This window comes from Sulfitobacter pacificus (genome assembly GCF_030159975.1).
Classification (GTDB): Bacteria; Pseudomonadota; Alphaproteobacteria; order Rhodobacterales; family Rhodobacteraceae; genus Sulfitobacter; species Sulfitobacter pacificus.
Window position 1 is genome coordinate 1 of the sequence record NZ_BSNL01000025.1, and the last position, 85223, is coordinate 85223.

Sequence of the window (85223 nt, forward strand, 5' to 3'; positions counted from 1 at the left end):
TAAGTGTCTTATGTCCGATAATGAAACTATAATCCGGGAATGAAACAAGAACATGAACACAATAATATCAATACGTTAGTGTCCACTCATGGAACAAGAACGACATCAGAAAACAGTAAGGCCTCCAGATCAAAGATGGCGAACAGACCCGTAGATAAAGGCGAAAGTGCGCCATTCCCGGATGAGGCGCTAAGGCTTCCCTCCCACGTCGCAAGTTCCCGCACGCTCGATCGCCTTGTTGATACAGCACGCGACTACGCGAAAGCTTCGACGGCAGAGAATACCAACAAGGCCTATGTGGCTGACTGGAAGCACTTCGCGCGTTGGTGCCGGATGAAAGGCGCTGAGCCGCTCCCCCCTTCCCCCGAAATGATCGGGCTCTATCTTGCCGATCTGGCTGCACCGGCGGGTGCCTCCCCGTCGGCGTCCCGCCCCCTATCGGTTGCAACCATCGATCGACGATTATCAGGACTGGTCTGGAACTACGCGCAGCGGGGATTCACCCTTGATCGGAAAAACCGCCATATCGCGACCGTGCTGACCGGGATCAAACGCAAGCATGGGCGCCCTCCCCAACAGAAAGAAGCGATCCTGCCCGAGGACATCCTTGCGATGGTCGCCACCTTGTCCTTCGATCTGCGTGGCCTTCGGGACCGGGCAATCCTGCTCACCGGCTATGCCGGGGGGCTTCGGCGCAGCGAAATTGTCAGCCTTGATGTTGGAAAGGATGACACGCCCGACAGCGGTGGTTGGATCGAGATCGTGGACGGCACGAATGGAGGGGGTGCCCTGCTTACGCTGAACGCCAAAACGGGCTGGCGTGAGGTTGAAATCGGCCGCGGATCGTCCGAGCAAACCTGCCCGGTGCATGCGCTGAAACAATGGCTGAATTTTGCCAAGATCGGCTTTGGGCCGACCTTTGTGCGGACCTCACGTGATGGAAAACGCGCATTGGCTACGCGGCTGAACGACAAACACGTCGCGCGGCTGATCAAGCAGACTGTGCTGGACGCAGGCATTCGATCAGACCTGCCCGAGAAAGAGCGCCTTGCCCTGTTCTCTGGTCATAGCTTGCGCGCAGGGCTCGCCAGTTCTGCCGAAGTGGATGAGCGCTATGTTCAAAAACACCTTGGACATGCGTCTGCCGAGATGACTCGTCGTTACCAACGCCGTCGTGACCGGTTTCGGGTAAATTTGACAAAGGTCGCAGGGCTTTAGACACCAGAACCCCGTTTAGCACTCGCAACAGGGTGTTGTCACAACCGCAACCTTGCCCTGCCCTTTCACATTTCCCTTGGATAGGTGTAGCCATGCACTTGCAACTTGCCAAGGAACACGCATGCCTATTCGCCCTGCCCGCCGCATCACCGACACCTCACCCAAAAATTTCGGAATGTTTGCCAAGGCTTTGGGCATGGAGGCGGATCTGATCCACCTTGAACTGGGCATGCCCGCCGAGGACACGCCGCAGCACATCAAAGACGCCACAATCGCCGCTCTTCAGGCTGGTCACGTGCATTACTCTGATCTGCAGGGCCTTCCCGAATTGCGCAGCGCCATCGCAGATCAACTGCGCCGCAAAAACGCGCTGGACCTGACAGCGGAAGAGGTGATCATCACCAACGGGCTGACCCAGGCTTCCTTTGCCGCTTTCATGGCCTTTCTGGATGCTGGCGATGAATGCCTGCTGCTTGCCCCCTTTTACCCGCAACATGTGGGCAAGGCCGAACTTGCCGGGGCCAAAGTGCGCATTGCCCCGCTGGATGCCAGCGACCGGTTCAGCATCAATCGCACCTTGATAGAGCCACATATCACCGCCGAAACCCGCGCTATTGCCCTGATCAACCCCTGCAATCCAACCGGACGTGTCTACAGCGGTCGGGAACTGCAAATCCTTGCCGAAATCGCGCAGGATCATGATTTGCTGGTGTTCTCAGACGAGGTTTATCAGGACATTACCTATGACGGTGCGCCCCACACTTCGATTGCGTCTCTGCCGGGCATGAAGGAACGCACCATCACTATGGGTGCCTTTACCAAATCACATGCGATGGACGGGTGGCGGCTGGGGTATATCGCTGCGGATGCCCGTCTGATCGGGCCCTGCCTCAAGATGACCAGCAGTGAGGTCACCCATGTGAATACATTTGTGCAACATGGTGCCTTGGCAGCGCTGACAGGCGACCCCGCGATCCTGTCCGGCATGATCGACCGCGACCGCGCGCGCCGCGACCTTGTGGTCGCGCGGTTGAACCAGATGCCCGGTGTGCATTGCGCCCCGGTTGAGGGTACAATCTATGCCTTTCCCGACATCACCGCCACCGGAATGACATCACAGGAATGCGCCGACCGGTTGCTGTATGAAACCGGTGTAGTGGTCGAGGCAGGCAGTTTCTACGGGGCTGCGGGCGAGGGCCATTTACGGGTCTGTTTCGGCTGCGCCGAGCTGCCCGTTCTGGAAGAGGCGATGATGCGCATGCAACGTTTCTTTAACAGCGTCTAGCGCAATTAACTGTCCCTAACTTAGGGTTTTTATTGCGGCAAACAATCGTTCCACATGATCCAGATTTGTCACATTCCCCGGTGACAGCCGCAAAATCCGCCCCCGCGCATCCACATGCAATTGCCGTTCACGCAGCCCGTTCACCAAACCCACAGGATCCACATCGGCAAGCAGTTCCAACATCACCGATCCGCCCCTGTGCGCAGGGTCAACCGGTGTCGCCACCTGCATATCCAGCTGTTGCGCCGCCTCCAGTATCGCTGCGGTCAGCTTGCGGTTATGTGCGAGTAACCCCTCTTGTCGTGCATGCCATTTCAATGCCGGAACCGAACCGACACAGGCCAGAACCGATGGCGTGCCATGTTCAAACCTTCGCGCATCCGGCGCATATTCAAATGCCTCCAGATCCCAGGAAAACGGGTTGTCCTGCGAAAACCACCCGCGCAGTTCCGGCTTTACCTCGGCCAGCAAATCCGCGCGCATCTGGATGATCCCGGCACCCGGTGTACCGCACAGCCATTTCAATGAGGTCGATACAACAAAATCCGCCGGTGTCTGGGCCAGCGAAAAGGGAATGATCCCAATACCCTGCGTCAGATCAACACCCACCAACGATCCCATCTTGTGACCATGTGCGATCATGGCATCCAGATCACAGCGGTGCGAAGAGGTTGAGGTCACAAAAGTCAGCAGCGCCAGCCCGACGCTTTCATCCCAGGCGGCCAGCATATCCTCATCCCGGACCCAGTATTCCCCTTGCCGCAGCGGCACGGTTTCAAGCGTATATCCCAGCCGCTCTGCCATCCCGTTCAACAGAAAATGCAAGGAGGGAAAGCAATCCGCCGCGATCAACACCTTCTTGCCCCGCAGGTGGCCCGCCGGCAGGCCACCCAATACGGAAAACAGCCCCGTTGTCACATTCTCGGCACTGGTCAATGTGCCCTCTGGTGCATCAATCAGGTCGCGCCAAAGATCCAGAAATACCGCCCGCTGCGCCAGAACATCAGGCCATTGGCTGTCATTCACGCCGCCCCAGATCTGCGAAAATCCGTCGAGCGCCACCGCCATATCTGTGGCTTTGTCAGGGTACATACCGATGGAATGGTAAAGGAAATAGCCAGCGTCATCCGTCATGAAATCAGTCTCTAAATAGGGTTGTTTTGCGCATAGGTTTTGAAGAATGCCAGATAGGCCTTGTCAGGGTCGCGGGCAGCAGGTTTACCGGCCGCCCACGCACGCCACTGCCCTTCAACGAAATAAATGTCGTATCCGGGATACCGCAGCTTGACCGTTTCATAGGTTTCCGACCGCAAGGCCGCCCCTTTCGCATCCAGCCAGCTTGGCCGCGGGCGCATGCTTTCGGCCTTGGCTCCGACCCGCTCCTTGCGGCCCACTTTGGAAAACTGCAATTCGCGTTCAACTTCCGCCTCGCCACCCGCATCCTTGCGCCACCAGCGCAACTCGATATGAGTCACCCGCCGCCCGGTTTTGATCGGTTCTACCTCAACCACAAAATCCGAGAGCACCGAAACCTCCTCTACCGCAGGATCAATCGCCCGCAGTTTCAGGTTCGACCAAGAGGTCAGCTTGCCCTTGGGCACCCCCAAGACACCGCGCATATCCTCCAGCGAAAATTTTTCCGATGACCGCCAGCGCAGATTGCCGCGTTTCTGCACCATCTCGTACAGCGTGAGCGCGTATTTCGACGACAATGCAAACATCACCTCGCGTTGTAGCCGCGCAAACACCGTGCTGTCCTTGATGATCCGGCGCAGCCGTTGCGGGATTTCATACTCCAGCAACCCGTCGCGCCGTGCGGTTTCAACGTTGCCGCCCAACAACTGCACCCGCTCAATCGCCGGCTCCCCGTCTCTCATGATCTGGATTTTGACAATAGAGGCCATCAAACGTTCAATCGAGGCCCCGACCCTATCGTTGGAATTATGCGATCCGCGCAGATCAGACTTGGCGATCACATGGGTCACGGGCTTTTCAATCGCGTCCCATGCGTTCTCCAGCAGCTGGTTATAAATACGCCGGTCGGCCAGCGTCAGCGGTGTGACCTCAACCAGATCCACCAGCTCTCCGGGTTTAACCAATGTCTGCGCATTGGGTCGTGCCTCAACTGTGCGATAGGCTTTGCTCATATCCTGCCTTACGTGCAAAACTTACTTTTGTTGTTTTCTGGGTGTAAGCTATCACAGGTGCAGGCTTCGGTCTATCACCCAATTTGTAAGCGTTAGATCAGGCGATTCTGCGCGAGTGATTCGTAAACCCTTGTTCCGCTAAGGAATATTACCACGTCAAACCCACTGCTTGGCAGCCACCCTAAAAGTAAGTCTTGGACCCCATCCAATCTGTAATACCAACCCTCCCTATCCGTAAGACAAGCGGCCCCGATAGGTAAGCCAAAACACCCCGAAAGGTAAGCATTAGGCTCTAATTCGCCAATGAAACATAGGGATTTATACGGATGAACACAGAACACTAAGAATCCAGAACCAAATGGGTGTTTTCGATTTGGGTTTTTAGGTATTCTGAGTCCGGTAGAAGCGAGGATTTTCCCATTTCAACCGAAACCTTACAAAACGGGTGCTACCAACGAATCTGCGCTATTATTTCATCGGCTATCGCAGAAAAATTCGCATCTTCTGCAATCCTTCCCCAATTTCCGACTTTTTAGCGTTCCCAGCTAAAATTTCACACTTGAGCCGCCCTGCTGAACAGTCCATGATTCGGGAAAACACATATCAGAGGCCCAGAATGCAGCAGCCCGTTCTTCCCCCCGTCACATTAACCGAACTTAGCAATCTCAGCGACCGTGCCAGTATCGTCATCGAAAGGCTGCGGGAACGCGTCTACGCCCCCGGCACTGCCAAATCGCTGGAACTGCGGTTCAACGTGCGCAAAGCCGCCGAAATGGTTGGTCGCAGTGACAAACTGATCCGCGATGCAGAGGCCGATGGCCGCTTGCCCGAGCCTGAGAAGGACGCAGAAACCAATAGGCGCACGGGGTATTCGCTGGCGCAGGTCAACACCATGCGCGAGGTGTTCGGCACCCTTCCCCATCGCAGTGCCGATGACCCGGCAATGGTTTTGGCAATCCAGAATTTCAAAGGCGGCGTCGGGAAGTCCACCATGGTCTGCCACCTTGCGCAATTTCTGGCGCTGAAGGGCTATCGTGTCTGTGTGATCGATTGCGACAGCCAGGCCAGTACCACCTCTATGTTTGGTCTGAACCCAGATGTGGACGTCGATGAAGATGACGACACGCTCTACCCGTTCTTTCGCCATGGTGGACCCTCCACCCTGAATTACGCCCTGCGCGCCACCTATTGGCCGGGCATTGCGCTGATCCCTGCCAACCTAGGGCTCTATGATGCAGAGTATGAATTTGCCGCCCGTATGGCGCGCGACAGCAGCTTTGTTCTGGATCGGTTGCGCGACGGGATAGAGTCTATCAAAGGGAATTTTGACGTTATTTTGATGGATCCGCCGCCTGCCCTTGGCATGCTGTCGCTCTCTGTTCTCAGGGCCGCCAATGCGCTGGTGATCCCTGCCCCGCCCAATAACATCGATTTTGGCTCCACCGCGCATTTCCTCAAGATGATGGGCGCAACGCTGGATGAACTGGCCCGTGCGGGCGGGGCGCGGGATTATTCATTTGTTAAAATTTTGGCAACCAAGATGAACGACGGGAAATCCGCCCATGTCGCGATCAAGCGGATGATGGAGGCGGTGTTTCCGATGGATATGTTAAGCGCTGTGCTGAAGGATTCTGCCGAGATCGACAATGCCGCTGCCAACCTCTCAACGGTTTATGAGCTGACCGGGGCAGGCACGCGGACAGAGACCCATAAACGCTGCCGGGCCTATCTGGATGCGGTGAATTCCGAGATTGAATTATTGATCCGCAAAACCTGGCCCAGCCACCACAGCGCCTTGCGCAAGGAGGGATTGTTATGAGCAAGAAACACGATGCAATTTTTGACGACGTGCTAAGCGGGCTGGACTCCCCTGCCCCCAATTCCGAACGCGCGGGTGCCCGTTTCCTGAAGCGTTCTACCTCGATTGGCGAGCGGATGACGGGTGAGCGACAGGAAAAGACCCTGCATCTGGTGGACCCTGCCCGGTGTCGCATGTGGGAACGTCACAACCGCGACTATGCGCTGCTGACCGAGGAGAATTGCCGCGATCTGATCGACGGGATCAAGGCGCAGGGCCAGCAGGAGTTTCCAGCCATTGTGCGGCGGCTGGACGGGTCGGACCACGACTTTGAGGTGATCTGTGGCGCGCGGCGGCACTATGCGGTCAGCTGGCTGCGGGCCAATAACTATCCGCAGTATCGCTATCTGGTTGAGGTGCGCGACCTGACTGATGAAGAGGCATTTCGTCTTGCCGATATCGAGAACCGCGACCGTGAAGACATCTCTGATTACGAGCGTGCGGTGGATTATGCAGAGGCGATCCGCCTCTATTACGGCGGCGCGCAAAAAGCGATGGCAGAGCGTTTGGAGGTCAGCCCGCCGTGGCTGTCGCGTTACCTCGTCTTGGCGAAAATGCCGGAGGAGATCCTGAATGCCTTCGCCAGCAAGCGTGACATCCGCGAGCGTCATGCCCGTGCATTGAAGCCGCTGCTCAGCAACCCGGAACAGGCCGCCGCGATCATGGAAGAAGCTGCATTCCTTGCCCAGACCCAAGCGCGGGCGGCATTGGGAAAAGGGGCTTATATCGACGCGCAGGATGTATTCAAGCGTTTGGTTGCTGTGGCCAAGCCAAAGGCGAAAGCCGCCAAAGTGAGCAGCGGCAAGATGTATTCCCGCAGCGCCGGTGAGCGTGGCATCATGGTGAAGAAACAGGGGCGTCAGGTGCATATGGCATTTGATGCTGATCTTTCTGACGCGTGTTTGCGGGCCGCTTTTGAGAACTATCTAAAGGCGCGCAAATCGTGAATTGCCCATGGGCAATTTTGGAATAACCATTTGAAAACAACGGCCTAAGAATTCGACATGCAAAAACGGCGCTGCCTTGTTCAATCAGGCAGCGCCGTTTTGTGTTTTGGTTAAGTGCATGTAATAGAATGGTTTTTCGGAAATTGCCCATGGGCAATTTATGCCCAGGGCTGATCCGGGTCGGGCAGGGGGATCGCCGCCAGCAGCTCTTGCGTATAGGCCGCTTTGGGGTTGTCAAACAGCGCTGCGGTTGTGCCTTCCTCAACGATCACACCGTGGTGCAGCACCAGAACGCGCGTACACAAGCGGCGAATAACCGAGAGATCATGGCTGACAAATGCCAGCGTTAGTCCCAATTCGCGCACCAGTTCTTCCAACAGATTCAGCACCTGTGCCTGCGAAGAAACATCCAGCCCCGAAACGATTTCATCGGCCAGAATAAAATCCGGGCGCAGGGCAATGGCGCGGGCGATACCAACGCGCTGACGCTGCCCACCGGAAAGCTCATGCGGGTAACGTTCGGCAAAGCTGCGGGGCAGGCCGACCATATCCAAGGCCTCGTTCACGCGGGCGGTCAGATTGTCCATCCCGTGAAGTTTGAGCGGCCCCGCGATGATGCCGCCGACTCTGCGGCGCGGATTCAGCGATGACATTGGATCCTGAAAGATCATCTGAAACCGTTGCCGCATTTCGCGTAGCGTGTCTTCGGAGGTTTGGGTGATGTCGGTCCCGTCAAACAGGATGGACCCGTCCGAGGGCTCCAGCAGGCGCAGCATGGCGCGCCCCAGCGTGGATTTCCCGGAGCCAGAGCCGCCAACAATGCCCAGTACCGCGCCCTTGGGCAGATCGAAGCTGAGCCCCTTTAACACCTCAATGCGTGGCGCTGGACCCAGCAGAGGCTTCTTGGTCATGTCGGGAAAGGACAGCCGCAGATCGCGGATTTCATACATCATAGACCGGCCCTCATGTCATGTTCGCGCACTTCCTGTTCGGTGGCGTCAATCACCGCCTGAGACACTGGCGTCAGGCTGCCGGTGGGGTCCGTATAGGTGGGTGTCGCGGCCAGCAGGGCGGCAGAGTAGGGGTGAATAGGCCGCGTGAAAAACCGCCGCATCCGGGCATCTTCGATGACCTTGCCTGCATAAAGGACCGACAGCGTGTCACAGGTTTTGGACACCACGCCAAGGTCATGGGTGACAAACAACAGGGCGGTGTTATGGCGTTGCTGCATTTCGGCGATCAGACGCAGGATCTGTTTTTGCACCGTCACATCCAGCGCCGTTGTTGGTTCATCCGCGATGATCAGCTTGGGTTCAGCGGCAAAGGCAGAGGCAATCAGAATACGCTGCCGCATCCCACCGGATAGCTCGTGCGGATAGCTTTGCATCACGCGTTTTGGGTCCGGGATATGCACCTCCCCCAACAGCTCAATCGCGCGGGCTTCTGCCGCGGATTTTTGCCAGCCAAGGATGTCTACCAGCCGCCGTGTGATTTGCGGACCGATGCGTTTGGAAGGATTCAGCGCGGTTAGCGGATCCTGTGGGATCAACGCGGCTTTTGCTCCGATAACCTTGCGCCGCTGCGCCGCAGGCAGGGTGTTCAGGTTCACACCATCCAGCCAGATTTCACCCGATGTGACCTGCAAGGCGCGGGGCAGGGTGCCCAGCACCGCCTTACCAATCATTGACTTGCCTGCCCCTGACTCCCCCACCAGTCCATGTACCTGCCCCGCTGTGACGTTGAGCGAAACAGAACGCAGGATCGGTATGCCGGCTTTCAAGCGCACATTCAGGTTCTTGATTTGCAGAAAACTATTCATCGCAGCACCGGATCAAAGCGGTCTTTCAACCCTTCGCCAAGTTGGCTGAAACTGAGGACTGTCAGGAACAGCGTGATCAGGGGAAACACCAGTACCCACCAGGCTTGATGCACCGAGGTGCGCCCCTCGGCGATCATGCCACCCCATGTCGGACTGTCGGTCGAGATGGACAGGTTTACGAAGCTCAGGATCGCCTCGACGATGACAGCAATCCCCATTTCCAGCGTCAGCAGGGCCACGATGGTAGGCAGTACATTGGGCAGGATTTCTGTCAGCATTGTGCCAAAACGTGTCCGTCCGGCAACCTGTGCGGAGGCGACATAATCCATCGCGCCCTGTGACATTGCCTCGGCGCGGATCACGCGGGCGAAACGGGTCCAGTCGATCACAACAATGGCGATGATGATCGAGATCAGGCCGGGCCCAAGAACCGCAATCAGAAGGATGGCGAATAGCACCGGAGGGAAGGCCATCCAGATGTCGACAAAGCGGCTGATGATCCGGTCAGGCCAGCCGCGGTAATATCCGGCAATCAACCCCAGCGTTGCGCCGACAAGGCAGGTCAGGCTGCCTGCGACAAATGCTACGATCAGTGCCAAACGCGCCCCATAGAGTATGCGGCTAAGGACATCGCGGCCCAACGAGTCAGTGCCGAGCAGATATCCCGGTTCTGCACCCGCCATCCAGAATGGGGGCATGCGTCCAAGGAAAAGGTCCTGCACCAGCGGGTCCTTGGGGGCGATGAGCGGCGCAGAGAGGGCCGCCAGCAGCAAAAGCGCAAGCCAGCCCCCGGAGAGCCACAGGCGCAGCCCGATGGGGCGGGTAACGTCGCCGCGCGCATCACGCATGGCGCAGCTTTGGATTTAGCAAGACGTAAAGCATATCAACAACCAGATTCACGATGGTAAAAAGCAGGGCAAAGAGGATCACAATGCCCTGTATCAGCGGCAGGTCGCGGTTGATCACCGCGTCGATGGCCATATTGCCAAGACCCTCATAGCTGAACAGACGTTCGATGATCACGGTGCCGCCAATCAGAAAGGTAAATTGCACCCCCACAAGCGTCAGCGTCGGTAGGATCGCATTTGGCAATGCCTCGCGCGTGATCACATGATTCTCGCCATAGCCCTTGGTGCGCGAGAGCGTCACATAATCAAGGTGCATGGTTTCCTTAAGAGACTGTTTTAAAAGCTGCGCGATGATCGCGGCCAGCGGGATGGCCAGGGCAAGCGCCGGCATGAACATATGGCCAACAAGATCGGCCAATACGTCAAAACGTAAACGTGCCAGCGCCTCGAACAGGTAAAAGTTCGTGGAAAAGTCGATATTTAGCGCCGGTGAGATCCGGCCCGAGATGTGAAATACCGGCCAAAGCACCCCAAAAAGTAAGATTAACACCAAGCCCCAAAGGAAATCGGGGATGGAAAGCGCCATGCCGGCGCTGACATCCACCGCTGCTTCGCCTTTGGTATCGCGAAATCGCGTGCCCATCAGTGCCATCGCCCCGCCGATCAGCACGGCAATGGTCAGGGCCACAATGGACAGCTCCAAAGTGGCGGGCAGGCGGCTGAGGACCAGACCGGCCACCGGCTGGCGGGTAGAAATCGAGGTGCCGAAATCCCCCTGCATCACACCGGAAAGCCAGATCACGAATTGCTGGAAAATGGATTTGTCGAACCCGTATTGTGCCTGTAATCGCGCAATGTCTGCATCGGTCGCACCGGGGGGCAGCATCATGGCGATGGGGTTGCCCGGGACAACGCGGATCACCACAAAAACAATCACTGCAACGCCAAATAGGGTCACAGCTGTGGTCAGCAGCCGGATTAGTATATTTCTGAGAACTGTCATGGAGCCCCGTCAAAAAAGGGCGGGGCTGGAGTTGTGCAGCCCCGCCAGTCACAGGAAGATCAGTTTATGAACGGGTCATCAGATACGGCAGCAATGCACCCGAGCGATGCGGCATCACAGTGACCCCGGCCGCATGCACGATGGGCTGTACATATTGCAGCAGCGGAATGACCTCGGCGTTTTCGGCAATGCTGCGGTCCACCTCTTTCCAGCCCGCAATGCGCTTGTCCTCATCGGCCTCACCCCACAGCGGCAGGATCTTGTTAAATGTCGCCTCGCCGTCCCAGACCGAATGCGGTGAGGGTCCAAACATGGCAAAGCCGGTTGAGGTTGTCGGATCACCCACCGAGTTGCCCCAGTTGTAAAAGGCCGCAGGGGCCAGTTGATCCGCGGCGCGCAGCTCAAAGTGTTTGGCGATTTCATAGACCTCAATCTCGGCCTCGATACCAACCTTGCGCCACAGCCCGACAATGGCCTGCACCATTTCGTAATCCTTGGGTTTGAACCCTTTAGTGGTCTGGATTTTGAACTTCACCGGATTGTCAGTGCTATAGCCACTTTCGGCCAGCAGCTTCTTGGACAGCTCCGGGTCGTAGGCAACCGTGATACTGTCATCAAAGGCCACGTAATCCGGTGTTTGCAGGGTGTCGATTGGCACGCCGTAGCCGGACAACAGACGGGCAACGATCAATTGCTTGTCAATCGCATGTGCAGCCGCTTTGCGCACATTAGGGTCTGTCATCACCTCGATATCGTTCAGGAAAATCATCCCGATGTCAGAGATCGGTTCGGCCAGTCCCTCGAGCCCGTCCTTTGCTTTCAGGCGGTCAAATTCCTCGTAAGGGATTTCCAGCGTGACATGGGAGTTGCCGGATTCCACCTCGGCCACACGTGACGCCGCATCGGTCACAAATTTGATGGTGACGGTTTTGAATTCCGGCGCGCCACCCCAGTAGTTTTCATTGGCCTTGAGGCGCACAAAAGCGTTGCGTTCGAATTTCTCGACCATATAGGGGCCTGTGCCGATTGGCGCCGCCTCAAACCCTTCAGCGCCCACTTCCTCATAGTATTTCTTCGGCATCACATAGCCGGTCAGGAAGGACATCCATTTAAAGAAGGTTGGTTCAAATTCCGGCATATCCGCAGTCACGCGGTTTCCGTCTGCCTTGATATTGGTAATCTTGCCCCAGATGAACTGGATCGGGCTGCCGGTGTCCGGGTTGGCGACACGGGCTAGTGACCATGCAACATCTTCTGCCGTCAAAGGATCGCCATTGTGCCATGTGACGCCTTCGCGCACATCCATCCAGATGGATTTATTCCCCTCACCCCAGCCATAGTCGGTGATGATGCCAGAGCCAAATGTCAGATCGGGGTTTTGTGGAATAAACAGATCAAACACCGATTGATAGAACCCTTGAATGGTCGGGTTCACCGCAGACAGGCCCACGGTTGGGTCCCAGCTGGGCAGGTTGACGTTATAGGCGATGATCAATTCGTCGATTGCCTGGGCAAAGGTCGGCAGGCCAACGGTGGCAAATGCCGCAGCGGCGGCAGTGGTTCTCAAAAGGCTTCTTCTGGACAGTTTCATCTGGATTCTCCCTTATCCGTTTCTGATTTTGTTCAACTTCCGGCTAATTTCTTGGCGAGCAGCGTCCCCGATCCTGCGCCTGTGCCCGCACCGGGCCAGACGGCGGCCCCGGTGTGGTAAAGATTTCTTAAAGGTGTGGTCCCGTCGGCATATCCACGTGCGGGACGGTTCATAAAATGTTGGTGTAAATGATGGCTGCCGCAGACCTGATCCCCGCCCACGAGGTTGGGGTTGTCGGCCTCCAGCATGTCGGGTGTGACGATATGTTGGCCAAGGATCTTGTTGCGTGTTCCCGGCGCGTAGCGTTCCAGAATATCAAGCGCGCGATCGGCAAAAGGTTCTGCGGCGTCCTGCCAGTTTTTGTCAGCAATGGTGCCGCCAGCGTCACCTTTGATCTGGCCCGGTGCCATACGCACCTGCAACCACAGTACATGTTTGCCCGCCGGGGCGCGTGAGGGGTCAACCACTGAGGGCTGACCACAGACAATCACCGGTTCATCAGGCAGCAGACCCGCCTTGGCCTGCGCATAGGTGCGCGCCATTTGGTCAACCGACGGGGCAATATGCACATAGGCAAACCGTTTGAGTTCCGGCGCGGTCCAGTCGGGCAGGGCGTCCATGGCAAGATGGATCATCATGGTGCCCGGCGCGTGCTGATATTGCGCCATCGCGCTGTCATGACGTGGGTCGTCAGTGCCGCCGGTCAGCTTGAGCAGCGCAGCAGGCGAGACATTGGCGATCACCGCTTTTTCCGCTTCGATCAATTTGCCGTCTTTCAGAATGATGCCAAAGGCACGACCGGCGGCGTGTTTGATACCTGTCACCTTGGCATTGCAATGCACCGACCCGCCGCGCGCTTCGATCATACGGACCATGGCATTGGTCATCGTGTCCGCTCCGCCCTGTCCCAACACCATGCCAAAGGCCTGACCAGCCATCGCTTCGAGATAGGGGAACACCGCGCCGCCGGCGATGTCGGGCGCGAAATCAAGGTGCATGCCCCATGCGGCAAGGGTTGCTTTCACGTGGTCGGATTCGAAGGTCTGATCCAGCCATGCGCGGGGCGACATCATCAAGAATCGGGCAAGATCAAGGGTGCCGCCGGACCCTTGTTTGCGCCATGTCTTCCAACCCAGCGTTGAAATGGCCCGCAGGTTCATTGGTGACCCAAGCACCGCGAAAACCGATTCGGCTGTGTCGGGGAATTGACGGGTCAATTCGGTCCAGGCGTCGGCATCAGCGTTTGAAAACCCGCGCACTCGCGCGGTTGTCAGATCCGCATCATTGGAGATGCCCAACCAACGTCCATCCGGAAAGACCGAAGCAAAGGGATTGCCCGTTGGCGCAAAGCCCAACCCATGTTTGGCGAGTTCTTCAGCGTTTTCAGTATGAAAGGCGGATCCGGCAAACAAGGACAGGTTCATCGCTGCCCAGTCATGGCGAAATCCCGGCAATGTATATGCCCCGGTTTTTACCGCGCCGCCGGGCTGATCAGCCTGTTCGTAAACGGCAACTTTCCAGCCGCGTGCGGATAAATGGCACGCACAGGCCAGTGAATTATGACCCGCTCCGATGATGACTGCGTCTGGCTTGATCGACATCTTTCTTGCATCCCCCGTGACAAGATAATTGCAAACGCATGTAATTTTGTCTAGCTTTGATTCAGGATGCAACTGCGAGGCGAACTCGCACATTTCAGGGGGAGAATGAAATGAATGGATCAGATGTAGTGGGAAATCTGGGGGCGATGCTGCTCTCTGGTGGGGTTGAGGTTGTTGACCTGACAGGCGTTTTGGGACCGGAAACGCCGATCATTCAACTGCCTGCGGATTTCGCCAAGGCCACACCAAAGGTCGAGATTCACAAGATCAGTGAATATGACAATGACGGCCCGTTTTTTGCATGGAACTGGATGGTGCTGGGCGAACATTCCGGCACGCATTTTGATGCGCCGCATCATTGGATCACCGGCAAGGATCACGCGGACGGGTATACTGACAAGCTGGATGTTCAGCGGTTGGTGGCCCCGGTGAACGTGATCGATTGTTCCGAAGAAAGCGCCAAGAACGAGGATTTCCTGTTGACCGCTGATGGCGTGAAAGCATGGGAAAAAGAACACGGCGAGATTGGTGAAGGCGAATGGGTGGTGATGCGCACCGACTGGGATTCGCGTGTGGAGGATGAAGGGAAATTCCTGAATGCGGATGAGAATGGCCCGCATTCCCCCGGTCCAACACCGGATTGCATTGAATATCTGCTGAGCAAAAAGATCGTTGGTTGGGGCACGCAATGTATCGGCACCGATGCGGGGCAGGCCGGTGGGATGGAACCGCCTTATCCGGCGCATAACCTGTTGCACCGCGACAATTGCTTTGGGCTGGCCTCTTTGACCAACCTGTCGAAACTGCCGGCCAAAGGTGCGGTGTTGATTGCCGCCCCTTTGAAGATCAAGGATGGCACCGGTTCACCCATCCGGGCGCTGGCTTTGGTTCCCAAGGCCTAAGCCGGTGGCCGCGTTTGATCATGTGATAATCGGGTCGGGCATCAATGCCCTGGTGGCCGCCGCGTTGCTGTCGCGCAAAGGCGATAGCGTCCTGGTGGTTGAACGCGAGGACCGCATTGGCGGTTGTATGTACACCTCGGATGCGGTGACGTGTCCGGGGTTTCATCACGATGTGATGGCCGCAACCTTTGTTTTGTTCCTGACCAGCCCGGCCTATGCGGCGCTGGCCGAGGATCTGGGTAAACATGGGTTGGCGTTTTGTCATAGCCCGCATCCCACTGCCGTTTTGCGCCCCGGCGGGTCAGCCCTTGTTCTGGGTATGGACCGTGCGGCAAATATCGCAGCCTTTAATACGCGCGGGGCAGGGGACGGTGATCAGCACGGTCGCGATGTCGGCGCGATTGAGGCGGATGCGGAATTTCTGTTTGCGCTGCTGGGGCAGCCCCTGTGGTCACGCCAGACGATGACCCTTTTGGCGAAACAGGCGTGGAAAAAGGGGCTTGGCCCGTTGAAAGCATGGTTTGGCGAGGCGATGGAACCCTCGCGCGGCTGGCTTGAAACGCGCTATGGCTCAGCGGATGTTCAGGCGCTTTGGGCGGCATGGGTGCTGCATGTCGGGCTGACACCAGAGGCGACCTATGGTGGACAAATGTCGCGGGTCATTGCCTTTGCTTTGGAGGCGGCAGGCGCACCTGTGGTCAAAGGCGGGGCAGGGCAGGCGGCTGCGGCATTCCGGTCGTTGGTTGAGGCCAACGGTGGCATTCTGCGCACAGGTGTCGAAGCAACCAAGATCATCGTGGAAAACGGAAAAGCCGTCGGAATAGAGACTGCACAGGCGGAGAGGATTCTGGCAAGGAACGTGATTGCCAGTACTGCGCCGGGGCAGCTTTATGAGGGGTTGCTCGCTGGCGGGTCGTCGCCGGAAACCGCCAAGAAATACCGCCACGGGCGGGGGAATTTCCAATTGCATTACGCGTTGGACGGGCCGGTTGAATGGGAGGCTGCAGGGCTGGAAGATGTGGCCCTGATTCATCTGACCGATGGCATCGATGCAGTGTCGAAATCCAGCAATGAGGCAGAGCGCGGGATGTTGCCTGTGGTGCCAACGATATGTGTGGGACAGCCGGACCGGCTTGACCCCAGCCGCTGCCCCGAGGGTAAGGCGATCCTTTGGCTACAGATCCCTGATGCGCCGACTGTGATTAAAGGCGATGCCGCATGCGAGATCGAGACAGTGCCGGCGTGGAGTGAAGCGATGCGCGAGGCATTTGCCGACCGGATTGAGGGTGTCCTGTCCAAACACATCAAGAACTGGGACAAGATCAAACTTGCCCGGCGGGCCTATTCGCCGCGCGATCTGGAACAGATGAATGTGAATCTGGTGGGAGGTGATCCCTATGGCGGTGTCTGTACTTTGGATCAGTTTTTTGTCTGGCGCCCGGTTGCCGGTCAGGTCAATAACGGTACGCCGGTCAAGAACCTCTATCATATAGGAGCTTCGACGCACCCGGGGCCGGGGTTGGGCGGCGGTTCGGGGCTTAACGTTGCAAAAGGACTGGGTGGATGAACAAACCCCTTAGCACAGGCACGGCCACACCAGACCTTGCCGAAATCGGACTTGAGAATTTTGCGCCCTATCTGATGAACCGGATCATGGGGCGGTATAACGCATCGATGTCCAGCGAAATGGCAGAGCAGGGTTTGACCACACCGCAGATGCGTTCGCTTGCGGTTTTGTCGGTGATCGACGGTATTCTGATCCGTGAACTGGCGGTGTATGCGGTTGTGCAGCAATCGACCCTAAGCCGTGCATTAGACACGCTGGACCTGAACGGATTGATCCGGCGCGAGACCGATCAGCACGACAGCCGCGCAACGCGGGTGTTTATTACCGATGCTGGACGCGAAGTTAATGGGCGGCTTTGGCCGCATATGTCTGCGTCTTATGACGCGATGTTCAAAGGCATTGATGACGCAGAAAAACGCGCCTTTGTCAGCACGTTGCAAACCATGCTGCGCAACATCCGCCAGCACGATTTCTAAGGAGCGAAAATGGCTGAACGTTCATTCAAGGCCGAGGTGGAACACCTGCGCAAAGGCGACGGCGACGTCTTTACCGGCGAGGGGATTCTGGCGATCACCAAGGCATTGTTGGAAAACGGTGTGGGCTATGTTGGCGGCTATCAGGGCGCGCCGATTTCGCATTTGATGGATGTTCTGGCCGATGCTGAAGAGCTGATGGGTGAGTTGGGTGTGCGGTTCGAGGCCAATGCCTCGGAAGCCGCGGCGGCGGCGATGCTGGCGGCATCTGTGCATTATCCGATCCGCGGCGCGGTGACGTTCAAGGGGCCGGTTGGGGTAAACGTGGCCTCTGATGCCTTGGCAAACCTGTGTTCCAGTGGGGTGAACGGCGGTGCTTTGGTGATTGTCGGTGAGGACTATGGTGAAGGGTCCTCGATCATGCAGGAACGCAGCCACGGATTTGCAATGAAATCGCAGTTCTGGATGCTGGACCCGCGCCCGAATCTGCCTTCGATCACCAAGGCGGTGAAAGACGGATTTGAGTTGAGCGAGGCCAGCAATACGCCGGTGATGTTGATGGTGCGGATCAGATCCTGCCATGTGACGGGCAGTTTCGCGACCCGCGATAATGTGCCGCCGCCGCTGACGGTCAAAGATGCCATCGCCAACCCGCAGTCCGATTTCAACCGGGTGGTGCTGCCGCCGATGTCCTACGTGCATGAGCAAGATAAGATCAAAAACCGCTGGCCCGCCGCCGAGAAATTCATCGTTGAAAACAAGTTGAACGAGGTGTTCGGGCCAGAAAAGGCCAAGCTCGGCATCGTCGTGCAGGGCGGTATGTATAATGGTTTGATCCGCGCCTTGCAGCGGCTTGGGTTGGCGGATGTGTTTGGCAATACCGAGGTGCCGATTTACTGTCTGAATGTCACTTACCCCATTGTTAGAGACGAGTTTGATGCTTTTTGCGAAGGCAAGGATCACGTGATGATTGTCGAGGAAGGGCAGCCAGATCACATCGAACAACAGTTGGGGTCATACCTTTATAAAGCGGGTCGGCGGCTGAAGCTTTACGGCAAGGATGTTTTGCCAATGGCGGGGGAATATACCGGTCAGGTGATGCTGGATGGGGTGACGGCGTTTTTGAAATCTGCGGCACCCGATATGTTGCCCGGTCAGGTTCGCGCCCCGAATGTGGAGGCACCGGCGATCCCGGACCTGAGCAAAACTGTGCCAATCCGCCCACCGGGGTTTTGCACCGGCTGTCCCGAACGGCCGATTTTCGCCGGGATGAAACTGGTCGAACAGGAGTTGGGCAAACATCAGATCACCGGTGACATCGGGTGCCATTTGTTCGGCTCATTGCCGCCGTTTGAAATTGGCGGCGCAACCATGGGATACGGGCTTGGCCCGGCGGCGAATGCGGCCTTTGACGGGGGCGGTGAACGTCGCGCCATTTCGATGCTGGGTGATGGTGGGTTCTGGCACAACGGGCTGAGCTCCTCGATCGGGAACATGGTGTTCAACAAGTCCGACAATGTGGTGGTGATCGTCGATAATTATTATTCCGCTGCAACGGGCGGACAGGATGTTCTGTCGAGCCGTGCGCAGAATGACACCAAATCCACCGGCAATCCGATCAAGGAAGCGTTGAAAGGTGTTGGCGTCGAATGGATTCGCCAGATTGATCACACTTATGATGTGGGCCATGTGCGCGATACGGTGCGCGAGGCGCTGACGACGGATTTCAAAGGGCCGAAGGTGATTGTCGCCTCTTCCGAATGTATGCTGAACAAGCAACGGCGCGAGAAACCCATTCGCAATAAGGCGATCAAGGAAGGGCGGCGCGTGGATGTGCCACGCTTTGGTGTGGACAGTGATGTCTGCACCGGGGATCACGCCTGTATCCGGCTGTCGGGCTGTCCGTCCTTATCGTTAAAGCGTCTGGATGATCCGCTGCGCGATGATCCGATTGCGCATATTGATCAGACCTGTGTCGGCTGCGGCAACTGCGGCGAAGTTGCGGATGCGGCGGTTTTGTGCCCGTCGTTTTACCGTGCGGATGTGGTCCATAATCCCAGCGGGTTTGAGACATGGCGCGCTGGCTTGCGCAGCAAGATCATCGGTTGGCTGCAAACCCGCCGTGATGGCAAACGCCTGCGGTTGGAAGGGGTGATGCAATGAATATGGTCTTGCCACAAAAGGCCCCCGATGCGCGCACGGGCCAGATCATAAAACTGGTGATCATGGCCGTGGGCGGGCAGGGCGGTGGGGTGCTGACCAGCTGGATCGAAGCGGTGGCACGTGCCCAAGGGTATACCTGTCAGGCGACCAGTGTGGCGGGGGTGTCGCAACGCACCGGCGCCACGGTCTATTACGTCGAGATGATGGCGGCGGCGGATCAGGAACCGGTTTACGCGCTGGCCCCGTCGGCGGGGGATGTTGATATCCTGATCGCCTCTGAAATGATGGAAGTGGGCCGTTCGATCATGCGCGGATTTGTGACGCCGGACCGCACGGTACTGATCGGGTCAACCCATCGGGCCTTGGCCGTGTCGGAAAAGATGGCACCGGGGGATGGCATCGCTGATGCGGATGAGGTGATCGCAGCGGCAGAGGTTGCGGCGCAACAGCTCATCCTTGCCGATATGGACCATCTGGCGGTGGCGCAAGGGTCGGTCATTTCCTCCAGCCTGTTTGGTGCGCTTGCGGGGTCCGGTGCCCTGCCGTTTCCGCGAGAGGCGTTTGAAGAGGCGATCCGGGCCAGTGGCAAGGGCGTAGATGCCTCTTTGCGGGCGTTTGCCGCCGGATTCGATGTGGCTCTAAATGGTGTTTCAGAGACAGAGATTGAAGCCAAAGCCAGCGCCCCTGTCCTTCAGGGGCCGACAGAGGAATTAGTGGTCTGGCAAGGTTTGACAGCACGGGTTGATGCCTTGCCCGCGCCGGTACAGGACATGGCCCTGGCCGGATTGACCAAAGTTGTCGATTTTCAGGATTGCACCTATGGGGCCAGCTATCTTGACCGGCTGGCCACGGTAATTGCCCGTGACAGTGCAGAGCAAGATTGGACGCTGAGCGCCACAGCGGCGAAATATATCGCCAATGCCATGGCCTATGACGACATCATTCGGGTGGCTGACCTGAAATCGCGCGCCCCGCGTCTGAGCCGCATTCGGCAGGAAATGGGTGCCAAGGAGGCCAATCTGGTTGAGCTGACGGAGTTCTTTCATCCCCGCGCAGAGGAAGTGGCCAGCCTGATGCCGGCGCGTATGGGCGCGAAATGGGAAGCGAACCCAAAACGTATGGCGCTGTTGGGCCGGTTGTTTGGCAAAGGGCGGCGGTTGCGCACCCATACGCTGCGCGCGTTTTTGATGTTGCATGTTCTGGGTGGGCTGAAGGGCTATCGGTTGAAGACCCGGCGGCATCAGGTTGAGGTGGCGCATCTGGATGGTTGGCTGAATGATTGCATTGACATGGTGGCGCGGGATTATGCGCTGGCGGTAGAGCTGCTGAAAAACCGGCGGTTAGTCAAAGGTTACTCCGACACCCATGCACGAGGCTTGAGTAAATTCGGCAGTGTCATGGGGGCGGCGCAGTTGTTGCAGGGCAGAGAAGATGCGGCAGCCTGGATGAACCGCCTGCGCGAAGCGGCGCTGCAAGACCCGGACGGCAAAGCGCTGGATGGCGCTTTGCGCACGTTACGTAGTTTTGTCTGAAGCACTGCTGTAACGGGCAGGCAAATGTTGTAAGTGGTCGCTGATATGAGCGATTCACCTGCACACACGGATAGAAAAACCGCGATTTTGATTGTCGCTGCCGGGCGTGGCCGCCGGTTTGGTGCGGACACGCCGAAACAATATCTGCCGGTTGCTGGTATTTGCGCGCTGCGCCGATGTCTGGATATGTTTCTGGATTTGTCAGAGGTTGCCCATGTCCAGACGGTGATCCACCCGGATGATCGGATGCTTTATGCGCAGGCCTTGCGAGGGGTAACGGACAGCCGACTTTTGCCTGCGGCTTTTGGCGGGGAGACACGGGTGCAATCGGTGATGAACGGGTTGCAGGCATTGGCCGGTCACACCCCGGATTATGTGCTGGTGCATGACGCGGCGCGGGCCTTTGTAACACCGCGCATCGTGCGCGAGGTGATCGGGGCACTTGCGACGTCTGATGCGGCTTTTGCCGCCCTGCCAGTGGTGGACGCCCTGTGGCGGGCAGAGGGTGGTGTCGCGAAAACGCCGGTGGCGCGGGACGGTTTGTGGCGGGCACAGACTCCACAAGGATTTCACTTTGAAGTCTTGCAACAGGCGCATCTCGCTTATTATGGTGATGCGGCAGATGATGTCGAAATCGTGCGCGCGATGGGGACAGAGGTGGGAATTGTGCGCGGGGATACCGCGAATTTCAAAATCACCACACCGGATGATCTGTTGCGTGCAGAGCAATTTGTGTCGGGCCGCGACACAGATCGGGCAGATCGATAAAAAATCTGTGGCTCGACAGTCGGTGTCGTGCAAGACTGTCTTTGATTTTAGCATAACCGTCCTTGCCCGGATTTTCGAGCATATAGGAGAAGACAATGATTTATTTGAGTAGTTTCCGCGCTGTCGTTCACGCCTTTTTGCTGGCCACCGCCGTATCGTTTATGGCGATTGGCCAGAGCGCAGAGGCGCAGCAAAATCCCTTTGCCGGCGGCTGGACCCTGCAATCCGAGATGTCCGCCCTGAATTTTCAGTCGGTGAAGAAACAGACGGTGGTGGAATCCAGCAGCTTTGCCACGCTGGAGGGCACCATCGCACCGGATGGTGCGACCGAGGTGCGGGTATTGCTTGATTCCGTTGATACCAAAATTGATCTGCGCAATGTGCGCATGCGGTTTTTGTTTTTTGAAACCTTCAAATTCCCCAGTGCCACGATCACCACCCAGATTGATGCGGCGGTGTTAAGTGACCTTGCGCAGGTTCGGCGCAAAACTGTGCCGGTAAGCTATACGATGGACCTGCATGGGATCAGCAAGACATTTGATGCAGAGGTTGCCGTGACTCTGTTGAACGAGGATCTTGTATCGGTGGCCAGCACCACGCCGATTTCGGTCAGTGTGGATGAGTTCAACCTGACCGAGGGGTTGGGTAAATTGCAGGATGCGGCGAATGTGACGATTGTGCCCTCTGCCACGATTTCATTTGATTTTGTTTTTGCGCGCAACGGTACAACGGCGGATGCCGCTCCGGCGGCAACAGAAAAACCGGAATCAGTGGCGCTTGAGGTTGAGGGTGATTTTGACCGCGAGGCCTGCAAGGGTCGGTTTGAAATCCTGTCGCGGACCGGGAACATCTATTTCCCTTCTGGCAGTGCTCGTCATGATGCCAAGAGCGAACCCTTGCTGAACAGCTTGGCCGGTATCATCGCCCGTTGTCCCAATATGGTTATCGAAGTCGGTGGCCATACGGATTCTGTTGGCAGCGATAGCAACAACCAGATCCTGTCGGAAAAACGGGCGGCCTCGGTCAAACGGTATCTGCAATCACGCGACCTTAACCCGGAGGTTTTGGTGAGCAAGGGATACGGTGAAAGCAGTCCGATTGCGACAAACGATACCAGTGAGGGACGTTGGGCAAACCGGCGCATTGAATTCAAAGTGCTGAGTAACTGATGACAAAAGGGCGTTGAACGTGAGAGTAACGATTGGCCGGATGGCCCTGTTGATTGCTGTGATGGTTTGGGGGATGGCCCAGAGTGTATTGGCGCAAACCGACGGACCGCGCATTGCGCTGATCGTCGGCAATGGCGGCTATAGTTCGGTGACCCCATTGGACAATCCGGTGCCTGATGCTGAACTGATGGCCAGAACGCTTGAGGCGCGTGGTTTTGAGGTGACGGTGTTGTCGGATGCCAATCAGGTGACCATGAACCGCGCCATTGCCCAGTTTGGTCGCGATCTGCGCAAAGGTGGCAAGGAGGCGACCGGCCTGTTTTACTACGCGGGCCATGCGGTGCAATCCTTTGGGTCGAACTTCCTATTGCCGACCGATGCCAGCCTTGGCAATGCGGCGGATCTGAGCCTTGTTGGTGTACCGGCACAGGCGGTGCTGCGTCAGATGTTTTCGGCCAAGAACAAGACCAATATCGTTATTCTGGATGCCTGCCGGAACAACCCGTTTGATGCCATTCCAGAGCTGAACGACAATGGTCTGGCCGAGATGAAATCGCCCACCGGCACGTTTCTGGCGTATTCCACGGCTCCCGGCGCGGTGGCGTTGGACGGCACGGGGGACAACAGCCCCTTTACCAAAGCGCTGGCAAACCAAATTCCGGTTGCCGGTGTGCCGATTGAGCAATTGTTCAAGAATGTCCGTGTCGAGGTGATTGCGCAGACCGATGGGCGGCAAACGCCTTGGGACAGCTCATCCTTGACCGGGGATTTCTTTTTCACTGCTGGCGTTGCGTTAAGCGAAGAAGAGCAGGCCGAGGAACAATTATGGGCATCGGTCAAGAACAGCACGGATCCGGTGCCGGTTGTCCTGTTTATGCGTGGCTATCCGAATAGCAAATACATTGATGAAGCACGGGATTTGCTGGATCGTATCGTCGATGCGGAACGCACCCCGGCAGAAGAACCTGTGGACACCACGGCAGAGCAACAGCGCCTGATTGGTCTGGCTCAAAGTTCGGGCGAGGCTGCGGATTATGAAGCCTATCTGTCGGCGTTCCCTGAAGGGATTTATGCCGAATTTGCTGCCTTTGAGTTGAAGATTCTGGCGGAAAAGGCGGAGCGCGAAACGGCAGAGCCATCGACAGACGACAGCGTTGTTGTGGCGTCCCGCGCGGCGGCGGTGCCAATGGGGCCGGAACTGACCTTTCAGATGCCGTTCACCGGTGGTGACCCTGCGATCATCGGCAAAAGCATTGAGGAGCTGGTGACTCTTTCGCCACTGTTCGCCCCGATTGAAGGTTTGCCTGAGGAGCTGTGGAAGGAACAGAGCTGTTCAAATTGCCATCAGTGGACCAAGGACGCGCTGTGTACCCAAGGCACCACATATGTGAAGGCGGATAATGACAATGCTGTTTCGAAAAAGCATCCCTATGGCGGTGGTTTCAAACTGAACCTGCGGGCCTGGGCATCAGGTGGCTGTAAGTAGCGGCAGCTGTTTCGTACTTTCCATTATTTCCTAAGTGTTTGAGTGTGCCATCGTTTTGGCACCCTACCAACAGTTGTAGGTATGCGCTCAACTTCGCCAGTGTGGACCCACCAAGACCGCCCGCGGTCCCGCTTTAGCTATTGGTTTTATCGATATCGAGTTTTGCAGGTTCGGACTAGGAGAGCCGACCGATCGATATACGCTCATGGGCGTCGGGGACCGGGAGTTGGGTCCGACCGTGTGGGCGCAAGAACGACGTCAGCCTGCTGGTTTTGAAAACTACCCCGCGAAAGGGAAGAATATGCATACCATGAGTTTGAACAGTCGCAATTTTGGCAAGGTTGCCGGGAGCAGATGGCGCACAGCTAACCTATGTACGAAGTTAGCTGCCTCCGTTTTGGCAATAGGGTTCGCCTCCTGTGGCGCAGCACAGGAAGCGACACATCCAGATCCTGCTTCTTACGGACTGGATCCAGAAACAGGTGTCTTTACGCACCCAGAGGCCGCGCCCTTTTATGCCTATAGCGGTCCACGTCGGTTTGAGGGCAGCTTGGAAGCGCTTGATGACAAGACATATATCAAGAACATGAAGGTAGAGGCGCAATGGCCCATCGTGGTCAAGCCGGGCCATTCCTGGCAGCATACCGTCGACATGGATGGTAGCCGTTATATGATCCACTACTATCGCCACATTCTGAAGATCTACGATATTACAAACCCCAAGGAACTCGAGATCATTCTTGAAAAAACCTATGAAGATGGTGAGTGGTTTGGGGCGGCGTCGATTGCCTTTAACGAAGAACTACAAAAATGGATTATGATCCAATCATTCGAGGTTCCACGCTCGATTGGCGGGTTGAAGGGCAAGAAATATGACAGCCCGGAAGCCGTCGAAGCGATCAAAAACGCCAAGGCGTTTCGTGGCGTGCGTATCTATGAAATGGATAGCATTACAGAGTGGACACAGATCGCTGAAATCAGCACCAACACCCTGAACCCGCATGGCACGAAACAGGAAGGGTCCGGTGCGCTTGATGTTCCGAACTATAATGGCGGCAAGTATGCTTTCATCACGGCGGCCCCTGACAATACATTCACCAATATTGAGTATCCGAACTATATCTATTCACCTGCTCAGATGATCCTTGATGTTGAAGACCCCTATAATCCAAAATGGGTCTCCACATGGTGGGTGCCGGGGCAACGCTTGGGCGAGGAAAAGCAGTATAAGGAATGGCGACAGTACGGAAATCGTGTTTCCTGGACTGGTGCGCGTTTGCCCATATCTACCCCCGTTCCATTGGATGAAGGTGGCAAATATGGCTACACGGTTATGGGTGGATTAGGCTTTCACGTTCTTGATCTTGAAGATCCCGCCAATCCCACGGCCCTGGGAAGCATAGATTTGCCGGTGAACGTAGGTGGTGTTGAAGGGGACAACATCGACGTCACACGGGTTGAGTCGCGCGGTATCGTTTTGGCGAATGGCTATCCCATGAACGAAGATTGTTACGAGCCCTACAAGGATATTTACGTAATTGATGTGAGTACGCCGGATGCGCCCGAGATCATTTCGACCTTGCCGCGTCCCACCCCACCGAAAGAGGCGGCCTTCACCGATTTTTGCCAGCGTCTGGGTAAGTTTGGCCCCAAACGGCCCACACCGTTCTTTGCGCCGGGGGAAGCGGATGAAAACCTTGCGATTTACCCGTTCAACAACGCTGGCGTTCAGATCTTTGATATCACCGACCCCATGAATGCGACGATTGCGGGATATTTCATCCCGCCGATGACGGATGATCTGAATGATCCACGATCCTACATTACGCCGGTCGAAAGCATCTTTGTTGAATGGGACAGAAACCTTATCTGGGCCTTCGCGAACTCGGGTATGTATCTGTTGAGTGCTGATGTGCTGGGTGAACCCAACTTTGGCCCTGTTGACCCCATTCAAAACTGAAGGGTTCAGTGAAGGGCGTACAGTCATAAACTTCTTGGGGGCAGCTTCGGTTGCCCCCAAAGCTTTCAGGGAGCGAAGATGCCGACGACGGTGGCCTCATTGCGGCACCGATACCGGCCAGAATACACCCAATGCATTTCTAAACTAAGCTGACAATGCAATTTCAAAGGCATGTCGCCCCCTTTGCTACGGGTTTGAGTGTGACACGAGGGTCGCGGGGCGTGACAAAGGCGGGTGGATTGGGGTTTGATAAATCGGGTTCAGCCATAGCAGATCATAACAAATAGCTTGCCCTGACAATTCGCCTTTGAGAGGCTCTGAATATGGAAAGCTGATTTCGGGTGTGACCTATGAGACTGACAGGATTTGCTCTTCTGCTTGCGGGTACCCTGACCGCAACGGCAGCGACGGCACAGGTTAATATTACTGCTGAAACCACCAGTCCGGGCGGATCGACCTATCTGGCCACCAGCCATATGGCCGAAATTGCCGGGACAAGCGGGATCGCCAATATTCAACTGCTTGATGGGCAGACCCTGACCAACTCCTTGCAGAATGTCGCCGAGGGCAAGACCGATATTGCCAGTACCCCGCATGTTTTGCCGTTTCTGATGAGCCGTGGTGTGGGTCCTTTTGGCAAACTGGGGGCGGAACGCGGGGCGGAGCTGGCCAGCAATCTGCGGGCTGTTTACCCTTATACCTTGGGTATATTTTTCCTTTATGCCTATGACGCCAAGGGCCTATCCGGCTGGGACGGGCTTGCCGGGAAAAAGGTTTTTAACGGTCCCCCACGCGGGGGCGCTTTGACCAATGCGCGTGCAATGATCCAGATCATCACAGGATTGAAGGATGGAGAGGGGTATGAGGGGATTCAGTCCAATTGGGGGCAAGCCACCTCCATCATCAGCGGCGGAGAGCCGGACGCTGTTGTCTTGCCAGAGCTGTTTCCCAGCGGGCGGATTTCAACCCTTGGCGCGGCAGGCCGGCTAACCGCGTGGTCGATGCCAAAGGAGGTTTACGAAAGCGAGGCGATGCAGAAATACAGTACCGCACCGGGCAGCGCGCCGTTTACCGCCCCCGTGTCAGAGCTGTCGGCAATTTTGGGTGACAACTGGCAGCTTGTGTCAGAAGACGATACCTTTCGTGCCTTTGCCACCATCGGCGGGGATGTGGTGCATAAGGATATGGATGAGCAATTGGTGTACGATCTGGTCGCGGCCTATATCGCCTCTCTGGATGCGCTGAAGGCCAAGGCCCCTTTTGGCAATACGGTGAATTATGACAATCCGGGTCTGGGCATGTGCGGGGCCAATCCCATCACATATCACAAGGGTGCCGCACGGGCATGGGAAGACGCGGGATATGAAATCCCCGACTGTGCCAAAGACAGCTAAGCGGCGTGCGCAGAACATGGGTTGTTGCCGGTGCGGTGCCGAACCGCAATGCTGTTGAGGCCGTAGAAAGGGGATAGATTGAACGCTGACAACGCCGAGCGCCCCTTGGCGGTTTTTCACAATCGCTGGCTTTATGCCCTTGCTTTGGGTTTCGTCCTACTTGGGATGATCCACAGCACCCCCGCCATCCCCGGCTGGACAGAGCTCTGGCGCGCGCTTAGCGGCAATGACACGTTGCGGGTTCGTTCCTTCGCCACCGAATGGTTCTACCCCCTTGTTTTCCTTGTGATGATGGGGATTGTTGCGCTGAACCACTCCATGTGGCGGGCATGGCGGGGCACGCCGCATGCGTGGTTTGGCCTGTTGATGGATGTTGCGTTGGTCGGGGCGGCGGCCCTGATCTCTTTGACCTTTCTGATCGAGATCGACAGTGTTTGTCTGATTGATTTGCTGAATGGAGATCGGGCGCGTCTGATTGCCCAGACTCTTGAGGCAGAAATTGCCTTTGCCAGGGACTATGGTCTGCCGCTGCCGGATACCGTGGATGATCCGCAATGTGTCAGCACCACCGGGGTCTGGCTGGTGATGATCATGGGTGCCTGCATGTTGGTGTTTCTGGGATATACCGTCAGGGTCTGGGGCCTGTCGCTGGTGCTGGTGGCGTTGGCGATGGCACTTTACACCATTGGAACCGTGCTGGTGTGGTATTTTCACGGGCCTGACGACATCAATAAATATCTGATGACCAAACTCGGCGGTGAGCCACGCAGCTTTCTGGACGGTCGGCCCAATGTGCATGATGCGCTGGTGAACAACGCCTCCGGGATGTTCGGGCGGTTCATCTATGTCATCATGAACGTGGTGTTCCCCTATATCGTATTGGGCGCGATGTTTGGTAAATCTGCGGGTGGTCGGACGTTGATCAAACTTGCCGTGCGCTGGACACGTCATTTGCGTGGGGGACCGGCCCATGCGGCGATTATCTCTTCTGCGATGTTTGGCACGATCACCGGCGGGCCGGTCAGCAATGTGATGTCGACCGGTGTTCTGACCATTCCGATGATGATCAAGCGCGGGTTTTCACCAACCTTTGCCGGTGGGGTGGAGGCGGCGGCATCTTCCGGCGGGGCCATTATGCCGCCAGTGATGGGGGTGGCGGCGTTTGTTCTGGCGGCAATGACGGCAACCCCTTACGGCGACGTTATTATCGCAGCGACCATTCCCGCGCTTGCCTATTTCTTTTGTCTGTTCCTGACGGTGATGTTTCAGTCGCGCAAACAGGGGATCCATGCCGATGGTGCCTTGAGCGAAGATATGTTGATGTCGCGCCGCGATATTGTGCATCTGTTGCAGATTGTCCTGCCGATCCTGTTGATTCTGACGTTGCTGCTGACGCCAAAGGATGCGGTTGGCTGTGGTGTTCTTGGCTGGCTGATGGGTGTTGAAACCACTACGTTTGACGGGGTCTGCCGCGCGACGGGTCTGCCGTGGATCTTGCAGGTCTATCAGAATGCGGCAGGGGATGCGGGCGGTACCGGTTGGTGGGGTGCCGTCTTTGTGTTCCTGTTGTTGTTTCTGGACCGGGACTTTCGCAAGGCCCCGCGCAGGGCGCTGGATGCATTGGCAGAGGCGGGCATCCTTGTTTCGTCCCTCTATCTGATGTTTCTTGCGGTGACTGTGATTGATGTCTGTCTGAACTTCACCGGCCTGTCGAAGTTTGTTGCAACTGATGTGCTGCGCTTCCTGCTTGCGCTGGATCTGGGCGGGCAGGGGGCCGTGCCGTTTAAACTATTGGCCCTTGGGGTGACCGTGGTGCTGGCCGTATTTCTGGGCATGGGGATGCCTGCGGTACCGGCCTATATCAATGTTGCCTTGTTGATGGGGCCGCTGTTGATTGGGCTCGGCATTGCGACGTTTACGGCGCATATGTTCATCTTTTACTTCGCGGTTGCATCGGCGATCACGCCGCCGGTTGCGCTGGCGGCATTTGCTGCGGCAACCATCAGCAAAACCGAACCGATGGCGACGGGGATCAGTGCGGTCAGATCCGGGATCGTGATGTTTTCAATCCCCTTTGTCTTTGCGTTTTATCCCGAGCTGTTGCTTGTGGAACAGGCCCTTGTCGATCCTTCCAGCCTAAGCAACGATTTTCTGCCCGGCTATGAAAACGGGGTGCAGATCCTGCCCTTGTTCGGCCTGCTGGCCCGGCTTGTATTGGCGCTGTTTCTCGTGGCCAGCGCGCTTGCGTGTTTTGACAAGGCCCCCCTTGGGCATGGGTGGGTGATTTGTCGGCTGGCCATTGCGGTTGGGCTTTTGGCACGGCCAGAGCCTATCTATCTTGGGGCGGTTGCGGTGGGCATTGCTGTGCTTGCCCACCACAGGTTTCGAATAGTGTCGCCTTAGGGCTTGGCGTTGAACACAAACAGGGCTTCGCCGTTGATCTTATAATCATTGATCAATTGCGCGGCCTTGTCGGACACCAGCCAGTTTTCCAATGCAGCGGCGGCATCGGTGTTGACGTGGGGGTGGCGTTCGGGGTTAACCGGCAGATAGGCATATTGATTGAACAACACCGGGTCACCAGCGAACAGCAGTTCAAGCCCGGCCTTATTGCCAAAGTTCAGCCAGCTCGCGCGGTCCGCCATAATATAGGCATCAAGCCCGGATGCGGTGTTCAGGCTGGCCCCCATGCCTGCCCCAACCGCCTTGTACCATGGGCCAAAGGCCGCCGGGTCAAGGGATGAAGCCTTCCACAGGGACAGCTCCTTTTTATGGGTGCCGCTGTCATCGCCCCGGCTGACAAAGGGAGATTGGGCGCCGGCGATCAATTGCAAGGCGTCAACGGTGGTATCGCTGCCCTTGATCTTGGCCGGGTCGGCAGCAGGGCCGATCAGGACAAAGTCGTTATACATGATTTCACGACGATGGGTGCCGTGACCCGCGGCAAGAAATGCCTCTTCGGCAGGTTTGGAATGCACAAGAATGGCGTCGACGTCGCCGGCTTCGCCCAAGCGGATCGCCTGTCCCGTACCCACGATCAGCAATTGCACCTCAAGGCCGATGTCCTCCTGGATGACGGGCAACAGGACGTCTGACAGACCAGAGTTGTTAAAGCTGGTTGTCACTGCAAGCTTCATGGTTTCAGCGTTCAGCTGTGTCGTAAAGAAAAAAAGCAGGGCAAGAACGGTACGGATCATTCGACGATATCTCCTTTGAGGAATGCCTTTGCCTCGGATGTGCGCGGGCTGTTGAAAAATTCGGAAGCAGGGCCGCTTTCATGCAGGGCACCGCCCAGCAGGAACAGGATGTTCGTGGCCAGCCGTCTGGCTTGACCGATGTCATGGGTTGTCATGATGATTTTTGTTCCCGCAGTGGCTGCGGCGGTTAAAAGGGATTCAATCTCGCGGGTAGAGCGGCCATCAAGATTGGCGCAGGGTTCATCCAGAAACAGCACCTTGGGCTGACGGATCAGCGCACGCCCCAAGGCGAGCTTTTGTTTCTCGCCACCGGACAGGCGCGGGGCGGGGGAGTCCAGCGCGTCCTGAAGGCCGATGTTGCCTGCCCATTGGTCCACGCGGCGGGTAATCTCGGATTTTGGCAGCCCCAGAAGCTGAAGCGGATAGGACAGGTTTTGCCGTACCGACCGGCGCAGCATGATCGGGCTTTGAAAGACATAGGCCTGTGCCTGCCGCGCCTGATCATCGGGAACCGACCATTGCACCGTTCCGCCAGAGACACGTTCAACCCCATGCAGCACCTTGAGCAGGGTGGTTTTGCCGGCACCGTTGGGGCCAATCACCATGGTGAACCCCGCGCCGCCAAGGTCAAGGTTGATCGGCCCCAGCACGGTTTTACCGCGCCGTTTGACCACCACATCGGCAAGGGAGACTGACATTTGCGGATCTACCATGTGCCCTCGCGTTCGGTGCGTGACAGGGCGTGAATGGTCAGGTTGACCACCAGCGCCAGCGCAATCAGGACAAAACCCAATCCAAGTGCAAGGGCAAAATCGCCCTTACCGGTTTCCAGTGCGATTGCCGTTGTCAGCACCCGTGTCGCATGATCGATGTTGCCACCGACGATCATGATGGCACCGACCTCGCCAATGGCGCGGCCGAACCCGGCCAGGGCAGCTGTCATCAAAGTGCGCCTGCCGTCCCAGATCAGGGTCATCACCCGTTGGCGTTTGCTGGTGTTCAGGGAAATCAGCAGGTCATGATATTCCGCCCAAAGCTCGCGCATCGCCTGATGGGTGATGGAGGCAATCAACGGGGTGATGATAATCACCTGCGCAATGATCATCGCCGTGGGTGTGAACAACAAGCCAAGCACACCGAATGGCCCTGAACGTGACAGCAACAGGTAAACGATCAGCCCGACGACAACCGGGGGCAGACCCATCAGCGCGTTTAACGTGGCAATTGCGGTGCGGCGGAACCGGAAGCGGCGGATGGCCAGCCAGGTGCCAAAGGGCAAGGCGATGGCCGAGGCCACAACCAAGGCCGAGAGGCTGACGCGCAACGACAGCAGGGTGATTTCCACAAGGTCCGCATCAAGCGTAAAAATCAGGCGGAAAGCCGCCTGCATACCGGCCCAGATGTCGTTCATTGTGGTTTCCTACCGGCCCTGTTGGGTTCAGTTGTCAAGTCTTACCGAAGAGCTTGACGTGCGGTCCTGGCTGGAGAACCCGGCCTGTTTAAGAACCACATTTGAGCCGACAGCAATGACGGCTACGGCCAGAAAAGCAAGCATCATGGCTTTCATCTTTGATCTCTCCCTGCACCGTGGGGTGGAATTGATGTGTTGGTGTACATTGTTATTGCGCCGGTGGGGTATTGGATGTGCCCGTGTTCTTGTCCATCACCTCTTCAACCCAGAGGGAGTGATGTTCACGCGCCCATTGTTCTTCGACCTCGCCGCTGGTCATTGCATCCGCGGCACCTTCCATGCCGACGGTCCCGATATAGATATGCGCCAGAATAACCGCCATCATCAGAAAGCTCATCATGGCATGCCACAGCTGGGCGTATTGCATTTCCTCATGGGGTGCCAGCACCTCGCGCAGCTCTCCCAGGCCAAGTGCGCCGGAGATACCCAATGCGTTCAGCTTGGCGAAGGTTGCGGCAAACATGTTGATCTCGAAGGGGAACAGCAGGGACAGGCCAGAGACAGAAATGGAGGTTCCCAGTACGATCACGGACCAGAAGATCATCTTTTGCCCAGCATTAAATTTTTTGGCCGGCGGGTGGCCCTTGGAAAAGATGCCGCCCCCTTTCAGCAGCCAGTTGATATCGGTGCGGTCGGGCAGGTTGTGGATGACCCACATGACAAAGACCATCACCAGCCCCAGCATAAACGCCCATGATACGTTGTTATGCACCCATTTGGAGCCGACGGCGAGGAAGGCAAAAGCCTCATGGCCGAATGCGGGGATCAGCACTTTGCGTCCGAATAGGGAGATCAGCCCGGTCAGCCCCAGCAGGATGAAGGATCCCGCCAACAGCCAATGGCCGAAACGTTCGATCATCTTGAAGCGCAGGATTTTATGGCCGGTCTTCTCACCGTCGATCGTGATGCGCCCGCGGATCAGGTAGAACAAGGCCAGCAAAACGAGCGTACCGATCAGCAGATAAGCCCCATAGGTTGCCAGCGGCCCCTCACGAAAGCGCAGCCATCTCATGCCGCCGTCCTGAATCAGAACCGTCGCCGCCGGGCCCTTGTTGGAGGCCCTCACCTCAGCGGTGTCAAACCGCAGGGCACGCCAGAGTTCAGGATCAGAAGCCCCGCCCAATGTGCCCAGTTGCTCAGCCATGCCGGCGGCGCTGTCAGGATCGCCGGTTGCCTGACTGCGGAAACTGTTGTCCACATCCTCGCCACGCTGGCGCGCCAGAATATCGTCAAGAGTCTGCGCACCGCCAGTGGCACTGCGATCAGGTGTCGCGGCGTCTTGGGCATTTGCAGTCGAAATAAAAGACAGGGTCAGCAATAAAGCGATCAGGGCGCGCAGCATGTCAGATCCTTAGTGGATGTTTGTCGAAAAGGGCGACCCGTCGGATCGCCCTTTGGTGTTCACATAGTCGGATGGTCGGTATCAACCGCCTTTTTGATCGTAGGCTGTACCCCAGCCCCAGGCACCCGAACCGAAACCGCGTGCAACCACCCGCTCGCGGTAGATGCCGGAGACGACGTCACCATCACCCGCCAAAAGCGCCTTGGTTGAGCACATCTCGGCGCAGATTGGCAGTTTGCCTTCGGCGATCCGGTTGCGCCCGTATTTGGCGAATTCTGCCGTCGAGTGGTTTTCCTCGGGGCCACCGGCGCAGAAGGTACATTTGTCCATCTTGCCGCGGGATCCGAAGTTGCCAGCCTGCGGATATTGCGGTGCGCCAAACGGGCAGGCGTAGAAACAATACCCGCAGCCGATGCACAGATCCTTGGAGTGGAGAACCACCCCTTCTTCGTTCTGGTAAAAACAATCTACCGGACAGACGGCCATACAGGGCGCATCGGAACAATGCATACAAGCGACCGAGATTGACCGCTCCCCCGGTTTGCCGTCGTTAATCGTGACGACCTTGCGCCGGTTGATGCCCCAAGGGACCTCATGTTCGTTCTTACAGGCGGTGACGCAGGCGTTGCATTCAATGCAGCGTTCGGCGTCGACGAGAAACTTTGCTCTTGCCATTGGTTAGTCTCCTTATGCTGCTGAAATTTTGCAGAGAGTACATTTTGTCTCCTGCATTTGCGTGACTGAGTCATAGCCGTAGGTCTGTGCGGTGTTGGTACTTTCGCCCAGAACATAAGGGTCGGCACCGTCGGGGTATTTGCTCCGCAGGTCCTCGCCTTCAAGATGGCCACCAAAGTGGAACGGCATAAAGGCAACGCCTTCACCCACCCGTTCAGTGACCATGGCCATCACTTTGACCTTGCCACCTTCGGGACCTTCAACCCAGACCTGTTTGCCGTCACGTACCCCAAGGTTGTTGGCGTCGCGTGTATTGATTTCGACAAACATGTCCTGCTGAAGTTCGGCCAGCCAGGGGTTTGAGCGGGTTTCATCACCACCACCCTCATATTCCACCAGACGACCGGAGGTCAGGATGATGGGGTAGTCTTTGCTGAAATCCTGTTTCTGGATCGAGGCATACATGGTCGGAAGGCGGTAGAACTTGCGATCCTCATATGTTGGGTAATCCTCAACCAGATCACGGCGGTTGGTATAAAGCGGCTCGCGGTGGACCGGGATCGGATCCGGGAAGGTCCAGACAACCGCACGGGCCTTGGCATTGCCAAAGGGCGCACATTCATGCGCAATCGCAACCCGCTGGATGCCGCCGGAAAGGTCGGTCTTCCAGTTGATTTTGCTGGCCTTCTCGTTGAAGTCCGACGGGAAGGGCGACATGGATTGTTCGCCTACTTCTTCGGATGCACCCTGTGTGCCTGTGCCGGAGGTCAAACCGCTGGCGGAAGAGGTATCCGTTGCTTCCTCTCCATCATCGGAATTGCCGACATCCCCTTCTTTGACGTCACCAAGCGAAACACCGGCAACCTGTGCGATTGAACGGCGCTCTGCTTCTGTCAGCTCGCTGTCCCAGCCCAGATCAACCAGCATCTGGAAGGTGAATTCGGGATAGCCGTCCTGAATATCGGAATCCTTGCTGTAGACGCCTTCGGCCAACAGGTTGTCGCCGTCACGTTCCACACCAAAGCGGGCACGGAAGGTCAGACCCCCCTCAGAGACACGTTTGGACATGTCATAAAGGTTGGGTGTGCCGGGATGGTTCATCTCTGGCGTGCCCCAGCATGGCCATGGCATCCCATAGTAGTCGCCATCTGCGGGGCCACCAACGGCCTGCAAGGTGGTGCGGTCAAAGGTATGCTGGTTCGCCATATGCTTCTTGATGCGCTCGGGCGACTGGCCGGTATAGCCGACAGTCCACATACCACGGTTGAATTCACGGGTGATGGATTCAACATTTGGCGTTTCGGAATCGTCCATTTCGATGTTGCGGAACAGACGGTCCGCCCAGCCGAATTTATTGGCAAATTTGGCTATGATGACCTCATCCGGCAGGCTTTCGAACAGCGGATCAACCACCTTGTCACGCCACTGGAGTGACCGGTTTGACGCTGTGACAGAGCCACGCGTTTCAAACTGGGTACAGGCAGGCAACAAATAGACGCCATCGGTGCGGTCATGTAGAACGGCGGAAACTGTTGGATAGGGGTCGATCACGACCAGCATATCCAGCTTTTCCATCGCCGTTTTCATTTCCTTCTGACGGGTCTGCGAGTTTGGCGCATGACCCCACAGAACCATGGCCCGCACCTTGTCCGGGTTGTCCATGTTGTCAGGATCTTCCAGCACCCCGTCAATCCAGCGCGACACCGGAATACCGGTGAGGTTTTGCAGTGACTTGTCCTTGCCGTCGGAGTCTTTGGTCATCGCGAACTGGTTTTTCAGCCAGTCGCTGTCTTCACCCCAAACGCGGCCCCAATGTGCCCAGGCGCCTGCGGACAAACCATAATAGCCCGGCAGGGTGTGAGACAGAACGCCCAGATCGGTCGCGCCCTGTACGTTGTCGTGGCCACGGAAGATATTGGTGCCGCCGCCTTCGGTGCCCATGTTGCCAAGAGCCAGCTGAAGCACACAATAGGCGCGGGTGTTGTTGTTCCCGTTGGTGTGCTGTGTGCCACCCATACACCAGATTACGGTGCCGGGACGGTTGTTCGCCAGGGTGCGCGCAACGCGGCGCAGCTGTTCGCCCGGCGTACCGGTGACGCGTTCAACTTCTTCAGGTGTCCATTTGGCCACTTCGTCCTGAATCTGGTCCATGCCCCAAACACGGGTGCGGATGAATTCCTTGTCTTCCCAACCATTTTCAAAAATATGCCACAGGATACCCCAGACCAGCGCCACATCGGTGCCGGGACGGAAACGCACATACTCATCAGCATGGGCCGCCGTGCGGGTGAAACGCGGATCACAGACGATCACCGGCGCGTTGTTCTGTTCCTTGGCTTTCAGCACGTGAAGCAGGGACACGGGATGCGCCTCGGCAGGGTTGCCGCCGATGATAAAGATCGCTTTGGAATTGTGGATGTCGTTGTAGCTGTTGGTCATGGCGCCGTAGCCCCATGTATTCGCCACACCAGCAACTGTGGTAGAGTGACAGATACGCGCCTGATGGTCGACGTTATTGGTGCCCCAATAGGCCGCGAACTTGCGGAACAGATAGGCCTGTTCGTTGTTATGCTTGGCAGACCCCAACCAGTACACGGAATCCGGACCCGACTCTTCGCGGATGTCCATCATGCCATCGCCGATTTCGTTGATCGCCTGATCCCATGAAATGCGCTTCCATTCGCCGCCTTCTTTTTTCATCGGATACTTGAGACGGCGTTCGCCATGGGCATGTTCGCGTACGGCAGCCCCTTTGGCACAATGTGCGCCAAGGTTGAACGGGCTGTCCCAGCCGGGTTCCTGCCCGGTCCAGACGCCATTGCTGACCTCTGCGATCACGGTACAGCCCACGGAACAGTGGGTACAGACGGATTTGATGGTTTCAACGGCACCGTTCACAGCGGTGGCGGCGTTGGCCTGTGTGACCGACCCGGCAGTTGCCGAAATTGCGGCAAGCCCCCCGATGGCCAGACCGGACCCGCGCAAAAACGCGCGGCGGTCTACAGATTTTTCAGCGATGTCAGACAGGATGCCGGTCCGCTGGGGGCGTCGCGCAACCCCGTTGGTCTTTTTCCTTAGCATTTTGGGTCTCCCTTGCTTACGCGGGCTTGGCCCGTGCTTGCTTGGTTAATGTTGTGGCCTCAGACAGTCGGGCGTCACGCAACCAGTCGTCTTTGGATCGTTTGTTTACGGCGTCCTAGAAACGGGCGCTGTCGAGATATGCGCGGGTATGCGCGGTGTCTTGCATCGTTTCGGATGCCAGATCGGCCGGTTTGGCATCAGCAGCTGAAGTACCAGCGGCAAGTGCCACGGCGGCAGCTGGCGCAGCAGTTCCCGCCAGCTTGAGAAAATCGCGGCGGCTTGAACCGTCTTCGGTCTTCTTGGTCATGGGGATGTCTCCCTCCCTTGTGATGGCGGGCATCCCCACCGGTTAAACACGGTCCTGATCAGGCCGCTGTCATTCTGAACGCTTCGCGCTCAATCTCCATAAAGGCCCGTCCGACGCTGCCCACAGACGCGTAGAGGACTGAATTTTTTGCCGCTTCAAGATCGGAAAAGAAATGTCCGGCCCAAGGCGCGATATGTCTGTTGAAGAAGACCTTCTGGTCCGCAAGATCCGCAGGTTTGGTAAAACGCCCGACAATCATGCCGCCCATCATTTCCATCAGGGAGGCGATATTGTCTTCGGGTTCATAAACATTGGGCGAACGGGTCATCCCGCGCGTGGACATATCAGTGCGCAGTGTTGCCAGCGGTTTTTCGTTCAGAAATCCAGTCAGATAATAGCTGGCGTAGGGCAAGAGTTCGCCCCGACCCAATCCAACAAACAAAGCGTTGAATTCGCTCTCGACCTTCTTGGGCTTGGACACCCGCGCAACGCGCGACAGGGCACCAATTGCCTTGCCAAGTTCACTGTCATCGCCAGACAAGCCAGTACATTGATCCAACAGCATCTGTCCCGGCGGCCCAGATAGCATCAACCCGATGAAATTGTACAAATCAGCGCGCAAACGGTCCTCGGAAGGAATTTTATAGTCTTCGGCAGCGTTCACGCGACGCTCTCCTTGATAGTGAATTTCATCCTGCGCGGGGTTGGTCCAGAACGAACATCATCCGCATCCTCATTTGGGGCGTCAACCGATGCGATAGTCGTAGATGCCGTCTGGTCCGCCGACACAAGAGTGTCGTGTTCTGCGTCATCGGGTTGCATTGGTGCCTCGTCGGTTTCGGGTGTTTCGGGATCCTGCACCTCTGGCGGGTTCTCGCGTTCCTCTGCCTGACGGGCCATTTCCTCTATGTGTTTCAACATGCCTTTGCCGACCTGATAGGCGGTTTGCATGTTCTCGACGACCATCGCGGAATCGGTGAAATCCTCGCCATAATCGACCAGCATATCAACGTTTGCCAACACCGGGTTGGAACGCCAGAGCATGCGTAAGGCCCGCCGCCGGATCCTGTCCGGCACCGCCTTGGCCATGAAGGCCGAAAAATCGTCACCCATTTTCAAAAGATCCGGGTCGGGCAGATCCAGTTCTGCCAAAATCTCTGCGTCGGTCTTTTCTTCCAGGGCCAAATGCTCTTGCTGCAAGGCCTGTTCTTCCAACGCACGTTTGGCCGCCTGTTCCTCGGCCTGTACGCCCGCCTTGCGGCGCGCCCAGAAATCACCGCGGCTCATTGCAGTGCCGCCTTCTTGGAGGGTGCGCGATAGACGTCAGAGGTCTGGCGGATGCGGGCATCGCCAATGCCGTCTTCCTGTCGGTCCACGCGGGATTTGTCCCGCCGCCGTTTGATAAAAACCTCATCTTCGTGATGCAATTCGACATAGTCACGAATCCACGCGATCAGCCCTTCGGGCATCGGGATCTTTTCGACCAGCTCCTCGCCGGTATCAGCGTAATCCTGCGCCTCATAGGGAGAGGCCGTTGCCAGAACAACCTCAAGTGGATGTGGGTCGTTGGTTTCGCGCATCACCACGTAAATCGCGGGAATTTTGGCTGAAAGCCCGTGCAGATAGGCCTCGGTATCGGTGCGAAACAGCTCAAGCGGCAGGGTCGCGGCGTGGTATTCGACGGCGTCACCATCACGGCGCAGCTCTTTCCAAGTGGCGTCACCTGCACCGGGCAACACGGCAACCGCCTGCCAAACATGTGATACCCAACGTGTGACGCCGGGCACCCTGCGAATGACAATACCCAACGGCATCGAAATAGAATTTCGTGTGTTTATGGTCAAAAGACCCCCAGACTTTTCTTTTGCATGCGGCGAGTTTGACCGAGTGCGCAGCAAAGGCAACGTGTTTTTTAGTCGTAGTTGGGCCAGTTGGGGAATTTTCTGCGATGCAGAAATTCTGGTTTTTCAAGAAACTGTCCCATTGCGCATCGGTTTGGGTACATTTTGCTCATTTTTAGCGGTTTAGAGCTTCTTGAAATAAAATTGCTTTGCAGATGCAGCAATGTCTCCAGCTGGCCACAAGGTGCAGAAACTTGGTTTACGTTCACGGTGAATCGCGTCTAGCCTGATGGACGCGCGACAGTTTTGGTCCGCATCAAGAAGGGCGTTTCCGTGGCTAAAAAACTCATTTTATGCGATTGTCTGGGGTCTCAATCTCTTGATCCAGAGGCCATTTCACAAGGCACCGGATTGGCTTGTTCAAAGCTGTATAGCAACCTTTGTGTTGATCAGATTGACGATGCCGCACGGGAGATTTCGCAAGATGGGGTGATGCTCGCCTGTCAGCAAGAACGTCAGCGATTTGAAGAGCTCGCAGAAGAGTTAGACGTTGAAATCCCGCAGTTTGTAGATCTGCGTGACCGTGCCGGTTGGGGCGAAGGAAATGCCACGCCCAAGATGACAGCACTGGCCGCGGAGGCGGCGATGTCGGTGCAAACGGGGCGTTCTGTTGATGTGATTTCGGAGGGCACCTGTTTGATCATCGGCGGCGCGGCGGCGATTGCGGCGGCCGCAGAACTTTGTGAAACGCTGGCGGTAACGGTCTTGCTGGCGGATGGGGAAAACTTGCCGACAGATCGCCGGTTTGATGTCGTTGTCGGCGCAGTGCGCAGCGCGACCGGGGCATTGGGCGGGTTTACAGTGAAGTTTGCTGCGTTGCAGCAAATGACCCTCGGTGGACGCGGTGCCTTTCAACTGGGCGCACCGCAAAGCGGGGCAGTATCAGAATGCGACATTATTCTGGACCTCAGCGGTGGCGGCGCGATGTTCCCCGCCCCGGAAAAACGCGAAGGCTATCTGCGGGCAGATCCAAATCATCCGCCGTCGGTTGCGAAGGCGGTTTTCACGGCCTCCCAAATGACTGGTACATTTGAGAAACCCCTCTATGTGCGGTTGGAGCCAAGCATCTGTGCCCATAGCCGCGCGGAACAGGCGGCCTGTTCGAATTGTCTGGATGTCTGCCCAACGGGCGCGATTACCTCAGCGGGTGAACATGTCGCGATTGATCCGATGATCTGTGCGGGGTGTGGGTCGTGTTCGGCGGTATGTCCCTCAGGGGCCATCAGCTATGATGCGCCGCCGGTTGATACATTGTTCCGCCGTATGTCGGTACTGGGTTCGACTTACCGCAAGGCGGGTGGTGAACATGCCCGTCTGTTGGTGCATGATGCAAATTTCGGGGCGGAAATGATCACGCTTGCGGCGCGTTTCGAACGGGGGCTGCCGGCGCATGTTATCCCGATTGAGGTGGATGCCTTGTCCGGTTTTGGCCATGCGGAAATACTTGCCGCACTGGCTTGCGGATTTGAACAGGTGGATATCCTTGTTTCGCCCAAAGCCGAGGTTGAGGTGATCGAGGCACAGTCGGTTTTGGCCAAAGCCCTGTCCGGTTCTGAGGCTGTGCAGCTGTTGCATCCTGCAGATCCTGAGGCGCTGTGTGCGCTGCTTTATGCCGAGGCCAAAACGCCTGTCACCTGTGCCTCTGTCCTGCCCATCGGGTCGCGCCGGCAAGTGACGCGGCTTGCCGCCAAGGCCTTGCAGCCGGAGGCAACAATTGTCGATCTGCCAGAGAATGCCCCCTATGGGGCGGTATTGGTGGACAATGATGCCTGTACCCTTTGCTTGTCCTGCGTGTCGCTTTGCCCTTCCGGGGCCTTGGTGGATAATCCCGATATGCCGCAGTTACGCTTTCAGGAAGATGCATGTTTGCAATGTGGTTTGTGCAGCAATATTTGCCCTGAAAACGCCATCACGCTGAAACCCCAGATGGACCTGAGCGATGCCGCCTTCACCCAGCGGGTGCTGCACGAAGAGGAACCTTTTGCCTGTATCGACTGTGGGGCGCTGTTCGGGGTGAAATCAACAATCGAAAAGATTACCGAAAAACTGGCCGGTAAACATGCGATGTTTGCCACGTCAGAGGCCGCCAAAATGATCCAGATGTGTGACAATTGCCGTGTTCAGGCGCAGTTCCATTCTTCCGACAATCCGTTTCAGGGGGGCGAGCGTCCACGGGTGCGCACAACAGATGACTATTTCTCAAAGCGCAAGGATCATTGAGATTGGATCGGCGCACCCAGATCAGCGGCCTTGATGGAGGCGACAAAACCGACAATTGCGGTGATCTCTTCCAGGGTCATCTCAATTGGTGCGATGGGCGAGGGCAGGTTGGCCGCGAAGGGCTCGGTCACCTCGGTGACCTGGGTAAACGCGGGATGCGGTTTGCGCAGAAAGAAGGTTTCAAAGCGTTCCTGCCAGTCGGGGAAGCTTCGCAGCAATGCGAAAGACGGTGTGGAACCGATGGCCTTCATCCGGTTGCTGTCGTTCACCACGTGGCAGCGCCCACAGCGTTGCAGGCTGACGGTTTCGCCCAACACTGCATCGCCGGTCAGAACCACCGGTTCGGCCGTTGCGGTTGGCGCAAGTTCTGCGCTGAACAACTGTGTGCCGTTTGGGGCAAACGCTTCAATGGTGCGTTTGCCGATGTCGGACAACAACCATGCGCGAAAGCCATCGGTATGTGGCGCGCCCGTGTTCGACAGGTGCCACAGGGTTGCGCCCTCTCGAAAAACCGGTGTGCCACTGGGACCAAAGGCCGCATCCGCGCCCTCGCTTTTCGGCGTTATCCTGATGCCCGTCTTCAGGGAAAATCGGGGCAGGAGATGTTTGATGAACCCGGTTTCACTCAGGGATTGGGGAACTTGCAAGCTGAAGCCTTTGTCTTGCGCCGCCAGCGGGGTGGCAAGCAGGCTGATCAGCACAGCGATTTGTCTCAACATTCTATCCGCTCCAATCTTGCGCCCCAGCCTAGGGGCGTTAGGGTCGCGGCGTCAACAATACAGGTAATTCAAGGGATTATGTCATGAGCGAAGATTTCAACATGTCGATGCGCAAGTTTCTCAAACAGGTTGGCGTGACGTCACAGCAAGCCATTGAAGAGGCGATGCGCAAGGCAGGTGATACATCCGGCAAGAGTTTTGAGGCCAAGATGGTGTTGACCATTGAAGGTGTTGATCTGGAACATGTCGTGACCGGCAAGATTGAAGGCAAGTAAATGTCCCCGACCCGTGAAGAAGTTCTTGCCTGTCTGAAAGGCATCAAAGCGCCCTCTGGTGTTGATCTGGTTGAGGCCGGATTGGTCCGCGCGTTGAATGTGGATGACACAGGTGTGCGTTTTGTGATGGAGGTGGACAGTCCTGATCCCTTCATGGCGGCGAAGGCAGAAGCCGAAGCGGCACTGACGGCATTGGGTGTTTCTTCAGTGTCGATTGTGATGACGGCGCATAGCAAACCAACACCACCGCCGGATCTGAAAGCGGGCCGGAAAGCGGAACCTGCCGGGCCGGAAAAACTGCCCGGTGTGGACCGTATCATCGCCATTGCATCGGGCAAGGGTGGTGTGGGCAAATCCACCGTTGCAGCCAATCTGGCCTGTGCCCTTGCGGCCGAAGGGCGGCGTGTTGGCATGTTGGATGCGGATGTTTACGGACCGTCGCAGCCGCGCATGCTGGGCGTGTCCGGCCGCCCGCAAAGTCCTGATGGCAAACTGATTTTGCCGCTGCGCAACTATGGTGTGACGATGATGTCGATCGGGTTGATGACCAATGATGATCAGGCCGTTGTCTGGCGGGGGCCGATGTTGATGGGTGCCTTGCAGCAGATGTTGACGCAGGTGCAATGGGGTGCGCTTGACGTGTTGATTGTGGATCTTCCGCCGGGTACCGGGGATGTGCAGATGACGCTGGCACAAAAGGCGCAGCTGGACGGGGCGATCATTGTGTCAACGCCGCAGGACGTGGCGCTGCTGGATGCCCGCAAGGGGATCGATATGTTCAACCAGATGGGCACACCGATCATCGGCATGATCGAAAACATGAGCACGCATATCTGTTCGCAATGTGGTCATGAGGAACATGTGTTTGGCCATGGTGGGGTGAAATCCGAGGCGGATAAACTGGAGGTGCCTTTGTTGGCGGAAATCCCGCTGCATCTGGACATTCGCATGGCGGCGGACGGGGGCGCCCCGATTGTGGTGTCAAAGCCCGATACAGCGCAGGCGCAGGCCTTTCGCACAGTTGCCAAGTCATTGATTGAAATGGGCAAAGCATGAGCATCCCCAGCTTTCCACCGCTGTTCAGTGGCCTTGCCGTAGAGGGGCAGATTGACCCGTTTGATAAGGCTTGCGTGGAGGCCGCGCGCGGCTGTGATGCGGGGTTGGTGGTGTATAATCTGGGCGCAAACACCTTGCAGGCGGCGCTGGTCTTTGCACCGGATGTGACCTTGGCCGATGCGGTGGCGATGCTGCCGCTGTGCGGTGTCGGGTTTCAGAATGCGTTGGGGGCGCTGGCCCCGCCTGAGGTTGCTGTGCATCTTGATTGGGGCGGCGGGTTGCGGATCAACGGGGCGTCCTGCGGGCAGATGCGGATGGCCTCTTCCGCGAGCGACCCCGAAGCAGAGCCGGATTGGCTGGTTGTGGGGTTGGAGCTGCCGCTTTGGCCGACCAGTGACGCACCGGGCGAAACCCCGGATCAAACCGCGCTTTATGCCGAAGGCTGTGCAGATGTGAATGCCGTGGATCTGTTGGAATCCTGGGTTAAACATACGCTTGTGGCGATCAATACTTGGCAGGATGATGGCGTGGCGGCATTGCATAAGGACTGGCGAGCATTGGCTTTTGGCATTGGCGAAGCTATTGAAAGAAATGGTGTTTCTGGCACGTTTCTAGGGGTGGATGAAAAGTTCGGGATGTTGCTGCGTACCGATGATACGACACATCTGATCCCGCTGAGTGTTCTTTTGGAGGGCCAGTGACATGATGTTGGCGCGTGCAATTCATTTTGACGAAAGTGACAGGAATGTCTTTCACAAACCTGCCCGTACCGGTGAATGGTGCATTGCAGGGGGATTTGAGTTTTCCAACTGGTCGCAGGCCGATCTGACAGGCAAGGCGCGTCAGGCGTTTTCAAATGGCTGGCTTGGGGTTGAAACATTTGGCCGGGTGACATTTGTCGCCGTGACCCAGATTGAGCCACCTGAATTTGAAACGCTCAAGACCGCTTTGGCCGAACATTTTGTTCAGATGTATGGTGCGCCCTCGGTGGAGGCCGCCGCACAGGTGGCAGAGGACGAGCTGCGCCATATGGCAGAGCTTTGCGAAGATCAGGATGCCAATACATTGCTGACTGTTGCGCGGGAGTTGACCGAGGCCGGCGTGAGAGAGAGCTTTCGCATGATCGAGCCGCGTGATGCCGGTTTGGATCAATTTGCGATCCACGGTGATCTTGAGGGTGGTTCTCACAGCCACTAAGTGCTGCCGCCGGGCAGTTGCAGACATGTTTTAGATCACCGGCAACAGACGGTGCCCGTTCCAGTTTTGCGGCGTGGGACTGTTGTTGCGCGGGAGGTAATTTTGATCAGATCAATTGCCTTCATCAGCACTAGCCCGAATGCCAAACTTTTCAAGCGGTGCTATAGAGCCACGCCGGTCATACCTCTTGACCAAACTGCATTATTATTGTTGCCTGAGTCCGCTATCCGGCCTATCAACCTAGGCTAGAACATTGATAACTGCATAGATTGTCGTGCCTGGGTCGGGCTGTTCCGGCTCTAAATGTTGGTAAAGATTGTGAGTGTGCGATGACTTCACGATTGGAGATACTGCTCGTTGTGGTGTGCTTGGCTCTGACTGGGGCCGCGTACTCGATAAACGTGAGAAGCGACAGGCGTGTAGCAGAGGTAGAGTTCCAGAGGTTGGCTGATGACAGTGTCGAGGCACTGCGAGAGCGTACCAAAAGCTATCTTCAGACCATCAGGGGTACTGCCGCCTATATTGCGGCATCAGATGATGTGACCCACCGTGACTTCAGGAACTACATCAGTGCCCTAGAGATTGAGAACCGGCTGCCAAGCCTTACCGGTCTGGGGTATTCTGTAGAAGTGCCTGCGGCTGGGCTCGATGAATTTGTCAGTAGCATTCGCGCAGGCGGGCGGCCGGATTTCGAAATCCGGCGCAAATCCGAAAGAGATACCCATCTTATTGTAAAATACATCGAACCTGAGGCTAAAAACTCCAGGGCGATTGGACTTGATATCAGCTTTTCACCCGAACGCGCTGAAGTGTTGGAGAGGGCTCGGGATACTGGCACGCTTCAGATCACACCGCCGATACAATTGGTGCAAGAAGACAGATCGCTCCCCGGGTTTGTTACGCTGATGCCGATCTTTGCCCAAGCTCAGGATCCGGGTGGTCCACAGGTTTTCAAGGGATGGGTAAATGCCCCGTTTGTTGCTGAAAACCTGCTTCAGGGTCTGACGTTGGGGCAGGGACAGTTGTACAACCTTCAGGTTTCAGACCAACCTCCGACCGGCGAGGCCCTTTCTATCTTTGACGAAGCCAAAGGGGTGCAGGATCAGGGTGAATTCACCACTCAACGGCAGTTTGACCAATTTGGTCGGACATGGACCTTGTCATATAACAGTACGACAGGATTTGACGCAGCGCTCAGGTCCTATCAACCATTATCCGTTTTGGTCGCGGGGTTGGCGTTGACTGCGTTCCTCGTGCTGATTTTGCGGAATTTGCAGGCGCGGGCAGAGAGTTTGCGACATACTGCGCGCCAAAGCGGGCATCAGGCGCAGACGCGGGCGGAAGAAAACCGCTCGATAGTTGAAAACGCTGTGATTTCGGTTCTGGTAATGGATGCTGCTGGCAAGATCCTTGTTGCCAATCAGGCGGCACAGCGGTGCTTTGGATATTCCAAAGACGAAATGAGCCAGCTGCATTTCAGCACTTTAACAACGGAGATTAGCGACCCGGACGGGAACCACAATGCGTTGGGACGGACCAAAGATGGCGGTGTTCTGGAACTTGATTTGCAATGCAATGAATGGCTTACCAGTGATGGGGAAATGCGCACAACGGCCATTGTACGGGACCTGACAGAACATAACCGGGCCGAGCGTGAGCTGAAGCGGCATAAGACGTTGAATGACATGGCCCTGCAAGGATCCGAGATCGGGGTCTTTGACGTTGATTTGACCACTGGCCTTTCGGATGTGTCAGAGACGTGGTGCCGGATCATGGGATATCCCGATGGCTGTAACGGGATGAACACGCAAGAAAGCTTTCTGTCGCGCATTCACCCGGATGATCTACCCCTGCTGCAACAGGCAGATTTGGATTGTATCGAAGGGCGGACGGAAAGATCTACAGCCGAATATCGGTTAAAGTCTTTTGACGAAGGCTGGCGCTGGATGCGATCCGATGCGGTGGTGGTTGAACGTGATGAGGATGGCAATGCCCTGCGTTTGATCGGAACACAGACAGATGTGACAGATCTGCGCCGTGACCGGAATGCACTGGAGGCAAGCGAAAGTCAGTTCCGACAGGTGCTTTCCAGCGCCCCCATTGGCATGGCGCTGATGGACGATACCGGCAAGTTTACTATTGTAAATAAAGCATTTTGTCATTTGACCGGACGCAGTGAAGCAGCCTTGCTGAACGGCGTCAGCCTTGCAGAGTTGATGCCCAGTGAAGACCGCAAGATGCTATACAAGTCGATTACCGAATTGATGCAGACGGGTAGCGCCTCGGTCTATACAGCAGAGCATCGCATTCTGGATAGTTCGGAGGTCGAACGTTGGGGCCTGTTGAATGTATCGTGGTCTTTTGACAAAAATCTGGGCGGTAATTTGTTTATTGCGCAGATTATCGATATTACCGACCAGAAAAAACTTGATCTGATCAAGAGTGAATTTGTTTCAACAGTCAGCCATGAATTGCGGACACCTTTGACGTCGATCAAGGGTGCGCTGGGGCTTTTGACAGCTTCAAAAGATAATAACCTGACCAAAGGACAGGCGCGTTTGATAGAGATTGCCGGATCGAATGCGGACCGGCTGACGGATATCGTAAATGATATTCTGGACCTTGAAAAAATTTCTTCGGGTGAAATCTCGTTTGATTTCGACGATGTGGATCTTGCGGATGTTGTGGATACTGTGGTGTTGGAAATGGCACCATTTGCCACAACGCATGATAGTTCTTTGCGTATCGAGATGTCTGAAGAGGACTTGAGCATTTATGCAGATATCGGGCGTACCAAGCAGATTCTGGCAAATTTGATTTCCAACGCCTGCAAGTATTCCAATCAAAACAGCGAGGTGCTGATCAAGGCAGAGCGGCTGGACAATATGGCGATCGTCTATGTTCAGAACAGTGGCCCCGGCGTGCCGGAAAACTTCAAGAATCGTATTTTCAAAGCCTTCTCGCAGGCTGACAGTTCAGACACACGTGCCAAGGGCGGGACCGGGCTTGGCCTCAATATCACGCGGCAAATCGTTCTGCGCCATGGCGGCCAGATCGGGTATAAAAGCACTCCGAATGGTGTCACGGTTTTCTGGTTCACACTGCCATTGTCCGAAAGTGCGCTTGAGGCTGAGCCACAGGTCCGGCTGTTGCCCAACGAACCGTCCAATAACAAACTCGCCGTTCTACATGTCGAGGATGACCATGATTTTGCGGAAATCGTAGCAGGGGCCTTGGGTGAATTTGCGACAGTATCCCATGCAAAATCCATTGCCGCCGCCAAACAGTTGCTGGAAAATTCAGCATTGGACGTGGTGATCCTTGATTGGGGTTTGCCTGACGGTGACGCAGATCAGCTGTTGGATGACATATTGGAACTTAAACCTGACCTGCAGGTGATTGCCCTTTCTGCGGATGCGGAGCGGGAAACAGATCCACGATTGTTTGCAAACATGATAAAAAGCCGGACAGACCTTGCCGATGTTGCAGCTGAAGTTAATCGATGTCAGGCTTTGGCTTCCTAGGCTCGACAAAACAAAATTTCATTTTTGGCTAGATATGCCACATTTATGCCCGCTTTACAGCTCATGATGTTTTTGAATTGAATAAAATTGACTTGCCTCGCTATATTTTGCGGGGCTTTGGTCGGAAAGGCGAAGGTGAAACTGTGCTATCGGTTAAACTGAAAAGCGACACCGCAATTACTGCGGCCCTCGGCTGTGGATTGGCAGCTGGATGGTATGGTGCCGCTTCGGGCCTACTTTCCGGTGCTGCAGGCAATATTGTGCCTGCCGCCGGTGCCATTGCGATAGCGGGTTTCTTACCGGCGATACTGGCCGCCAGAAATTCAGGGCAGAATGCCAAAAATAAACCCCGACCCGGCGAGTCGATGTTGAAACAGCTGCAAGCACTCGACCAGCATGCTGGAATAAACATCGTCGACAGTGACAGCCTGCTTACCGAGGTCAATGATCATCTGCTTAAGTTGACAGGATACTCCAGAGCAGAACTGATCGGCCAGCATGTCAGAGTATTGTATGACGATGAGGCCCGATCGGTAACGGATTTAATTCGCGGCAACCTGCAGCGCGGGTTGACCTGGCAAGGTGAAACGCAATTGCGCCGCAAGGACGGTCGTACTCTAGTTACCCAGGCGACAGTTATTCCATTGTTCGATGCAGACGGAACCTGGACGGGTTCGATTTCGGCACGCACTGACGTGACCGAAACGAGCGCGTTGCTGGCGGAACGTCATTCGGCGCAAACCCTGAATGAGCTGCGCGATGATATCTGGATTGTTGATGCCCAGACCGAGGAGTTCAGTTATCTGAACGGCCCAGCGAAAAAGCGCTTGCTGATGGCCAACGAGGAGTATCTTGGGAAAAGCTCGACTGATTTCAGCCTCGCCCATGAGATTGAAGCGGTCTTGAAAGCTTGCCGTGCCCTGCGGGAAAAAGGCGAGGTGACGACCCAGTTCGAATCTGTGCTGGTCGATACACCGATGTATATCAGCATCAAGTTTCTGCCGGGCCCACGGGGTGCCGGCCGCTATCTGATCGTATCAACCGATATTTCGCACCGTCTGGAACAGGAACAGCGGAAGTCTGCATTTATCTCTACGGTCAGCCATGAGTTGCGTTCGCCTCTGACATCGATCAAGGGCGCGATGGGGTTGCTTTTGTCGGGGTCCGCAGGCGAATTGCCGGACAAGGCGTCTGCTCTGCTTGAGATTGCGCACCGCAATGCGGACCGTCTGATTTTGATCATCAACGATATTCTGGATCTCGACAAAATCTCGAATGGTCAAATGGATTTCGAAATTCGGGATGTTGATCTGGTCGAGCTTCTGCATGAGGCAGACAGGGCTAACGCCATGTTGCAACAGCGTTTCGGCGTTGATGTAAAGATAACCGGCGCGGATGAACCGGTGCTTCTGAAGACGGATCCAAACCGATTTATCCAGGTTTTGACCAACCTGATGTCAAACGCCTATAAGTTCTCACCGCCTAACGGCTGTATCATCCTTGATATTAAAGATGTTGGCGAACATGTCTGTATTTCGGTCAAGGACGAAGGGCAGGGGATTCCACTGTCCGAACAAGGCAAGATCTTTGATCGTTTTGCAGATATGACCAACTCTGATCGTGCGGCGAAAGGCGGCACTGGTCTGGGGTTAAGCATTTGTAAAGCTATTGTTGAAAACCTTGGCGGTACAATCGGCTTTGACACCCAAGAAGGTGTTGGCACGACATTCTACTTTAACCTGCCTAAATCGGAGCCAAGCTCTAACGCGATTGATGAGATCGACGTCAAACGCATTGCATGATCGGAGACCTAAGATGATCAAACTTTTACATGTAGAAGACGATGCCGACATTCGCGAAATTGCCGAGATGGCGCTAAGCCTTTCTGGTGAGTTTGATGTGGTACAATGCGAAACGGGTGAGGCGGCTTTGGCCTATGTCGAAAACTACACACCTGACATCGTGTTGCTGGATATGATGATGCCCGGTATGACAGGCCGTCAGACTTTGGAAAAGATGCGTGAAAAGCCGGAGTTCGCAAATGTACCGGCTATTTTTATGACTGCACGCGCGCAACATGCCGAGATTGACGAGCTGTTGCAGATCGGTGCGGCAGATGTGATCAGCAAACCCTTTGATCCAATCTCCCTCGGGGATCAGATCAAGGCGGCAATGCAAAAGGCGGGCATGACCATCGCCGCATAGGTTCTGCGTGCCCCTTGAACGTGGTCCGGCAATTTGTCGGTCTGGTACAAGAGGCATCGCTTTGTCTTGTTAGACTTCCGGCGCAGGCACAGCCAATCCCAATGAAATCCTGTCTCATGGCCTAAATGGCGGGGTCTGTTGTCCTCGCCGTTTGGGCCGTTTGGCATTGCCTTTTCCTTACCCACAAACCCTGACAATGCAGATATTGGGTGGCGGATGGCCTCGCAAAACTGGGGCCCGCGCAGGACCAATGAATCCTGACATTGCGGCCAGCACTCCTGACTTAATGAAATCTATCAGATGAATGGGAAAGTATCGGCACTGCGCCACTGCGCGGCACCGTCTCAGCCGTTAATGTTCTGCGATCAGGGTCTGGCCCTTGGCGACAAAACTATCAATCAGGGACATAACGTCGATGAGCTTGGCTGACGGGTCCCTAAGATAGGCAATGATCGCGTTTTCGCTATCGCGGGCCGTCTGACCCAGATCATGGAACCCCAAAGACCCGGCGCTGCCGGCGATCTGATGCAGAATGCCCTGCGCGGCCTCAAGCTCGCCCGCGGCCTCTGTGGGGTCGGTACTGTCCCATGCGGTAAGTACGTGATGGGCAATGGTGGTTTGCCGCTCCTGAAGTAAACTCAGGAAACGTTGTTTGATGCGCTCGATGCCAGGTAATGAGTCTACCATGTCTTTCATGCTCGTTGCTCCACGGACCAAAAGTCGGTCAAGGACCGCTCGTGTGCTTCACTGGCAGCTTCTGCTGAAGTATGTGCGGCGGCAACAGCTTCCATCACGGAGCCAGCCGACTTCCAGATCAAGCGGATCGCTTCACCTGCGCTGACACGGACATAAAGTTTCCGTGCTGAATTATCGTATAACTCCGTGCGCGACAGCGCCAGGTTTACAGCATCCATCAAGGCGGACATTTTGGGGCGCCAGCCGCTTTCGGTGACGCAAACAAATGTTCCGCTGCCCGCGTAGGACATCAGAAACTGATGGCCGGCCAATGTGTCAGAGATCACTTCTGCGACGTCAGACACCAGGCTGTAGAACTCGAAGGGAGACATGGATTGATGGTGTTCTTCGATCTTGCGGATCGTGAACGCAAATGTCGTAGATCCGAACAGGGCCCCACGGGAAAGCTGTGCAACATAGTTTTGCATCGCCATATATTCGATCACATTGTCCACATCATAAATCGAAATGGGTTCATGCAATTCAATAGCGTTGTCCGGCGCGTCCGGCTGTGATGGGGCCGAGATATTCTGGGTTGCGAAAATCTTGCGGGTGCGCGATTGGCGTGCTTCGACCAGGCCTTCGACCAGACCCAGACGCGCCCGCAATTCAGGCACTTCGAAAGGTTTGGTGATATAGTCGGTGGCCCCGGCAGAAAATGCCGCATCGACATAACGCTTGTCCGACATTGCGGTCAGCATCAGAATCGGCGTGTCGGCGTAAGATGGCAGGGAACGCACGCTTTTGGTCAGTGCGATCCCGTCCATCTCGGGCATTTGGATATCAAAGAGAAAACAATCAAACGCCTCTGCTTCGGAGGAGTTCAATAGATCAAGCGCCTCTGGGCCGGACAAGGCAGTTGTCAGCTCATGTTCACCAATCAGCTCCGCAAACTGAACAAGCAGTTCAAGAATAATAGGATCATCATCGACCGCTAGGATTTTCATCTTCTTCTCCGTTCCCTGCTTACGCCGAAAGAGCGATGTCAGGATTATCTTTCTCGTTTTCAATTTGGAGTGGAAAGATGGCCAAATTTGGGCGCATTGAGACAATACTTGAAAAAGATGGGTTTTGTTGCAAGTTTCTCAACAGACAACGGTTCAACCTTCCTGTGCCAGCTTGTTGTTCAGCCGGGCAAAAAGGTCATTCTCTTCGCTGGAGGTCAGATGGTTTCCACCGGCCTCGACGTTGATACAATCGCGCAGTTTGTCACTGGCGGATAGATTTGACCACATGCGCTGGGGAGAAACCTGTGAAAAGGTACATGTCGGTGGAACCGGTACACCAGTCTGGGTGAAATCCCAAGTGGCCAACAGATTTGCCTCAAATTCCTCGTTTAGCTTGTCTTGATCTAGACGCTTGCGGTCCATGACGGTGCCAAAGAAACGGCCATTGCCAATGTAGGACAGGTTCACATTGTGCTGGCCCAGGGTTTCAATGGCTGCAGTCCCAATCGTTTCCAGACACTGGCGGAAGGCAGGGGACCTGACAGTCCGATAAATGCCGCGCAGCCCTGATACGTTCAGCGTAAACATGGTCATTACAAAGCAGTTTGCATTGCAACGCAGCAACTGGTTTTCATGAGCAAGGATGCTGGTCATCCCGGGAACCTCAAGGTCCAGCGGCTCTTCGAACCGCAGTTTCAATGAATCACTCAGCGCGCTCATTGTGTGTTGTGCCTTGGCAAGGCTGCGGTTCAGCAGGCCGGCCATCACGACGCGCCCGGTCAATTCCACCGGCTTCAACGGCTTGTTGATGAAATCGGTCGCACCCGCCTCAAAGGCCCGTGCCATCAGCCCGACTTCGTTGCTGGCGGTGATCATCAGGATCGGTGTTGAACAACATTGTGTTGTCTGGCGCAGCAGCTCACACATCTGAATGCCATCCATTCCGGGCAGCATGATGTCCAGCAAGATACAGTCAAATGGTTCTTGTGACGTATGCAACGCCTCCAGACCACTTTCCGCTGAATCATACATGTGAAGATGATAACCAAGTTCCTCGGTCAAACAATCGGCAAGGAGATCAAGGATTACCGGATCATCATCTACTACCAAAATACGCATGGTTGTCGTTTCCTATTCAAGAGCGGCGCATGAAATTGAGCGCCTATGTTTACCGAAGCAAGAAACCACTCATCCCCGGCAAATCAATGACGAGGTTGTGACAACATTAAGACAACTTCAGATAGAATTTCACATAACCGCCTTAAACCCGCTGAAACTCTCAAAATTGGCCAAGTCTTTTCACAAATTTGTCCAGATTGTGAGGCACCACTGAATTCAACTTATGGTTCGCAAGGAAACAAGATGAGAATTCTCGCTGTAGATGACGACCCAGTTGTTTTAGATTTGCTGAAGGTTATCCTGAAGCAAGAAGGCCACGACGAAGTTGTTGTTGCGGGCTCTGGTCCTGCGGCACTTGATATTCTTGTGCGGGACGACAGGGGGTTTGATGTCTTGGTGCTGGATATTGCGATGCCGGGTATGGATGGCGTTGTTCTGTGCCGCGAGATCCGCAAACTGCGTTATTATGCGGACACGCCGATCATCATGCTGACTGCGCATTCCGATAGCCGCTCCATCGAAAGCGCGTTCGGGGCAGGTGCGAATGACTACATCACCAAACCATTTGACATAAAAGGCATTGGCATAAGGTTGCAGATTGCCGAACGTATGATGGCAGAAAACCGGATCACGCTGGATATCAACGCGTTGCAATCCAAACTGGATGGGCCGGAAGGGCAGCATTGTTTTGCTCTTGAGGATGCAGTTTGCCTGCGCGGTGTCAAACAACATACCGATGTGTTTTCACTGGGCAATTACCTGTCGACCATGGAACGCTACCGGGTTGATGAAACCTCTGTTTTTGCGGGGCAAATTCAGTCGTTTGATGCCCTGTACCGAAGCTGCACAGAGCAGGAGCTTGCCACTGTATTGTCGGAGGTCTGGAACAGTATTTCAGCCGCAGCCGACAACACCCGATTGCTGGGCAGCTATGTCGGATCCGGCACATTCATTTTGATTGCAGCCTGTAGTATTCAGGACGAATGGCTTGGGTTGGAACCTACGATCAAGACAATTCTGGCGGCATCGCCCTCTTTGAAAAAGGCGAGTTTGGGTTGCCCTGTCGCCGTCGTATTGGGCCGTCCTTTCCGTCCAAATGCAAGCAAGACCAAACGCGTCAAGCCGACCTTTGACCGCGCGCGCCAACTGCTTCAGAAGCGTCTGGAAATGGATGCGGCCAGCGGTTGATCTTGTAGGATTGATGTCTTCTGAGCTTAGGCAAAGTGTTCAGCGATCCAGACCAGCCAGAATCCAAGTGCCAGCCAGGGACCGAATGCGATTTCCCGCCTGACAGCGTTTTTGCGCATCCGTAAAAACACCAGCCCCCCCAGTGCCGCGATCAGCAATACATAAGGTAAAGCTGCCGGGCCGAGCCATGCACCACTTGCGGCAAAAAGCTTGGCGTCGCCCAGCCCCAATCCCTCCTGCCCCGTGCGCCAGAAGTAATACTGCCCTACAACCCAGAATAGTGCAAAGCCCAGCAGGCAGCCGAGCAGGGACGCGGGCAGTCCGATCCCCTTGTCCCCTGTTGCGAGGATCAGCCCCGCCAAGATCAATGGCAAAGTATAAACATCAGGCAGGCGAAATGTCCGAAGATCAATCCAAGAGAGCCGCGCCAGAACGAAGGTCAAAACTATTGCTTGAATATAAGTCAAGCTTAACAACGCTTTGACCAGAGGCTGTCGAAACTGCCAGCCTTGCCTGAAACTAAACTGTCAGCCATCCCGTATCTCCTCATACAGATAATAAAAAATCTACAAAATGGTATCCCGTGAACCAAATGCGATGCCGTCCAATCAGGAGAGACAGATGCGATTTAAGAATAATGCTGCAAAATTTGCAATGACGGTCAGCGCGGCCGCTCTTGTTGCTTCGGCAGCAACAGCATCCTCGCACCGCGAAGCGCCGGGGATTACCGAACAGCCGAAAGTCGATGCGTCAGATTTTTACATGTTCCGCAGTTACGAGCCGGGGCGTGAGGATTACGTGACCTTCATTGCCAACTACATTCCTTTGCAGGCCCCATATGGCGGGCCGAACTATTTCACGATGGATCCTGATGCGATCTATGAAATTCATATCGACAACGACGGTGACGCAATTGAGGATGTCACCTTTCAGTTTGATTTCAAAAACGAGCTTGCCAATGATGGCGGCGGTATCGCCTTGCAAATCGGGGACGCCACGGTTGCCATTCCTTTGCGCACCGCGGGCCCGTTGACGGGTGCTGCCAGTGATCCATTGAATGAAATCGAAAGCTATACCGTGACGCATATTGCGGGCGATCGTCGCTCCGGCACAGCGACGCCGGTGACTGGCACCGGTGGTGAGACGTCTTTCAGCAAGCCGATTGATAACATTGGTGAAAAGACGATCCCTGATTACGAAGCCTATGCCAATGCGAAGATCCAGACCATCTCGATCCCAGGGTGTGAAATGCCGGGCAAGGTCTTTGTCGGGCAGCGCGCAGAAGCCTTTGCCGTGAACCTTGGAGAGGTGTTTGACCTTGTGAACCTTGTGCCGCTAGAAGGGTCTATCACCAACGACCGTGCAAATGATGATCTGGTTGACAGATTCAATGTCACCTCGCTGGCGCTTGAAGTGCCTATCAGCTGTGTGACCGGTGAAGGAAACGGCGTGATTGGTGCCTGGACCACGGCAAGCTTGCCACAGGGGAATGTCGAAGATCCGTCACCAACCTATGCGGCAACATCCGTCTATGGTGGTGCCTATGTACAGCAATCGCGTTTGTCAGCACCGCTGGTGAATGAAGTTGTGATCGGCCTGCCGGACAAAGATCTGTTCAACGCGGCAGAGCCAACACAGGACGGCGCTTTGGCCACCTATGTGACCAACCCGACATTGCCTGCCTTGATCGACATCCTGTTCCGCGAACCACTTGGGGCGACCTCGAATATTGCGCCATCGAACCTGCCGCGGACCGACCTTGTGACCGCTTTCCTGACCGGCTTTCCGGGGGTGAACCAGCAGGCCACAGTCACGGCGTCTGAAATGATGCGCCTGAACACGGCCATTCCGGCCACCGCCCGCGCGGATCAAAGTGCCTTTGGCGTTGTTGCCGAAGATCTTGCTGGCTTTCCAAATGGGCGCCGTCCGGGGGATGATACCGTTGATATTGCGCTGCGTGTTGTGATGGGGGCCTTGTGTCACCCGCTGCCACTGGGTGCTGAACTGGGCATTGAAGGGGCGGTGGAAGACACCGACAGCGACATGATCAATCTGGGTCTTTGTGCCCCGGAAGATGCGCCCGTGGGCAACGCGCCGTTCATTGATGGTGCGCCAATTTCGGCGGCTGAATTGCAGAATGTGTTCCCCTACCTGAACACACCTCTGCCCGGCGCAACCAACTAAGAAGGAGTTGATATGAGACTGAAATCAAAATCCTCTGTGGTGCTTGCCGGTGTTCTGTTTGTTGCCGCCTGTGGTAGTTCCGCTGTTGCGGTTGCGGGTATTGACACCCTTGGCAGCGCCTTCCGCGCCATGTTTGATGCGGATCGCAATGCAGAGCCTGTAGACGCGCAAAGCGTCGACATTGCGGTCAGCCTGACAGCAGAACCCTTCAATCCCTAAACGGTTGAGAACAAACAACGAAATACGGCCTCCCTTTCGGGGGGCCGTTTAATTTGTGGCTATGTCGGGATCTTCATACAGAAAGCGGCGCTCTACAATCTCCACTGCTTTTTCTCCTCGCGCATTGCGGCGGACGACAACAGATTGCATCCTGATCTGCGCCTCCCCGGCGGTTGCCAGAATATCGACAAGATAGGCATTTGAGGTGAAGCCGCTGTTTTGCGGACGCAGGGCACCGACATTGTGCAGCGCTTCCCGCGACAGCGCCCCGCGGCTCTCACGTGTTCGGATCAGCTGTGCGGTTTGGCTTCGGTTTTTCAGCATCACATTCAGCAGGAACGGATTGACCGAGTTCAGATTGATTGTCCCCGGAACGGGCAAGGCAGTTACATGTGGGGCAATTGCTGACAGTGTTTCCTGTGTGACACCGTAGTTTTCCAGATCTTCCAGCTTTGCCACCGGTCCAATGGCGGCTAGAACCCGCGCGATCCGGTTGGCCATTTCGGGCGGTTGTTCAACCGCGACCATCAGGCGGCGTGCAAAATCCTGCGTACCGGCGGTCACATCCATCAGCAGGTTCACGTCGAACTTGGCTTGCAGATCGGTGATCTGTACAGAGAACCGGCCGGTGGGCAGCAGCACCTCATCCTGTATCACGCTACGCGCCCATGGTTCGTTAAAATGGTCTGTTTCCGGGGCGTCATCCAGATCACGACGCAGGGCATCGACCACGCTGGCCTCTGCCCCCATGGCGATCTGTGTCACCACGGAGGCATCCGCCGCGCGGGCGATGCGGTCCAGCGCAGCCTCCTGACTGGAGATCAGCAAGACCATCAAGCCGCCTGCAATCGCCAGCACGACCAGCACCACACCGCTGTCTTTCTTGCGCTGGTTCATTTGCCTCGTCCTGCGGGCAGGGGGAACAGACGGGTCAGGGAGTCGGCACCTTCCACCCCATAGCGCCAGATGCCAAGAGTCAGCTCAGCAGCCAGTGGCCGGGTTCGCGGGTCCAGCGCGACTGGTGGCCAGACGGCGTGCCAGCTTTTGCTGTGATCCAACAGGCGCCATTGTATTGTGGCCACCCCTGAAAGCAGGTGCTGATCAACCGGCAGGCTGGTGCCAAGATCAACGCGGCGGATCATGGTGGTGTCCTGCAAGGAAAGTGTGATTTTAAAGGGGCGGGGTGCTCCGGTACGTTGAAACGCTAGCGCGTCGTCGCCTAATGTCATTTGCGCCCATGTGACCTGTGCCAGATCACGTGAAATTATCAGAAAGGCGCGGTCCAGTTCGGCCAGCCGGTCCAGCCTGCCATCGGTGCGCTCACCGGTGCGGGCGACCGTGTTCAGCACGGCCAGACCGGCGATGCCGATCAATGCAAATATCGCCAGAGAGACCAGCACTTCGATCAGGCTCAGCCCTGTTTCCGGGCTGCGTCCTTTGCTCATACCGAGGTGCTGCCGATCAAGCTGAATTCACCTGCGCCAACCTTGAGAACGCCCAGACCCCTTTCGCACAAGCCGGATTTTTGAAACCGATAGGGGCCGACAACCCCGGTGAAACCCTCCTTGCGCGTCAGTCCCTTTGCCGATAATTGGCCCGACTGCCCCAGAATGCGCAGCAGTTCGACCGCGTCAAAGGTCAGCCCGCTGATGATGCCGCCTGGTTTGCCAGCAGCTTTGGAAAACGCATCGTCAAAAGCGGCAAAGCGCAGCGGATCAGGGGCGGCAAACCATGCATCGCGAAAAGCGGCACGGCCTGACAGGTCCAATGCCGACCATTGTGTCGAGCCCAAAAGCTGGATGCCCTGACCGCGCAAAGCCTGCGCAAAAGGTTCAAGCGTTGCATCCGCAGCGGGCAGATAGACCGCGTTCGGCAGCCCCCCGGCGGCACGCAGTGCGGCCAACAGGTCATCGGCGTTTTGTTGGACCAGGGCCGGGCGCATCGACAGGCCAAGGGCACGCCCGGTTTTTTCAGCCGCCGCTGCTGATTGTGCGCCAAAAGCCCCCGGCGGGACAATGACAGCGACCTCGCGCAGATTGCGCTGTGCGGCAATCGACAGGATCGCCTGTGCGGATTGCGTGGGCGTGACGCCAAACACATAGGTGCCACCCCCAGCCAGTGCCTCGTTATTGGACAGGGTTACTAAGGGCACACGAACTGCTTTGCCCACCGCTTCCGCCTGTGCGCTGAACACCGGCCCGACAATCATTTTGGCACCTGCAGCAACGGCTGCCTGTGCGGCGGAAACAGCGGTTTCCGGGGTCGATCCACTGTCGATGATCTCAATCCCGATGCCCGGCCCACCGCCAAGGGTTGCGGCGCTTTGCAATGTCTGGCCTAACTCGGCAGAGGCACCTGAAAGTGGCAATAGCAGCGCGGATTTCTGTGGCCCGCCACTGTTTCGTGATGCACCGCTTGCAGGGAAGGCAACTTGCCCGCAACCTGCCCCAAGGGAGACCAGAGATGCCGCAGAAAGACCCGCCAAAAGCCGCCGTCGTGACGGGCCGGGGGCCGTTCCATATCTTGTTGCGCTGGGGGGCTGGATTGGTTTTGGCATGTGGGATCCTCGTCTCACTGGCAGGCATCCTTGGGGTATGGATGCCGGTAAGTCTGTTTACACGACACTTGAATTTGGCACCAGCCGTGGTGGCGGTTTACGGCAACCTGCGCACCGGTCGCGCTGTGCTTAAGGGCGGATATCAGCTGGACTGGAACAGCCGCGTCAAAGTGTTCCCGCTGCCTCATCTTGCCACCGGCTTTACGCTGGCCGGTGATGACACGCGGGTAGATGGTATTGTGCAGACCGGGGTGCGGGGCATCGCGGTACAAGACGGCAATGGCCGGGCCGGACCGGGGTTGACCCAATTGGTGCCGGGTGCATGGGCATGTGATATGACTGCCCGTCTTCGTGATGTCGGGATGCGCTGGGGCTGGCGTAGGGTTACCGCAACGGGAGAGATAGACACACCTGCGGGGCGCTGCGAAAAGACCCAGCGCGAGATTGCGATGCCACCTCTGATCTTGCGCTTGCGCAGTTTGGGGGAGGATGGGGTGGTGACCCTGACGGGGGCGCAGTCGGCCGAACTGGCACAACTTCGCGTCAGCCGCGCCCGGACGTTGAGCATTCTGCTGCACCCAGCGGCAGCGGAGGTGTTTCCACAATTGCCCCGTGGCGGCCCGATCCGCCTGACGCTGCCGTTCTGATCACCCTGCAAGCGCATTCAACCCCACAATCGGCATCAGGATCGACATCACCAACAGCAGGACGATCCCACCCATCACCAGCAGGACGGCAGGTTCAACCAATGCGACAATCGCCGTCACCGTCGCCTTCAACGATGCCGCCTGATCCCGTGCCGCACGGTCCAGACTATCCCCCAGTTTGCCCCCCGCCTCGCCACTGGCAATCATCGCAACCAACATGGGGGGAAAGACGCCGGCGGCCTCGACCGATTTCGACAGCACCGCACCATCCTGCACGTTCTGTGTGATCTGTGCGACGCGGGCGCGGATATAGCGGTTTGGCACCGTCCCCGCCGCCGCAGCCAATGCGTCGGAAAGAGGGACACCCGATTGCACCAATGTCGCCAAAGTGCCTGAAAACTGCGCCGCATTCAGCCGGAGGGTCAAGGCACCGATCCCCGGTGCGCGGGTCAGCCATCTGTCCCAGCGCAGGCGCATTGCTGGCTGCCGCAAAACCGCCAGCATGCTGACAATGGCCGCTGCCATAATGCCCGCGCTGATCAACCCCCAGCGTTGCAACCAGTCCGACACGGCAATCAATCCACGGGTCAGGGCAGGCAATTCCGCCCCCCGCGCCGTGAACACCCGCACAATATCCGGCACCACAAAAGTCAGCAGCGCCACAATGACACCCAGAGACACCAGTGCCAAAAGGGCAGGGTAGATCAACGCCAGTTGTAAGGTCTGGCGATTGCGGGCGCGGTCCTCGATATGCACGGCGAGATGTTCCAACACCTGTGGCAGCTTACCGGCGCTTTCCCCCGCCCGCACGGAGGCGCGGTAATACTCGTCAAAGCTGCCTGATGCATCCTCAAGGCTTTCGGCAAAACTGCGCCCGTCAATGATTGCGCTGCGCATGTTCAACAAAAGTGAGATATCCCGCGCGCCCTTCATCTGATCCGCGACTATCTTGATCGCATCCTCGATCCGCACCTGCGCACCTGCCAGCGTGGCCAGTTGGCGGGTGACCAGAACCTGTTTTTTCAGCGCCATCCGATGCGGCCTTAGGCCGGTCGCCGCCCCCGCCCGTTGTTGTGTCGCCTCTACCGAGAGCGGCAGCAGCTTGCGTTTGCGCAATTGCGCACGGACGGCGGTTTCATTCGCGGCCTCCAACAAACCCTTGAATTTTTTGCCCGCCGGATCAACCGCACGGTAGAGGAATGCAGGCATCCTAACTGCCCCCTGCCAAACCGTCATCGCGCACCGCGCGGGCAACTTCCTGCACTGTGCTTAACCCGTCACGGATTTTCTGCGCCCCATCTTGCAGGATGCCGGGTGCGGTTTTGCGGGCTTCATTTGTCAGATCGGCCTCTGACGCGCCCTCGTGGATCATTGTCTCAAGCCCGGGGGTCATGGTGATGATCTCGTAAACCGGCACGCGTCCGCGATACCCGGTACCGCCGCATGTGTCACAGCCCTTTACCGCAAACACCTGGGTTCCGACAGGCAATGCACCAGAGAGCAAGGCGGCCTCTGCGGCGCTGACCTGATGGGGCACCCGGCAATCGGGGCACAGTTTGCGCACCAGTCGCTGTGCCATCAATCCGCGCAGCATCGGGGCCAGCAAAAAGCGCTCCACCCCCATATCAATCAAACGCGAAACGGCACCAATGGCTGTGTTTGTGTGCAGGGTCGACATGACAAGATGCCCGGTCATCGCACTTTCTACAGCGATCTTTGCGGTTTCACCGTCGCGGATTTCCCCAACCATAATGACATCCGGGTCTTGCCGCAAAATGGCACGCAGGCCGCGGGCAAAGGTCATCTCGGTCTTGGCATTGACCTGAATCTGCCCCACGCCGTCCATCGAATATTCTATCGGATCCTCAACCGTCAGGATGTTGCGTTGGCGGTCATTCAGCGCATGTAGTGCAGCATAAAGCGAAGTGGTTTTGCCCGATCCGGTAGGGCCGGTCACCAGAACCAGACCTTCCGGGGCCGTGATGATCTGGTTAAAGACGGCGCTGTCACGTTCGCTCATGCCCAGATGGGCGATGCCCAGTTGCGTTTGTCCGCGATCCAGCAGGCGTAGCACCACCCGTTCGCCAAATTGCGATGGCAAGGTAGAGATCCGCACATCCAACTCGTAGCTGCCCACCCGCAAGCTGACACGCCCGTCTTGCGGCAGGCGTTTTTCGGCAATATCCAGCTTGCCCATTACCTTCAGCCGGCTGGACAATTGCGGTGCCAATGCGCGGCGGGGTTCAAGCACTTCGCGCAACACACCGTCGACCCGAAACCGGACCACCAGCCGCTTTTCCTCAACCTCGATATGGATATCTGATGCGCCATCCTTGACCGCTTCCAGCAGCAAGGCGTTGATCAGCCGGACCACGGGGGCGTCGTCCTTCTGATCCAGCAGATCATCCACACTGGCCGCTGTTTCGGCCAAGGCGCTTAGATCATCACTGCCGTCTTCGGCCATGTTGGCCGCTTCTGATGCGCTGTCGCGGTAGGTTGCTGAAAGCGCCTTGTCAAAATCTGCCGCCTCAATCGTTTCAAAACGGATCAGCTGACCGGCGATGCGTTGCGCCTCTATCAAAGCAGGCAAGGCGGCATCCGGTAGATGGCGGCAAATGGGTGCGGCGTCCGGCGTCTCCGCACTGCTCAGCAGCACACCCTGCGCTTTGGCGAAACTATAACCCAGTGCGGCCCCCGTCATCTTGCGTCCTCCAGTGTCATGCGCAGTGTGATCTGGCCCGGTTCCGTCAGGCGTGACATTTCTATTGCCAAGACCCGCACACCATCCCGTGCTTCCAATGACGCGATCCATGCGCTGGCCTCGGCATAGCCGACTTTCGCAACAGTCACCCGCAGCTGCGCGCCTTCGGGATCCAGACGGGCCAGCGGAATACCGGCGGCTTCGGCGCTTTGGGTAATGCGAGGGGCAAGCGGTGTGGCGTCGGCCTGAAGGGCAACGGGGGGCGGGGTGCCAGTGTCGGCCCTGCGGGCAATCTCGATCAGGCTCAGATACCGCGCGATACGGCTGTTTTGCAGGGCGCGGTCCATCGTGATCGGCTGCCAGACGTAGAGCCACGCCCCAAGCACCAGCAGCAGCGTGGCACCGCCTGCAAGCAGGATCTGTTCCCGCAGGGTGAGTTGGGCAAAGGCCTTCACGGGCGCACCGTCAATTCAGCCCGCGCAGCACCCGCATCCGCAGTTGCAGAGCCGCTGCTGACCCGCAGCCCCGCCGCTTTGAGACTGGCCTCAGCCTGTTGCAGGGAGTCGAGTCCGGGGGCTTCGACTGTCAGGCGCAATATATCGTCGGCCCATGCCAATTGGCGGAACTGGACTGTGCCTTCCTGCGCCAGCAACGCCTGCGACACGCGATCCATCAGCGGTAAAAACGCGGATCCGTGCCGGGGTTGGTTCAGGGCGGTGAGCTGGCGTAAGGTCAATGAAGGGTCCGCTTCCACGGAGGCATTTGGCAGACGGGCGGCAAGGCTGGCAGACGCCTGACTTTTCAGATCATCCGCAATGGCGCTTTGTGCGCGCGCATCAGCGGCTGCAATGGCCAGATGCCCAATTGCGGCAAATGCAATGCTGGCGGCCAGCAGCTTCAGCGGCCGCAGCAGCCCGCGGGAAGGTTGATGAACCCCTTGCCGAAGGTCAAAGACAGCAAGATCAGCGACCGGGGTCAGCCCGTCTTGCGATCTGTCTACCCAGCGCATCCCCTCGGGCAAAGACGCCCCAAAGCTTTCGACCTCTGGCATTTTGGCGCGGTGCCAAAGCGTGACCAACATGTCGCTGCGGGCTGCAAAACCGGTGCCATCAGACACCCGTACCAGGGTTCTGTCCCACTCCCGGAATGCCCGCCAGCTGTGCTGCCCCGCTTCATTTGGCTGGCCCGGTGCAATCAGCATTTGTTCCGCTACAAGGGCACGGTCAGGCGTGGCACTGATACGTCTGGCAAAATCGTCAGCATCCAATGTTGCCGCCAGATGCCGCGCCTCCGGCGTTCTACCGCAAAGGGCGAAATGAGTCTGTTCAATCGGGCACCCAGCAGTTTCTTCCAGCGCAAACGGCAGGGCGGCAAGGCGCTGGCGGGCGGAGCGCACCGGCAAATCAAGCGCATGCAGGGCGACCAGCTCGGCCGGAATAATCTCGATCAGCTGTTTTTGATCTGGTGCGACCAGCTGTGTCAGGGGCCGAGATACGGGCGGAGTATGGAGCGGAACCGCCGGCGGTTGGTCAAGTTTCTTGGCCCCGTCTAAATCTTCGAAAAGACCGGTATCATTTTGATTTAACTGTGTTTTATTTCTTTTCACAGTGGGTTTCTATGCTAGGGTCCAAAGCGGGGATTCTTGGCGGCTTTCCTTATCTGATGACGGTGACACTACCTATAAAACGGATCAGACAGGGGAAGAGTTTCACGATGTTGCATAAATTTGGCATCAGCAAACCCAAAAAGAAGCGGGACCCGCAGGCAGGTGTGACCTTGATCGAGATGATGGTTGTGCTGGTTATCATTGCGGTGGTCGCGGCCATGGTTGTGCCGAATGTGATCGGGCGACCGGATGAGGCGCGGGTGACCGTGGCGCAAAGTGATTTGCGCTCTATCGCCGGGGCGCTTGAAATCTACCGGCTGGACAACCGCAGCTATCCCACCACCGCACAAGGGCTTTCAGCCTTGGTCGAACGTCCCACCGTGCCACCGGAACCTGTCAGCTGGGCCTCTGACGGCTATCTGAGTGTGATGCCGCAGGATCCTTGGGGTGTGCCATATGTGTATCGGTTTCCCGGCGAAGCTGGCCGGTTTGATCTGATCACCCTTGGCGCTGACGGGCAACCGGGCGGCGAGGGGGCTAATGCCGATATTGCCTTTGGTGCGGCACAAGCGGCCAATGGGTAGTGCCCGGTTAAAAGACAGCGGTGTAACCTTGATTGAGGTGCTGATCGTGCTCGTCCTGATTGGCGTCAGTGCCGGGGTGGTGACCTATGCCCTGCCGTCGGCCCGTGCTGCGCGCACGATTGAGCAGGAAGCGAACTTGCTGAGCGCACGGATAAACCTTGCGGCAGAACGCAGCCTGATCAGTGGTCAGCATTATCGGCTGGACTGGACCGTGGCGGGCTATCGGTTTTTGCAATGGCAGGGGCAGGCATGGACAGTCGCCACTGCCGCGCCGCTGAATGAGGAACATCAATTGGCTGGCGGGGCGCTCCTGTCGCAAACTGGCGGTGACCGTCGGGGCAATCTACGGATCACACCTGATTTAGTGCCGTCCGCCGAAGGGGTCGCGCAACTGCGGCTTGTGGCGGGGGGTATTCAACAGTTGATCACCTTTGATGGCTTTGCCGCCCAAACGGGGCAGGGGGGCTCATGACAGAGCAACGCGTGCCAGATGCCGGTTTTACCTTGATCGAGACTCTCGTGGCCCTGACGGTGCTTGCTGTAGGAGCGATGACATTGTTGACTGGCGTTGAGCGTCATGCGGCGGGCACGCGGGGCTTGTCAGACCGGGTTGTGGCACGATGGGTGGCAGAGAATGCCATTGCGGCAACATCACTGGGGCTGGCGATGGAGGGCCGCTGGCACAACGCGCTTGGGGTGGATTGGACCGTGCGGCAAGACGCCCGCGCCTTGCCCGGTTCGGGATTACATGCGGTGACAGTGCGGGTTGCGGATGCAGCGGAGGGGGCGGATGCATCATTGGTCACCCTGACCGGCTATCTTACCCTGAAGGGAGGCGTGCAATGACAGCAAGGCACCTATGGCTGGTCAGTTTCTTTGTCGCTCTGGCGTTGCTGGCGTCACTAGTGTTTGCGGCGACCCGGCTTGGCTGGCATCTTTCCGGGCATACGGATGTCTTGCCCATGGAGGTAAGTGCGCCGCCCGTCGATCAATCGATAGAAGCGCCACGTGACATCAATGCGATCCTTGCGCTGGCCCCATTTGGCCAAGCTGTTGCAGTGGCGCAGACCGTAGCCCCCGCAAACGCGCAGCAGCGGTTGGACCTTGCGTTGCGTGGTGTGCTTGTTGACCCTGATCCAGAACAATCGCGGGCATTTGTGCTGGCCGCAGGAAGCACCTCGGTCTTTCGCATTGGTGAGATGGTTCAATCTGCCGAATTGGTTGCGATCAACGCAGATACAATCACGTTAAAAGACGGTGGCGCGTTGTTGATTGTTGGATTTGACGGTATGGTGACTGGTGACAGCGCCGCCCCTTCACAGACAGCGGAGCCAGAGGTGGGCGATCCGAACGATCCATTTGCCAGACTGGCCGCAGCCCTTGTGCCCGGTCATGGCTCGATTGACCTGCGCGAGGCACCGCCGCCAGAGACCACAGAGGAATACATTAACCTGTGGCGTGGCCGGATCACCCAGAACCCGCAGGCGGCGATGGACAGCGTGGGTGTTGAACTTGTGGACAACGGGTATCGGATCAAGGCAGACCCCAACATCGGGGTCACTTTGGCTGGGCTAAGGCCCGGTGATGTGGTAACGCGGTTGAACGGACAGGCTGTTGGGGATCTCGACAGTGATCGCCTGCTATATGACGATGTAGCAGCATCCGGCATCGCACGGCTGGAAGTGGTGAGGGACGGTCAGGCATTATTGCTGACCTTTCCGCTGAGATAATGAGGATGGGGAGGAGCAGCATGCGCAGATTGACCGCCCATCTTGTACTTCTGGTATTCTTGTTGCCTTCTGCGCTTTGGGCGCAATTGGACAATGCCAAGGCTGATTTCGTGATCAACCTGCGCAATGCTGAAATTTCCGTGCTGGCCGAACAAGTGTCTGAAATCACTGAACGCACATTGGTGATCAACCCTGGTCTTGCGGGGGATGTGACGGTGATCTCTGCCAAACCCCTAACGCAGGCAGGCGTCTGGTCCTTGTTTCAATCCATGCTGCGGGTGCGCGGTTTTGTGGCGGTTGAGGCCGGGGTGATCTGGGAGATTGTCCCCGAAACCCAATCCGTTGCCAAAGGAGGTGCTGCCGGTGCCGGTAGTCCGGCAGGAGATCAGGATGTGGTCACTAAACTGGTGCCGCTCGCGCGGCTGCCTTCTGCCGAGGCGGTGCGGGTGCTGCGCCCGCTGGTGGCCCAGAACGGATATATCGAGGCGCTGACAGATCCGAACGCCATTATCATTACTGACACGCAGGCCAATGTGGACCGCATTGTTGCCATCGCCCGCACATTTGACACACCCGAGGAACAGCGCACCGAGGTGATCCGATTTGCTTTTGCCGAGGCAGAGACCGTGGCGCAAGCCATGACCGAGGTGCTTGGATCTTCTGGGACGGGGGCAAAAATCTCTGTTGATACGGCTTCCAATCTGCTGCTGGTACGTGGCACGGAGAGGGACATCAGCCAGATCAGGCAGCTTGCCCGTGACCTTGACGTCGCCCCACGCAGCAATCCAAGAGTGCAAAAACGCACACATCTTTATGCATTGAAATACGGCGATGCCGAGGTTGTCGCCGCCATTGTTGCAAACACCCTGCAAGGGGGCGCGGATATTGCCAATCCGGTGGCGCAGGCGGTGGAGGGTGATCAGGTGCCCTTGCCATCTGGCCCGGCGCCAGAGGTCTCCGTGCAGGCCTCGACTGAAACAAATTCCATTGTTATCCGTGGCACGGCGACCCAAATTCAGGAAGCCACCAGTCTGATTGCAGCGCTGGACCAGCGGCCTGCGCAAGTGATGATTGAGGCCGCCATTGTCGAAGTCTCCGGTGAGGTTGCCGAACGGCTTGGTGTGCAACTTGGCCTTGGCGAGAATATTCCTCGCGGCGGTATTGCGGCGACGTCCTTTGGTAACGGTGGCGCCTCGCTTGGCAATGTCCTGAGCGCCCTAGGCGTTAGTCAGGCATCGGGTCTGGCCAGTGGTCTGACATTGGGCGGTGCAGTCGATAACTTTGGCATTCTGGTGCAGGCGCTGTCGCAATCAACACAGGCCAATCTGCTGTCAACACCATCAATCACCACCACGGACAATAAACCGGCGACCATTGTGGTGGGTCAGAACGTCCCGTTCCGCACCGGATCTTTTGCGACGGATGGCAATACGGCCACGCCCTTCACCACCATCGAGCGGCGCGATGTCGGTATCACCATGCAGGTGCTGCCGCGTGTGACCTCGAACGGGGTTGTGCGGCTGGACATTTCGCAGGAGGTCTCAAGCCTTGTGGATGCAAATGTCGAAGGAGCGGCCGATCTGGTGACAAATCGGCGGGTAATCGAAACCACGGTGCAAGCACAGGACGGTGGCACCATTGTGCTGGGCGGGTTGATCACCGACGACAGCAGCGCGGTCAATGGCAAGGTTCCGGGGCTAGGCGATACGCCAATCATCGGCGGGTTATTCCGCTCGCGCAGCAAAAGCCAGACCCGGCGCACCCTGTTTGTCTTTATGCGCCCCACGGTCATCGACAGCCAGCACAAGGCGACAGCAGTGGCACAACGCCAGTTCAAACGGATCCGCGAGGCCGATGCCGCGGAACCGCCACGCAGCCTGTTGAAAGAACGCAAGGTCGAACGGCTGCCGCTGGAGATCAACGGGCTGTATTGAGGGCGGGTTTTACACCACCCAGATTGCTACCCCGACAGCAAACGCAGGAAAAGGCACTGTCTAAGGACTACGTGCAGTGCCTTTTTCTGGATAGAGAACTCCCCTTTCACATCTCATCGGTTCAATTAATAAACCGATGTATTGAAAAATTGATTGCGTTGGCCGCGCTAATCGTCAAGCTTCTGAGAAGCAGAACCTTTTCAAGAAAGCGGATATGTCTGTCGTTGCCAAAGCCCTCGCATTGCTGAACCACTTTTCCGTGGATTGTCCCGAAATCGGTCTGTCGGATCTGTGCCGTGCGGCTAAACGTGACAAGGCCACGACCTATCGTCATCTCACGGCGCTGCAGGATCTGGGGTTTGTGGAACAGAACCCGCGCACCAAATCCTATCGGATTGGCCCTGCCGTCTTGCATCTGGCGGATCTGCGTGAAGCTACCGTGCCACGGCGCAGCGGTGCCCTTGCCCCTCTGCAAACACTTGCGGATGCCATTGGTGAAACCGCACATGTTTCCGTGCTGTCCGGTTACACGCTGCATGCCCTGGCCTTTTGTGAATCGAATTTGCACAGCACACGTGCGGTGATCGACCTGCAGACCCTGCCGCTGCATGCCACGGCATCGGGACTGTGCGTTTTGGCCTTTGGCCCGCCAGAGTTGATGCCCGTCGCAACAGCGGGGTTGGCGGCGTTCACCTCTCATACCGCCGCCACAGAGGAGCAGCTGCAAGTGCTGGTGGATGCCGCCGCCACACAGGGGTTTGCCATCTCGGATCGCGGGCTTGAGGCGGATATTCACGGGCTTGCCGTGCCGGTCTTTGACCACACAGGCCAAGTGGCGGGCAGCGTTGCGGTGGCCAGTGTCTCAAGCCGGATCACGCCTGCCCGTATACAGGAAACCAAACATCAGCTTGTCAAAGCCAGTCAGGACATCACCCATAATTGGGGCGGACGGGTGCCGTCGAAGGTTCAGGCGCTTTGGGATGCAACATTAACCTCTGACAGCAAAAAGGCCCTTACATCATGAAAGATTCCAATTTTCTGAAAGAGAACAACGCACGCCATTTCTGGCATCCCATGACTTCGCCCGAAGACAGTATGACAGAACCGCCCAAAATCATCGTATCCTCTGAAGGGGTGCGGATCCGTGATATTGATGGTCATGATACTGTTGATGCTGTGGGCGGCTTGTGGAACGTCAATCTTGGTTACTCCTGCCAGCCGGTGAAAGATGCCATTTCCAGCCAGCTGCAAACCCTGCCGTATTATTCGACCTTTCGCGGCACCAGCAATGATGCGGCGATTGAACTATCTTATGAGCTGGCACAGTTTTTTGCCCCCGACGGGTTAAGCCGTGCGTTTTTCACCTCTGGGGGGTCGGATTCCATCGAAACCGCTTTGCGGCTGGCCCGTCAGTATCACAAGCTGCGCGCAGAGCCGGGGCGCACCAAGTTTCTAAGCCTTAAGAAAGGTTATCACGGCACCCATATGGGCGCGGCAAGCGTCAACGGAAATGCCAATTTCAGGGCGGCATATGAACCCTTGATGCCCGGCTGTTTTCACATTCCGGCCCCCTATACCTATCGCAATCCCTTCAATGAAACCGACCCTGCCAAGCTGGCGCAGCTTTGTGCAAATGCGCTGGAAGACGAGATCGCATTTCAGGGGGCCCATACCATCGCGGCCATGGTCATTGAACCTATCCTCGGGGCAGGCGGGGTGATTGTACCACACCCCAGTTTCGCGCCAATGGTTCAGGAGATTTGCAACCGCCACGGTATCTTGTTGATCACAGATGAGGTGATCACCGCCTATGGGCGCACCGGTGCATGGACCGGGGCCCGCCTGTGGGGCATCAAGCCGGATATGATGGCGACAGCCAAGGCGATCACAAACGGGTTTTTTCCTTTCGGTGCTGTGATGCTGGGGGATCGGATGATTGACGCCTTCGAAGGCAATCCGGCAGCCAAAATCGGGCACGGCTATACCTATTCCGGCCATCCGGTCGGGGCGGCTGCTGCATTGGCCTGTCTGGCAGAAACCAAACGGCTGAATGTTGTCGAAAACGCCGCCGCGCGGGGCACGCAGATCTATGAAGGCTGCAAGGCGCTGATGGAAAAACACGAGATCATTGGTGACGTGCGTGGCGGCCACGGGTTGATGACAGCGATTGAACTGGTCAGCGACCGTGCCACGAAAAAGCCGATAGATGGCGCACGGGCAGGGGTGGTTCAGGACGTGGCCTATCAGAACGGAGCCATGGTGCGGGTATCGGGGCCGAACATCATCCTGTCACCGCCGCTGGTACTGACGCAGGCGGATGCGGATGTGATCCTTTCGGCGCTGGATGTTGGGCTGGCCGCGGCCTAGAGCTGGCGAAGGCGGTTAGGTCTCCAGCCCAAGGATTGCGCGGGCCTGTTGCCATGTGGCGACGGGGCGCTCGTATTTCTCGCACAGATCGACCGCACGCTGCACCAGCGCCGCGTTCGACGGGGCAAGGCGTTCGCGATCCAATCGTATGTTATCTTCTAGGCCGGTACGGGTGTGACCACCTTTGGCAATAGACCATTCATTGATGGTCAGCTGGGCCGGTCCAATGCCTGCGGCACACCATTGCGCATCAGGCGCAAGCCGTTTCAGCGTTTCAATATAGAAATCAAAGATCGGCTCATCCGCCGGCATCGCGTTTTTCACCCCCATGACAAATTGCACGTAAAGCGGCCCCTTGAGCCGCCCATCCGCGGCCATTCTTGCAGCATGTACAATATGCCCAAGATCAAAGGCTTCAATCTCGGGCTTCACCTTATAGGTGATCATCTCAGCGGCCAGCCAATCGACCAGATCGGGGCTGTTTTCATAGACCCGTGTGGGAAAGTTGTTTGACCCCACCGTCAGGGAGGCCATGTCGGGTGCAAGTGGCAACATGCCACCACGTTCACGCCCGGCACCGGACCGCCCGCCGGACGAGAATTGCACAATCATGCCGGGGCAGTGTTTTTCCAAACCTTCTTTCAATGCCGCAAAACGTTCGGGGTCAGAGGTCGGCTTGCCCGCATCATCACGCACATGGCAATGGGCGATGCTGGCCCCGGCTTCAAAAGCCTGTTGGGTGCTTTCAATCTGTTCGGCGATGGTGACCGGCACAGCGGGATTGTCGGCCTGTGTCGGCACAGATCCGGTGATGGCGACACAGATGATACAGGGGTTGGTCATGGCGTTCTCAGATATCAAAAAAGATGGTTTCATCCGGCCCTTGCAAATGGATGTCGAACCGGTAACTGCCATTTGCCTGTTGTTTGGCAAGCAGGGTTGGCACACGGTTTTGATGTTCGATCCGTGTCAGGATCGGATCCACGGCATTCGCGGCGGCCTCGTCTTCGAAATAGATCCGGGTGTGCAGGCCGATGTTGATCCCGCGGGCCACAATCCATGCGGTGATATGGGGTGCCTGCATGCGCCCATCGGGAAAGGGCACCGCACCCGGTTTGACGGTCTCAAAGGTGAATTCGCCAGTCTCCATATCCCCCGGTGAACGGCCCCAGCCGGTGAAATTAGGATCAGCTGTACCGCGTGTTTCATTGGCGGAGGCAAACAGGCCCGCCGCATCGGGTTGCCAGATTTCGATCATCGCATCGCGCAACGGTGTGCCGGTGCCATCATAGACAATGCCCTTGATGGTGATCTCGCTGCCCTGTACCGGGCCGGTCTTCATCGAGGTGCCAAGGTCACCACCGTAAATCTCAATGCCGGTAAAGTTGGGTGTGCAGCCGATATGCACATAGGGCCCCGCCGTCTGGCTGGGGCTTTCGCGCAGATGGTTCAAAGGTTGTACCATGATCACAGCCCCTCCTTGCGGTTCTCGAAATAGGTTTGCCGCCGGCCGCGCAGCACGATGTCGAATTTGAACGCACGGCTGTCCATCGGGACAGTGCGGTTCATGTCCAAGGGTGCGGTCAACGCGTCAATCGCCGCTTGCGTTTTAAGGATTCCGACGATGGGGCACAGTTTGATATGCGGATCCCCTTCGAAATACATCTGGGTGATCAGACGCTGGGCAAAACCATGCCCGAAGATCGAGAAATGGATATGGGCAGGGCGCCAATCGTTCATGCCGTTGGGCCAAGGGTAGGGGCCGGGTTGGATACTGCGAAATTCGTAACTGCCATCCGCCCCGGTGATGGTGCGTCCACAGCCGCCAAAGTTGGGGTCCAGCGGTGCCAGATAGCTTTCTTTCTTGTGACGATACCGCCCGCCTGCATTGGCCTGCCAGACCTCCAGCAAGGCACCGGGCACACCGCGACCGTTTTCATCCAAGACTCGCCCATGCACGATGATGCGCGGGCCAATTGCGCTTGCACCATCCTGCGCGTAGTTGTGGATCAGATCGCTGTCCAGTGCGCCCAGCATGTGATGGCCAAACATTGGCGCGGTTTCTTCGCTAAGCGTGCTGGGGAAGGACAAAAGCGCGGCCTGCGGGCTGCGTTTGATGCTGGTTTTATAAGGCGGGGTCAGCGCCTCGGGCTGCCAGTTGCGGTCGCGTGGGATATAGCCGCCGGTTTTGGCGGGCATGTCGGCACTGCTCATAAAGGGACTCCCATCTCGGCAAAGGTCTGTTTGGCCAGTTTAATCGCATGGTTGGCTTTCGGCACACCCGCATAGACCGCCACATGCATAAACGCCTGCATCACATCCTGCGGGCTGGCACCTGTATTGGCCGTGGCGCGGATGTGCATCGGGATCTCCTCAAAGTTGCCGGTTGCAGCTAGCAAGGACAGGGTCAACATCGAACGCTCGCGGTCACTGATGCTGTCATTTGACCACAATGTGCCCCAGGCCCCTTCGGTAATCATGTCTTGGAATGGGGTGTCAAACGTTGTGCGACTGGCCTCTGCACGGTTTACATGGGCATCCCCCAGAACCCTGCGCCGGGTGGTCATGCCTTTTTCGAAACGATCGGACATTGTCGATCTCCCTTGTAAACCGATCTGGAGGCGTTGTTCAGTTGGCCCTCAATAGGGCAGCCCGACATAGTTTTCCGCCATTGCCTGTTGCGCAGCCTTATTGGTGCGCAGGAATTCTATTTCTGCAACCTGCATTTTCAGGTCGAATGGTGTTTGATCCGGGTAGCTGTGCATCAGAGAAGAGAACCACCAGCTGAACCTTTCTGCTTTCCAGACGCGGGCCAGTGCCTTTTCAGAATAGCTGTCGATGCCATTGGTGCTGTTGTTTTCGTAAAAATCACGTAACCCATTATAAAGGTAGTGCACATCCGATGCGGCAGTGTTCAGCCCCTTCGCCCCTGTTGGTGGAACAATATGCGCAGCATCACCGCAAAGGAACAGCCTGCCCCAGCGCATGGGTTCGGTCACAAAGGACCGCAGCGGCGCGATGGATTTCTCGATGCTGGGGCCGGTGACCAATTTATTCGCCTGTTCGTCGGGGATGCGGCGTTTCAGCTCCTGCCAGAATGCGGCATCTGTCCAGTCTTCAGGCCGATCTGAAGACGAACACTGAATGTAATAGCGGCTTAGCTTTTCATTGCGCATTGAACACAGGGCAAAGCCGCGCGGCGAGTTGGCATAGATCAGCTCATTGTTGACCGGGGGTGTGTCAGACAGGATGCCAAGCCAGCCAAACGGATAGACCTTTTCATATTCGCGGCGTACCTCAAGGGGGATTGCCTGGCGGCTGACGCCATGAAACCCGTCACATCCTGCAACAAAGTCGCAGTCTATTTCACGGGCCTGTCCGTCCACAGTATAACGCACCTTCGGTGCCTCCGTGTCGGCACCCTGGATCACCACGTCTTCGACATTGAATTCGATCTGACCACCGACCTTTTCACGGGCGTCATATAGATCGCGGGTCACTTCGGTTTGGCCATAGACCATCACCGGTTTGCCTGTGTGTTCAATGAAATCAACGCGAAACATTTCGTCGCCATAGGAAATAAGCGTACCGTCATGTTCGATACCTTCGGCATGCAGACGTGCCGCGCAGCCGGCCTCTTCCATCAGGCCAACCAGCCCCTGTTCCAGAACGCCAGCGCGGATGCGGCTAAGCACATATTGCTTGGTCTTGCGTTCCAACACCACGGAACTGATCCCGCGTGTGTGCAGCAGTTGGGACAACAACAGACCGGAGGGCCCGCCACCAATAATTGCGACCTGCGTTTTCATGCCATTCTCCTGCGGCTGTTGAATTGAATGTCCCATAGTTTTATGGGTATTGAAAATGATAAAACGGGTAACTTAGATATCCAAATAGGCATCTATATGGACAGACGTATCAAATTTCGGCATCTGGATGCGTTCAGCGCGATTGTGCGGGCCAATAGCTTCAAGGTCGCGGCCAATCAGTTGAACCTGACGCAACCGGCGATTTCTAAGACGCTTAGAGAGCTGGAAGAGATACTGGGCGTGGTTGTGATGACCCGCAGCCGTGCGGGTGTATCCCTGACGCCGGAGGGTGAGGTTTTCCTGCAATTTGCAGAGCAAAGCACCGCCGCTCTTAGAAACGGTTTGCGCAGTATAAGGGCGACCAGCAGTGTGGCGGGCCAGTTGAAAGTGGGCGCCTTGCCCAGCGTGGCCACGTCCCTGTTGCCCAAGGCAGCGATGATTTTCGCAGAGCAAAGCCCCGATACCCGCGTCGAGATTCACGAAGGGCCGCACAGTGATCTGACGGCGCGGCTGCGCCAAGGGGGGCTCGATATGGTGGTTGGACGGCTGGGCAGCCCCGATGCCATGATTGGTCTGAGCTTCCGGCAGCTATACGCAGAAGAAGTTGTGATTGTCGCCAACCCCGAAAGTCCGGCCTTGGGCATCACCGATTTTCACAATCTTGCCGCCTTTCGCGTGCTTTATCCCCCCAAGGAGTCAGCCATCCGCCCTTTGGTTGCCCGGATGTTGATCGCCCGCAGCGTTCCGCTTTTTGACAATCGCATTGAAACTGCATCACCTGCTTTCGGACGTGCTGTTGTGACGTCGGATCCCCACACCGTCTGGGTCATCAGCAAAGGGGTCGTCGCCGAGGATATCGCGCAGGGCCGGTTGGTGCCCCTGAGGGTGGATATGGCACCGACACTCGGCGCTGTAGGCATTATGAGCCGCACCGAAGAAGTCCCTTCCGTTGCAACCCGTGCGTTTTCCAACCTGTTAAGCGAGGTTTGTGCGCAAGGCCGGACATAACCCTACCCCTCAACGCAAAAAGAGGATGGGTTGCCCCATCCTCTTGTCAGTCAGATCATTGACGGTACGAGGTAATCAAACCGCCGCGGATCGTTCCGTTTATCAGAACCCCAGAACCAGAGACACACCAATGGTGTTGTCTGTGGATTTCAGGCCCGCCGCAGGGTCGGTATTATAGTCTGTGCGGTAGCTGACCCGTGTGGACAGATTGTCGGACATCTTAAAGTTGATACCAGCATCGTTGGACAGAATGGTGTTCACGTCGGAACCGAGGATATCGGTGTCATTGGTGAAAGACACTGTGTCGTTGAAGGCATAGTAGTAGCGTGAAGAAACGATAAAGCCGACTTCGGTTTCAGAGTTACCGGTCACGTCTTCAAAATAACGCACGCCGGGGCCGCCCTGAACACGCCAGGTGTGGTTGTCCTTGTTGATCACACGGTAGCCGGGACCAAAGCCCAGGAAGGCGTCTGTCTCTTCACCGTCGATTTCAACACCGTTTGTATCGGTGAGGAAACCATCGTATTGCACGCGGGCAAGGCCAAAGGCATAGAAAGTATCCGAGAAGTAACGGCTGCCTTCATAGGTTGCGAAGAATTTTTCTTCGCTGCGCGCGCCATTTGCTTCGCCATACTCTGCTGCGAACCCAATCAGGTGGTTCCAGTCGCCAACGCCATAGGTCAAACGGCCAGCGGCTGACAATTCACCATTGTCAGTGTTGCCTGATGTGCCTGAGGCGGACAGTGCGAAAGAGCCGCGCCAGCCTTGTGCCACACCGTTCGGGCCAAAACGCTCTGCGTCTTCACCGCGGTTCAGATCTTTGTTCACATCCCGTGTGATGTCGTCGATGTCGTCGTTCAGTGCTTCAATGCCAGTGATTTGATTCTGCGCAAAGGAGGGTGCTGCGACAGCCAAGGCCAAGGCAGATACGGTGGCCAATTTCAAAAGAGTGTTCATGGGTCATTCCTTTCCCAACAAGGTGACCCGTCATCCGGCGTTTTCGCCCTAGATCGGGAGCATCTCTGCTGGGATTGGATATAAATCAGCAGTTACCATGAGTGAAATTCGAATAAATTGAAGATATAACAAGTATTACTCGTTTGTAATCGCGCCATTCTGATCAGGTTCGAATTCACACATATCCTCTAACAGAGCGACAACCGTTTTTTGTTCATCTTCAGCATCTTGGATAACTTCAGACAATGCAGCGCGTGCAGCGATGCCAAGATCGCCATCAAGGTCATCGCGCCAGACGGCATATGCAGGGTAGGGAAACCGTGGCGCATCTGTCACAATATGCAATAAACCAGCGTCTACCCGCCGCTTTACCGCACGTGCAGGTAGATAGGCCGAGGCCCGGCGATTGGTGATAAAGTCGGCGGCAAGCGCCCCAAGCCGCATCGTCAGGCCGGAATGCGTCAGATGGGGCAGGGCGGCGGCATGGGCGTGCACAAACTCTGGCCCCCAGTCAACAAAGACATAGCCGTCACTTTGCGCCGCAGAGGCACCCTCATAAGAGGCCACCAGAACCAATTCATCCTCCAGAGCTTTTTCCACAACCAGACCGGGGCGCAGTTGCGGCGTGTAAAGCAGGGCCGCCTGTACCACCCCTTCGACCAGAAACCGAGTGATGCGATCCGGCATGCCCAGTTCGGTGCGGATACTGAGGTCGGGGATGTCCCGGCGCAAAACATCAATCCATTTGAAACCGAGGCGCGGCCAAAGTGAATATTGCCCGCCAATGGTCAGGGATCGGGAAAAGCCTTCGGGAATGGCGATCTGCTGGCGTGCCTCTTCCCAGATTTTCAACAGACTGAGGGCGTAAAATTCAAATTCCTTGCCCGCAGGGGTCAGCAATGCCCCGGCTTTGGATCTGAAAAACAAGGGATGCCCAAGGCTGTCCTCAAGTCGCTGCACCCGCAGGCTGACCGCAGATTGGGTGACAAACAACCGATCCGAAGCGGCCACAAAAGAACCGGTATTGGCAACTTCGACAAAGGTTCTGATCAGGGTGATGTCCATATCTTATCTATGAACATCCCTCATGCTAAACACAATTCTTCCGTTTGCTTCAATCTTGCGGAGCGGCGCGGCGGTTAAGCCTTATGCGAACACCCGCTCAAGGCTTTCAGCGAGCGCCAAAAGGCCAAGATCCCGCTTTGCAGGGGCGGTCAGCATCACGCCGATACAGGTATCCTCGTGCCAGAAGGGCACCGACACCGAGCAGCCGTCCATCACATTTGCCACGGAAGGATTGCGCAGGGCCTGCAGGTTTTTACTGTTGAAAGATGCGTCTTCATCGACCTCGCTGAACCGCGGGGCCTGTATGGGAACAGTTGGCATCAGAAGTGTGGCATCCGCTAATTCGGTTTCAAATTGCGGTATCAATGCGGCCCGTAAGTTCAGGCTTTCCCTATAGGCGACGGCGCCGCGTTCTTCTGCGCGGTGCATGCGCGACAAAACACGTGGGTCAAATGTCTCGGGCGATTGTGCGAAAGCCTCTGCATAGTTCGCCCGACATTCGACCGAGGTGACATGCCATGCGGGAAACTCTGCCATCAAATCCAGAACATTTAACGGTGCATAAGACACCGAGTGGCCCGCAGCTGTCAGGCGAGCAATGGCAGCCTCAAAAGCATTGGCGATTACCGGCTCAAGATCATGCGTGCCAAAATTGGTGGGAACAATAAAACGCTTGGAAACCGGCCTGTCGAAATCTGCATTATCCTTTGCCATAACTTCAAATGCGGCGCGACAGGCCGCCACCGATTGCGCCATCACGCCAACACTGTCCAGGGTTTGCGACAAAGGTTTGCAGCCTTGACGCGAAATGGCTGATTGCGTTGGTTTGAACCCGACAATACCGTTGAAGGCCGCGGGAATACGGCAGGAACCGCCGGTATCCGTGCCAATGGCGATATCCGCCAGACCAAGGGCAACAGAGACCGCACCGCCAGAGGTCGACCCGCCGGGGATGCGGTCCGGGTCCAAGGCGTTGCAGGGCGTGTTGTAATGCGGATTAAGCCCCAGCCCGGAATAGGCAAGCTCGGTCATATTGGTATGCCCCAGCAGCAGTGCGCCTGCATCCCGAAGACGGCGAATGGCCTCTGCATCTTTCTCTGCCGGGGGGGCATCTGACAGGAAGATCGTGCCCGCACGGGTCACAAATGATTTAACATCAAACAGGTCTTTTACCGAAACCAAAGCCCCTGCCAGCGGTCCGGCTTGTGGCATTGTCTCTGTACTTAGACATTGAGTGGCAAAGGTCTGGATAAACACATGCTTTGTTCCGCTTTCTTCCCGATCAAGACGTGCAAAGACATTTGCGGCGCGGTCCTGCACAGTCTCACGGTTCCATAGAGAGGTGTCAGCCATTACTTTTGTTCCTTCCAATAGGATTCCGCCGACAATTGGGCGACCTTTGCGGCTTGGGCGTTAAGGTTGTTTTTCGGTTCGCCAAGATAGGATGCGGTCAGGCGCAGTGGGGACAGTCGCCAACCGGGATCAAACTCAACAATGCGTCCCTGTTCGATTAAAGTTGTGGCCAGCTCACAGGGAAACGTCCCGACGCAGATGCCAGAGGCCACCATCTCCAACCCGGCGTAAATCGAACTGGTGGTAAAGATCTGCGTCTTATTGCCATGTCTGGCGCTTAGCTCAGCCCGCAGCTCGCGATATGGTCGCGAGTTGCGTTTGTAGGAAACCACCGGTGTGACCGCCAGATCCGGCTCTGGTGTACCGGCGGCTTTCAGCCAGCTGAGTTCGATTGTCGAAAGGTCGATGTTATCAACGGAATATTCGGAAACCGGCCCCATCAGGATCGCAATGTCCAAAGAACGCTCCAACAGCTGCTGGCGCAAATTGACGGTCAGATCGACGGTGATTTCGACCTTGATATTGGGATATTTCTCATAAAGATCCGACAGGAAATTCGGCAACCAAAGCTGCACGATGGTTTCAACAACGCCAATACGCAAAAGTGCATTCACGCTTTGATCAGAGACAACTGTTGCTTTGATATCCTCGACAAGATCCGCCATTTTTTCGGCGTGATCCCGCAGAATTAAACCCTGTTTTGTCAGGCTGACCCCGCGTTGCGCACGATCAAACAATTGCGTGCCCAGCGACTCTTCCAATGCGGCGATGCGGCCTGAAACCGCAGGCTGGGACAGGTTCATTTCCAGCGCGGCACGCCGCACACCGCCCAAACGTGCGACCCATAAAAAGGTGGTCAATTGATCCAATGTCATGTGGATGCTCCCCGGTTTCCGATCAGCTGACATTATCGCTGACTCTTCTGACTGGATAGCATCGACTGACCTGCATCAGATCTGCCAGCCTAGGATACAATGGGCAGGGTCGACACTGCATAGGACAGTTTCATGGTTTTCCCCAGCACCGGGTCGGTCACTGTCATCCGGTATTTCCGGGCCGGGCGCACGCCGCCAATTGCGCCAAGGGTGCCGCATAACATGGCTGATCCTTCACCCAGTTCCGCCGCTGAACATAGCTCTGCAAGGGGGCGAATATTGGCAAGCGTGCCCTCTTGATACAGCACTTCAGCGCCATCACTCTCCATCCAGCAGGACAGCATGATCTGATCCAGATGACCCTTGATCGCATCATAATCCCACAACTCTGACGCCATCGGCTTGGCACAGGCCTGTTTTGAGGCCGCAACCGAAAACACCTCCAGATCCCTGTCCGTATGATCCGACGCCAGACCAAAATAGGTTTTGCCATTTGATCTGATCAACAGTGGTTCCACCTCACCGGAGGTGGCTTCCCCCAGCACCTCAATCTCACCGCTCTGGGTGAGAAGCCCGTCAGACACGCGGTAAAACAGCGGCACTTGACTTGGCGGGGCGATGCCAAGCTCTGCCAATTCGTCAATGTGATGCTGCACCGCTTCCGGGTTGCGCCCGGTCCAGCCTGCCACGATGACAGCAGTGATCGACAGCGACACATTTGTATCGCCGAAATTGAAAGCAAAGTTCATGGCTCAAAGCCCTTCTGGCAGAAATAGTGCAATGGATGGGAAGGCGATCAGCAGGGCGACCATAAACAACATGACCAAGGCATATGGAATGACCCCGACCATGACGTCGATAAAGCGTCCCTTGGTGCGCACGGCCTGAACAACATATAGATTCAGGCCAACCGGAGGGGTGATCAAAGCCATCTCGACGAGGATGATCATCAGGATACCGAACCACAGTTTATCATAGCCCAGTTCAACGATAATCGGCACGACAATCGGGATTGTCGCAACCATGAGGGACAGGGTTTCAATGAAGAAGCCAAGGATCAGATACATCAGGATGATGACCAGAAGCGTGGAGAAAGCGCTTAACCCGAGGTTTGACAGGAAGGATTGCAGGGCGGCGCTGACGCCGGAGGCCGTCAGCACAAAGTTCAGCACATAGGCCCCGATCACCACAAGCATGATCATCGAGGAGGTGCGCACCGCGCCTCTTAGGCTGTCGAGGATCATCGTCAGTGTCAGCGATCGGTGGAATGCTGCGATCAGAAAGGCCATGGCCACCCCGATGGCCGCCGCTTCGGTAGGGGTTGCAAGACCGGCATAGATTGATCCGACAATCACACCAAACAGGCCAAACAACGGGATAAGATCCCACAGACCGTTTAGTCGCCTTGCCCATGTCGTCTTGCTGCCCGGCCCGCCAAGCTTTGGCCAGATGCTGCATATCCCTGCGGTGGCCGCCATAAACATCAGCGCAAGAAGCAGCCCCGGCACAAGCCCTGCAAGAAACAGCTTTGGAATGGAGGTTTCAGTCAGGAAGCCATAGACGATCAGATTGATGGACGGTGGGATCATGATCCCAAGCGTGCCTCCGGCGGCAATGGCCCCGGAAAACAACCGCTGATCATAGCCCAGCCGCTCGGCCTGAGGCATGGCCACGCTTGCAACAGTTGCGGCCGTGGCAACTGATGACCCGGAGGTCGCCGAAAACAGCGTGGCGGTTGCGATATTCGCGTGGATCAAACCACCGGGCAGCCAGGACACCCAAGCCTCAAGCGCTGCATAGGTCCGTCGCGCAATCCCGCTTCTTACAAGGATCTCACCAAGCAGGACAAAGAACGGAATAGCAATCAATGTCGCGCTGTTGGAGGAGGACCAGACGATCTGTCCAAGGCCACGCATCAGCGGAAATGGTGAAAAGAACAGGTCAATCCCGAAGGCCAGAAGAAAAAGAACAATACCTACCGGAATTGACAGGGCGAGAAGGGCCAAAAGCCCTGTGGAGGTAAAGAGGATCATTCGCTTTCCCCCATGCCGACCGATGCATCAAAGGCATCGAGATCGCGTTTCATGAGTGACCAGAATGCGCTGGCCGTCAGCACCACGGCAGTAAAGGCGAACCACGCCCAGCCGATGATCCACAGCGATTGTGGTATCCAAAGCGGTGTTTCCAACGTGGTATTGGCCGTTGAGTTGTTGCGAATGGATTTTTCCAGAACCGGCCAGGCTTTTACGGCGATAAACAGGGCCGTCCCGGCAAGCGCGGTGATCGACAGGCAATCAAACAAGGGCCGAATGCGGTCACTGGTCTGCGCGCGGATCACATCGATGCGCACATGTGCCTTGTTTGTCAGGGTATATGCCATCCCCCAGCTCGTCGCGATGGCCATCGCATAGCCTGAAAGCTCGTCTGTCCCACCCAGAGACATCTGGAATTGACGGGCAACGATATCAAACAGGGTCGACAGGACACTGGCCAGCAGGACAAATCCTGCCGCCAGCGCAACCCAATCGTTCAGCTGATGAAGGCGAGAGATGAGGGATGGCATAGTTTGATCCAGACCTAGTTGAGAGAAACGCCGGTTGCGGCACCCACTGTATCACTCCAGCGTTTGCCCCAGTCCCCGCCGGAACGTTCAGCCCAATCGGGCAGTACTTTGGTGATCAGGATCTCACGCGCCGTGGCAACATCCGCATCGGAAACCGGCACAAGTGTCATGCTGCGTTTCTCGCCCGGGCAATCGCCTTCGCCAGTCAGACAGGCCACGTCATTTGCCAGTGCTTCCTGTGCGGTTTCCCATGCCGGTGTTTCAAGATTGTCTGTCACCTGTTGTTGGATCAGCGTCTGCTGTTCCCCTGAAAGGGAGTTCCACTTGTCCAGATTGATCGCAGTAACAACGGGGTCCCAGCCACCAAGGGGGATGGGCATCAGATGGGTGGAAACCTCCCACCAGCCAGCGCTATAGCCAGATCCCGCGCCAGTGACGGCACAATCCACAACACCTTTTTGCAACGCGCCGGGCACTTCGCCGAAACTAACGCTGACGGCTTCTGCACCCAGTGCTTCAAGCAGCTTACCCGTCATCCGGCCAGAGGCACGGATCTTCAGCCCCTTCAGGTCCGAAATGGACGAGACATCAGCGTTGCAAAACACAACCTGCGGCGGGTAGGGTGCAATGCCCAGAACTTTTGCGTTGAACACATCCGCATAGATATCATCCACCATCGGGCGGGCGGCATCTACCATCTTGCGGGCAGACGCCGCATCGGTTGCAATCAACGGAACATCAAGCCCTTCAAGCGCTGGCGTGTCTGATACCGCATAATCGGCAACAGTCATCCCAACGTCAAAGACACCTTCGCCCAACATGCGGAAAACATCGCCGCCTTTGATTCCCATCTGATCATGTGTGGTCAGGTTGACCGTAAAATCGCCGCCGCTGGCTTGCGGGAATTTCTCTGTCCAGAATGGGTTTTCATATTGCTTGTGCAGCGGCAGACCGCTCCAGCTTCCCACAACGGAAAGTGTTTCTTCGGCATATGCCGCCGTGGATGAAAGGGCAATTGCTAGCCCGGCTAGTCCGGAAGTGAACTTCATGAGGAACTCCTTGCTGGTTAAAATTGTGTAGGATTTGTGGTGGGTGAAAACGTGGAAGCATAGTCGGAAGGGGGCGTTTCCGGCCAATCGGTAATCAGCATTGCCCCCGGTGCATGGCTAAAGGCGATTTCGGGTTTTGCCTGCAACACAGCCATCTGGCTGGTCACACCGCATCCCCAGAATACCGGCACTTCGCCGGCCTTTACTTCAACCGGATCACCCCAGTCGGGATGCATGACATCTGAGATACCAATCTCACCGGGGTCGCCGATATGGATCGGGGCACCATGTGCATGTGGGAAAGCCTGACAGATCTCTTTCACCCGATTGACGTCAGACACCTGAATGGGCCGCATACTAACAACCATTGGCCCGCCAAAGGGACCAGAGCGCGTCGTTTCAATATCTGTGCGAAACATTGGAACGGTTTTCTGTTCTTCAATATGGCGTATCGTGATCCCTGCATTGATTAGTGCACGTTCAAATGTGAAGGAACATCCAATCGCAAATGCATGCAGGTCCGCCTGCCAGTGAGACAGCAAATCAGGCACCTGCCCAACAACGCTATCTCCATTGATAATATTGTAAAGCGGCAGGTCCGTTCGAATATCCAGACCTTTGCCGAGAGCCTCAAACCCCCCGTGGGCAGATGGCGCATGCGCGACCAGCGGGCAAGGCAACGGGTTTGATAAACAATAGCGTTCAAACGGTTGTGCAAGCGGTTCCGGCAAAACGATCAGATTGCATTGCAAGGCACCATCGCAATAGCCCGAGGTCGGGCCAGTATAGCCCTGAGTGCGAAATTTCAGCCGCGCCGCTTCGGGGCTTAGACTGTTTATCTGCACGTCCTTTGAACGATCAACAGTGGTCCTGATCATGTCTTGCATCTCCCCTGTATCAAAGGATGAAGGGAGAGAAGTATAAAATCAAATCGTCATTTTCTGTATCCTTTGATCGGATTTTCTGATCACAGGAATGATGAAAAAATATTACATAATTCACATTATGCAGGAAAACTTGTGTACGCGCAAAGCGATAACGTCACTCTCGAGCAAAGCAGAAGTGTCACTCTCCTCGCAAAACGATGTGAGGATGAGTGGACATGGGATGGGTGATGATGAGCGA

General features: G+C 56.5%; 80 protein-coding genes. 35 read left to right on the top strand and 45 right to left on the bottom strand.

Translation table 11 applies throughout. The features are described from left to right. Positions 1-135: 135 nt before the first annotated feature. Positions 136-1218 (top strand): tyrosine-type recombinase/integrase, encoded by a 1083-nt coding sequence (locus QQL78_RS21235; RefSeq protein ID WP_284377008.1) that lies wholly within the window; start codon positions 136-138, stop codon positions 1216-1218. Between the two features lie 121 nt (positions 1219-1339). Further along, entirely contained in the window at positions 1340-2503 is a 1164-nt protein-coding gene (locus QQL78_RS21240) for a pyridoxal phosphate-dependent aminotransferase (protein ID WP_284376861.1), read from the top strand. A 15-nt stretch (positions 2504-2518) separates the two neighbouring features. Here QQL78_RS21240 and QQL78_RS21245 read toward each other — a convergent pair whose 3' ends face one another. Both QQL78_RS21245 and QQL78_RS21250 read right to left on the bottom strand, forming a co-directional pair. Further along, on the bottom strand, positions 2519-3637 hold the full coding sequence (locus QQL78_RS21245) for an aminotransferase class V-fold PLP-dependent enzyme (protein ID WP_284376863.1): 1119 nt from the start codon (positions 3635-3637) through the stop codon (positions 2519-2521). 11 nt (positions 3638-3648) lie between these two features. After that, positions 3649-4650, bottom strand: a complete 1002-nt coding sequence (locus tag QQL78_RS21250; protein WP_284376865.1) for a replication initiation protein — start codon at positions 4648-4650, stop codon at positions 3649-3651. Positions 4651-5266: 616 nt separating this feature from the next. On the opposite strand from QQL78_RS21250, the gene QQL78_RS21255 reads away from it, so the two are divergent. After that, positions 5267-6469, top strand: a complete 1203-nt coding sequence (locus QQL78_RS21255; protein ID WP_284376867.1) for an AAA family ATPase — start codon at positions 5267-5269, stop codon at positions 6467-6469. Beyond that, positions 6466-7455 (top strand): ParB/RepB/Spo0J family partition protein, encoded by a 990-nt coding sequence (locus QQL78_RS21260; protein ID WP_284376869.1) that lies wholly within the window; start codon positions 6466-6468, stop codon positions 7453-7455. Before QQL78_RS21255 ends, QQL78_RS21260 begins: the two co-directional genes overlap by 4 nt. Before the next feature lie 158 nt (positions 7456-7613). On the opposite strand, the gene QQL78_RS21265 is transcribed toward QQL78_RS21260, so the two are convergent. The 6 genes from QQL78_RS21265 to QQL78_RS21290 all read right to left on the bottom strand — a co-directional run bounded on the left by QQL78_RS21265 (position 7614) and on the right by QQL78_RS21290 (position 14317). Beyond that, complete coding sequence (locus QQL78_RS21265) at positions 7614-8408, bottom strand: ATP-binding cassette domain-containing protein (RefSeq protein ID WP_284376870.1); 795 nt, start codon at positions 8406-8408, stop codon at positions 7614-7616. Beyond that, the gene (locus tag QQL78_RS21270; RefSeq protein ID WP_284376872.1) at positions 8405-9274 is read right to left on the bottom strand and encodes an ABC transporter ATP-binding protein; all 870 of its coding nucleotides are present in this window, start codon (positions 9272-9274) and stop codon (positions 8405-8407) included. Before QQL78_RS21270 ends, QQL78_RS21265 begins: the two co-directional genes overlap by 4 nt. Then, positions 9271-10122: an ABC transporter permease gene (locus QQL78_RS21275; RefSeq protein WP_284376875.1), complete on the bottom strand. Its 852-nt coding sequence runs from the start codon at positions 10120-10122 to the stop codon at positions 9271-9273. The genes QQL78_RS21270 and QQL78_RS21275 overlap by 4 nt, the downstream gene beginning before the upstream one ends. Further along, on the bottom strand, positions 10115-11125 hold the full coding sequence (locus QQL78_RS21280) for an ABC transporter permease (RefSeq protein WP_284376877.1): 1011 nt from the start codon (positions 11123-11125) through the stop codon (positions 10115-10117). The genes QQL78_RS21275 and QQL78_RS21280 overlap by 8 nt, the downstream gene beginning before the upstream one ends. A gap of 64 nt (positions 11126-11189) precedes the next feature. Beyond that, on the bottom strand, positions 11190-12716 hold the full coding sequence (locus QQL78_RS21285; RefSeq protein ID WP_284376878.1) for an ABC transporter substrate-binding protein: 1527 nt from the start codon (positions 12714-12716) through the stop codon (positions 11190-11192). 32 nt (positions 12717-12748) lie between these two features. Continuing rightward, a complete protein-coding gene (locus QQL78_RS21290) occupies positions 12749-14317 on the bottom strand; it encodes a phytoene desaturase family protein (RefSeq protein WP_284376880.1) in 1569 nt (522 codons plus the stop codon). A gap of 110 nt (positions 14318-14427) precedes the next feature. Here QQL78_RS21290 and QQL78_RS21295 point away from each other — a divergent pair, with 110 nt between their 5' ends. From QQL78_RS21295 to QQL78_RS21345, 11 genes are all read left to right on the top strand, one after another. Beyond that, positions 14428-15219 carry a cyclase family protein gene (locus tag QQL78_RS21295; RefSeq protein WP_284376883.1) on the top strand — a complete coding sequence of 264 codons (792 nt, stop codon included), beginning with the start codon at positions 14428-14430 and terminating at the stop codon, positions 15217-15219. A gap of 4 nt (positions 15220-15223) precedes the next feature. Continuing rightward, positions 15224-16786: a phytoene desaturase family protein gene (locus tag QQL78_RS21300; protein WP_284376884.1), complete on the top strand. Its 1563-nt coding sequence runs from the start codon at positions 15224-15226 to the stop codon at positions 16784-16786. Next, on the top strand, positions 16783-17262 hold the full coding sequence (locus tag QQL78_RS21305; protein WP_284376886.1) for a MarR family winged helix-turn-helix transcriptional regulator: 480 nt from the start codon (positions 16783-16785) through the stop codon (positions 17260-17262). The genes QQL78_RS21300 and QQL78_RS21305 overlap by 4 nt, the downstream gene beginning before the upstream one ends. 9 nt (positions 17263-17271) lie before the next feature. Then, positions 17272-19422: an indolepyruvate ferredoxin oxidoreductase subunit alpha gene (locus QQL78_RS21310; protein WP_284376888.1), complete on the top strand. Its 2151-nt coding sequence runs from the start codon at positions 17272-17274 to the stop codon at positions 19420-19422. Next, the gene (locus QQL78_RS21315) at positions 19419-20954 is read left to right on the top strand and encodes an indolepyruvate oxidoreductase subunit beta family protein (RefSeq protein ID WP_284376890.1); all 1536 of its coding nucleotides are present in this window, start codon (positions 19419-19421) and stop codon (positions 20952-20954) included. Before QQL78_RS21310 ends, QQL78_RS21315 begins: the two co-directional genes overlap by 4 nt. 45 nt (positions 20955-20999) lie before the next feature. Next, entirely contained in the window at positions 21000-21722 is a 723-nt protein-coding gene (gene ispD, locus QQL78_RS21320) for a 2-C-methyl-D-erythritol 4-phosphate cytidylyltransferase (protein ID WP_284376892.1), read from the top strand. 95 nt (positions 21723-21817) lie between these two features. Beyond that, complete coding sequence (locus QQL78_RS21325) at positions 21818-22891, top strand: OmpA family protein (RefSeq protein WP_284376894.1); 1074 nt, start codon at positions 21818-21820, stop codon at positions 22889-22891. Positions 22892-22910: 19 nt separating this feature from the next. Further along, positions 22911-24377, top strand: a complete 1467-nt coding sequence (locus QQL78_RS21330) for a caspase family protein (RefSeq protein WP_284376896.1) — start codon at positions 22911-22913, stop codon at positions 24375-24377. Between the two features lie 397 nt (positions 24378-24774). After that, a complete protein-coding gene (locus QQL78_RS21335; RefSeq protein WP_284376898.1) occupies positions 24775-26337 on the top strand; it encodes an LVIVD repeat-containing protein in 1563 nt (520 codons plus the stop codon). 350 nt (positions 26338-26687) lie between these two features. Beyond that, the gene (locus QQL78_RS21340; RefSeq protein WP_284376899.1) at positions 26688-27731 is read left to right on the top strand and encodes a TAXI family TRAP transporter solute-binding subunit; all 1044 of its coding nucleotides are present in this window, start codon (positions 26688-26690) and stop codon (positions 27729-27731) included. A 78-nt stretch (positions 27732-27809) separates the two neighbouring features. Beyond that, a complete protein-coding gene (locus QQL78_RS21345) occupies positions 27810-30134 on the top strand; it encodes a TRAP transporter permease (protein ID WP_284376901.1) in 2325 nt (774 codons plus the stop codon). Here the strand turns inward: QQL78_RS21345 and QQL78_RS21350 are convergent. From QQL78_RS21350 to QQL78_RS21400, 11 genes are all read right to left on the bottom strand, one after another. Then, a complete protein-coding gene (locus tag QQL78_RS21350) occupies positions 30131-30928 on the bottom strand; it encodes an ABC transporter substrate-binding protein (protein ID WP_284376903.1) in 798 nt (265 codons plus the stop codon). The genes QQL78_RS21345 and QQL78_RS21350 overlap by 4 nt on opposite strands. After that, the gene (locus QQL78_RS21355; protein WP_284376905.1) at positions 30925-31641 is read right to left on the bottom strand and encodes an ATP-binding cassette domain-containing protein; all 717 of its coding nucleotides are present in this window, start codon (positions 31639-31641) and stop codon (positions 30925-30927) included. The genes QQL78_RS21350 and QQL78_RS21355 overlap by 4 nt, the downstream gene beginning before the upstream one ends. Beyond that, positions 31635-32339: an ABC transporter permease gene (locus tag QQL78_RS21360; RefSeq protein WP_284376906.1), complete on the bottom strand. Its 705-nt coding sequence runs from the start codon at positions 32337-32339 to the stop codon at positions 31635-31637. The genes QQL78_RS21355 and QQL78_RS21360 overlap by 7 nt, the downstream gene beginning before the upstream one ends. Before the next feature lie 27 nt (positions 32340-32366). Beyond that, positions 32367-32495 (bottom strand): hypothetical protein, encoded by a 129-nt coding sequence (locus QQL78_RS21365; protein WP_284376907.1) that lies wholly within the window; start codon positions 32493-32495, stop codon positions 32367-32369. A 52-nt stretch (positions 32496-32547) separates the two neighbouring features. Next, positions 32548-33741, bottom strand: coding sequence for a formate dehydrogenase subunit gamma (locus QQL78_RS21370; protein ID WP_284376908.1), 1194 nt, complete (start codon positions 33739-33741; stop codon positions 32548-32550). 81 nt (positions 33742-33822) lie between these two features. After that, positions 33823-34416: a formate dehydrogenase FDH3 subunit beta gene (gene fdh3B / locus QQL78_RS21375; protein WP_284376910.1), complete on the bottom strand. Its 594-nt coding sequence runs from the start codon at positions 34414-34416 to the stop codon at positions 33823-33825. Positions 34417-34428: 12 nt separating this feature from the next. Then, entirely contained in the window at positions 34429-37497 is a 3069-nt protein-coding gene (locus QQL78_RS21380) for a formate dehydrogenase subunit alpha (RefSeq protein WP_284376911.1), read from the bottom strand. A 115-nt stretch (positions 37498-37612) separates the two neighbouring features. Beyond that, complete coding sequence (locus QQL78_RS21385) at positions 37613-37804, bottom strand: twin-arginine translocation signal domain-containing protein (RefSeq protein WP_284376913.1); 192 nt, start codon at positions 37802-37804, stop codon at positions 37613-37615. 58 nt (positions 37805-37862) lie between these two features. After that, the gene (locus QQL78_RS21390) at positions 37863-38468 is read right to left on the bottom strand and encodes a TorD/DmsD family molecular chaperone (protein WP_284376914.1); all 606 of its coding nucleotides are present in this window, start codon (positions 38466-38468) and stop codon (positions 37863-37865) included. Continuing rightward, the gene (locus QQL78_RS21395) at positions 38465-39091 is read right to left on the bottom strand and encodes a DUF3306 domain-containing protein (protein ID WP_284376915.1); all 627 of its coding nucleotides are present in this window, start codon (positions 39089-39091) and stop codon (positions 38465-38467) included. The genes QQL78_RS21390 and QQL78_RS21395 overlap by 4 nt, the downstream gene beginning before the upstream one ends. Further along, entirely contained in the window at positions 39088-39618 is a 531-nt protein-coding gene (locus QQL78_RS21400) for a DUF3305 domain-containing protein (RefSeq protein ID WP_284377010.1), read from the bottom strand. Before QQL78_RS21400 ends, QQL78_RS21395 begins: the two co-directional genes overlap by 4 nt. 360 nt (positions 39619-39978) lie before the next feature. Between QQL78_RS21400 and QQL78_RS21405 the strand changes: the two genes are divergently transcribed. Then, entirely contained in the window at positions 39979-41925 is a 1947-nt protein-coding gene (locus tag QQL78_RS21405; protein ID WP_284376917.1) for a 4Fe-4S binding protein, read from the top strand. On the opposite strand, the gene QQL78_RS21410 is transcribed toward QQL78_RS21405, so the two are convergent. Continuing rightward, entirely contained in the window at positions 41919-42644 is a 726-nt protein-coding gene (locus QQL78_RS21410) for a hypothetical protein (protein WP_284376918.1), read from the bottom strand. The genes QQL78_RS21405 and QQL78_RS21410 overlap by 7 nt on opposite strands. Before the next feature lie 83 nt (positions 42645-42727). Here QQL78_RS21410 and QQL78_RS21415 point away from each other — a divergent pair, with 83 nt between their 5' ends. The 7 genes from QQL78_RS21415 (at position 42728) to QQL78_RS21445 (ending at position 50901) form a co-directional block, all read left to right on the top strand. Next, on the top strand, positions 42728-42919 hold the full coding sequence (locus QQL78_RS21415) for a DUF6494 family protein (RefSeq protein WP_284376920.1): 192 nt from the start codon (positions 42728-42730) through the stop codon (positions 42917-42919). After that, positions 42920-43975, top strand: coding sequence for an Mrp/NBP35 family ATP-binding protein (locus tag QQL78_RS21420; RefSeq protein WP_284376922.1), 1056 nt, complete (start codon positions 42920-42922; stop codon positions 43973-43975). Continuing rightward, on the top strand, positions 43972-44676 hold the full coding sequence (locus tag QQL78_RS21425; protein WP_284376928.1) for a biotin/lipoate--protein ligase family protein: 705 nt from the start codon (positions 43972-43974) through the stop codon (positions 44674-44676). Before QQL78_RS21420 ends, QQL78_RS21425 begins: the two co-directional genes overlap by 4 nt. A gap of 1 nt (position 44677) precedes the next feature. Next, positions 44678-45172: a DUF6505 family protein gene (locus QQL78_RS21430; RefSeq protein WP_284376930.1), complete on the top strand. Its 495-nt coding sequence runs from the start codon at positions 44678-44680 to the stop codon at positions 45170-45172. Between the two features lie 443 nt (positions 45173-45615). Further along, a complete protein-coding gene (locus QQL78_RS21435; protein WP_284376932.1) occupies positions 45616-48696 on the top strand; it encodes a CHASE domain-containing protein in 3081 nt (1026 codons plus the stop codon). A gap of 143 nt (positions 48697-48839) precedes the next feature. Then, positions 48840-50498 carry a PAS domain-containing sensor histidine kinase gene (locus QQL78_RS21440; RefSeq protein WP_284376934.1) on the top strand — a complete coding sequence of 553 codons (1659 nt, stop codon included), beginning with the start codon at positions 48840-48842 and terminating at the stop codon, positions 50496-50498. A 13-nt stretch (positions 50499-50511) separates the two neighbouring features. Further along, on the top strand, positions 50512-50901 hold the full coding sequence (locus tag QQL78_RS21445) for a response regulator (protein WP_284376936.1): 390 nt from the start codon (positions 50512-50514) through the stop codon (positions 50899-50901). 351 nt (positions 50902-51252) lie between these two features. Here QQL78_RS21445 and QQL78_RS21450 read toward each other — a convergent pair whose 3' ends face one another. The 3 genes from QQL78_RS21450 to QQL78_RS21460 all read right to left on the bottom strand — a co-directional run bounded on the left by QQL78_RS21450 (position 51253) and on the right by QQL78_RS21460 (position 53702). After that, complete coding sequence (locus QQL78_RS21450) at positions 51253-51597, bottom strand: Hpt domain-containing protein (protein ID WP_284376937.1); 345 nt, start codon at positions 51595-51597, stop codon at positions 51253-51255. Next, on the bottom strand, positions 51594-52583 hold the full coding sequence (locus QQL78_RS21455; protein ID WP_284376939.1) for a response regulator: 990 nt from the start codon (positions 52581-52583) through the stop codon (positions 51594-51596). The genes QQL78_RS21450 and QQL78_RS21455 overlap by 4 nt, the downstream gene beginning before the upstream one ends. 153 nt (positions 52584-52736) lie before the next feature. Then, the gene (locus QQL78_RS21460) at positions 52737-53702 is read right to left on the bottom strand and encodes a response regulator (RefSeq protein ID WP_284376941.1); all 966 of its coding nucleotides are present in this window, start codon (positions 53700-53702) and stop codon (positions 52737-52739) included. A 243-nt stretch (positions 53703-53945) separates the two neighbouring features. On the opposite strand from QQL78_RS21460, the gene QQL78_RS21465 reads away from it, so the two are divergent. Further along, a complete protein-coding gene (locus QQL78_RS21465; RefSeq protein WP_284376943.1) occupies positions 53946-54890 on the top strand; it encodes a response regulator in 945 nt (314 codons plus the stop codon). Positions 54891-54916: 26 nt separating this feature from the next. On the opposite strand, the gene QQL78_RS21470 is transcribed toward QQL78_RS21465, so the two are convergent. Then, the gene (locus QQL78_RS21470; protein ID WP_284376945.1) at positions 54917-55333 is read right to left on the bottom strand and encodes a prepilin peptidase; all 417 of its coding nucleotides are present in this window, start codon (positions 55331-55333) and stop codon (positions 54917-54919) included. Between the two features lie 178 nt (positions 55334-55511). Here QQL78_RS21470 and QQL78_RS21475 point away from each other — a divergent pair, with 178 nt between their 5' ends. Next, positions 55512-57074 (top strand): DUF4331 domain-containing protein, encoded by a 1563-nt coding sequence (locus QQL78_RS21475; protein ID WP_284376947.1) that lies wholly within the window; start codon positions 55512-55514, stop codon positions 57072-57074. A 12-nt stretch (positions 57075-57086) separates the two neighbouring features. Beyond that, the gene (locus tag QQL78_RS21480; RefSeq protein ID WP_284376949.1) at positions 57087-57293 is read left to right on the top strand and encodes a hypothetical protein; all 207 of its coding nucleotides are present in this window, start codon (positions 57087-57089) and stop codon (positions 57291-57293) included. A gap of 48 nt (positions 57294-57341) precedes the next feature. On the opposite strand, the gene QQL78_RS21485 is transcribed toward QQL78_RS21480, so the two are convergent. Genes QQL78_RS21485 through QQL78_RS21495 form a run of 3 tightly spaced genes read right to left on the bottom strand, consistent with a single transcriptional unit; the run spans position 57342 to position 59850 of the window. Next, positions 57342-58190: a type II secretion system minor pseudopilin gene (locus tag QQL78_RS21485; protein ID WP_284376951.1), complete on the bottom strand. Its 849-nt coding sequence runs from the start codon at positions 58188-58190 to the stop codon at positions 57342-57344. After that, the gene (locus tag QQL78_RS21490) at positions 58187-58738 is read right to left on the bottom strand and encodes a type II secretion system protein GspJ (RefSeq protein WP_284376953.1); all 552 of its coding nucleotides are present in this window, start codon (positions 58736-58738) and stop codon (positions 58187-58189) included. The genes QQL78_RS21485 and QQL78_RS21490 overlap by 4 nt, the downstream gene beginning before the upstream one ends. Continuing rightward, entirely contained in the window at positions 58735-59850 is a 1116-nt protein-coding gene (locus QQL78_RS21495) for a penicillin-binding protein activator (RefSeq protein WP_284376955.1), read from the bottom strand. Before QQL78_RS21495 ends, QQL78_RS21490 begins: the two co-directional genes overlap by 4 nt. 68 nt (positions 59851-59918) lie before the next feature. Here QQL78_RS21495 and QQL78_RS21500 point away from each other — a divergent pair, with 68 nt between their 5' ends. Continuing rightward, positions 59919-60497, top strand: coding sequence for a hypothetical protein (locus QQL78_RS21500; RefSeq protein WP_284376957.1), 579 nt, complete (start codon positions 59919-59921; stop codon positions 60495-60497). Here the strand turns inward: QQL78_RS21500 and QQL78_RS21505 are convergent, their stop codons facing one another. Genes QQL78_RS21505 through gspL form a run of 4 tightly spaced genes read right to left on the bottom strand, consistent with a single transcriptional unit; the run spans position 60498 to position 64804 of the window. After that, positions 60498-61706, bottom strand: coding sequence for a type II secretion system F family protein (locus QQL78_RS21505; protein WP_284376959.1), 1209 nt, complete (start codon positions 61704-61706; stop codon positions 60498-60500). A 1-nt stretch (position 61707) separates the two neighbouring features. Beyond that, entirely contained in the window at positions 61708-63198 is a 1491-nt protein-coding gene (locus QQL78_RS21510; protein WP_284376960.1) for a GspE/PulE family protein, read from the bottom strand. Continuing rightward, positions 63195-63653, bottom strand: coding sequence for a type II secretion system protein M (locus QQL78_RS21515; RefSeq protein ID WP_284376962.1), 459 nt, complete (start codon positions 63651-63653; stop codon positions 63195-63197). Before QQL78_RS21515 ends, QQL78_RS21510 begins: the two co-directional genes overlap by 4 nt. Then, positions 63650-64804 carry a type II secretion system protein GspL gene (gspL, locus tag QQL78_RS21520; protein ID WP_284376964.1) on the bottom strand — a complete coding sequence of 385 codons (1155 nt, stop codon included), beginning with the start codon at positions 64802-64804 and terminating at the stop codon, positions 63650-63652. The genes QQL78_RS21515 and gspL overlap by 4 nt, the downstream gene beginning before the upstream one ends. A 107-nt stretch (positions 64805-64911) precedes the next feature. Here gspL and gspG point away from each other — a divergent pair, with 107 nt between their 5' ends. The 7 genes from gspG (at position 64912) to QQL78_RS21555 (ending at position 71419) form a co-directional block, all read left to right on the top strand. Then, positions 64912-65388 (top strand): type II secretion system major pseudopilin GspG, encoded by a 477-nt coding sequence (gspG, locus tag QQL78_RS21525; RefSeq protein ID WP_284376966.1) that lies wholly within the window; start codon positions 64912-64914, stop codon positions 65386-65388. Further along, positions 65345-65860 (top strand): prepilin-type N-terminal cleavage/methylation domain-containing protein, encoded by a 516-nt coding sequence (locus tag QQL78_RS21530; RefSeq protein WP_284376968.1) that lies wholly within the window; start codon positions 65345-65347, stop codon positions 65858-65860. The genes gspG and QQL78_RS21530 overlap by 44 nt, the downstream gene beginning before the upstream one ends. After that, positions 65857-66234, top strand: a complete 378-nt coding sequence (gene gspI, locus QQL78_RS21535; protein ID WP_284376969.1) for a type II secretion system minor pseudopilin GspI — start codon at positions 65857-65859, stop codon at positions 66232-66234. The genes QQL78_RS21530 and gspI overlap by 4 nt, the downstream gene beginning before the upstream one ends. Beyond that, positions 66231-67118: a type II secretion system protein N gene (locus QQL78_RS21540; RefSeq protein WP_284376971.1), complete on the top strand. Its 888-nt coding sequence runs from the start codon at positions 66231-66233 to the stop codon at positions 67116-67118. The genes gspI and QQL78_RS21540 overlap by 4 nt, the downstream gene beginning before the upstream one ends. A gap of 20 nt (positions 67119-67138) precedes the next feature. Then, a complete protein-coding gene (gene gspD / locus QQL78_RS21545; protein WP_284376972.1) occupies positions 67139-69052 on the top strand; it encodes a type II secretion system secretin GspD in 1914 nt (637 codons plus the stop codon). Between the two features lie 214 nt (positions 69053-69266). Continuing rightward, complete coding sequence (locus QQL78_RS21550; RefSeq protein ID WP_284376976.1) at positions 69267-70076, top strand: IclR family transcriptional regulator; 810 nt, start codon at positions 69267-69269, stop codon at positions 70074-70076. Beyond that, the gene (locus tag QQL78_RS21555) at positions 70073-71419 is read left to right on the top strand and encodes an aminotransferase class III-fold pyridoxal phosphate-dependent enzyme (protein ID WP_284376978.1); all 1347 of its coding nucleotides are present in this window, start codon (positions 70073-70075) and stop codon (positions 71417-71419) included. Before QQL78_RS21550 ends, QQL78_RS21555 begins: the two co-directional genes overlap by 4 nt. 15 nt (positions 71420-71434) lie before the next feature. Here the strand turns inward: QQL78_RS21555 and QQL78_RS21560 are convergent, their stop codons facing one another. From QQL78_RS21560 to pobA, 5 genes are read right to left on the bottom strand one after another with little or no spacing between them, the layout of a single operon-like run. Beyond that, the gene (locus QQL78_RS21560) at positions 71435-72262 is read right to left on the bottom strand and encodes a 3-oxoadipate:acetyl-CoA acetyltransferase (protein WP_284376980.1); all 828 of its coding nucleotides are present in this window, start codon (positions 72260-72262) and stop codon (positions 71435-71437) included. A 7-nt stretch (positions 72263-72269) separates the two neighbouring features. Continuing rightward, positions 72270-72884 carry a protocatechuate 3,4-dioxygenase subunit alpha gene (pcaG, locus tag QQL78_RS21565; RefSeq protein ID WP_284376981.1) on the bottom strand — a complete coding sequence of 205 codons (615 nt, stop codon included), beginning with the start codon at positions 72882-72884 and terminating at the stop codon, positions 72270-72272. A 2-nt stretch (positions 72885-72886) separates the two neighbouring features. Further along, the gene (pcaH, locus tag QQL78_RS21570) at positions 72887-73633 is read right to left on the bottom strand and encodes a protocatechuate 3,4-dioxygenase subunit beta (RefSeq protein WP_284376983.1); all 747 of its coding nucleotides are present in this window, start codon (positions 73631-73633) and stop codon (positions 72887-72889) included. Next, positions 73630-74010, bottom strand: coding sequence for a 4-carboxymuconolactone decarboxylase (gene pcaC / locus QQL78_RS21575; protein WP_284376985.1), 381 nt, complete (start codon positions 74008-74010; stop codon positions 73630-73632). The genes pcaH and pcaC overlap by 4 nt, the downstream gene beginning before the upstream one ends. A 48-nt stretch (positions 74011-74058) precedes the next feature. Then, positions 74059-75228, bottom strand: coding sequence for a 4-hydroxybenzoate 3-monooxygenase (gene pobA / locus QQL78_RS21580; RefSeq protein ID WP_284376987.1), 1170 nt, complete (start codon positions 75226-75228; stop codon positions 74059-74061). 96 nt (positions 75229-75324) lie between these two features. Between pobA and pcaQ the strand changes: the two genes are divergently transcribed. Then, positions 75325-76236, top strand: a complete 912-nt coding sequence (gene pcaQ, locus QQL78_RS21585) for a pca operon transcription factor PcaQ (protein WP_284376989.1) — start codon at positions 75325-75327, stop codon at positions 76234-76236. A 102-nt stretch (positions 76237-76338) separates the two neighbouring features. On the opposite strand, the gene QQL78_RS21590 is transcribed toward pcaQ, so the two are convergent. From QQL78_RS21590 to QQL78_RS21630, 9 genes are all read right to left on the bottom strand, one after another. Next, positions 76339-77193: a DUF481 domain-containing protein gene (locus QQL78_RS21590; protein ID WP_284376991.1), complete on the bottom strand. Its 855-nt coding sequence runs from the start codon at positions 77191-77193 to the stop codon at positions 76339-76341. A 135-nt stretch (positions 77194-77328) separates the two neighbouring features. Further along, positions 77329-78258: a LysR family transcriptional regulator gene (locus QQL78_RS21595; protein ID WP_284376993.1), complete on the bottom strand. Its 930-nt coding sequence runs from the start codon at positions 78256-78258 to the stop codon at positions 77329-77331. A gap of 81 nt (positions 78259-78339) precedes the next feature. Further along, the gene (locus QQL78_RS21600; RefSeq protein ID WP_284376995.1) at positions 78340-79611 is read right to left on the bottom strand and encodes an amidase family protein; all 1272 of its coding nucleotides are present in this window, start codon (positions 79609-79611) and stop codon (positions 78340-78342) included. Continuing rightward, the gene (locus QQL78_RS21605; protein ID WP_284376998.1) at positions 79611-80486 is read right to left on the bottom strand and encodes a LysR family transcriptional regulator; all 876 of its coding nucleotides are present in this window, start codon (positions 80484-80486) and stop codon (positions 79611-79613) included. Before QQL78_RS21605 ends, QQL78_RS21600 begins: the two co-directional genes overlap by 1 nt. Before the next feature lie 89 nt (positions 80487-80575). Then, positions 80576-81235, bottom strand: coding sequence for a DUF2848 domain-containing protein (locus QQL78_RS21610; protein ID WP_284377000.1), 660 nt, complete (start codon positions 81233-81235; stop codon positions 80576-80578). A 3-nt stretch (positions 81236-81238) separates the two neighbouring features. Further along, positions 81239-82519 carry a TRAP transporter large permease gene (locus QQL78_RS21615; RefSeq protein ID WP_284377001.1) on the bottom strand — a complete coding sequence of 427 codons (1281 nt, stop codon included), beginning with the start codon at positions 82517-82519 and terminating at the stop codon, positions 81239-81241. Further along, positions 82516-83049 carry a TRAP transporter small permease subunit gene (locus tag QQL78_RS21620; RefSeq protein WP_284377003.1) on the bottom strand — a complete coding sequence of 178 codons (534 nt, stop codon included), beginning with the start codon at positions 83047-83049 and terminating at the stop codon, positions 82516-82518. The genes QQL78_RS21615 and QQL78_RS21620 overlap by 4 nt, the downstream gene beginning before the upstream one ends. A 14-nt stretch (positions 83050-83063) precedes the next feature. Then, positions 83064-84098, bottom strand: coding sequence for a TRAP transporter substrate-binding protein (locus QQL78_RS21625; protein ID WP_284377005.1), 1035 nt, complete (start codon positions 84096-84098; stop codon positions 83064-83066). A gap of 17 nt (positions 84099-84115) precedes the next feature. Continuing rightward, a complete protein-coding gene (locus QQL78_RS21630; protein WP_284377007.1) occupies positions 84116-84976 on the bottom strand; it encodes a putative hydro-lyase in 861 nt (286 codons plus the stop codon). Positions 84977-85223: the final 247 nt, after the last annotated feature.

Excerpts from the sequence above, each read along its gene's own strand:
- QQL78_RS21260 (WP_284376869.1), top strand. The coding sequence starts at position 6,466 with ATGAGCAAGAAACACGATGCAATTTTTGACGACGTGCTAAGCGGGCTG.
- QQL78_RS21610 (WP_284377000.1), bottom strand. The coding sequence starts at position 81,235 with ATGAACTTTGCTTTCAATTTCGGCGATACAAATGTGTCGCTGTCGATC.
- QQL78_RS21415 (WP_284376920.1), top strand. The coding sequence starts at position 42,728 with ATGAGCGAAGATTTCAACATGTCGATGCGCAAGTTTCTCAAACAGGTT.
- QQL78_RS21420 (WP_284376922.1), top strand. The coding sequence starts at position 42,920 with ATGTCCCCGACCCGTGAAGAAGTTCTTGCCTGTCTGAAAGGCATCAAA.
- QQL78_RS21540 (WP_284376971.1), top strand. The coding sequence starts at position 66,231 with ATGACAGCAAGGCACCTATGGCTGGTCAGTTTCTTTGTCGCTCTGGCG.
- QQL78_RS21425 (WP_284376928.1), top strand. The coding sequence starts at position 43,972 with ATGAGCATCCCCAGCTTTCCACCGCTGTTCAGTGGCCTTGCCGTAGAG.
- QQL78_RS21295 (WP_284376883.1), top strand. The coding sequence starts at position 14,428 with ATGAATGGATCAGATGTAGTGGGAAATCTGGGGGCGATGCTGCTCTCT.
- QQL78_RS21630 (WP_284377007.1), bottom strand. The coding sequence starts at position 84,976 with ATGATCAGGACCACTGTTGATCGTTCAAAGGACGTGCAGATAAACAGT.
- QQL78_RS21495 (WP_284376955.1), bottom strand. The coding sequence starts at position 59,850 with ATGCCAAAACCAATCCAGCCCCCCAGCGCAACAAGATATGGAACGGCC.
- QQL78_RS21235 (WP_284377008.1), top strand. The coding sequence starts at position 136 with ATGGCGAACAGACCCGTAGATAAAGGCGAAAGTGCGCCATTCCCGGAT.
- pobA (WP_284376987.1), bottom strand. The coding sequence starts at position 75,228 with ATGAAAACGCAGGTCGCAATTATTGGTGGCGGGCCCTCCGGTCTGTTG.
- QQL78_RS21530 (WP_284376968.1), top strand. The coding sequence starts at position 65,345 with ATGCCGATATTGCCTTTGGTGCGGCACAAGCGGCCAATGGGTAGTGCC.
- QQL78_RS21600 (WP_284376995.1), bottom strand. The coding sequence starts at position 79,611 with ATGGCTGACACCTCTCTATGGAACCGTGAGACTGTGCAGGACCGCGCC.
- pcaQ (WP_284376989.1), top strand. The coding sequence starts at position 75,325 with ATGGACAGACGTATCAAATTTCGGCATCTGGATGCGTTCAGCGCGATT.
- QQL78_RS21410 (WP_284376918.1), bottom strand. The coding sequence starts at position 42,644 with ATGTTGAGACAAATCGCTGTGCTGATCAGCCTGCTTGCCACCCCGCTG.
- QQL78_RS21315 (WP_284376890.1), top strand. The coding sequence starts at position 19,419 with ATGAATATGGTCTTGCCACAAAAGGCCCCCGATGCGCGCACGGGCCAG.
- QQL78_RS21310 (WP_284376888.1), top strand. The coding sequence starts at position 17,272 with ATGGCTGAACGTTCATTCAAGGCCGAGGTGGAACACCTGCGCAAAGGC.
- QQL78_RS21445 (WP_284376936.1), top strand. The coding sequence starts at position 50,512 with ATGATCAAACTTTTACATGTAGAAGACGATGCCGACATTCGCGAAATT.
- QQL78_RS21400 (WP_284377010.1), bottom strand. The coding sequence starts at position 39,618 with ATGCCGTTGGGTATTGTCATTCGCAGGGTGCCCGGCGTCACACGTTGG.
- QQL78_RS21340 (WP_284376899.1), top strand. The coding sequence starts at position 26,688 with ATGAGACTGACAGGATTTGCTCTTCTGCTTGCGGGTACCCTGACCGCA.
- QQL78_RS21305 (WP_284376886.1), top strand. The coding sequence starts at position 16,783 with ATGAACAAACCCCTTAGCACAGGCACGGCCACACCAGACCTTGCCGAA.
- QQL78_RS21325 (WP_284376894.1), top strand. The coding sequence starts at position 21,818 with ATGATTTATTTGAGTAGTTTCCGCGCTGTCGTTCACGCCTTTTTGCTG.
- QQL78_RS21615 (WP_284377001.1), bottom strand. The coding sequence starts at position 82,519 with ATGATCCTCTTTACCTCCACAGGGCTTTTGGCCCTTCTCGCCCTGTCA.
- QQL78_RS21485 (WP_284376951.1), bottom strand. The coding sequence starts at position 58,190 with ATGAACCAGCGCAAGAAAGACAGCGGTGTGGTGCTGGTCGTGCTGGCG.
- pcaC (WP_284376985.1), bottom strand. The coding sequence starts at position 74,010 with ATGTCCGATCGTTTCGAAAAAGGCATGACCACCCGGCGCAGGGTTCTG.
- gspG (WP_284376966.1), top strand. The coding sequence starts at position 64,912 with ATGTTGCATAAATTTGGCATCAGCAAACCCAAAAAGAAGCGGGACCCG.
- QQL78_RS21280 (WP_284376877.1), bottom strand. The coding sequence starts at position 11,125 with ATGACAGTTCTCAGAAATATACTAATCCGGCTGCTGACCACAGCTGTG.
- QQL78_RS21550 (WP_284376976.1), top strand. The coding sequence starts at position 69,267 with ATGTCTGTCGTTGCCAAAGCCCTCGCATTGCTGAACCACTTTTCCGTG.
- QQL78_RS21490 (WP_284376953.1), bottom strand. The coding sequence starts at position 58,738 with ATGAGCAAAGGACGCAGCCCGGAAACAGGGCTGAGCCTGATCGAAGTG.
- QQL78_RS21385 (WP_284376913.1), bottom strand. The coding sequence starts at position 37,804 with ATGACCAAGAAGACCGAAGACGGTTCAAGCCGCCGCGATTTTCTCAAG.
- QQL78_RS21460 (WP_284376941.1), bottom strand. The coding sequence starts at position 53,702 with ATGCGTATTTTGGTAGTAGATGATGATCCGGTAATCCTTGATCTCCTT.
- QQL78_RS21625 (WP_284377005.1), bottom strand. The coding sequence starts at position 84,098 with ATGAAGTTCACTTCCGGACTAGCCGGGCTAGCAATTGCCCTTTCATCC.
- QQL78_RS21595 (WP_284376993.1), bottom strand. The coding sequence starts at position 78,258 with ATGGACATCACCCTGATCAGAACCTTTGTCGAAGTTGCCAATACCGGT.
- QQL78_RS21255 (WP_284376867.1), top strand. The coding sequence starts at position 5,267 with ATGCAGCAGCCCGTTCTTCCCCCCGTCACATTAACCGAACTTAGCAAT.
- QQL78_RS21465 (WP_284376943.1), top strand. The coding sequence starts at position 53,946 with ATGAGAATTCTCGCTGTAGATGACGACCCAGTTGTTTTAGATTTGCTG.
- QQL78_RS21455 (WP_284376939.1), bottom strand. The coding sequence starts at position 52,583 with ATGAAAATCCTAGCGGTCGATGATGATCCTATTATTCTTGAACTGCTT.
- pcaG (WP_284376981.1), bottom strand. The coding sequence starts at position 72,884 with ATGGTACAACCTTTGAACCATCTGCGCGAAAGCCCCAGCCAGACGGCG.
- QQL78_RS21590 (WP_284376991.1), bottom strand. The coding sequence starts at position 77,193 with ATGAACACTCTTTTGAAATTGGCCACCGTATCTGCCTTGGCCTTGGCT.
- QQL78_RS21245 (WP_284376863.1), bottom strand. The coding sequence starts at position 3,637 with ATGACGGATGACGCTGGCTATTTCCTTTACCATTCCATCGGTATGTAC.
- fdh3B (WP_284376910.1), bottom strand. The coding sequence starts at position 34,416 with ATGGCAAGAGCAAAGTTTCTCGTCGACGCCGAACGCTGCATTGAATGC.
- QQL78_RS21395 (WP_284376915.1), bottom strand. The coding sequence starts at position 39,091 with ATGAGCCGCGGTGATTTCTGGGCGCGCCGCAAGGCGGGCGTACAGGCC.
- QQL78_RS21270 (WP_284376872.1), bottom strand. The coding sequence starts at position 9,274 with ATGAATAGTTTTCTGCAAATCAAGAACCTGAATGTGCGCTTGAAAGCC.
- QQL78_RS21350 (WP_284376903.1), bottom strand. The coding sequence starts at position 30,928 with ATGATCCGTACCGTTCTTGCCCTGCTTTTTTTCTTTACGACACAGCTG.
- QQL78_RS21370 (WP_284376908.1), bottom strand. The coding sequence starts at position 33,741 with ATGCTGCGCGCCCTGATCGCTTTATTGCTGACCCTGTCTTTTATTTCG.
- QQL78_RS21360 (WP_284376906.1), bottom strand. The coding sequence starts at position 32,339 with ATGAACGACATCTGGGCCGGTATGCAGGCGGCTTTCCGCCTGATTTTT.
- QQL78_RS21250 (WP_284376865.1), bottom strand. The coding sequence starts at position 4,650 with ATGAGCAAAGCCTATCGCACAGTTGAGGCACGACCCAATGCGCAGACA.
- QQL78_RS21380 (WP_284376911.1), bottom strand. The coding sequence starts at position 37,497 with ATGCTAAGGAAAAAGACCAACGGGGTTGCGCGACGCCCCCAGCGGACC.
- QQL78_RS21510 (WP_284376960.1), bottom strand. The coding sequence starts at position 63,198 with ATGACGGGGGCCGCACTGGGTTATAGTTTCGCCAAAGCGCAGGGTGTG.
- QQL78_RS21475 (WP_284376947.1), top strand. The coding sequence starts at position 55,512 with ATGCGATTTAAGAATAATGCTGCAAAATTTGCAATGACGGTCAGCGCG.
- QQL78_RS21560 (WP_284376980.1), bottom strand. The coding sequence starts at position 72,262 with ATGACCAACCCCTGTATCATCTGTGTCGCCATCACCGGATCTGTGCCG.
- gspI (WP_284376969.1), top strand. The coding sequence starts at position 65,857 with ATGACAGAGCAACGCGTGCCAGATGCCGGTTTTACCTTGATCGAGACT.
- QQL78_RS21555 (WP_284376978.1), top strand. The coding sequence starts at position 70,073 with ATGAAAGATTCCAATTTTCTGAAAGAGAACAACGCACGCCATTTCTGG.
- QQL78_RS21365 (WP_284376907.1), bottom strand. The coding sequence starts at position 32,495 with ATGAAAGCCATGATGCTTGCTTTTCTGGCCGTAGCCGTCATTGCTGTC.
- QQL78_RS21275 (WP_284376875.1), bottom strand. The coding sequence starts at position 10,122 with ATGCGTGATGCGCGCGGCGACGTTACCCGCCCCATCGGGCTGCGCCTG.
- gspD (WP_284376972.1), top strand. The coding sequence starts at position 67,139 with ATGCGCAGATTGACCGCCCATCTTGTACTTCTGGTATTCTTGTTGCCT.
- pcaH (WP_284376983.1), bottom strand. The coding sequence starts at position 73,633 with ATGAGCAGTGCCGACATGCCCGCCAAAACCGGCGGCTATATCCCACGC.
- QQL78_RS21430 (WP_284376930.1), top strand. The coding sequence starts at position 44,678 with ATGATGTTGGCGCGTGCAATTCATTTTGACGAAAGTGACAGGAATGTC.
- QQL78_RS21450 (WP_284376937.1), bottom strand. The coding sequence starts at position 51,597 with ATGAAAGACATGGTAGACTCATTACCTGGCATCGAGCGCATCAAACAA.
- ispD (WP_284376892.1), top strand. The coding sequence starts at position 21,000 with ATGAGCGATTCACCTGCACACACGGATAGAAAAACCGCGATTTTGATT.
- QQL78_RS21290 (WP_284376880.1), bottom strand. The coding sequence starts at position 14,317 with ATGTCGATCAAGCCAGACGCAGTCATCATCGGAGCGGGTCATAATTCA.
- QQL78_RS21605 (WP_284376998.1), bottom strand. The coding sequence starts at position 80,486 with ATGACATTGGATCAATTGACCACCTTTTTATGGGTCGCACGTTTGGGC.
- QQL78_RS21505 (WP_284376959.1), bottom strand. The coding sequence starts at position 61,706 with ATGCCTGCATTCCTCTACCGTGCGGTTGATCCGGCGGGCAAAAAATTC.
- QQL78_RS21240 (WP_284376861.1), top strand. The coding sequence starts at position 1,340 with ATGCCTATTCGCCCTGCCCGCCGCATCACCGACACCTCACCCAAAAAT.
- QQL78_RS21265 (WP_284376870.1), bottom strand. The coding sequence starts at position 8,408 with ATGATGTATGAAATCCGCGATCTGCGGCTGTCCTTTCCCGACATGACC.
- QQL78_RS21480 (WP_284376949.1), top strand. The coding sequence starts at position 57,087 with ATGAGACTGAAATCAAAATCCTCTGTGGTGCTTGCCGGTGTTCTGTTT.
- QQL78_RS21285 (WP_284376878.1), bottom strand. The coding sequence starts at position 12,716 with ATGAAACTGTCCAGAAGAAGCCTTTTGAGAACCACTGCCGCCGCTGCG.
- QQL78_RS21620 (WP_284377003.1), bottom strand. The coding sequence starts at position 83,049 with ATGCCATCCCTCATCTCTCGCCTTCATCAGCTGAACGATTGGGTTGCG.
- QQL78_RS21355 (WP_284376905.1), bottom strand. The coding sequence starts at position 31,641 with ATGGTAGATCCGCAAATGTCAGTCTCCCTTGCCGATGTGGTGGTCAAA.